64 protein-coding genes, 2 tRNA genes and 18 pseudogenes are annotated in these 86,290 nt (G+C 65.3%); 38 read left to right on the top strand and 46 right to left on the bottom strand.

Features of this window, described 5'->3' with window-relative positions:
* Positions 1–307 (top strand): annotated as a pseudogene (locus NI18_RS04795) (class I SAM-dependent RNA methyltransferase); the annotation flags it as partial.
* A 12-nt stretch (positions 308–319) separates the two neighbouring features.
* Here NI18_RS04795 and truA read toward each other — a convergent pair.
* Positions 320–1,060: a tRNA pseudouridine(38-40) synthase TruA gene (gene truA / locus NI18_RS04790; protein WP_037528489.1), complete on the bottom strand. Its 741-nt coding sequence runs from the start codon at positions 1,058–1,060 to the stop codon at positions 320–322.
* Positions 1,057–1,984: pseudogene (fmt, locus tag NI18_RS04785) on the bottom strand (methionyl-tRNA formyltransferase). The gene truA and the pseudogene fmt overlap by 4 nt, the downstream one beginning before the upstream one ends.
* Before the next feature lie 52 nt (positions 1,985–2,036).
* On the opposite strand from fmt, the gene recR reads away from it, so the two are divergent.
* From recR to rmuC, 3 genes are all read left to right on the top strand, one after another.
* Positions 2,037–2,633: a recombination mediator RecR gene (gene recR, locus NI18_RS04780; protein WP_031393413.1), complete on the top strand. Its 597-nt coding sequence runs from the start codon at positions 2,037–2,039 to the stop codon at positions 2,631–2,633.
* Between the two features lie 58 nt (positions 2,634–2,691).
* Positions 2,692–3,216 carry a peptide deformylase gene (gene def / locus NI18_RS04775; protein ID WP_031438987.1) on the top strand — a complete coding sequence of 175 codons (525 nt, stop codon included), beginning with the start codon at positions 2,692–2,694 and terminating at the stop codon, positions 3,214–3,216.
* A 418-nt stretch (positions 3,217–3,634) separates the two neighbouring features.
* Positions 3,635–5,098, top strand: coding sequence for a DNA recombination protein RmuC (gene rmuC, locus NI18_RS04770; protein WP_037528487.1), 1,464 nt, complete (start codon positions 3,635–3,637; stop codon positions 5,096–5,098).
* Between the two features lie 9 nt (positions 5,099–5,107).
* Here rmuC and NI18_RS04765 read toward each other — a convergent pair whose 3' ends face one another.
* The 7 genes and pseudogenes from NI18_RS04765 to NI18_RS04735 form a co-directional block, all read right to left on the bottom strand.
* Positions 5,108–5,905, bottom strand: a complete 798-nt coding sequence (locus NI18_RS04765) for an RNA methyltransferase (protein ID WP_037528485.1) — start codon at positions 5,903–5,905, stop codon at positions 5,108–5,110.
* A gap of 99 nt (positions 5,906–6,004) precedes the next feature.
* The gene (locus NI18_RS04760) at positions 6,005–6,280 is read right to left on the bottom strand and encodes an HPr family phosphocarrier protein (protein WP_031393409.1); all 276 of its coding nucleotides are present in this window, start codon (positions 6,278–6,280) and stop codon (positions 6,005–6,007) included.
* A complete protein-coding gene (locus NI18_RS04755) occupies positions 6,277–6,684 on the bottom strand; it encodes a PTS sugar transporter subunit IIA (RefSeq protein ID WP_031393408.1) in 408 nt (135 codons plus the stop codon). The genes NI18_RS04760 and NI18_RS04755 overlap by 4 nt, the downstream gene beginning before the upstream one ends.
* Before the next feature lie 16 nt (positions 6,685–6,700).
* A complete protein-coding gene (gene rapZ / locus NI18_RS04750; protein ID WP_031438990.1) occupies positions 6,701–7,618 on the bottom strand; it encodes an RNase adapter RapZ in 918 nt (305 codons plus the stop codon).
* The gene (locus tag NI18_RS04745; RefSeq protein ID WP_031438991.1) at positions 7,615–8,070 is read right to left on the bottom strand and encodes an HPr kinase/phosphatase C-terminal domain-containing protein; all 456 of its coding nucleotides are present in this window, start codon (positions 8,068–8,070) and stop codon (positions 7,615–7,617) included. The genes rapZ and NI18_RS04745 overlap by 4 nt, the downstream gene beginning before the upstream one ends.
* Positions 8,060–9,642 (bottom strand): annotated as a pseudogene (locus tag NI18_RS04740) (stimulus-sensing domain-containing protein). The gene NI18_RS04745 and the pseudogene NI18_RS04740 overlap by 11 nt, the downstream one beginning before the upstream one ends.
* A 1-nt stretch (position 9,643) precedes the next feature.
* Positions 9,644–10,351, bottom strand: coding sequence for a response regulator transcription factor (locus tag NI18_RS04735; protein WP_031393404.1), 708 nt, complete (start codon positions 10,349–10,351; stop codon positions 9,644–9,646).
* A 202-nt stretch (positions 10,352–10,553) separates the two neighbouring features.
* On the opposite strand from NI18_RS04735, the pseudogene NI18_RS04730 reads away from it, so the two are divergent.
* Positions 10,554–12,162 (top strand): annotated as a pseudogene (locus tag NI18_RS04730) (phosphoenolpyruvate carboxykinase).
* 112 nt (positions 12,163–12,274) lie between these two features.
* On the opposite strand, the gene NI18_RS04725 reads toward NI18_RS04730, so the two are convergent.
* Positions 12,275–12,685, bottom strand: coding sequence for an NfeD family protein (locus NI18_RS04725; protein ID WP_347574800.1), 411 nt, complete (start codon positions 12,683–12,685; stop codon positions 12,275–12,277).
* A gap of 25 nt (positions 12,686–12,710) precedes the next feature.
* Positions 12,711–13,703, bottom strand: a complete 993-nt coding sequence (locus NI18_RS04720; protein ID WP_031438995.1) for an SPFH domain-containing protein — start codon at positions 13,701–13,703, stop codon at positions 12,711–12,713.
* 120 nt (positions 13,704–13,823) lie between these two features.
* On the opposite strand from NI18_RS04720, the gene guaB reads away from it, so the two are divergent.
* From guaB to NI18_RS04705, 3 genes and pseudogenes are all read left to right on the top strand, one after another.
* The gene (gene guaB / locus NI18_RS04715; protein WP_031393400.1) at positions 13,824–15,281 is read left to right on the top strand and encodes an IMP dehydrogenase; all 1,458 of its coding nucleotides are present in this window, start codon (positions 13,824–13,826) and stop codon (positions 15,279–15,281) included.
* Between the two features lie 173 nt (positions 15,282–15,454).
* Positions 15,455–16,640 (top strand): annotated as a pseudogene (locus tag NI18_RS04710) (RsmB/NOP family class I SAM-dependent RNA methyltransferase).
* Between the two features lie 32 nt (positions 16,641–16,672).
* Positions 16,673–17,173 carry a tetratricopeptide repeat protein gene (locus tag NI18_RS04705; protein ID WP_128082084.1) on the top strand — a complete coding sequence of 167 codons (501 nt, stop codon included), beginning with the start codon at positions 16,673–16,675 and terminating at the stop codon, positions 17,171–17,173.
* An 11-nt stretch (positions 17,174–17,184) separates the two neighbouring features.
* Here NI18_RS04705 and rsmA read toward each other — a convergent pair whose 3' ends face one another.
* The 4 genes from rsmA to lptD all read right to left on the bottom strand — a co-directional run bounded on the left by rsmA (position 17,185) and on the right by lptD (position 22,775).
* Positions 17,185–18,036 (bottom strand): 16S rRNA (adenine(1518)-N(6)/adenine(1519)-N(6))-dimethyltransferase RsmA, encoded by an 852-nt coding sequence (gene rsmA / locus NI18_RS04700; RefSeq protein WP_037528481.1) that lies wholly within the window; start codon positions 18,034–18,036, stop codon positions 17,185–17,187.
* A complete protein-coding gene (gene pdxA, locus NI18_RS04695; RefSeq protein WP_084215043.1) occupies positions 18,033–19,043 on the bottom strand; it encodes a 4-hydroxythreonine-4-phosphate dehydrogenase PdxA in 1,011 nt (336 codons plus the stop codon). Before pdxA ends, rsmA begins: the two co-directional genes overlap by 4 nt.
* Before the next feature lie 7 nt (positions 19,044–19,050).
* On the bottom strand, positions 19,051–20,460 hold the full coding sequence (locus NI18_RS04690; protein WP_084215042.1) for a peptidylprolyl isomerase: 1,410 nt from the start codon (positions 20,458–20,460) through the stop codon (positions 19,051–19,053).
* A gap of 71 nt (positions 20,461–20,531) precedes the next feature.
* Positions 20,532–22,775, bottom strand: coding sequence for an LPS assembly protein LptD (lptD, locus tag NI18_RS04685; protein ID WP_198526942.1), 2,244 nt, complete (start codon positions 22,773–22,775; stop codon positions 20,532–20,534).
* Between the two features lie 294 nt (positions 22,776–23,069).
* On the opposite strand from lptD, the gene NI18_RS04680 reads away from it, so the two are divergent.
* The 4 genes from NI18_RS04680 (at position 23,070) to NI18_RS04665 (ending at position 26,027) form a co-directional block, all read left to right on the top strand.
* Complete coding sequence (locus tag NI18_RS04680; RefSeq protein WP_306286238.1) at positions 23,070–24,476, top strand: leucyl aminopeptidase; 1,407 nt, start codon at positions 23,070–23,072, stop codon at positions 24,474–24,476.
* 83 nt (positions 24,477–24,559) lie between these two features.
* Entirely contained in the window at positions 24,560–24,997 is a 438-nt protein-coding gene (locus tag NI18_RS04675) for a DNA polymerase III subunit chi (RefSeq protein ID WP_037528477.1), read from the top strand.
* Positions 24,998–25,086: 89 nt separating this feature from the next.
* Positions 25,087–25,509: a nucleoside-diphosphate kinase gene (gene ndk / locus NI18_RS04670; protein WP_031393391.1), complete on the top strand. Its 423-nt coding sequence runs from the start codon at positions 25,087–25,089 to the stop codon at positions 25,507–25,509.
* Positions 25,510–25,535: 26 nt separating this feature from the next.
* Complete coding sequence (locus NI18_RS04665; RefSeq protein ID WP_328799342.1) at positions 25,536–26,027, top strand: GNAT family N-acetyltransferase; 492 nt, start codon at positions 25,536–25,538, stop codon at positions 26,025–26,027.
* A 24-nt stretch (positions 26,028–26,051) separates the two neighbouring features.
* On the opposite strand, the gene NI18_RS04660 is transcribed toward NI18_RS04665, so the two are convergent.
* Genes NI18_RS04660 through purM form a run of 3 tightly spaced genes read right to left on the bottom strand, consistent with a single transcriptional unit; the run spans position 26,052 to position 28,348 of the window.
* Entirely contained in the window at positions 26,052–26,654 is a 603-nt protein-coding gene (locus NI18_RS04660) for a hypothetical protein (protein ID WP_031393389.1), read from the bottom strand.
* A 25-nt stretch (positions 26,655–26,679) separates the two neighbouring features.
* A complete protein-coding gene (gene purN, locus NI18_RS04655) occupies positions 26,680–27,252 on the bottom strand; it encodes a phosphoribosylglycinamide formyltransferase (RefSeq protein ID WP_037528472.1) in 573 nt (190 codons plus the stop codon).
* Entirely contained in the window at positions 27,245–28,348 is a 1,104-nt protein-coding gene (gene purM / locus NI18_RS04650; RefSeq protein ID WP_037528499.1) for a phosphoribosylformylglycinamidine cyclo-ligase, read from the bottom strand. Before purM ends, purN begins: the two co-directional genes overlap by 8 nt.
* A gap of 64 nt (positions 28,349–28,412) precedes the next feature.
* Between purM and NI18_RS04645 the strand changes: the two are divergent.
* From NI18_RS04645 to NI18_RS04630, 4 genes and pseudogenes are all read left to right on the top strand, one after another.
* A pseudogene (locus NI18_RS04645) lies at positions 28,413–29,657 on the top strand (heavy-metal-associated domain-containing protein).
* Positions 29,658–29,668: 11 nt separating this feature from the next.
* Positions 29,669–30,313, top strand: coding sequence for a DnaA/Hda family protein (locus tag NI18_RS04640; RefSeq protein WP_031439007.1), 645 nt, complete (start codon positions 29,669–29,671; stop codon positions 30,311–30,313).
* Positions 30,314–30,328: 15 nt separating this feature from the next.
* Positions 30,329–32,493 (top strand): annotated as a pseudogene (locus tag NI18_RS04635) (RNA degradosome polyphosphate kinase).
* A pseudogene (locus NI18_RS04630) lies at positions 32,490–34,000 on the top strand (Ppx/GppA family phosphatase). The pseudogenes NI18_RS04635 and NI18_RS04630 overlap by 4 nt, the downstream one beginning before the upstream one ends.
* Positions 34,001–34,024: 24 nt before the next feature.
* On the opposite strand, the gene NI18_RS22055 reads toward NI18_RS04630, so the two are convergent.
* Both NI18_RS22055 and rnd read right to left on the bottom strand, forming a co-directional pair.
* Positions 34,025–34,330, bottom strand: coding sequence for an I78 family peptidase inhibitor (locus NI18_RS22055; protein ID WP_052148993.1), 306 nt, complete (start codon positions 34,328–34,330; stop codon positions 34,025–34,027).
* Positions 34,327–35,502, bottom strand: coding sequence for a ribonuclease D (rnd, locus tag NI18_RS04620; RefSeq protein ID WP_031439011.1), 1,176 nt, complete (start codon positions 35,500–35,502; stop codon positions 34,327–34,329). The genes NI18_RS22055 and rnd overlap by 4 nt, the downstream gene beginning before the upstream one ends.
* A 187-nt stretch (positions 35,503–35,689) precedes the next feature.
* Here rnd and aspS point away from each other — a divergent pair.
* From aspS to NI18_RS04595, 5 genes and pseudogenes are all read left to right on the top strand, one after another.
* Positions 35,690–37,514 (top strand): annotated as a pseudogene (aspS, locus tag NI18_RS04615) (aspartate--tRNA ligase).
* A 74-nt stretch (positions 37,515–37,588) separates the two neighbouring features.
* Positions 37,589–38,362, top strand: a complete 774-nt coding sequence (locus NI18_RS04610) for a polyphosphate kinase (protein ID WP_037528470.1) — start codon at positions 37,589–37,591, stop codon at positions 38,360–38,362.
* A gap of 181 nt (positions 38,363–38,543) precedes the next feature.
* Positions 38,544–39,248 carry a PAS domain-containing protein gene (locus NI18_RS04605; RefSeq protein ID WP_081874044.1) on the top strand — a complete coding sequence of 235 codons (705 nt, stop codon included), beginning with the start codon at positions 38,544–38,546 and terminating at the stop codon, positions 39,246–39,248.
* 152 nt (positions 39,249–39,400) lie between these two features.
* Positions 39,401–40,324 (top strand): lipoyl synthase, encoded by a 924-nt coding sequence (gene lipA, locus NI18_RS04600; RefSeq protein ID WP_031393377.1) that lies wholly within the window; start codon positions 39,401–39,403, stop codon positions 40,322–40,324.
* The gene (locus NI18_RS04595) at positions 40,324–40,800 is read left to right on the top strand and encodes a type II toxin-antitoxin system RatA family toxin (RefSeq protein ID WP_031439015.1); all 477 of its coding nucleotides are present in this window, start codon (positions 40,324–40,326) and stop codon (positions 40,798–40,800) included. The genes lipA and NI18_RS04595 overlap by 1 nt, the downstream gene beginning before the upstream one ends.
* Here NI18_RS04595 and NI18_RS04590 read toward each other — a convergent pair.
* From NI18_RS04590 to NI18_RS04580, 3 genes are read right to left on the bottom strand one after another with little or no spacing between them, the layout of a single operon-like run.
* Positions 40,743–41,261: a CinA family protein gene (locus tag NI18_RS04590; protein ID WP_031439016.1), complete on the bottom strand. Its 519-nt coding sequence runs from the start codon at positions 41,259–41,261 to the stop codon at positions 40,743–40,745. The genes NI18_RS04595 and NI18_RS04590 overlap by 58 nt on opposite strands.
* A complete protein-coding gene (locus NI18_RS04585) occupies positions 41,170–41,787 on the bottom strand; it encodes a hypothetical protein (RefSeq protein WP_306286237.1) in 618 nt (205 codons plus the stop codon). The genes NI18_RS04590 and NI18_RS04585 overlap by 92 nt, the downstream gene beginning before the upstream one ends.
* Entirely contained in the window at positions 41,784–42,971 is a 1,188-nt protein-coding gene (locus tag NI18_RS04580; RefSeq protein ID WP_037528468.1) for a bifunctional 2-C-methyl-D-erythritol 4-phosphate cytidylyltransferase/2-C-methyl-D-erythritol 2,4-cyclodiphosphate synthase, read from the bottom strand. Before NI18_RS04580 ends, NI18_RS04585 begins: the two co-directional genes overlap by 4 nt.
* Before the next feature lie 139 nt (positions 42,972–43,110).
* On the opposite strand from NI18_RS04580, the gene dusB reads away from it, so the two are divergent.
* The 7 genes and pseudogenes from dusB to hflX all read left to right on the top strand — a co-directional run bounded on the left by dusB (position 43,111) and on the right by hflX (position 52,253).
* Positions 43,111–44,109: a tRNA dihydrouridine synthase DusB gene (gene dusB / locus NI18_RS04575; protein WP_037528466.1), complete on the top strand. Its 999-nt coding sequence runs from the start codon at positions 43,111–43,113 to the stop codon at positions 44,107–44,109.
* Positions 44,096–45,160 (top strand): ATP-binding protein, encoded by a 1,065-nt coding sequence (locus tag NI18_RS04570; RefSeq protein ID WP_031439020.1) that lies wholly within the window; start codon positions 44,096–44,098, stop codon positions 45,158–45,160. Before dusB ends, NI18_RS04570 begins: the two co-directional genes overlap by 14 nt.
* Positions 45,157–46,602 carry a nitrogen regulation protein NR(I) gene (ntrC, locus tag NI18_RS04565; protein WP_037528464.1) on the top strand — a complete coding sequence of 482 codons (1,446 nt, stop codon included), beginning with the start codon at positions 45,157–45,159 and terminating at the stop codon, positions 46,600–46,602. Before NI18_RS04570 ends, ntrC begins: the two co-directional genes overlap by 4 nt.
* 52 nt (positions 46,603–46,654) lie before the next feature.
* Positions 46,655–48,904 carry an ATP-binding protein gene (locus tag NI18_RS04560; RefSeq protein ID WP_037528498.1) on the top strand — a complete coding sequence of 750 codons (2,250 nt, stop codon included), beginning with the start codon at positions 46,655–46,657 and terminating at the stop codon, positions 48,902–48,904.
* 4 nt (positions 48,905–48,908) lie between these two features.
* Complete coding sequence (locus NI18_RS04555) at positions 48,909–50,285, top strand: sigma-54 dependent transcriptional regulator (RefSeq protein WP_031393368.1); 1,377 nt, start codon at positions 48,909–48,911, stop codon at positions 50,283–50,285.
* A 147-nt stretch (positions 50,286–50,432) separates the two neighbouring features.
* Positions 50,433–50,936 (top strand): annotated as a pseudogene (hfq, locus tag NI18_RS04550) (RNA chaperone Hfq); the annotation flags it as partial.
* Positions 50,937–50,960: 24 nt separating this feature from the next.
* Positions 50,961–52,253 carry a GTPase HflX gene (hflX, locus tag NI18_RS04545; protein WP_037528497.1) on the top strand — a complete coding sequence of 431 codons (1,293 nt, stop codon included), beginning with the start codon at positions 50,961–50,963 and terminating at the stop codon, positions 52,251–52,253.
* Here hflX and mazG read toward each other — a convergent pair.
* The 7 genes and pseudogenes from mazG to NI18_RS04510 all read right to left on the bottom strand — a co-directional run bounded on the left by mazG (position 52,234) and on the right by NI18_RS04510 (position 59,633).
* Positions 52,234–52,968, bottom strand: a complete 735-nt coding sequence (mazG, locus tag NI18_RS04540) for a nucleoside triphosphate pyrophosphohydrolase (protein ID WP_128082083.1) — start codon at positions 52,966–52,968, stop codon at positions 52,234–52,236. The two genes, hflX and mazG, sit on opposite strands and share 20 nt — an antisense overlap.
* A gap of 129 nt (positions 52,969–53,097) precedes the next feature.
* On the bottom strand, positions 53,098–53,862 hold the full coding sequence (locus NI18_RS04535) for an MBL fold metallo-hydrolase (RefSeq protein ID WP_037528460.1): 765 nt from the start codon (positions 53,860–53,862) through the stop codon (positions 53,098–53,100).
* Entirely contained in the window at positions 53,859–54,665 is an 807-nt protein-coding gene (locus NI18_RS04530; RefSeq protein ID WP_031439027.1) for a TatD family hydrolase, read from the bottom strand. The genes NI18_RS04535 and NI18_RS04530 overlap by 4 nt, the downstream gene beginning before the upstream one ends.
* A pseudogene (metG, locus tag NI18_RS04525) lies at positions 54,665–56,226 on the bottom strand (methionine--tRNA ligase). The gene NI18_RS04530 and the pseudogene metG overlap by 1 nt, the downstream one beginning before the upstream one ends.
* 55 nt (positions 56,227–56,281) lie before the next feature.
* A pseudogene (locus NI18_RS04520) lies at positions 56,282–57,258 on the bottom strand (AAA family ATPase).
* Positions 57,259–57,310: 52 nt separating this feature from the next.
* Positions 57,311–58,444 carry a D-alanyl-D-alanine carboxypeptidase family protein gene (locus NI18_RS04515; RefSeq protein WP_235188243.1) on the bottom strand — a complete coding sequence of 378 codons (1,134 nt, stop codon included), beginning with the start codon at positions 58,442–58,444 and terminating at the stop codon, positions 57,311–57,313.
* A 202-nt stretch (positions 58,445–58,646) separates the two neighbouring features.
* Complete coding sequence (locus tag NI18_RS04510) at positions 58,647–59,633, bottom strand: lytic murein transglycosylase (protein WP_128082085.1); 987 nt, start codon at positions 59,631–59,633, stop codon at positions 58,647–58,649.
* Between the two features lie 274 nt (positions 59,634–59,907).
* Here NI18_RS04510 and NI18_RS04505 point away from each other — a divergent pair.
* Positions 59,908–59,984, top strand: a tRNA-Pro gene (locus NI18_RS04505).
* A gap of 37 nt (positions 59,985–60,021) precedes the next feature.
* On the opposite strand, the gene NI18_RS04500 is transcribed toward NI18_RS04505, so the two are convergent.
* Together NI18_RS04500 and NI18_RS04495 are read right to left on the bottom strand one after the other, a co-directional pair.
* A complete protein-coding gene (locus NI18_RS04500; protein ID WP_084215044.1) occupies positions 60,022–60,726 on the bottom strand; it encodes a DUF4893 domain-containing protein in 705 nt (234 codons plus the stop codon).
* A pseudogene (locus NI18_RS04495) lies at positions 60,723–61,507 on the bottom strand (3-hydroxybutyrate dehydrogenase). The gene NI18_RS04500 and the pseudogene NI18_RS04495 overlap by 4 nt, the downstream one beginning before the upstream one ends.
* Positions 61,508–61,676: 169 nt before the next feature.
* On the opposite strand from NI18_RS04495, the gene NI18_RS04490 reads away from it, so the two are divergent.
* On the top strand, positions 61,677–62,612 hold the full coding sequence (locus NI18_RS04490) for a neutral zinc metallopeptidase (protein ID WP_037528455.1): 936 nt from the start codon (positions 61,677–61,679) through the stop codon (positions 62,610–62,612).
* A gap of 41 nt (positions 62,613–62,653) precedes the next feature.
* On the opposite strand, the gene NI18_RS04485 is transcribed toward NI18_RS04490, so the two are convergent.
* Positions 62,654–63,655 carry an NADP-dependent oxidoreductase gene (locus NI18_RS04485; protein WP_084215041.1) on the bottom strand — a complete coding sequence of 334 codons (1,002 nt, stop codon included), beginning with the start codon at positions 63,653–63,655 and terminating at the stop codon, positions 62,654–62,656.
* Positions 63,656–63,937: 282 nt separating this feature from the next.
* Between NI18_RS04485 and NI18_RS04480 the strand changes: the two genes are divergently transcribed.
* A tRNA-Ala gene (locus tag NI18_RS04480) sits at positions 63,938–64,013 on the top strand.
* A gap of 240 nt (positions 64,014–64,253) precedes the next feature.
* On the opposite strand, the gene NI18_RS27810 is transcribed toward NI18_RS04480, so the two are convergent.
* The 3 genes from NI18_RS27810 to NI18_RS24955 are packed head-to-tail and all read right to left on the bottom strand — an operon-like array spanning position 64,254 to position 65,532.
* Entirely contained in the window at positions 64,254–64,592 is a 339-nt protein-coding gene (locus tag NI18_RS27810) for a hypothetical protein (protein ID WP_157840489.1), read from the bottom strand.
* Positions 64,571–65,182 (bottom strand): DUF4153 domain-containing protein, encoded by a 612-nt coding sequence (locus NI18_RS27805; protein ID WP_192008933.1) that lies wholly within the window; start codon positions 65,180–65,182, stop codon positions 64,571–64,573. Before NI18_RS27805 ends, NI18_RS27810 begins: the two co-directional genes overlap by 22 nt.
* Positions 65,170–65,532 (bottom strand): hypothetical protein, encoded by a 363-nt coding sequence (locus NI18_RS24955; protein ID WP_031439036.1) that lies wholly within the window; start codon positions 65,530–65,532, stop codon positions 65,170–65,172. Before NI18_RS24955 ends, NI18_RS27805 begins: the two co-directional genes overlap by 13 nt.
* 383 nt (positions 65,533–65,915) lie before the next feature.
* Here NI18_RS24955 and NI18_RS04470 point away from each other — a divergent pair, with 383 nt between their 5' ends.
* From NI18_RS04470 to NI18_RS04460, 3 genes and pseudogenes are all read left to right on the top strand, one after another.
* On the top strand, positions 65,916–66,533 hold the full coding sequence (locus NI18_RS04470) for an OB-fold-containig protein (protein ID WP_037528451.1): 618 nt from the start codon (positions 65,916–65,918) through the stop codon (positions 66,531–66,533).
* A gap of 27 nt (positions 66,534–66,560) precedes the next feature.
* A pseudogene (locus tag NI18_RS04465) lies at positions 66,561–68,298 on the top strand (flotillin domain-containing protein).
* Positions 68,299–68,594: 296 nt separating this feature from the next.
* Complete coding sequence (locus NI18_RS04460) at positions 68,595–68,921, top strand: hypothetical protein (protein WP_037528449.1); 327 nt, start codon at positions 68,595–68,597, stop codon at positions 68,919–68,921.
* 18 nt (positions 68,922–68,939) lie between these two features.
* Here the strand turns inward: NI18_RS04460 and NI18_RS04455 are convergent, their stop codons facing one another.
* Positions 68,940–69,143 carry a hypothetical protein gene (locus NI18_RS04455; protein ID WP_031439040.1) on the bottom strand — a complete coding sequence of 68 codons (204 nt, stop codon included), beginning with the start codon at positions 69,141–69,143 and terminating at the stop codon, positions 68,940–68,942.
* Positions 69,144–69,387: 244 nt separating this feature from the next.
* On the opposite strand from NI18_RS04455, the gene NI18_RS04450 reads away from it, so the two are divergent.
* The 3 genes from NI18_RS04450 (at position 69,388) to NI18_RS04440 (ending at position 70,920) form a co-directional block, all read left to right on the top strand.
* Positions 69,388–69,681, top strand: a complete 294-nt coding sequence (locus NI18_RS04450) for a hypothetical protein (RefSeq protein WP_042466279.1) — start codon at positions 69,388–69,390, stop codon at positions 69,679–69,681.
* Between the two features lie 48 nt (positions 69,682–69,729).
* Positions 69,730–70,146, top strand: coding sequence for a secondary thiamine-phosphate synthase enzyme YjbQ (locus tag NI18_RS04445; RefSeq protein WP_031439041.1), 417 nt, complete (start codon positions 69,730–69,732; stop codon positions 70,144–70,146).
* A 153-nt stretch (positions 70,147–70,299) separates the two neighbouring features.
* The gene (locus NI18_RS04440) at positions 70,300–70,920 is read left to right on the top strand and encodes a hypothetical protein (protein ID WP_183937588.1); all 621 of its coding nucleotides are present in this window, start codon (positions 70,300–70,302) and stop codon (positions 70,918–70,920) included.
* A 140-nt stretch (positions 70,921–71,060) separates the two neighbouring features.
* Here NI18_RS04440 and secA read toward each other — a convergent pair.
* Positions 71,061–73,798 (bottom strand): annotated as a pseudogene (gene secA / locus NI18_RS04435) (preprotein translocase subunit SecA).
* A 97-nt stretch (positions 73,799–73,895) separates the two neighbouring features.
* A complete protein-coding gene (locus tag NI18_RS04430) occupies positions 73,896–74,147 on the bottom strand; it encodes a hypothetical protein (RefSeq protein ID WP_037528446.1) in 252 nt (83 codons plus the stop codon).
* A gap of 258 nt (positions 74,148–74,405) precedes the next feature.
* Between NI18_RS04430 and argJ the strand changes: the two genes are divergently transcribed.
* Complete coding sequence (argJ, locus tag NI18_RS04425; RefSeq protein ID WP_037528444.1) at positions 74,406–75,626, top strand: bifunctional glutamate N-acetyltransferase/amino-acid acetyltransferase ArgJ; 1,221 nt, start codon at positions 74,406–74,408, stop codon at positions 75,624–75,626.
* Between the two features lie 60 nt (positions 75,627–75,686).
* Here the strand turns inward: argJ and trxA are convergent, their stop codons facing one another.
* The 7 genes and pseudogenes from trxA to NI18_RS04390 form a co-directional block, all read right to left on the bottom strand.
* Positions 75,687–76,010: a thioredoxin TrxA gene (gene trxA, locus NI18_RS04420; RefSeq protein ID WP_031393340.1), complete on the bottom strand. Its 324-nt coding sequence runs from the start codon at positions 76,008–76,010 to the stop codon at positions 75,687–75,689.
* Between the two features lie 65 nt (positions 76,011–76,075).
* A pseudogene (gene addA / locus NI18_RS04415) lies at positions 76,076–79,503 on the bottom strand (double-strand break repair helicase AddA).
* A pseudogene (addB, locus tag NI18_RS04410) lies at positions 79,490–82,431 on the bottom strand (double-strand break repair protein AddB). The pseudogenes addA and addB overlap by 14 nt, the downstream one beginning before the upstream one ends.
* Positions 82,424–83,179, bottom strand: coding sequence for a nucleotidyltransferase family protein (locus tag NI18_RS04405; RefSeq protein WP_031439047.1), 756 nt, complete (start codon positions 83,177–83,179; stop codon positions 82,424–82,426). The pseudogene addB and the gene NI18_RS04405 overlap by 8 nt, the downstream one beginning before the upstream one ends.
* Entirely contained in the window at positions 83,176–84,144 is a 969-nt protein-coding gene (locus NI18_RS04400; protein WP_031439048.1) for a phosphotransferase, read from the bottom strand. Before NI18_RS04400 ends, NI18_RS04405 begins: the two co-directional genes overlap by 4 nt.
* Positions 84,141–84,590, bottom strand: a complete 450-nt coding sequence (tsaE, locus tag NI18_RS04395) for a tRNA (adenosine(37)-N6)-threonylcarbamoyltransferase complex ATPase subunit type 1 TsaE (RefSeq protein WP_052148991.1) — start codon at positions 84,588–84,590, stop codon at positions 84,141–84,143. Before tsaE ends, NI18_RS04400 begins: the two co-directional genes overlap by 4 nt.
* Before the next feature lie 43 nt (positions 84,591–84,633).
* Positions 84,634–86,290 (bottom strand): annotated as a pseudogene (locus NI18_RS04390) (PAS-domain containing protein); the annotation flags it as partial.

The raw sequence follows: 86,290 nt of genomic DNA, 5'->3' as shown, positions 1-86,290 counted from the left end.
CGCGCACCGCCTGCAACGCCCTCTCCCGACGCACCGCGACCTGTACCGCCGCCCGCTGACCGTCGCCGAGCTCGACCGGTTCGACGCGGTGGTGATCGATCCGCCCCGCTCGGGCGCGCGGGAACAGGCCGGCGCGCTCGCCGCGTCGAAGACCCCGGTGATCGTCTACGTCTCGTGCAACCCGGCGAGCTTCGCGCGCGATGCCAAGGAGCTCTGCGACGCCGGCTGGCGGATCGACTGGATCCAGCCGGTCGGCCAGTTCCTCTGGTCGACGCATGTCGAACTCGCTGCGAAGTTCGTCCGCTAAGGTGTTAATTCCTCAGGGATAAACCGCAGCCACGAAGAACAACCCATCGGGCGGTGCATTCAGCCCCAGCATCGCCCGATCCTTCGCCGCCAGCGCGTCCGCGACGTCCCCGACCGCCCAGCGCCCCATGCCGACCAGCGCCAGGCACCCGACCATCGACCGCACCTGGTGATGCAGGAACGACCGCGCCGCCGCGTAGACGAACAGCCGCTCGCCCGCGCGCACCACGTCGAGCCGGTCGAGCGTCCGCATCGGGCTGTCCGCCTGGCAATGTGCCGACCGGAACGTCGTGAAGTCGTGCCGCCCGACCAGCGCGCGCGCCGCCTCCGCCATCGCCTCCGCATCCAGCGGCTGCGGCACCTGCCACGCCAGCCCGGCCTCGAAGCTCAGCGGCGCGCGCCGGTTGACGATCCGGTACTCGTACGACCGCCCGATACACGAGAACCGCGCATGCCAGTCGTCGTCCACCACCTCGCACGCCAGCACCGAAACCGGCGCCGGTTTGACCAGCGCGTTCAGCCCCTCCATCAGCCGGAACGCCGCGAGCGGCTTCTCGATGTCGACATGCGCGCGCATCGCGATCCCATGCACCCCCGCATCGGTCCGCCCCGCCGCCTGCACCGCCACGGCCTCGCCGGTCATCTTGAGCACCGCCGCCTCGAGCGCGGCCTGCACGCTCGGCCCATGCTTCTGCCGCTGCCAGCCCATGAAAGGCCGGCCGTCAAACTCCACCGTGAGCGCGAACCGCGTCAAAGCTGAGTCCCCGAGGGAATCGCAAACCCGCGCAGCAGTTCCTCGGCCGATGTCACGCCGCGCCCGGCCCGCTGTACCTGAGTCGGCCGGATCGCACCGTCGCCGCACCCGATCGTCAGCTCGGCATTTACGGTCAGCCCCTCGCACCCGAGAAAGCTGAACGGCAACACGTCCGCCGCCAGCACCTTCACGCGCTCGCCGGCGACCTCGAACCACGCGCCCGGCGCCGGGTTCATCGCGCGCACCAGCCGCTCGACCTCGACCGCCGACCGCTCGAAATCGATCCGCGCCTCCGCCTTGTCGATCTTGGCCGCATAGGTGACGCCCTCTTCGGGCTGCGGCCGGGCAGGGTGGGCGTCGAGATCGCCCAGCACCTCGACCATCAACCGCGCGCCCATCGCCGACAGCTCGGCGGTCAGATCCCCCGCCGTCTTCCCCGCAACGTCAGTCCGCCCCTCGAGCCGAACCGCCCCGGTATCCAGCCCGGCCTCCATCTGCATGATCCCGACCCCCGGTCTTCGCATCGCCCGCGAGGATCGCGCGCTGCACCGGCGCCGCCCCGCGCCACCGCGGCAACAGCGAGCCGTGGACGTTAAGGCACCCGAACCGCGGCGCCTCGAGCACCGCGCGCGGCAGGATCAGGCCATAGGCGGCCACCACCGCGACATCAGCGTCGAGCGCCGCAAACGCTTCCCGCGCGGCGAGCCCCTCGGGCAGCGACGCCTTGAACGACACCGGCGTCCGAACCTCGATGCCCAGCGCCTCCGCCCGGACCTGGACCGGCGACGGCACCAGTTCGCGCCCGCGTCGCCCGCCCGGGCGTGCCGGCTGGCAATAGGCCGCCACCAGTTCGTGCCCCGCCGTGACGAGGGCCTCCAGCACCGGCACCGCGAAGTCCGGCGTTCCCATGAAGATGATCCGCATGCCCCTCTCGAACACGCTGGCGGGGAGCGACGCAACCCCCTATCTGGTCGTGATGGCATCCCCCGAGATCGAGGCGCTGACGCAGGCGCTGGCCCGGCTCCCCGGCCTCGGCCCCCGGTCCGCACGCCGCGCCGTGCTGCATCTGCTCAAGAAGCGCGACGCCGCGCTGGGGCCGCTGCGCGAGGCGCTGACCGCGGTCGACGAGCGGCTGGAGAATTGCAGCGTCTGCGGCAATGTCGACACGACCAACCCGTGCGCGATCTGCGCCGACCCGCGCCGTGACCAGCGCTCGCTCTGCGTCGTCGAGGAGGTCGCCGATCTCTGGGCGCTCGATCGCTCGCGGCTGTTCCCCGGTCGCTTCCACGTGCTCGGCGGTCGCCTGTCCGCATTAGAAGGCATCCGTCCCGAGGATCTCAGCATCGACAATCTCGTCCGCCGGATCGAGGCGGGGGGGATCGACGAGGTCGTGCTCGCGATGAACGCGACGCTCGAAGGCCAGACCACCGCGCATTACATCGCCGAGCGCATCGAACGCTTCCCCGTCCGCGTCACGCAGCTCGCGCACGGCCTGCCGGTGGGCGGCGAGCTCGACTATCTCGACGAGGGCACGCTCGCCCAGGCGCTGCGCGCGCGTCGCCCGATGGCCTGATCGTCGCGGCCTAACCCAAATGCTTGACGGCTCAACCCGCGGAACCTAGCTGCGCAGCATGACCGTCATGACCGTTCTCGAAGTCCCCGATCCCCGCCTGCGCCTCGTCGCGGAGCCGGTGGCGTCGGTGGACGATTCCACCCGTACGCTCGTCGCCGACATGATCGAGACGATGTACGACTTCAACGGCATCGGCCTCGCCGCGACTCAGGTCGGCGTGCAGCAGCGCGTCCTCGTCATCGACCTTCAGGAAGAGAAGGACGAAGAAGACAAGCCGATCAGGAATCCCAAGGCCTATATCAACGCCGAGATCCTTTCGGTCAGCGAAGAGATGTCGACCTATAACGAGGGTTGCCTCTCGATCCCCGAGCAATATGCCGAGGTCGTCCGCCCCGCCCGCTGCCGCGTGAAGTGGCTCGACGAGACCGGCGCCGCGCATGAGGAAGAGCTCGACGGCCTGCTCTCGACCTGCATGCAGCACGAGATCGACCATCTCGACGGCGTCCTCTTCATCGACCACATCAGCCGCCTCAAGCGCGACATGGTCCTCAAGAAACTCGCCAAGGCCCGCAAGCTCGGCTGACCCGGCGCCGGTCGTTAAGCCGACCGGCCAACCCAGACCAGTACCCCGGCGAAGGCCGGGGCCCAGGCAGGGAAGCCCCGCGTAATCGCGGGCGGCACACGCCAGAAACACCACCCCCAAAAACACCACCCCCGGGCCGAGGCCGGGGCCCAGTTGGCACGTCCCCGGCAATCACTCACTACCGCCCGCAAAGCCCAACTCCGCTCCAGTAGCGACCAAGGCCAACGCCCGAAGGTAGGAAAATCCCTCTGTCCCAACCACGTCGTTCGTGCTATGTTCTAACGATGACCTTTCAGACCGTGCCCCCCCCAGCCGCCCGCGCCCAAACCCTGCCTAGCCGGGCGCCTCGCCGGAAATTGTACGGATCTCGGCGCAAAACACGCTTACGTCTCAACATTCGCAACATTGGGACGCTGGCATGACTGAACTCGTGATCGTCGCGCTGCTCGCAGCCGCCGCCGGACTGTTGCTCGGCTGGCTGCTAGCCTCGCGTCGTGCCGGCGCACTCGCCAGCGATCTCGCGGTCGCCCGAACGCGGGCCGCGGACTATGATCTGGTCCGCACCGCACGCGACGCGGTTGAGCAGGAGCGCAATGCCGCGCTCCAGGATCTCGCCACGCTGCGTGCGCAGAATGCCGAGCGGGCCGGGGAGGCGGACCGCCTGCGCACCGATCTCGCGACGATCCGCGCCGACCGCGACGCCGCGCGCACCGAACTCGCCACCGAACATGCCCGCAGCGAGGCGTTCGAGGCGCGGCTGGTCGAGCTGCGCGACGCCAAGGACGTGATGGCCGCGCAGTTCGGCGACGTCGCCAACAAGCTGCTGAGCGACGCGCAAAAGACCTTCCTCGACCGCGCCGACGCCCGCTTCCGCCAGTCCGAGGAATCCGCCGGGCAGAACCTCAAGTCGATGCTCCAGCCCGTCAGCGACCGGCTGCAGCGCTATGAAGAGGGCGTCGCCAAGGTCGAGGCGGAGCGCCGCGACGCGTTCGGCGATCTCAAGGGGCAGATCGAACAGATGCGGCTCGGCCAGGAAAAGGTCTCGACCGAAGCCGCCAAGCTCGTCAACTCGCTGCGCAACGCGCCCAAGTCGCGCGGCCGCTGGGGAGAGCAGCAGTTGAAGAACGTGCTCGAGACCTGCGGCCTGAGCGAACATACCGATTTCCAGACCGAGGTCAGCGTCGCGGTCGGTGATGCCGATGAGCGCGCCGGCGCCCGGCTTCGCCCCGATGCGATCATCCGCGTCCCCGGCGGCCGCGCACTCGTCATCGATGCCAAGGTCTCGCTCAACGCCTATCAGGATGCCTTCGGTGCGGTCGACGAGGCCGAGCGGCTGGTCGGGCTGGCGGCACACGCCGCGTCGATGCGTGCGCATGTCAACGGGCTCGGCAACAAGGCCTATTGGAGCCAGTTCGCCGATACGCCCGACTATGTGATCATGTTTGTCCCCGGCGAGCATTTCCTCTCCGCCGCGCTCGAACATGATCAGACGCTCTGGGATTTCGCCTTTGAAAAGAGGGTCTTGCTCGCCACTCCTACCAATCTGATTGCGATCGCGCGGACGGTTGCTGCGGTCTGGCGGCAGGAAAAGCTCGCCAACGAGGCACGCAAGATCGGCGAGCTCGGCAAGGAGATGCACGATCGTCTCGCCAAGGTTGCTGACGATCTGCGCAAGGTCGGGGTCGGTCTCAACAGCGCGGTGAAGAACTTCAACGGCTTCACCAACTCGTTCAACGGCCGCCTTATGGTCACCGGCCGCAAGTTCCGCGACCTCAATATCGAGACCGGCGCGCGCGATCTCGAGGACGTTTCGTCGATCGACGCGCTGGCGCTCGGCGAGGGGCCGGCACTGATCGAAAAGCCGGAGACCGCGGACGTTTAATCCGTCTTTTCAACGCTGTTGGGCAAGAACCTCATAGGCCATCACCGCAGTGGCAACCGCGGCGTTCAGGCTGTCGGCCTTGCCCAGCATCGGAATCTTGACCAGCGTGTCGCAGCCTTCGGCCATCTCCGCCGGCATGCCCTGGGCCTCGTTGCCGGTCAGCAGGAAGGTCGGGGCGCTGTACGTCGCCGCCCGGTAATCGGTCTCGGTGTCGAGGCTCAGCCCGACCAGCTGCCCGGGACCGCTGCGGAGCCAGGCCTCGAACGGCGCCCACTCGGTCTTGACGACCGGAATGGTGAACAGCGCCCCCATGCTCGCCCGCACCGCCTCGACGGAGAACGGATCGACCGACTCGCCGATCAGGATCAGCCCGCCCGCCCCGACGGCATCGCCGGTCCGCAAAATCGTGCCGAGATTGCCCGGGTCCCGCAGTCGCTCGGCGACCAGCCAGATCCCCGCACTGGTCCGGTCCAGATCCTCAAGTGCCGCGTCGAACTCGTCGAACACGCCGACCACCGCCTGCGGATTGTCCTTGCCCGACAGCTTGGACAGGATGTCCGGCGTCGTCTGGATCGATTCGCCACCAGCCTCCTCGACATCCATCGACAGCGCATGGACCAGCGGGTGGTTGGCGCTCGCCGCGGCGTAGAAGAGCGTGCGGGGCAGGCGGCCGGTCTCGCGAGCCTCGGTCAGGATCCGCAACCCCTCGGCAAGGAACTGGCGTGCAGCCTTGCGATGTCGCTTGTCGCGAAGATCGCGGACATATTTGATCAACGGGTTCGAGAAAGCGGTAATTTCGCGAGGCATTTATCGGCCCTTCGGCGCGCGGAAACAGGGGAGGTTGCTCAACACGCGCTGCTCATGCCCGCCGCAACTCCGCACGGCAAGCGCTGCGGGGAAGGGGGCTCAATCCTCGCCGAACTTGGCTTCGACAAGTTCGACCAGCCGGGCAACGGTTTCGTCCGCGCCATCGCCGGTCGCCGATATGACGATCGAATCGCCCATCGCGGCCCCGAGCATCATCAGCCCCATGATCGACGTTCCCGTCACGCTCCCCGCGCCGTCCTTCTCGACCAGCACGTCGCAAGGTTGCGAGGAGGCAAGTGTGACAAACTTTGCGCTGGCCCGGGCATGCAATCCCCGGCGGTTGGTGATCAGGACCGTGCGCGCAACCGCGGTCACGCGGCCGCCTCGCCGAGAACCTCGGATGCGACGGATATATATTTCCGGCCGGCTTCACGCGCGGCAGCGACCGCCGCCACGACCGTCATCGCCTTGCGGGCCGATCCCAGCCGGATCAGCATGGGCAGGTTCATTCCCGCGATCACCTCCACCCGGCCCCGCTCCATCAGGGAGATGGCAAGGTTGGACGGGGTACCGCCGAACAGATCGGTCAGGACGATCACGCCGCGTCCCGCATCGACCTCGGCGATCGCCGTCGCGATATCCGCGCGGCGTTCCTCCATATCGTCATCGGGGCCGATCGCGATTGCCGCGACGCGTTCCTGTGGGCCGACGACATGGACCATTGCGGTCACGAACTCGTCGGCGAGCCGCCCGTGGGTCACCAAAACTAGGCCGATCATATCAGACGCTTCATACTCATAAGCCGACCGGTGGTCCCTCAAGCGAGTCCTGCGGCGCGGCCCCCAGGTCGCGATGGTTTACCGTGGGCGAAAAACCCTCTGCGCGCAACCGTCCGGCGATCCGTTCGGCGACATGAACCGATCGATGTCTCCCTCCGGTACACCCGATCGCAACGCTGACATAGGACTTGCCCTCCGCCTTGTAGCGCGGCAGCAACAGGAGCAGCAGATCCTCGATGCGGCTGACAGCGGCTTCATAGGCCGGATCGGCCATGACATATTGCGCAACCTCGGCATCCAGTCCGGTCCCAGGACGCAGCTGCGGATCCCAATGCGGATTTCGCAAAAACCGCATGTCGAAGACAAGGTCAGCGTTGCGCGGTAGCCCGCGCGCGAAGCCGAACGACTGGATCGACAGCGTCGGAGCACCCTGATCGTCCTGCGCGAAGCTGTGGCGGATCTGTTGCGCCAGCTCGTTGGCCGCCAATGTGGTCGTGTCGATCAACCGGTTCGCCCAGTCGCGCAGCGGCCGCAGCATTTCACGCTCGCGCGCGATCCCGTCGCCCGCGGGGCGATCGGGGGCTAGCGGATGACGCCGCCGTGTTTCCGAATAGCGTCGCTCGAGTTCTACCCCCGAACAGTCGAGAAACAGCGTCCCGATTTCCAGACCGTGCCGATCGCGGAGATCGCGGATGCGCCCGATGATGCGATCCGCATCAAAATCGCGCGTTTGCGAGCCAATACCAATCGCCAGGGGGGTGGAATCATCCATTTGTCCCTTTGCGCGCGGCGTATCTAGCAACCGATCGAGCAGCATCAGCGGTAGGTTGTCGACGATCTCCCAGCCCAGATCCTCAAGCGTCTTGAGGACGGTCGATTTGCCCGCGCCCGACATGCCAGTGATCAGCAGGATCGGCTTTGATTGGCGCGTCATGCGGCGAGAATTCCGTGTTTCAGAGCCAGTTCAACCTTCAGTGGAGCGGACGCCTGGAGTGGTTCGAGCAGGAGGACCGGGATATCGGCACCAGCGATCCGCCGCGCCTCAAGCTCGGGCATCCGCGGGACCTGACTTCCTAGCCGTACGAGCAAGGCGATGGGTATGTCGACAACATAGGGCATGACGATAATGCCGAGGCCGCGAACCTCGATCCGGCCTGCGATGGAAGCGGGTGGGTGTGCCAGCAACCGGGCACCCGAGCGCACCACGATGGTCTGGTCGTCGCTGACCAGCATTGCGCCGCGGTCGATAAGGCGAAGGGCGAGGTCGGACTTGCCGATGCCGGAAGGTCCTTCCAGCAGGACGCCCTGGCCGCCGATCGAGACGGTCGTCGCATGCAGGCGATCGGACGAGAGGACAGACAGAACTAGGGCTCCCTCATCGTGCATACAGCGGCAGATGGATTACGAACCGGGCACCGCCCAGCCGATCCTCGCGCGATTCGACGGTGATCGTGCCCTGATGCCCCTCGACGATGGTGCGCGCAATGGCGAGCCCCAATCCGGAGTGACGCCCGAAGGCTTCGCCGTCAGGTCTGACCGAGTGGAAGCGGCGAAAGATCGCATCGCGTGCGTCTGGAGGGACGCCCGGGCCCTCATCCTCGACACGAAGGACGACCTCGTGCGCGCCGCGCATTGCAGACAACGTGATCAGGCCGCGGTCGGGCGAGAAGGATACCGCGTTATCGATCAGGTTCTCGATCACACGCTCGAGCCGGGCGCCTTCGCCGAGCACGACGAACGGGCCATCGTCGCTGCGATCGAAGCGAAAACGGATTTCACGTTCGACGTCGCGAGCGAGGCGCTGCGACAGCAAGCCGTCGATCAGGCTGACCATGTCGATCGGTTCGAACTTTGCCCGGCTGAGCTGTGCGTCCAGTCGCGACGCGTCGGAGATGTCGGAGATCAGCCGATCTAGTCGATGGACATCGTCTCGCACGATCGCCATCAGCTGCTCCTTGAGGGCGGGATCCTGCACGCGTGACAGCCCTTCCACCGCAGACCGTAACGACGCCAGCGGGTTCTTCATCTCATGCGTAACGTCGGCGGCGAACGCTTCGGTCGCGTCGATGCGGGCCCTGAGCGCCAGGCTCATGTCCGACAGCGCCCTGGCAAGCATGCCCAGTTCATCCCGGCGCGACGCAGTCGAGGGACCACGACTTCGCGCGCGCGCCCGAGCCGCACCCGCACCGCCGCCCGAGCGAGACGGCGCAGGGGCCGGACGATGGTGCGTGCAAGGAACAGCGACAGCAGCACGGACACGATTGAGACCAGCAACAGCACCATGCTCAGGCGGAAGCGTTCGATACGCACGGTGCGCGTGATGTCACGCGCGTTCACCGTCGTCATCACCACGCCGCCGCCCGGCACGCGGGCCGCAGCCGTTATCACTGGGGTGCGGTCGGGCGCGCGCCAGACCGTCGTGGAGATGCCATGCCGCAACCGTACGTCCTCGACGTCGGGCCAGCGTTGCCGCGGGCCGCGTTCGCGGTAAAGCGGTGCGCGGGGCGCCATCACGACCACGTCGATGACCGCGTCGAGAAAGCGCGCGGCATCCTGCCCCCAGTCTTCCTTGTCCGGGTCGTGCAGCACGAAACTGCGTAGCCCCAGTGCGCGACTGTCCTTGATGATCTGCCCGTCGCGGTCGAAGACCCGGATCTGCGAGCCCGTATCCTGCGCCAGCCGAACGATGAGCGGCTCACGCAGCGCCGGATCGACTGCGGCGATTGCCTCACCGATCAGCCGCGCCTCGCGTGCGGCCTGCGCGACGCGGCTGTCGACGATACGGCTGCGATAGGAATCGAGGTAGAAAAAGCCGCCTGCGAGCAGCAAGAGCGCGAAGATATTGACGGCGAGGATGCGCCGCGTGAGCGAGATCTGACCCGACCAGCGTAATGTCAGGTCGCGACCGTCATCCTCGTTACGATCGCCCACGTCGTCGCCCGAATCGCTCCGTCCCATGCTAATCTTCGGAGAACCGATAGCCTGCCCCATACAGCGTTTCGATCGCGTCGAAATCTGGATCGACCTGTCGGAACTTGCGACGAAGCCGCTTTATGTGGCTGTCGATCGTCCGGTCGTCGACATAGATGTCGTCCTGATAGGCTGCGTCCATCAACTGGTTGCGCGTCTTGACGATACCCGGCCGCTGCGCGAGCGTTTCGAGGATCATGAACTCCGTCACCGTCAGCGTCACGGGTTCGCCAGCCCACAGGGTCCGGTGGCGCGCCGGGTCCATGCTGAGCCGTCCCCGGTCAAGCGGCCCGGCCGCCTCGGCCTCCGTCTCCGTGCCAGGCGACCGGGTCAACTCCGCGCGCCGCAGGATCGCCCGGACCCGCGCAATCAGCAATCGCTGCGAGAACGGCTTCGCGATATAATCGTCCGCCCCCATCGCAAGGCCAAGCGCCTCGTCGAGTTCGTCATCCTTGCTGGTCAGGAAGATGACAGGTATCTGGCTCTTTTCGCGCAGCCGCCGCAACAGTTCCAGACCATCCATACGGGGCATCTTGATGTCGAAGATCGCCAGATCGGGGGGATTGTCCGTCAAGGCCTTCAGCGCGGTCTCGCCATCCGAATAGACCCGCGTGACAAACCCTTCGGTCTGAAGGGCGATCGACACGGACGTCAGGATGTTTCGGTCGTCATCGACGAGCGCGATCGTTGCCGTCATGGTCTGGCTGTCATCTTCTTGGCGCCCGCCGGGATAAATCTCGGGCTGCGTAGGGCAAAGTGCTAGCGTACTCAACCGGGGTACACCAGACCGCGGCGTGAGTTGCACGCCCTCCGGTCGAATTGACCCGGATCACAGGCCCGCCTAGATCGAGCCTCAACGACATACATACGTATGCGCAAGTGTCTTATGGAGAGATGCCGTGTCCGATTTGCGAACCCCTGCCTCAGGGCTCGATGCGCAGGGAATTGAAACACATGCGGAGGTGCACTGGAATCTGGTGACCGCGCAGCTGGTCGAAGCCGCGCTCGACCGGGGTGAGGGGCGTCTGTCCGCCGACGGGCCCCTGGTCGTCGAAACGGGCGCCCATACCGGACGTTCGGCTCAGGACAAGTTCATCGTCCGCGACGCGGAAACCGGCGCGACCGTCTGGTGGGGCAAGAGCAACAAGCCGATGGCTGCGGCGCACTTTGCCGCACTGAAGGCAGATTTCTACGCCGCGCTGGCGCAGAAGAATACGCTGTTCGTTCAGGACCTATATGGCGGATCGCAACCCGATCACCGGGTGAATGTTCGCGTCGTCACGGAACTCGCCTGGCACAATCTCTTCATCCGGACGATGCTTGTCCGTCCGGAAGCGTCGGCGCTGAAAGGCTTTCAAGCGACTATACGATCATCGATCTGCCCAGCTTCCAGGCCGATCCCGCGCGGCATGGTTGCCGCAGCGAAACCGTCATCGCGGTCAATTTCACCGATCGGCTCATCCTTATCGGGGGTACGAAATATGCCGGGGAGATGAAAAAGTCGGTCTTCGGCCTGCTCAACTACCTCCTGCCGCCGGCCGGGGTGATGCCGATGCATTGTTCGGCAAACATGGGCGCAAACGGCGATACCGCGGTGTTCTTCGGGCTTTCTGGCACCGGCAAGACGACCTTGAGTGCCGATGCCAGCCGAACGCTGATCGGCGACGATGAGCATGGCTGGTCCGATACCGCCGTCTTCAACTTCGAAGGTGGCTGCTACGCCAAGATGATCCGTTTGTCGGCCGATGCCGAGCCCGAGATCTTCGCGACGACGAAGCGGTTCGGAACGGTTCTCGAGAATGTCGTGATGGATCCCACCACGCGCCTGCTTGATCTTGACGATCACACGCTCGCGGAAAATAGCCGGGGCGCCTATCCGATCGACTTCATTCCCAACAGCTCGGCGGACAATATGGGTCCGGTTCCGCGGAACATCGTGATGTTGACCGCCGATGCCTATGGTGTGCTTCCGCCGATTGCCAAACTGACGCCGGATCAGGCGATGTACCACTTTCTGTCAGGCTATACGGCCCGCGTCGCCGGCACTGAAATCGGCGTGACCGAGCCCGATGCGACGTTCTCGACCTGTTTCGGCGCTCCGTTCATGCCGCGGCATCCCTCGGTTTATGGTAATCTCCTGAAAGCGCGGATCGCCCGCGGCGGGGTCGACTGCTGGCTGGTGAATACGGGTTGGACCGGGGGCAAATATGGTGTCGGCAGCCGGATGCGATCAAGGCTACGCGTGCGCTTCTGAACGCTGCGCTGGACGGCAGTCTGAAGACTGCCGAATTTCGTACGGACCCTAACTTTGGGTTTCAGGTTCCGGTGAGCGTACAGGGCGTCGACGACGCCATCCTCGATCCGCGGACGACATGGGCAGATACCGATGCCTATGACGCGACAGCGGCAAAGCTGGTCGATCTGTTCGTCGAGAATTTCGCGCAGTTCTCGGAGCATGTCGATGCCAGCGTAATGCAGGCGGCGCCGAAGGTGACCGAAGCTGCGTGACAAACCGAGCGGCCCGGTAGGTTCGCGGGTGCCGGACCGGGATGGGGCGTCGAGCCCTTCTCGGTCCCGCCATCGACATTAAACGGGCCGTCCGAGACGTTGCGACGCCCGTCTACTGAGGTTCCACAGCCACCGCGCCGTCCATCACCGCGACGATCCTGACCCGCGTGCCGACCGCCGCGTCGGGCCCGCGTGCGGGCCAGCTGCCGTCACCGACGAGAACACGGCCTTGGCCACCAACGAGCGCCGTCTCGACGATCACGATCTGGCCGATCAATCGCGCCGCGCGGTCGTTCAGCAGCGGATCCCCGCCCTCGACCGGATAGTCACGATACCATCGTTTGCCGATCGTGACCGCGACCACACTCCAGACCGCGAAGGCTACAAGCTGTACGGCGACCGGCAGGTCCGGAAACGCGAGCGCCATCACCCCGGTGAACGCTGCGGCGATCGCCAGAAAGACCAGGAAACGCCCGGAACAGCCAGTTCCGCGATTCCCAACACCAGCGCAGCGATCAGCCATGCAACGGCCGGTCCGACTCCATACATTAGCTTTTCGGCACTTCGTTGGCGTTCGACAGTTCAAATGGTCCCCTGGGTGACGGCTTCGCTGCCGAGGTGGCTGACGGCACCGTGTCGCGCAGGGCATCCTTCGCAATCTCGCCAATGCCACCCAGCGTTCCCATCAACTGGGTCGCCTCGACGGGAAACAGGATCGTCTTCGCATTGGGCGACGTGGCGAATTTGCCGATTGCCTCGACATATTTCTGCGCGATGAAATAGTTGATCGCCTGCGCGCCGCCCTCCTCGATCGCCTGCGACACGGCCCGGGTCGCTGACGCTTCGGCAACGGCCGCACGCTCGCGGGCCTCGGCATCGCGAAAGGCCGATTCCTTGCGGCCCTCCGACTCCAGGATCCGTGCCTGCTTCTGGCCCTCTGCCCGGAGGATTTCCGAGGCGCGTGAGCCTTCCGCGTCCAGAATGTTTGCGCGCTTCTCGCGCTCGGCCTTCATCTGGCGGCCCATGGCGTTGACGATGTCTGCTGGCGGACGGATGTCCTTGATCTCCACCCGGGTGATCTTGACGCCCCACGGCGTCGTTGCGTGGTCGACGACGCTCAGCAATCGCGCATTGATCTCGTCGCGCTTGCTCAATGTCTCGTCGAGATCCATCGAGCCCATGACGGTGCGAAGGTTCGTCGTCGTGAGCTGCAGCAGCGCCTGATACAGGTCGGACACCTCATAGGCGGCCTTGGCCGAATCCAGCACCTGGAAGAACACGACCCCGTCGGTCGATATCATCGCATTGTCCTTGGTGATGATCTCCTGCCCGGGAATATCGATCACCTGCTCCATCATGTTCACCTTCCGCCCGACGCGGTAGAAAAACGCCGGATAGAAATTGAAGCCGGGCCTTGCGACCGTGGTGAACCTTCCGAAATGTTCGATCGTGTACTGATAGCCCTGACGTACGATCTTGATACTGGTCATCAAATAGAACAGCACCAGCGCCACTGCGAGCCCGGCGACAATCAACCCCATCGGAATATCCCCCATGCGTGTAGTGCCCGGCTATAGCACGCCGTTCGCAGAGGGGCCTAGCCGTACGCGCCCGCTTTGGTTACATGGCGCGCCACCCCACACCCAGGATCGGCAGCTTTCATGGATATCCGCCTCGGCCTCACTTTCGACGACGTCCTACTGTATCCGGGGGAATCGGACGTGCTGCCAAGCCAGGCGGACACGCGGACCCAGGTAACACGGGGGATAGCCCTCAACATTCCGATCCTGTCCTCCGCAATGGATACTGTGACCGAAGCGGACATGGCGATCGTCATGGCGCAGCTCGGCGGCATCGGCGTGCTACACCGTAACCTGACGATCGAGGAACAGGTTGTCGCGGTCCGTCAGGTCAAGCGGTTCGAATCGGGGATGGTGGTCAACCCGATCACGATCAAGCCGACCGCCACTCTGGGCGAAGCGCAGGCGTTGATGGCCGGCCATCGGATCAGCGGCATTCCGGTCGTCGAGTCGGATGGCAAGCTGGTCGGAATCCTGACCAATCGCGATGTTCGCTTTGCCGGAAACCCGCAGCAGCCGGTCAGCGAGCTCATGACGCACGAGAATCTTGCGACTGTATCGACCGAGGTCGGCAAGGAGGAAGCGCGCCGGCTGCTGCACCAGCGTCGCATCGAAAAGCTGCTGGTCGTCGATGCCGAGTATCGTTGCGTCGGCCTCATTACGGTCAAGGATATCGAAAAGGCCGTCATGTTCCCCGATGCGACCAAGGACGAAGCGGGCCGCCTGCGTGTCGCAGCGGCGACGACCGTCGGCGACAAGGGCTTCGATCGCACGGAACAGCTGGTCGACGCCGGATGCGACCTGATCGTCATCGACACGGCACATGGTCATAATCGTGACGTCGGGCGTGCCGTTGAGCGAGTGAAGAAACTGTCCAACTCGGTCCAGGTCGTTGCCGGGAACGTCGCGACGGGCGACGCCACCCGCGCGCTGATCGACGCGGGCGCGGACGGCATCAAGGTCGGCATCGGCCCCGGGTCGATCTGCACCACGCGGGTGGTCGCTGGCGTGGGCGTGCCGCAGTTGACGGCCGTGATGGATTGCGCCGAAGCCGGTCACAAGGCCGGCGTACCGGTGATCGCGGATGGCGGTATCCGCACGTCGGGCGACATGGCCAAGGCGCTGGCTGCAGGCGCATCGACCGTGATGATCGGGTCGCTGCTCGCCGGGACGGACGAGGCGCCGGGCGAAACCTTCCTCTACCAGGGCCGCGCGTATAAATCCTATCGTGGCATGGGTTCGGTCGGCGCTATGGGTCGCGGGTCTGCGGATCGCTACTTCCAGGGCGATATCAAGGACCAGCTGAAGCTGGTTCCCGAGGGCATCGAAGGGCAGGTTGCGTATAAGGGTCCGGCACGCGACGTCGTCCACCAGCTCGTCGGCGGGATCAAGGCAGCGATGGGCTATACCGGGTCGGCGACGATTCCGGATCTGCAGGCACGCGCGGAATTCGTCCAGATCACCGGTGCCGGCCTGATGGAGAGCCATGTCCACGACGTCACGATCACGCGCGAGGCCCCGAACTACCCGACGCGCTAGCATCGACGCCTCCCGATGCCGCAACGGGATCGGGAGGGCCCGCCGGCCGGGAATGTGGCAAGCGGATACCTGAAATCATTCCCTTCTACGTCCGGGAGGGGGTAGGGGCAGGGGATGATGATGATCCCCTACCAAATCACTGCCCGATATTGCGCAATCCCGGGAGGTCGGCCTTGACCCCGTCGGCGCGGACGCAGGCCGCGATCGAGCTGCTCGACCAGATCATCGCCGCTGCCGCGAGAGTGGCGCGGCAGCGGACACGCTCATCGCCCGCTACTTCGCCACGCGTCGTTACGCTGGGTCGAAGGACCGTCGCGCCGTGCGTGAGCTCGTCTATGCGGCGATCCGCAAGGCAGGAGATCGACCTGAGAACGGCCGTGCCGCGATGCTGCTGGTGGCCGATGCTGACCCCGCGCTGGCCGCGACCTTCGACGGCTCGACCCATGCACCAGCGCCGATCGGCAAGGATGAACCGCGCGCACGCGCCGGCGTCGCGCCGCAATGGCTGACCAAGGCGTTGCGGGCATCGGGGCTCGATGGCGCGGCGCTCACCGATCTTGCGGGGCGTGCGACGCTCGACCTGCGGGTCAACACGCTCGTCGCGGATCGTCCCGCCGTGCTCGCCGCATTGCCCGACGCTGAGGCGACACCGCACGCTCCCGACGGAATCCGGCTGCCGACCGGCACGAACGTCGAGGCATTGCCGCTGTTCAACGAGGGAGCGCTGGAAGTCCAGGACGAGGGCAGCCAGATCGTCGGGCTCGCGATGCAGGCCAAGCCCGGCCAAAGGATCGTCGACCTCTGCGCAGGCGCTGGCGGCAAGACGCTCGCGCTCGCCGCGATGATGGCGAACACGGGTACCCTCCTTGCCTGCGATACCGATCGTAACCGGCTGTCACGGCTGGCGCCGCGCGCGACCCGTGCGGGCGCCGCGATCATCGAGACGCAGTTGCTCAACCCGACCCGTGAGATCGAGGCGTTGAGCGAATGGGCAGGCCGTGCGGACGGCGTGCTCGTTGATGCGCCTTGTTCGGGAACAGGCACGTGGCGACGCAATCCCGAGGCGCGCTGGCGCCTGACGCCCGACCGCGTGTCCAGATTGCAGTCGACCCAACAGCAGGTCCTGTCGGTCGCGGCAACGCTGGTCAAGCCGGGCGGCGCGCTGGTGTATATCGTGTGTTCGCTGCTTGATGCGGAAGGCACGGACCAGGTTGGATGGTTCCTGGGCGCGCATCCCGGCTGGACGACCGCGCCGCTGTCATTGCCTGCAGGCGCGGTCCATGGCCACGGGGTTCGGCTCGAACCGGGCCGCGACGCACCGACGGATTTTTTGTCGCGCGCCTTATCAGCCCATGCTAGCCAAACCCGCTGTGCCCCGCCTGGAGACCATCATGCGTTTTTCGACCGTTGCCGTTGCCGCCGCGCTGACGGTCGTGTCCGTATCGACGTCGCTGAGCGGCCAACGGCCCGATACGCAGATTGATGCGCGGTCGTTGCAACTGCTCGCGCAGGGGCGAAGCCTCAAGGCGGCCGGCAATCTCGACGGTGCGACCGACATGCTCGAAACCGCGGTCGCGGTGGATCCGCGCAATCGCGCGGCGTTCGTCGAACTGGGCAGGGTCGCAGAGGCACGCGAACTGCCGGGCAAGGCAATCCGCCTTTACCGCGAGGCGCTGCTGCTCGAGCCCAACGACGTCACCGCGTTGCAGGGGCAGGGCAGTGCGTTGGTGATGAAGGGCGCGGTCGTCCGGGCCCGCGACAACCTCGCCAAGATCCGCACCATCTGCAAGGGTCCGTGTCCCGAAGCCGTGCAGCTTGCCGCGATCATCGCCAAGGGTCCGCCCATCACGACTGCGCAGGTCGTAAAGCCCGCGACCCCCGCCAAGGACTGAGCGGAACGACCTCAGCCGCTGACGGTGAGCGGCCGTGTCTTCGCAGCGCGCGCCAGTGCCACGAAATCCAGCACCGACAAGGTCTCCGCGCGTCGCGTCCCATCGATCCCGATCCGCTCCAGCGCATCGAGAGCACCAGGCACCGACTTCAGGCTCTGGCGGAGCATCTTGCGACGCTGGCCAAATGCGGCGCCGGTCAGCCGTTCGAGCAGGGCGAAGTCGACACCCTCGGGCGCGGCCTGTGGCGTGATGTGGACGACCGCGGACATGACCTTGGGTGGCGGCGTGAAGGCCGATCTGTGGACCGGCATCGCGATCAGCGACGCGCTTCGCCATTGTGCCAGCACCGCCAGACGTCCGTAATGGTCGCTATTGGTGGTCGCGACAATGCGTTCAGCGACCTCCTTTTGAAACATCAGCGTCAGCGATTGCCACCATGGCACCCAGTCCGCCGACAGCCAGCCGACCAGCAATGCGGTACCGACATTATAGGGCAGGTTGGAAACGATGTGTGGCTTTGTCGTGAATAACGCCGGTGCGTCGATCGCCAGCGCATCGCCCTCGATGACCTTCAGCTGCCCCGGGAACGCCTCGCCCAGTTCGGCCAGCGCCGGGATACAGCGGTGATCCCGCTCGATCGCCGTCACGCGCGCACCCGCCGCCAGCAAAGCGCGGGTCAGTCCACCGGGACCTGGGCCGACCTCGAGGACTTCAGCGTCGTGCAGGTCACCCGGCACAGCGGCGATGCGCGCCAGCAATTGCCCGTCGAACAGGAAATTCTGCCCCAGCGCCTTGCTGGCATTGAGGCCATGCCGCGCGATCACCTCGCGCAGCGGGGGGAGGGCCGGTGCCGGGGCGATCATCGACTTTCGGCGCTTTGCGCGGCACGCCGATCGGATGCCTGGCCGGCCATCGCGATAGCCGCGATCATGGCACCCGGTTCGGCGAGGTTTTTACCGGCGATCGGGAATGCCGTGCCGTGGTCAGGCGACGTACGCACGATAGGCAGCCCGAGCGTGATGTTGACGCCTTCGTCAAAATGGATGGTCTTGAGCGGCACGAGCGCCTGGTCATGATAGCAGCAAAGTACCGCGTCATAGGTCGCGCGCGCGCGCGGGTGGAACAAGGTATCTGCCGCAAAAGGCCCGGTCGCATCGATGCCCTCCGCGCGCAGCAGCTCGATCGCCGGGGCGATGATATCAATCTCCTCACGACCGAGCGCGCCCTGTTCGCCCGCATGCGGATTGAACCCGGCAAAGGCGAGCCTCGGGGCCGCGATCCCGAAATTCCGCGTCAACCCACGAGCCGTTGCCCGCCCCTTTGCGACGATCAGATCGACCGACAGCAGGGACGCGACGTCGCTGAGCGGTACATGCGTTGTGATCGGCACGACACGGAGTGACGGGCCGGCAAGCATCATCACGGCATTCTCGCCCGCGACGCCGAACCGTTCAGCGACGAACTCCGTCTGCCCGGGATGGGTGAAGCCAATCGCATAAAGCTTTGCCTTCGATACCGGCCCCGTGACCAGTGCGCGTGCTGCTCCGGTCTTGACCAGTCCCACCGCAAGCTCGAGCGCATGCAAGGCGCAACGGGCGCCCTCGACATCCGGATTCCCGGGCACGATCTCGCCCGCGTCTTCGACGCTCAGCACCGGCAGCGCACCGGCGAATACCGTGGCCGTTTCGGTAGGATCAGCGATCCGGACCACGGGCCCGGACCAGACCCGCTCGATCGCCCGGATGTCGCCGATCGCAACGAACGGGGGCAGATCGTGCGCAACACGCGCGGCCCAAGCCTTGGCGATGATTTCAGGTCCGATCCCCGCGGGGTCGCCCATCGAGACGGCGAGGGGGCGCGACTGCGGCATGTCAGGATCAGCGATATTCGACGACGGCGTCACGACGCAGATCGCGCAGTTTCTGCTGGGCCCGCAAATTGACGCGCTGCTGCTCGAGCTGTCCCTGGATCTGCTCCGAACTCGGCAGATTGCCTGACTGCGGATCGTCGCGTCCGCACAGGACGAGGGCACGTACGCCCTGTTCGGCGGACCCAAACGGCGGACTCGATTCGCCGACCTGCAACTTGAGCATCACTTCCTGAAGCTGCGGCGGAAGATCGCGGATCCGGACCGTATCATTGTCGACAACATCCGCGCCGATGCCCGCGGCGACCTTTTCGACGGTGCCGCACCCGCGCAGATCCTTCGTCGCTCTAGCGAACGCCTCGGCGCGAGCCGCGGCCTGCGCCTGCGAGGTATTGGGCGGGAAGCGCAACGTCAGCTGCTTCAGGCTGAGCCGCGCGTCGCGTGGGTCGGCGGTCAGCACCTGGCGCTTGTCGGTCAGGTACAGGATCGAATAGCCGCCCGACACCTCGATCGGACCGGCCACCTGACCGACCTGCATCGACTGCGTCGCCTGCGCGAGCTCGGCCGGCAGCGTCGATGCACGAACCCAGCCGAGATCGCCGCCGACCGCGCGGGTCGACGCCTCGGAGAATTGCCGCGCATAGGACTCGAACGGCTGCGTGCCCTTCTGGATTTCCTGGATCAGCTGGCGGGCATTGGCATAGACCTGTTGCCCGTTCGTCGCATTCCCGGCGAGGTAGATTTCTTTCAGGTTGAACTCGTCCGTACCCTTGGCCGCCTCGAGGCGGTCGATGATGCCTTTGACCTCCTCGTCACCGACGTTGACGAAGGGCTCGACGCGCCGCCGCAGATAGCGCTGCCAGGCCAGCTCGCCTTCGATCTGACGCTTGAGCGAGCGATCCGACGAGCCGGTCTGCCGCAGATAGGCCGCCATGGTGGCAGGGGTACGGTTGAACCGCTTCGACACCGCGTCATAGCTCTGCGTCAGTTCGGCGGGCGTGATCGTGATGTCGGCGGTCTTTGCCTCCTGGATCTGCAGCGTTTCGTCGATCAGCTGCCGCAGGACCTGGAGCTTCAACCGGTCGCGGTCTTCGGGCGAGAGCTTGGCGCCCTCATTGGCCATCGCGATCAAGGCGACGCGCTGATCGACGTCGGTGCCGGTGATCACGGAGTCGTTGACGATCGCCGTCGGCTTGCGGACGTTCGGATCGACCTTGCCGAAGATCTGAAGGTTCGTCGGCAGGTTAAGCCCGGTATTGTCGGGCACGCTCTGATCGGACACGGTCTGGCCGGATCCTCCAGCGGGCGCGGGCGCAGGCGTTGGCGCGGTCTGGGCAATGGCGCTTGCGGTCAGTGCGGCAAGGACCACAGCGCCGATTACGCGGCCACCACGCGCCGTCAGTCGAACATCATGCTTCAAGGTGTCGGTATCCCATCATCGCGTATCATCGCACGTGCGCGCGGCCTACCCTGGCTTAGCTGAATGCGGGCTTAGCGGCCAAGATTGGTGAAGGCCAGCGTCAGCAGGAAACTGTTCCCCTTCCGCGCATCACCGGTATCGTTGTACGTCCGCCGCCACGTCGCGCCAAGCCGCAGGCAATCGTCTTCATACTGAACGCCGACACGGTGGCGGATCGGGCTGAAACCGTCGCTGACGGACAGCGGATCTTCCGCTTTGTTCGTCAAATCGACGACCCCCGATCCGAAGGCGGACCAGAACCGTGCGAACTGGACACGGCCAGCGACGCGGATCTCCTCGCGATCGCGCAAATCCTCGATCGCCGCGTCGATGTTGCGGTTCAGCTTGAGATAGCCGACGAGCACATAGGTTGCGCGCGATCCGATCGTCGCGTCGATCTCGTTGCGGCGGATCGCCAGGCTGTCCTTGTCGAGCCGGTAGCGGTGCACCACCGAGACAAAGTCGCGGAACCGTAATTCACTGCGACCGACGATATCGGAGAACCGGTCGCTGAGCCCCGTACCGTCGGGCAGGATCGTCGGCCGCGTACCCAGGCGATAGCTCTGCCCGATATTCGTCGTGAAGGCGATCCCGGGAAGGTCGAGCGCCCATTCGCCGCCATAGGTGGCGCGCGAGGAATCCTCGAACCGGTCATACCCGGCAAACCGGTTCAGTGCGAACAGGTTGGTATCGTCGAGGTCGACGGCGCGCGAATCCTCGTTGGGGATGCGCGTGTTGGCAATGCTCGGTGCGGCTACGAGCTGGACACGCGGCGTGAACCGCTGCGTGCCGCCGAGGAACGTGCCGATGAACGGCCATTTCACGTCGACGGCAGCTGCGCCGATCGCCCGCTTGTGAAATCCTTCGAGTCCGCGATAACTGACGATCGAGGTCGCGTCGGTGTTGTTCGTGTTATAGGCGTCGGCGCGGGCGAATGCCGTGAAGGTGACTTCCTGACCCCAGTTCGTCAGGCGCCGAAGATCCCATTGCGCGCTGGCGAACGCGCGCTGCGTGTCCTGTCCGTCGGTGCGTGTCAGCGCCAGCGTGTTGAGCTGGAGCTGCACGCGGCCCCCGACCAGTCCATCGTCGAAGCGCTTGCGATAGTCGATCTCGGGAAGCGCGATCGGCTGCTGACCTTGGCCGTCATTGACGCGCAGCGTCTGGACGTACCAGCCGGTCAGCGCGAAATAGCTGCTGTCGTCGATCCGCTCGAGGCTGGCCGTGCTGCGCAACCGGTCGTCGCGCGAGATGTCGTAGCGCCGCAGGAACGTCCGGTCGGTCGTCAGGCGGAGCGAGCCGCTGACACTCCAGTTGGGCGTCAGCTGATAGCGCGCCATGCCGTCGAGATAGCCGCGGAACGCCATGCTGGTGTCCGCCGAATTTGCCGTGGTCAGATCGTCGCTTCGGCGGCTTTCGGTCGCATAGGCGCGGAGGCTGAACGCGCCCCTGGTGCTGAGCGCGGAGTAGTCGGCCTGAAGCATCGGTAGGACGCTGGTGTAGAGGTGCGGCGTGACGACCAGGCCCTGGTTGGGCGCGAGCTTCACATAATAGGGAATGCTGACTTCGAAACCGTTGACCCGGCTATAGCCGCCATTGGGCGATAGCAGCCCACTGTCGCTGCCCCCACCGACGGGATTGGAGAATTTGGGCAGAGGCAGGCTGGGAAGGCCGAACAGGTGCAGCCGCGCGCCGGCATAATAGATCCGCTTGCGGTCGGGGCGATAGGTGACGCTGACCGCGGTGATCTTCCACGTTGGCTCCTTGGGGCAACCGGCCGAGTTGACGACGGCGCAGGGCGTATATGCGGCACTGCGCAGTTCGACCGTGCCATCAGCTTCGCGCGTCCCCTGCTTGGCGGCCAGCCTGCCGCCCTGTTCGAGCACGACCAGCATGTTGTCGACCACGCCGTCTTTCAGCGAGTCGGTCAATTCGATCGAGTCGCCATAGGCAATGTCGCCCTGGGGGTTGGTGACCGCGATATTGCCCGTCGCGAGGACCTTGCCGGTCTTGCGGTTCCACAGCACCTTGTCGGCGCGCAGCCGATCGCCCTGGCGGAACATGCGGACTTCGCCAGTTGCCGTGACGATGTCGGCGTCGGTGTCATATTCGAGACCGCTGGCGCTGAACTGCACCTGATCCGGGTCCGTTGGGGTCGACGATGTCGGCGTTTCCGGTAGGGGCGGCGCAGCCGGACGCGCCTGGAGATCCTGCGCGCGCGCGGACGCTGGAAGCAGTCCCGATGCGAGCAAGGCGAGCGACAGGGCGCAACCCGCCATAAGGTCGATACGCAACACGATCCGAACCAACCCCTTTTGGAACTGCGGCCGGGCGCCGCCATACCGCGCCGCCTATCGCATCGTCCGCGCGTTGCTGCAATCGCCGTGCGTCGGATCACCGCTATCCACAGGCTTGATCGGCCGCGACCTTGCTTTGCCGCCTCCGCAGCATCAGCTTAGGGGCATCTAGCCCAGTTTATTCAATGTTTTTCGAGGTCCCCATGCAGATCGATTTCACCCCCCGTCGCCAAGCCCGATGCGGCCATTCTCGCCGTGCCCGTTGCCAAGGACGGACTGTCCAAGACGCGATGGACCGCGATCGGGGATAGCGTCGAGGCGGTAGCGACGCAGGCCGCGGCCGCTGCCCGCTTCACCGGCGAAGCGGGGGCGATCATCGAGGTCTTCGTTCCGGTCGCGGACACGGTACGCCACCTCCTGTTCGTTGGCGTCGGTGCAGGCAGCGATGCGGATTGGGGGAAAGCGGGCGGTGCGGTCACCGCGCGCCTGCTGACGTCAGGCGCCATTGCTGTAACGATCGACCTGGGTGCCGCCTCGACGCCCCCGAGTGCTGCGGCTGCCGCCCGGTTCGCCGCAGCGGGCCTGCAGCGCGCATGGCGTTACGACACGTATCGCACCAAGCTTGCCGAGACGTCGAAGCCCAGCTTGACGACATTCACGATCGCCGGTGCCCCCGAAGGCACCGACGCGGCATGGGCTGAGCAGGCCGCGGTGAGTGGTGGCATGGATCTGACGCGGTGGCTCGTCACGTCGCCGCCGAACATTCTCTATCCCGAGAGCTTTGTCGAGAAGGTGACGAAGGACGTCGAAGGGCTGGGGCTCGAAATCACCGTCCTCGACGAAGCGCAGATGGCGGAACTCGGCATGGGTTCGCTGCTGAGCGTCAGCCAGGGCTCGCGACGCGAGGCCCGCCTGCTGGCGCTGAAATGGAACGGGGCCGCCGCCGACGTCCCGACGCTTGCCCTTGTCGGCAAGGGCGTGACGTTCGATTCGGGTGGTATCTCCATCAAGCCGGGCGCAGGCATGGAAGACATGAAGTGGGACATGGGCGGGGCAGGGGCCGTCGCCGGCGCCCTGAAGGCGCTGGCGGCCCGCAAGGCGAAGGTCAATGTGGTCGGCGTGATGGGATTGGTCGAGAACATGCCCGATGGCGCGGCGCTGCGACCAAGCGACGTCATCACGTCGATGTCGGGCCAGACGATCGAAGTCCTGAACACCGATGCCGAGGGACGGCTCGTGCTTTGCGACTGCGTAACCTGGGTGCAGAAGACGCATCAGCCTGCGACTATCGTCGATCTCGCGACGCTGACGGGTGCGATGATTGTCGCGCTTGGCACCGAGAATGGCGGCATCTTCGCCAATGACGACGCGCTGGCGGACCAATTGCTTGCGGCTGGTACGGCCAGCGGCGACACGCTGTGGCGTTTCCCGCTGTCGCCGGCCTACGACAAGCTGATCGACTCGCCGATCGCGGACATGAAGAATGTCGGCCCGCGCGGCGCAGGGTCGATCACTGCGGCGCAGTTCATCAAGCGCTTCGTCGACGAAGGCGTGAAATGGGCACATCTCGACATCGCGGGCATGGTCTGGTCGGACAAGCCGGGAACCCACCACGACAAGGGCGCGACCGGCTATGGCGTGCGCCTGCTCGACCGGTTCGTTGCCGACAATTTCGAAGGCTGAACGTCACCTATCCCTCATCCCGGCAGCGGTCGGGATGACGGGGGGCCACTTGGGCGGCAGTCTGAACTCGGGGAATGAGCATAATGCAGGTCGATTTCTACCACCTGACCACCCCGCTCGACCGCGTCCTTCCGCGAATCGCCGAGCGCGTCGTGCAGACCGGCGGTCGCCTTTTGATTGTCGCCGAACCCGAGGCGCAGCGTGTCGCCCTCGATCGGCTCCTCTGGTCCTATGCGCCGGAGAGCTTCCTGCCCCATGCGCATATCGGCGCAGGTGACGACGCGGCACAGCCCGTCCTGATTGCCAGCGACGTGACGACGGCCAACGCCGCGCGCAATGTTGCGATCGTCGATGGTCACTGGCGGGACGCGGCGCTCGATTTCGAGCGGGTGTTCCATGTTTTTGACGAAGAGGCGATTCGCGAGGCGCGGCTGGCATGGAAGGCGCTAGGCGATCGCGACGGTGTCGAGCGCCGGTACTGGAAACAGAACGATGCCGGCCGCTGGGAGCAAGCTGCCTGAAATTGGACGGCATAGGCGTTGCTTTGGGGCCGATCCGCGCCTAAGCGCCGCGCATCCAATTCCCGCCAACACAGGAGCCCGTGACCATCATGGCCGCGAACCGTACCTTTTCGATCATCAAGCCCGATGCCACCCGCCGCAACCTGACCGGTGCGGTCACCAAGATGCTCGAGGAAGCCGGCCTGCGCGTCGTCGCGTCGAAGCGCATCCAGATGACCCGTGAGCAGGCCGAAGGCTTCTACGCGGTGCACAAGGAGCGCCCCTTCTTCGGTGAGCTCGTCTCGTTCATGATCTCGGGCCCCGTCGTCGTTCAGGTTCTCGAGGGTGAGAACGCGATGCAGCGCAACCGCGACATCATGGGCGCGACCAACCCGGCAAACGCCGAGCCCGGCACGATCCGCAAGGAACTCGCTGAGTCGATCGAAGCCAATAGCGTTCACGGTTCGGATTCGGACGAGAATGCGGAGATCGAGATCGCCTATTTCTTCAAGCCCGAAGAAATCGTCGGCTGATGCTCTGGCGGCTGCGACGCGCGACGGTGGGCGATGCGCCCGCCCTCTCGCTCGTCGGAGCCGCCTCGTTTCTTGACGCCTACGCAACAGCATTTGCGGGCGTCGACATCGTCGATCATTGTACGCGGAACAACAGCGTCGCGGTCTTCGAGGCATGGCTCGATGATCCGGCAACGATCGTGACGCTCGCCGAATATGAGCCGGGCCATGCCCCGATCGGCTATTCCGTACTTACGAAGCCTGCATTTCCTATCGACACCGGCCCTCGCGATATCGAACTGCGCCGCATCTACCTCATGAAGCAGGCGCAGGGATCAGGTCTCGGTGCCGCGTTGATGGACCGGGCGCTCGCTGACGCGGCCGAGCGCGATTACGCCCGTGTGTTGTTGGGTGTGTGGGGCTTGAACGCCCGCGCCCGCGCCTTTTACGAACGCCAGCAATTCTCCGTGATCGGCACCCGGCCCTTCAGGATCGGGACGACGCCGTATACCGATCCGGTCTACGCCCGTGAAATCTGACGGTCGCAGGGGTAAGGTGCCTCGTTAGCGTTGTTGGCGTGTCCATAACGCGTCTAGCCTAGCCTGATCGCCGCCACGTTGCCTGAGCTTCAAGCCCTCCAGTTTCAGCGATCGGCCGAACGGAAACACACCGGCTTTCGTGCGCCAGATCACGTCGTAGATGCCGCTTGCCGAACCCGAGACATCGCCGTCGGTATAGGTGACGGCAATGAGGACCGGCAGCCGCCCGGCCTGATCGTCCGCGCCGCCGTCGGTGGCTTTCAGCAAGGCCTTTTCGAACCAGTCGCGTTGGATCTGATCCGTCAGGGCATCCTTGCGCTCGACGCTCAGCGCCGAGGGGAACGCGATCGTCGCCGTCTGGATGTCGTGCCTCTCGTCGCGCAGCAACATCAGCGAATCGCCATTCTCCGCCGCGACGGCTCGGATTTCGAAACGCCGGCTTTCGCGCTGTTCGCTGGCAAGTGCGCTCGCCTTCTCGGCCTTGTCCGCGTTGCGTTCGGACCAGTTGCTCCACAGCGTGAGTGCCGCGATGAGCACGCCAGCGACCGCGAGGACCTCTGCCAGCGTCACCCAGCGGCGACGCGTTTCGGCGGCTTCACGCCGTTCGGTTGGTGTTTCGCGGCTCATCAGACGTCTGCTTTCGACAGGGCGTTCATCGTGTCACGAACTCGGCGAGCGTTCTGGGGTATAGCGCATGTTCCGCGGCCAGCACGCGACTCGCCAGCGCGTCCGCGTCGTCGGCTGGCAGAATCGGGACTTCGGCCTGGCCCAGCACGACGCCGCCATCGAGTTCCTCGGTAACCAGATGGACCGAGCATCCTCCGGTGGCATCGCCCGCCGCGATCGCCCTCGCATGCGTATCGAGCCCCTTATATTTGGGGAGCAACGAGGGATGGATATTGACGATCCGATCGCGCCATGCGGCGACGAGTCCGTCGGAGAGCAGCCGCATATAGCCGGCCAGCGCGATGACATCGACCGCGGCGTCCCGGAGCGCCCGATCGATCGCCGCCTCAAAGGCCGGTTTACCCAACCCGCGGGGAGACAGCGCAAATGTCGCTATCCCCTCGGCCTTTGCCCATGCGATGCCGGCCGCCTCCGGCTTGTCGGACGCGACGAGCACCACCTCATAAGGGCAGTTCGCAGCGCGCGACGCCTCAACCAGCGCGATCATGTTCGATCCGCGCCCCGATAGGAGCACGCCGACGCGCGTTCTGTCAGCCATGAGTCGCGGTCCAGTCGGCGCGCGCGCTCCATGTGCCCGCCGAACCGCGCACGGTGCAGCCATGTGTCCCCGCCTCGATCCGCCCGATCGGGAATACCGTCTCGCCCGCGGCTTCCAGCGCAGCGGTGATCATTGTCACATCGTTAGCGTCGACGATAGCGACCATGCCGACGCCGCAATTGAAGGTCCGTGCCATCTCCTCCGGTTCGATAGCACCCTGCGCCTGAAGGAACGCCATGAGCCGGGACTGCTCCCAGGCATCCGCATCGACGGTCGCGTGAACGCCTTGTGGCAGAACCCGTGGAATGTTTTCGAGCAACCCACCGCCCGTGATATGCGCGAGGCCCTTGATGCGGCGTTCGCGCAGGAGCGGCAGCAGGCCGGCGACGTATATCCGAGTCGGTGCCATCAGATGGTCGATCAGCAGCTTGTCCTGATCGAACAGCGCCGGCCGGTCGAGTTTCCACCCGCGGTCGCTGGCGAGACGGCGGACCAGCGAGAAGCCGTTCGAATGCACGCCCGACGACGCCAGTCCGAGCATCACATCGCCCGCCGCGATATCGCGGCCGGTCAGCATGTTGGTCCGCTCGACCGCGCCGACGCAGAAGCCGGCGAGATCATAGTCGCCGTCCGCGTACATGCCCGGCATCTCCGCGGTTTCGCCGCCGATCAGCGCACAACCGGCCGTCTTGCAACCCTCTGCGATCGACGCGACTACGCGCTCCGCCACCGCGGCGTCGAGCTTGCCGCTTGCATAATAATCGAGGAAAAACAGCGGCTCTGCGCCCTGAACGATTAGGTCGTTCACGCACATCGCAACGAGATCGATGCCAACGCCGTCATGTCGGTTCCATTCGATCGCGAGCTTCAGCTTGGTGCCCACGCCATCGTTCGCCGCGACCAGCAAAGGGTCGACGAAGCCCGCCGCCTTCAGGTCGAACAGGCCACCAAAGCCGCCGAGATCGGCATCGGCGCCGGGTCGTCGCGTCGAGCGGGCAAGCGGTGCAATCGCGCGCACCAGCGCGTTGCCGGCGGCGATCGAAACCCCCGCTTGAGCATAGGTATAGGGCGTGGCGGTGTCTGGCGTATCGGTCATGATCGGTGCTGCTAGCCACATCGCGCTTGGATTTCCACGTCTGCTTCGCCAAAAGGCCCGCGTGATGCGTATCCGTGCCCTTCCCATCGCGCTTGCCGGCGCCGCGCTCCTGCTTGGCGGCGGGGCCGTGCTCGCACAGATCGAGGGCGGCAGCCGCGGCGCAGCGCCCGTCGATAGCGGGAGTGCGTACGAGGTCAGCGGCGTCATCGTCGACGTCGCGGGCCCGTCCGCCGACGCTGCCCGCTATGGCGGCTGGCGACTGGCGCAGCGCAAGGCCTGGGTGCAGTTGTCGAATCGGCTGGGCGGGGGCGGCGCGCTGGTGTCCGACGGCACGCTCGATTCGCTGGTTTCGGGTATCGTCGTCGAGAACGAACAGATCGGGCCGCAGCGTTACGTCGCCAAGCTCGGCGTTCTGTTCGATCGGACTCGGGCGGGATCGCTCCTGGGTATCTCGACTTATTCGGATCGGTCGCAACCGATGCTCGTCATACCGGTCCAATGGTCGGGCGGTGTCGGGCAGGTCTTCGAGCAGCGGACGGAATGGCAGCAGGCCTGGGCACGCTATCGGACGGGTAACAGCAGCATCGACTATGTCCGCCCGTCGGGGTCGGGCCCCGACCCGCTACTGTTGACGTCGGCCAGACGCAGCGGCCCGGCCGCGGCTGGTGGCGGACGATCATCGATCAATATGGCGCCAGCGACATTCTCGTTCCGGTCGTCACGCTATATCGCCAATCGCCGGGTGGCCCGGTGATCGGGGTGTTCGAAGCACGTCATGGCCCCGACAACGCGCTGATCGGCCGTTTCACGCTGCGGGTCGGGACCCCCGGACGGGCTGCCGCAGCTCATGGACACCGGCGTCAAGCGGATCGATGACCTGTACCAGCAGGCGCGGCGGAACGGCACGCTGCGGGTCGACTACAGCCTTTCGCCGCCGCCTGCGCCCGATCCCATTGCGACTGAGACCGTCCCGGGCGATGAAACGGCCGACGCCAATACGGCCGTCCTGACGGGGGGCACCGGCCTCTCGATCACCGTTCAGTTCGATACGCCCGCAGCGGCGGCCGTTACCTCGACGGAGGCGGCGCTGCGGGCGATTCCCGGCGTCCGGTCGGCCGCGACGACCAGCCTCGCACTCGGCGGCGTGTCACTGATGCGTGTTGCCTATGATGGCGATCCGGCAGCGCTCAAGGCGGCGCTCGAAGCGCGCGGCTATCAGGTGTTCGGTTCGGGCCAGACCATTCGGATCCGCCGCACCGCACAACTTCTTCCGCCGGACTTGCCTGCGGACAATGCGACGACAGGGTGAGCGCGGATCGAATGACTCAAATTGCGCTGCCGCTCGGTTGGCCGGCGGATCCCCGTGACGACGCCTTCCTCGTAACTCCTTCAAATGTCCGTGCGGCGCAGACGCTGGAGCATTGGGCGACCTGGCCGGTGATGACCGCCATCCTGACCGGTCCGCGAAAGTCTGGCCGCAGCCTGCTCGCACGGATCTTCGCGGCCAAGAGTGGCGGGACGATCATCGACGACGCAGAACGCGTACCCGAGGCACAGCTATTCCACGCCTGGAACCAGGCCCAGGAAGAGCAAAAACCGTTGCTCATTGTCGCTGACGCGGCACCGCCCGAATGGAAGGTCAAGCTTCCTGACCTGCGATCGCGCCTTGCTGCGAGCCCGATCGCGGCGATCGGTGCACCCGACGACGAGCTCATGCGCCTGTTGCTTGCGCATCTGTTCGAGCGCCGCAACGTCGATGCACGGCCCGATCTCATCGACTGGCTCGCGTCGCGAATCGAGCGTAGTCATATTACCGTCACGCGAACCGTCGATGCGCTGGATCAGGAAACGATGGAACGCCGCAAGCGCTTGTCCATTAATCTTGCACGAACCACCCTGACCGAGGCTGGCCTGATCCTACGGCCGCAACTTGCCCTTGATCTGCCGCTTTTCACGTCACCTTAAGCCCCTAGAGGACCGATGAACCGTCCAGCGCATATCGTCCGCCAAGCGGAAGACGACGACGATCCCATCGGCGCTCAGCCGAACGACCGATTTTTCAACCGTGAGCTTTCCTGGCTCGCGTTCAATCGGCGCGTGATCGAAGAGGCGTGCAATCCGGCGCATCCGTTGCTCGAACGGCTTAGGTTTCTCTCGATTTCGGGATCCAATCTCGACGAGTTCTTCATGGTCCGTGTCGCCGGACTGAAGGGTCAGCAGACGCAGGACGTCGATCGTCGCTCGGCCGACGGCTTGACCGCCGGGCAGCAGCTGACCGCGATCATCCGCGAAGCGGACGCGCTGATGGAGAGCCAGCAGGCGGTCTGGGGTGATCTTCGTGTGCTGCTCGACGAAGCGGGGCTGTTTGTCCTGCGCCGCGATGCCGTCGAGGGCGAAGCCGATGACTGGCTCGAAACGCATTTTCGTGAGCAGATCTTTCCGATTCTGACCCCGCAGGCGCTCGACCCCGCCCATCCGTTCCCGTTCATTCCGAACCGCGGCCTGTCGGTAATCTTCGACCTCGTCCGCCGGTCGGACAACGAGCCGGTCCGCGAACTGGTCATGTTGCCGCACACCATGACGCGCTTCGTGCGGTTGCCTGGCGAGCCCGCGCGCTACGTCGCGATCGAGACGCTCCTCAAGCGGTTCGCGCCGGTGCTGTTCCCGGGCTATGAGGTGCTTGCCGCCGCGAGCTTCCGCGTCCTGCGCGACAGCGACATGGAGATCGAGGAGGAGGCGGAGGACCTTGTCCGCTACTTTGCCAACGCGATCAAACGCCGCCGCCGGGGCCGGGTAATCCGGCTCGAGCTGGAAACCGGGATACCGGACGTGCTGGCAGCCGTGCTCAAAGATGAACTGGGCGGGGCCGAGGCGATCATCACCGAAAGCGGCAATCTGCTGGGCATCGTCGATCTCGACGGACTGGTCGAGGAGGATCGCCCCGATTTGAAATTCCCGCCCTTCACGCCGCGCTTTCCGGAGCGAATCCGTGAATTTGGCGGTGATTGCTTCGCAGCGATCAAGGCCAAGGACATCGTCGTCCACCACCCCTATGAGACGTTCGAGGTGGTGCTGGCCTTCCTGAAGCAGGCGGCGAATGATCCCGATGTCGTCGCCATCAAGCAGACGCTCTACCGCGCCGGCAAGCAACCCGCGGTCATCAATGCGCTGATCACCGCGGCCGAGGCGGGCAAATCAGTCACCGCGGTGGTCGAACTCAAGGCACGGTTCGATGAGGAGCAGAACATGGTCTGGGCCTCCGCGCTGGAACGCGCAGGGGTGCAGGTCGTCTATGGATTCATCGACTGGAAGACCCATGCAAAGGTCTCCCTGGTCGTCCGCCGAGAGGGGCAGGCGTTCCGGACCTACTGCCATTTCGGTACCGGCAATTATCACCCCGTCACAGCCAAGATCTACACTGACCTCAGCTTCTTTACCGCCGACGCGGCGGTCGGGCGTGATGCTGCGCAGATGTTCAACTACATCACCGGCTATGTCGAACCGACGGACATGGCCCGCGTCAGCCTGAGCCCGCGCGACCTCCGGAAGAATCTGATGACCCTGATCGACGTCGAGATCGCCAATGCCCGCGCGGGGCGACCGGCAGGGGTCTGGGCGAAGATGAACTCGTTGGTCGACCCTGCGGTGATCGAGAAGCTGTACGAGGCGAGCGGGGCTGGGGTCGAAATCGACTCATCATCCGCGGTATCTGCTGTCTCCGACCGGGTGTGCCCGGCCTGTCCGAAACGATCCGCGTCAAATCGGTGATCGGCCGGTTTCTCGAACACAGCCGTATCTGGGCTTTCGGAAACGGGAAGGCGTTACCGAATGACGGTGCAAAGCTGTTCATCTCGTCCGCCGACTGGATGCCGCGTAATTTCGATCGGCGCGTCGAATACATGCTGCCGATCCTCAACCCGACGGTGCACGACCAGATCCTCGACCAGGTGATGGTCGCCAATCTCATCGACAACGAACAAAGCTGGGAGCTAGGACCCGACGGCGATTATTCGCGCGTCGATCCCGGCGATCGTCCGTTCAACCTGCATCGGTATTTCATGACCAATCCGTCTCTTTCCGGCCGTGGTGCATCGCTTGCCACGAGCGCAACCGTGCCGACGCTTTCGCTCCGTCGACAGCGATGAGCGTTACCAACCTCCTGTTCGGCACCGCGACGCCAAAGGTTGAGGTCGACGACCATCCGCGCACCGGGATCATCGACATTGGATCGAACTCGATCCGGCTCGTCGTCTATCAGGGGCCGCCCAGACTGCCGGCGATCCGGTTCAACGAGAAGGTGCTGGCGGGCCTCGGCCGCGGATTGGCGGCGACGGGCACGATCGAAAAGTCAGCACTCAAGACGGCTAAGGTGGCGCTTGCGCGGTTTGCCGCGGTTGCGCGTGAGATGGAGTGTTCGACGCTGCGGACGGTTGCCACGGCAGCAGTTCGCGATGCCCGGAACGGTGGTGACCTCATCGCCGCGGCAGAGGAGTTGGGGCTCAAGGTTGAGACGTTGTCGGGCGGACAGGAGGCGAGCGCTGCGGGCTATGGCGTGCTGTCTGCGATCCCTGAGGCGGATGGCATCGTCGGCGATCTCGGCGGCGGCAGCCTTGAGCTCGTACGCGTCCGCCGTGGCAAGATCGAGGACAGCGTCTCGTTCCCCCTCGGCGTGCTGCGTATCGGACCGATGCGGGCGAAACGCGGCAAGGTGCTCGAGCGCCATGTCGCGCGGCTCGTACGCGACGCCGGCTGGGCCGCACGCGGGCAGGGACTGCCCCTGTATCTCGTCGGCGGGTCATGGCGCGCGCTGGCGCGGCTCGATATGGAGTTGTCGGACTATCCGCTGCCGATCATCCATCAATATTCGATGACCGCAGCGACCGTCACGCGCCTCAGTCGCACCATCCCGCAATTGTCCAAGCCACGCCTGAAAGCCATTCCGGGCCTGTCGTCCGGCCGGATCGCGACGCTTGGGGATGCCGCCGCGTTGCTCGGCATTCTCATGCGCCAGCTTGGTAGCAAGACGACGATCGTCTCCGCCTATGGCCTTCGCGAAGGGCTGCTCTACGGCGACCTCAAACCGGCGGCGCGGGCACTCGACCCCCTGATCGAAGCCGCACGCGAGGAGGGGCGCCTGCTCGGCCGCTTTCCCGAACATGGCGATCTGCTCGATCGCTGGATCGCGCCGTTGTTCGTTACCGAACCCCCTGCGGTGGCGCGCTTACGCCACACCGCCTGCCTCCTCGCCGACGTGGGTTGCGCGCCAATCCGGAATTTCGCGCCGAGCGCGGGGTCGAAGTCGCGTTGCACGGCAATTGGGTCGCGATCGACGCACCGGGTCGCGGTATGCTCGCCCAGGCCCTGTATACCAGCCTTGGCGGTGACCTGGCCGCCGCGGATCCCGTGGAGCGCCTGGCGACACCCGCAGAGATCCAGAGCGCAACGGCCTGGGGACTTGCGATGCGTCTCGGGCAGCGAATGAGCGGCGGGCTTGCCGGACCGCTCAAACGCTCGCGCATCACCGATGACGGCGTATCGCTGACGCTTACGCTGCTGCTCGCAGATCGGGGACTCTACGGGGAAGCTGTTGAGCGGCGGCACGCGGCGCTAGCCGCGGCCATCGGCCGGAAGCCGGTGCTCGCGATCGCTTGACCGGAGACGAACGCGCAATCAGGGTCAGGCGCAGGTGAAACGCTCGATCCTGCTCGCGCCGTCGACATAGACATTCAGGCGATCGTTCCGGAAGTCCATCGTCACCACGTCGTTCGGCGCGATCCACCGCAGCGTACGCGCGCCCGATCGGGCCAGCATCACATCCGCGCGCGCATCGCTTGCCCGCTTCCCAACCAGATCGCCCAGTGCCTCAATCTTGCACGCTGCACCGGGCGGGGTTGGCGTCGCAACATCGGGTGCGCCGTCGCGCATCTCGACCGGCATGCACCCCGCCGAAGCAAGCACGACCGCAAGCAGCGCCCGCTTCATGCCGCGTCCTCCGTACGGGTCATTTTCAACTTTCCGTTGATCACCGCAAAGGCCAGCCGGCCCTCGACCAGGTCCAGCGCGTCGCGGCCGAACTGGTCGAACCGCCACCCCTCCAGCATCGGCAAGCCCGTCCGCACGCCCGCGGCCAGCGCCTCGAGCTCGTCGGTCCTCGCAAGAAGTTTCGACGCTACATCAATATCTCGCGAGCGGATTTTGAGAAGGAGTTTGAGCAGATCCGCGACCAGCGAGCCCTCCTTGCCAAGACCCGGCTTGCGATCGTCGCGGGGCGGCAGCTCATCGTCGCCGAGCGGCTGTGCCTGCTCGATCGCGAGCATCAGTCGCGCCCCGATATCGTTGCCAGCCCAGGTGGCCGAAAGCCCCCGGACGCGGGCAAGGTCGGACTGTTTCCGCGGCGGGTGCCCTGCCATGTCACCAAGCGTCTCGTCCTTGACGATCCGCCCGCGCGGCAGATCCTTCGCCTGCGCCTCGAGTTCACGCCACCGCGCCAAGGCCTTCAACCGGCCGAGCACGTCGGGCTTGCGCCCAGAGATCCGAACGCGCTTCCAGGCCAGGTCGGGATCGTTCGCGTAATTGGCGATATCGCCGAGCCGCTCCATCTCCTGGTCAAGCCACACGCCGCGCCCGGTCTTGCGCAGCCGCTCGAGCATCTTGGGGAAGATCTTCGACAGATGCGTGACGTCGCCGATCGCATATTCGATCTGGCGCGCATCCAGCGGGCGCCGCGCCCAGTCGGTGAACCGCGCGCCCTTGTCGACCGCGATGCCGAGCCAGCTGTCGACCAAGTTTGAATAGCCGATCTGTTCGCCCTGGCCGAGCGCCATCGCCGCGACCTGCGTGTCGAACAGCGGGAAGGGGGTCTTGCCCGTGAGGTTATAGACGATCTCGATATCCTGCCCGCCGGCATGGACGACCTTCAGCACGTCGTGATTCTCGACGAGCAGATCGAGCAGCGGCTTCAGGTCGATCCCCGGCGCCATCGGGTCGATCGCCGCGGCTTCCTTGTCGTCGGCGATCTGGATCAGGCAAAGCTCCGGGTAATAGGTGCTCTCGCGCATGAATTCGGTGTCGACGCACACATAGTCGGCGTCGGCCAGGCGCGCGCACAGATTGGCGAGCGTGGCACTGTCGGAGATAAGCGGGTGGATATGCATCGCTCGTCCATAGCGAGGCTCCCCCATGTTGACAAAGGGGCGCCTTGACAAAGGCCGGTAGGGAAGGGAAGCGCGGGCCATCCAATTCCCGTCATCCCAGCAAACGCTGGGATCTCCCGTCGCAGGGCGCACCCTTGCTGCACGAGATCCCCGCAAACGCAGGGACGACGTATGAGAGACGAGACACATGCACGCCTATCGCACCCATAACTGCGCCGCCCTCCGCCCCGAACAGGTCGGCGAGGAGGTCCGCGTCTCGGGCTGGGTCCACAAGAAGCGCGATCATGGTGACCTGGTCTTCATCGATCTGCGCGATCATTACGGCATCACGCAGATCGTCACCGACGTCAGCGGCCCCGTCTTCAAGGTCATCGAGGGCCTGAAGAGCGAGAGCGTCGTCACGATCACCGGCAAGGTGACCGCACGCGCGCCCGAAGCGGTAAATCCGAACCTGCCGACCGGCGGGATCGAGGTCCGCGCGACCGCCGCGACCGTCCAGTCGATGGCAGGCGAGCTGCCGATGCCGGTCGCTGGCGAGGCCGAGTATCCCGAGGATATCCGCCTGCGCTATCGCTATCTCGACCTGCGGCGCGAGCGGCTGCACGCGAACATCATGCTGCGTTCGAAGGTCATCACCTCGCTGCGCAACCGCATGAACGATCAGGGCTTCACCGAATTCCAGACGCCGATCCTGACGGCGTCGTCGCCAGAGGGCGCGCGTGACTATCTGGTGCCGAGCCGCGTGCATCCGGGCAAGTTCTACGCGCTGCCGCAGGCACCGCAGATGTTCAAGCAGCTGCTGATGGTCGCGGGCTTCGATCGCTATTTCCAGATCGCCCCCTGCTTCCGCGACGAGGACGCGCGCGCCGATCGTTCGCCGGGCGAATTCTACCAGCTCGATTTCGAGATGAGCTTCGTCACGCAGGACGACGTGTTCAACGCGATCGAGCCCGTGCTGCACGGCGTGTTCGAGGAGTTCGCCGATTGGCAGGGCAAGGGACGCCAGGTCTCCGCCCTGCCGTTCAAGCGCATTCCCTACCGCGAATCGATGCTGAAATACGGCAGCGACAAGCCCGATCTGCGCAACCCGATCCTGATCCACGACGTCGGCCACCACTTCGTTGACTCGGGCTTCGGCCTGTTCGCGGGCATCGTCGCCGGGGGGTGACGTGGTTCGCGCAATCCCTGCGCCGAACACCGCCGAGAAGAGCCGCAAGTTCTTCACCGACATGAACGACTGGGCGCGCGCCGAAGGGCATGCGGGGCTCGGCTACATCACGCAGAAGAACGGCGAACTTGGCGGCCCGATCGCCAAGAATCACGGCGAGGAAGCGACGCGCAAGCTGATCGCGGAGATGGGCCTCGGGCCGAACGACGGCATCTTCTTCGCCGCCGGCAAGGAACTCCCCGCCGCCAAGCTCGCCGGCGCAGCCCGCGCGCGCATAGGTGCGGATCTCGGCCTGATCGACGAGAACCGGTTTGAGTTCTGCTGGATCGTCGACTTCCCGATGTTCGAATATGACGAGGACGCCAAGAAGGTCGACTTCAGCCACAACCCGTTCTCGATGCCGCAGGGCGAGATGGACGCGTTGGAGAACAAGGATCCGCTCGATATCCTGGCGTACCAGTACGACATCGTCTGCAACGGCGTCGAACTGTCGTCGGGTGCGATCCGGAACCACCGGCCTGAGATCATGTACAAGGCGTTCGAGATCGCCGGCTACACGCAGGCCGATGTCGACACGAACTTTGCCGGCATGATCAACGCGTTCAAGGTCGGCGCACCGCCGCATGGCGGCTCGGCACCCGGCATCGACCGGATGGTCATGCTGCTCGCGGGCGAGCCGAACATCCGCGAGGTCGTGCTGTTCCCGATGAACCAGAAGGCCGAGGACCTGATGATGGGCGCACCGAGCCCGGTCAGCCCGCGCCAGCTGAAGGAGCTCAACATCAAGCTCACCGTCGATGGGCCGAAGGACCCGGCCAAGACGGTGACGCCCGCCGCTGGCTGACGCCGAGGCGGCTCGGCCGCCTCGGTCCTTTCCGTCCCGCCCCTAGTGGCCGCCTGATCTTCTGGAGTTTGCTTATGCCCATCGATCTTGCCCATTATGAAGCCGGCGACGCCTATGACGGCAAATACAAGCGCGACTTGGCAAAGCTTCAGAAGAGGCTTGAGCACATCCAGGTCGCGCATATCGTCAACAAGCGCCCCGCTGTGGTGATGTTCGAAGGGTGGGATGCGGCGGGGAAGGGCGGTATCATCCAGCGGTTGTCGGCCGAGTGGGATCCCCGTACTTACCGCGTCTGGCCGATCGCCGCCCCGAGCGCCGACGAGAAGGCACATCACTTTCTCTGGCGCTTCTGGAAACGGTTGCCGGCGGACGGGAACATCGCCGTCTTCGATCGGAGCTGGTACGGCAGGGTACTGGTCGAGCGGGTCGAGGAATTCGCCACGCGCCGCGAATGGGAGCGCGGCTATGACGCGATCAATGCCTTCGAAGCGGGACTGATCGAGAACGACACCACGCTGATCAAGATCTTCGTCCATATCACCCAAGCGGAACAGGACCGGCGGCTGGAGGCGCGGCTGCGCGACCCTTGGAAGCACTGGAAAACCGGTCTCGACGACTATCACAACCGGTCGCGACGCGAGGACTATCTCGCCGCGATGCATGAGATGTTCGCACGCACGGACACCGCGGCCGCGCCGTGGATCGTCATCGACGGGAACGACAAGAAGGCGGCACGGATCGCTGCGCTGACCGTCGTCGCAGATCGCCTGGAGGGCGGAGTCGCGATGGTGCCCCCGCCGCTTGATCCCGCCGTCGTCAAGGTCGCGAAAAAGGCCCTCAAGCTTTAATCGTCGCAAAGCGCAACCCCGCTTTTGGTCGCGGTCCTCTGCAGCTATATCCATTTTGGTCGAAATTCTAACGCCTTCCGAACAACTTATGTTAGCGTGAACAGCTTCCGATGATGGTTAGGCTTGCCCTAAGATAATGGGCGTGTCCGAGTAGCGGACGGCCATTCAGTGGGCGTAGGTCATGACGGAACGCGGTCGAATAGGTGTCGACACCTCAGGGGCGATTGTCGAGGTGGACGCGACGTTCTGCCACACGCTCAATGCGACAGCCGCCATTTTGCTTGGCAGCAACATGCTCGATTTCACCGCGCCTGCCGACCGCGAGCGCTGCCGGCGACTGATGCGTCGCGTGGTGCATACCGGATCCCCGATCAGCACTACCAAAAGGCTGGTCAGAACCGACTCGTCGCATCTCTGGGTGCAGGGCCATTTATCGATCGCGCCGCCAGGGACCGAGGTCTGCGTGACGATGATCTTCGAGGAAACCATGCCTGGGTCCGGCGAGGTCAAACCCGAAGCCTTGTTGAAGACGGCCCAGCTGACGCTGGATGCCCGGCGCGCGCGCGGGGCAATATTCTGCCCGTCGTTGTTTGCCGACAGCGCGTGGGACATCCTGCTTGCGGCCTATGTCAGCGAGGCCGAGGGCGTTCTCCTGACGCCGACCGACCTTGAACCGATGCTCGGGGTCGGACACGCCACACTGACCCGCTGGATTCGCGCGCTCGAGGTTCAGGGGCTGATCGAGTTCGAGGCTGCCGGCGACGGGCGAGCGGGGGGTGCGGCGTTTCAGCTCACGTGCGATGCGCATCAACGGTTCGAACGGTATCTGTCCGATCGATATGCCGTCGCGGTATCGGCTGCGACGGATCTGGAACGGTTCCGCTGAGCCGGTCGGTGCGGTACGACGTGGTAAGTGCGCCCGCTCCGCATATGCGCCGGCGCGGGGGCGTTCTTGCCGGCTTCGCAGGATACCCGTGATATCGGGCGAAGAACCGCATGTGTGTTGTTTCATATAGCCGGGATCGCTATCTGCCTGCCATGAACGAGATGACCCCGCTCGCCGCGCCGCGCGCTCGAAAGCCCGACTGGATCCGCGTCAAGGCCCCGACATCCGCCGGCTTCGCCAAGACCCGCGAACTGATGCGCTCGAAAAGCCTGACGACGGTCTGTGAAGAGGCCGCATGCCCGAATATCGGCGAATGCTGGTCGAAGAAGCATGCAACGGTCATGATCCTCGGCGATACCTGCACCCGCGCCTGCGCCTTCTGCAACGTGAAGACCGGCATGCCCCGCGCGGTCGACCGGATGGAGCCACAGAATGTCGCCGATGCCGCGGCGCAGATGGGGCTGAACCACATCGTCATCACATCGGTCGACCGCGACGACCTTCCCGATGGCGGCGCTTCGCAGTTTGTGAAGGTCATCCAGGCAATCCGCGCGTCGAATCCCACTACGACGATCGAAATCCTGACGCCCGATTTCCGCAACAAGGCGCAGGCCGCGATCGAGTCGATCGTCGAGGCGCGCCCCGATGTCTACAACCACAACCTCGAGACAGTTCCTCGCCTGTACCCGACGATCCGGCCTGGCGCGCGCTATTATGCCTCGTTGCGCTTGCTCGAGAGCGTGAAACGCCACGACCCGTCGATTTTCACCAAGTCGGGCGTGATGCTTGGGCTGGGCGAAGAGCGCCTCGAGATCCACCAGGTCATGGACGACATGCGCTGCGCGGACATCGATTTCCTGACGATGGGCCAGTATCTTCAGCCCACGCCACGCCATGCCAAGGTGGCCGAGTTCGTCACGCCCAAGGCCTTCGATGCCTATGCGTCGATCGCCCGGGCCAAGGGATTCATGCTTGTTGCATCGTCGCCACTGACGCGGTCGAGCTACCATGCTGGGGACGACTTCGCGCAGCTTCGGGCGGCGCGTGATGCCAAGCTCGGGGTCGCACGGATCTGATGCCCAAGCATTCCGAAACACGCCATCTACCCTATACACCCGAACAGATGTTCGATCTGGTCGCCGATGTCGGCCGCTACGCCGAGTTTCTGCCATGGGTCAGTGCGATGCGCGTCCGTTCGAACAGTGAGACGGAAACGCTCGCGGACATGATCGTCGGCTTTAAGGGCTTGCGCGAGACGTTCACGTCACGTGTGCAGAAGACTCGACCGACCGAGATCCTCGTCGACTATGTCGATGGTCCGCTCAAATATCTTCGCAACGAATGGCGTTTTCGTCCTGAGGGGCAGGGGTGCGCGGTCGACTTTACCGTCGACTTTGCTTTCAAAAACCGGATGTTCGAGCTGATCGCGGGTCAGGTCTTCGGTGCCGCATTGCGCAAGATGATTGGCGCGTTCGAGACGCGCGCGGCCGAGCTTTACGGTGCGACATCCTCGACCGGCAGCAAGAGTTCGAGCGCGCACAGCGCAGCCTGAAGGCGGATACCGCCGCGGCCGAGATCGCCAAAATCCTTGCGATCTGCGTCGACATCGCTGCGATCGCCGCCCTTCTCGGCACGGGCGAAGACCACCGTCCCGACCGGCTTCTTCGCCGATCCACCGCCGGGCCCGGCGATGCCGGTGATGGCGACGGCAACATCCGCGCCCGACTGCTCGAGTGCGCCCTGCGCCATGCTCCACGCGACGGCGATCGACACCGCACCGAAAGTCTCAAGCACGTCTGAGCTGATCTTGAGCAGTTTCAGCTTGGCCTCGTTCGAATAGGTCACGAACCCGATTTCGAACACGTCGGAACTGCCCGGAATTTCCGTCAGCGCCGCAGCGACGAGGCCCCCGGTACAGCTTTCAGCAACCGCGACGCGTCGTCCGAGGGCGCGATTTGCCTCGATGACCTTGCGTGCCGCGTCGATCAGCTGGGGAGGGAGAAGGGTATCCATCAGCGGCTCTCCGTTGCCGTGCAGAGCGGAAGGTCGGGCGCGATCGATCTCCGCGGCGTGCCTTGTCAGCCTTGAGATAGCGCAGCGTCTCGACGACGATGCCAGCGGTGTTCCGCGGCGGCAGCGGCTGGAGCAGCGTCACGAGCCGATCGATCGTCCCACAGTCGCGCGCCGCGATGCGTCCGACAATCTGCGGGACGAGCAGGCTCGTCAGCAATGGCCGGGCATAGTCGGACTGGAGAAGCGCATCGACCGCAGGGTCGCTAAGCTTTACGATCGCGGCCCGAGCGGACGGCCAGGCGCGATCCGCTTCGATCTGATAGCGCGCGATCAGTGTACTGGACTGGTTGCGCACGAGGCTGGTCGCGGGAAGCCTTGCCGCGCAGATTCGGCCCGTTTCACGGATGATGTCGGGCAGCGCGACGAGCGTCATCGCCTCCGCCTCGGGGCCGGAGATGCAGGGGGACTGTGCCGATACCGGCGTTGCGATAAGGGCGGCGAGCGTCAGTGCGGCAGCGAACCTCATGCGCCGACACGGCCACGATTCGAAGGGAGGCTGATCGTCGCGACCGCCTGCGCCGCAATGCCCTCGCCCCGTCCCGTGAACCCGAGTCGCTCGGTCGTCGTCGCCTTCACGCTCACCCGGTCCGTGGCGAGGTCGAGCAGATCGGCGATCCGGTTCGTCATCGCCGCGCGGTGCGGTCCGATCTTGGGCATCTCGCACAGAATGGTCAGGTCGACGAAGTCGATCCGACCGCCTTTGGCCGCGATCAGCTGCGCGGCATGCTGCAGGAACTGCGCGGAGTCGGCACCTTTCCACTGCGGATCGCTCGGGGGGAAATGCGTGCCGATATCACCCGCGGCGATCGTGCCGAGCAACGCGTCGGTCAGCGCATGCAGCGCGACATCGGCATCGCTATGGCCGGAAAGCCCCTTGTCGTGCGGGATCCGGACGCCGCCAAGCCATAATTCCTCGCCCGTTTCCAGCCGATGGACGTCGAAGCCCATCGCGGTTCGGCTTTCATAGGGCGCGCGCGCTTCAGCGGCGGCAAAATCGTCGGGGTGAGTCACTTTGTCGAGCATCGGATCGCCCTGCACCAACGCGACGCTGCCGCCAACCCGTCGCACCATCTGGGCATCGTCGCTGGCATCTTCATCGGCCGGCCAGGCAGCGTGCGCGGCGCGCAGCTTAGCGATCCGGAAGCCCTGCGGCGTCTGGACCCGGTATACGGCCTCGCGCGGAACGACTTCGCCGAGCATGCGACCGGTCAGCGTCGTCGCGCCGCGCGCCAGCGTATCCGCTACCGGCAGCACAGGCACCGCGGCGTCGCTGTTCGTCAGCGCTGCCACGACCGCGCTGATGACCCCGGCAGGAAGGAACGGCCGGGCGGCATCGTGAACGAGAACGTGATCCAAATCGGACAGGGCAGCGATTCCCCTCAGTACCGAATCCCGGCGGGTCCTGCCCCCGACGATGACCGTCGCGTCCGTAACGCCTCCTGCTGCCAGTACCGCCTTTGCATGGTCCAGCTGACCTTCGGCAACGACGACCCTCACGGCGTCGATCGCCGGGTGCGCGGACATTGCGGTAACCGCGTGCATGAGCATCGGCCTTCCCGCAACGGTCGCGAATTGCTTGGGGAGGGTGCCGCCAGCGCGGGTGCCGGACCCGGCTGCGACGATCAGGGCGACGGTGCGGCGCTTTGTCATGGGCGGCGATTAGCGTCTTGAGCGCGGCATCGCCAGTGCAGGCAGTCGTTCCCATGACTCGCGCACGACGGGAACAGCTAGACCAGCCTTGCCATTTCTGGCATCGCGGCCTATGTTCTGCCTCTTTTTTGGGCAGCTTATGTGTAATCTCTCACCTATCCAGATCGGCACCGTGCGGATTGAAAGTCCGGTCGTCCTCGCGCCCATGACGGGCGTGACGGATATGCCGTTCCGTACGCTTGTGCGGCGATATGGATCAGGGCTTAACGTTACCGAAATGGTCGCGAGCCAGGCTGCAATCCGCGAGACCCGCCAGTCGATCCAGAAGGCGGCATGGGATCGTCTCGAAGAGCCGGTGTCGATGCAACTGGTCGGGTGCACGCCCTATGAAATGGGCGAGGCCGCGCGGCTGAGTCAGGATCGCGGTGCCGCGATCGTCGACATCAACATGGGATGTCCGGTCCGTAAGATCGTCAATGGGGATGCCGGGTCCGCGCTGATGCGTGACGTCAAGCTGGCGACGGCGATCGTATCTGCGACGGTGAAGGCGGTCGATGTCCCGGTCACGTTGAAGATGCGTATGGGCTGGTGCCACGACAGTCTCAACGCACCCGAATTGTCCAGGATCGCAGAAGATCTCGGGGTGAAGCTGATCACCGTCCATGGCCGGACGCGGAATCAGATGTACAAGGGAAGCGCCGATTGGGGCTTCGTGCGCCGGGTGAAGGACGCGGTGTCGATCCCCGTGATCGTCAATGGCGACATTTGTTCGATCGAGGATGCCGAAGCGGCGCTCGACCAGTCGGGTGCGGACGGCGTGATGATCGGACGCGGCGCCTATGGGCGGCCTTGGCTGCTCAATCAGGTCATGACCTGGTTTGCGACCGGACGCCGCGTGGCCGATCCGTCAATCAACGAGCAATATGAAGCGATTGCAGGGCATTACGAGGCGATGCTCGAGCACTATGGGATCGAGACAGGTGTCAACATGGCCCGCAAGCATATCGGCTGGTACACCAAGGGCCTGCATGGGTCGGCGGAGTTCCGGAACCGGGTGAACCAGGTGGCGGACCCCAACCAGGTCAAGGCGATGCTGGCGGAGTTCTACGCGCCCTGGCGTCACCTTGAAGCCGCCTGAGTCGGATCGGCGCGACCGTCCGGGGTTCAACGACGTCTTCGCGGCGCTGCCGGTGGCGGTCGTCGTGGTCGATCCTGACGACAGGATAGCCCATGCCAATGCGCTGGCGGAGCAATTGCTCAACCTGTCGGAACGCCTCATGGTAGGGCAGCCGATCGCGGCGATACTCCCGCCCCCCGACGAATCCCGCAAGCACGATAATCGCGGCCTCGCCGTCTTTGATACCGAGATCGCGACCGCCCGCGGCGTGAAGATCCGCGTCGACTTTGCCGAGACGATCATGCCCGATCATCCCGGCTGGCGCGCGATCACACTGCACGTTCCCGCCATCTCGCGACGGCTGGGCTATTCGGCGGACCGTACTGCGGGCGCGCGCGCGGCAGTCGGGGCCGCGGCGATGCTCGCACATGAGATCAAGAATCCCTTGTCCGGCATCCGCGGGGCCGCGCAGCTGCTCGATGCCGGCGAACTGACCACGCTGATCACGACCGAGGTGGACCGAATCGCGGCGCTGATCGATCGCATGCAGGACTTCAGCGATACGCGCCCGCTCCCGCTCGCCAGCGAGAATATCTACCCGTTGTTGACGCACGCGCGTCGCCTCGCGCTCGCCGGTTTTGCGCGCGGAATCGCGATCGAGGAGCGGTTCGATCCCTCGCTACCGCCCGCGCATATCAATCGCGACGCGGTCCTTCAGATTGTCATCAACCTTCTGAAGAACGCACGTGAAGCCGTTGCAGATCAACCAAATCCCCTGATCATCATGACCACGGCCTATCGCCACGGGATCACCGTCAGCAGCGCGCCGGGCAAACCGCGTCTCCCGTTGCCGATTGAGATCTGTGTGTTCGACAATGGCCCCGGCGCGCCTGCTGATATTGCCGATCACCTGTTCGATCCCTTCGTGTCGGGGCGCCGTGAAGGGCAGGGGCTGGGTCTCGCCCTCGTCGACAAGCTGACGCGCGATATGGGCGGGATCGTGCAATATGCGCGTGAGGGGATTCCAGAAATGACCGTTCTTCGCCTGCTGCTGCCAAGAGCCACATCATGAGCACTGTGCTGGTCGTCGACGACGACGCCGCAATTCGCACCGTCGTCGCGCAGGCGTTGCGGCGCAGCGGCCACGACGTAACCGTCGCCGACAGCCTCGCGCAACTCGAACGCGCCCTGGCTGTGGCGATACCCGACGTGCTGATCACGGACGTGGTGCTGCCCGACGGCGACGGCATCGACCATGTCCGCAATGTCGCCGAACGCCACCCGACGCTGCCGATCATCGTCCTGTCGGCGCAGAACACGCTGACCACCGCGGTACGCGCGGCGGAGGTCGGTGCGTATGAATATCTGCCCAAGCCCTTTGATCTCGACGTCTTGTCGCGTGCGGTGACGGGGGCGCTGGCGCGGGGCGGGGTGCTGTCCGATGACCGGATCGGCGACGAGGATCGTGCACTGCCGCTGATCGGCCGGTCCGCGGCGATGCAGGACGTCTACCGGGTCATCGCACGCGTCATCTCGAACGATCTGACCGTGCTGATATCCGGCGAATCGGGCACCGGCAAGGAACTGGTCGCCCGGGCTATCCACGACCTCGGCCAGCGGAGCGCCGCGCCGTTCATCGCGATCAACATGGCCGCCATCCCGCGCGAATTGATCGAGGCCGAACTGTTCGGGCATGAGCGCGGCGCCTTTACCGGTGCCGCAACGCGAAATGCCGGTCGTTTCGAGCAGGCGACGGGCGGCACGCTGTTCCTCGACGAAATCGGCGACATGCCGATGGAGGCGCAGACCCGGCTGCTTCGCGTGCTGCAGTCGGGCGAGTTCACGAGCGTTGGTGGGGCGCGCACGATCCGGGTCGATGTCCGCATCCTGGCCGCAACCAACCGCGATCTGGCGGCGCAGGTGGCCGCGGGACATTTCCGGGAAGACCTGTTCTACCGTCTCAACGTCGTGCCGGTCACCTTGCCACCGCTCCGCGAGCGACGGCAGGACGTCGCCCTGCTCGCACGACATTTTCTCGATCATGCGGCGATCCAGGGTCTGCCGCGACGTCAGTTGGCGGGGGATGCGATCACCGCGCTCGGCGCGTATGACTGGCCGGGCAATGTTCGCGAACTCGAAAACCTGATGCGCAGGCTAGCGGTGCTCGCGCGCGATGAGGTCATCGGCGCCGAGGCTATCCACGCGATGCTGGGCGCGCGAACACCGACCGCCACTGCAACCGATCTCGACATCGCCGGCGCGGTGAAGGCACTGATTGGGCGGATCGAGCGGGAAAACCCGGCAGCGCTCGACGATGGCAGTCTGTACGACCGCGTCATCGGTGAGGTCGAGCGTCCGTTGATCGAACTGATGCTTGCCCGGCATGGGCAGAACCAGCTTCGCGCCGCACGTGCGATGGGAATCAATCGCAACACGCTGCGCAAGCGTCTCGACACGCTCGGGATCGATATCAGCGGCGACATGACCGAGATGGACGCGGCAGGGTTACGCTGACCCGGCCATTATGTGGTTTCCCGGCAACAATTGTCGTTGTATCACGGCAACGATGATCGCCCCCGCGACGCTTGCCATCGAAGACGACGTGCCACCGCACCGGTTCGAAGTGACGCCTGCGCTTGAGGCGCTGGTGGTCGCGCTGGCGATTACCGTCGCGGTCGCGAGCTATGTGCTCATCAGCGGCGCCAATTCACCCCAGCGTTTGATGCCGCCACCGCTGATTGCGCTGCTGCTGATCGCCAACCTCGTCCCGGGCATCGCATTGCTGATGCTGCTCGGCCGGCGGGTGGCGATGCGGCGCGCTGCGCGGTCCCCGGTTGGCGGTGGCGGCCGCCTGCACGTCCGGCTCGTTGCCTTGTTCTCGATCGTCGCCGCGGTGCCGATGCTGCTGGTGACGATCTTCGCGTCGCTGCTGTTCCAATATGGCGTGCAATTCTGGTATTCGGATCAGGCACGCGGGATGCTCGAAAACGCCACCGAACTCGCCCAGTCGTCCTACACGCGCCAGCTCAGCCGCTGGGAAGAGGCGAGCGTCACTATGGCAGCGGATATGTCCAATTACCTGCGGGAGCGATCGCTGCAGAGTCCGGGCTTTTCAGGATTTTTCTACCAACAGGTCTATTTCCGGAGCCTGTCCGAAGCCGCGCTGTTCAAGGTCACGCCACAGAACGAAATCCAGACCTTCGCGGTTGTGAACCCCTATGAAATCGACTTTACACGACAGGTGACGCCCGAGGCGATCCGCGAACTCCGGAGCGGCAAGCCCGCCGCAGTATCGGTGACGGGGGATCGTATCCGCACGATCACGATGCTGCCCGGCGCCGACGAACTCTTCCTTTATGCCGGGCGCGTCGAGGATACCAAGCTCCTGTCGGAGCAGACGACGCGCGCCAACGCCGTGCTGGCAAGCTATCGGCAGCTGCTTGCCCGGTCGCGCAGCCTCCAGCTCCTGTTCAACGCAGCCTTGCTGGGCATTTCCCTGCTTATCGTTGGCGTTGCTGTCTGGATCGCGCTGGCTGTAGCGGATCGTCTGGTACGCCCCGTCGGCGAGCTGGTCGATGCGGCACGTCGGGTGGCCGAGGGGGATTTGACCGCGCGCGTGCCAGATCCGCGCAGCCGCGACGAGGTCGGAACGCTGGCGCGCGCGTTCAACCAGATGACCGGTCGGCTGCAGGAGCAGAACAGCGATCTGATGACCGCGAACGACCAGCTCGAGACCCGTCGTGCGCTGATCGAGGCGGTTATGGCGGATGTTTCGGCGGGCGTCGTCGCGACCGCGAAGGACCGCGTGATCCGGATTGCAAATCGCTCTGCGATCCAGCTGCTCGGCGCGGACGGTCTGGTTGGCAAGCCATTGCACGAGGTTGCGCCCGAACTCGACGCGCTCGTGCAGGAGGGAGGACGCGAAGCGATCGTCCAGGTCGGCCAGGCCGGCGATGCGCGGACACTCGCCGTCCGGATCGCACATGCGCCGACCGGCCCGATCCTCACATTCGACGATATCACGCAGCAACTGCTCGACCAGCGCCGCGCCGCCTGGTCGGACGTCGCCCGCCGGATCGCGCACGAAATCAAGAATCCGCTGACGCCGATCCAGCTCGCCGCGGAGCGCCTGCAGCGGCGCTATGGGGGCAAGATCCCCGCGGAGGACGGGACATTTGCGCGGCTCACCGACACGATCATCCGCCAGGTCGCGGACCTGCGCCGGATGGTCGATGAATTCTCGTCATTCGCACGGATGCCCAAGCCCGTCTTCCGCGAGGAATCACTGCTCGACGCCGCACGCCAGGCGATGTTCCTCCACGAGGTGGCGCATCCGGGGATCCGTTTTCTGCTGGTTCATGACGACCCCGGTCCGATGCTCGTGTGCGATCGCCGGCAGATCGGGCAGGCTCTGACGAACATCGTCAAGAACGCGGTTGAGGCGATCGAGACGCGCGGCGACGACGAGGGCGGGGCGGTTACCATGACCCTGACCGAGACGCGCCACGATGGAACGGCGCACTGCGTCGCGATCGAAGTCGCCGACACGGGGATCGGTCTGCCGGTCGAACGCGACCGGATCATCGAACCCTATATGACGACGCGCGCGCGCGGGACGGGGCTCGGGCTTGCCATCGTCAAGAAGATCATCGAGGAACATTGCGGGACGATCGCGTTTTCGGATCGTCCCGGTGGGGGCACCATTGTCACCATGAACTTCGACGCCAGAGCGCTGGTCGCGCTTGATCAGGGGGCATCCGCACCCGAGCCGGCAGGGGATGGCCAGCTCGTCGCAATGACTCGCAATCGGACATGAATTGATGGCGCTCGATATTCTCGTCGTGGACGACGAACGTGACATTCGCGAACTGGTGGCCGGCGTCCTGGAGGACGAGGGCTATCAGACGCGCGATGCGGGCGACAGCGACGCCGCGCTCGAAGCGATCGCGGCGCGGCGGCCGTCGCTCGTGCTGCTCGACGTCTGGCTTCAGGGGTCGCGCCTCGACGGGCTGGAGTTGCTCGACGAAATTAAACGGCGCGATCCGTCGATCCCGGTGCTCGTCATATCGGGTCACGGCAATCTCGACACCGCGGTCGCGGCGATCCGGCGGGGCGCATCGGACTTCATCGAAAAACCTTTCGAGGCCGAGCGACTGCTCCTCATGGTGGCGCGCGCGACCGAGACCGAACGGCTGCGCCGCGAGGTCGCCTCGCTGCGGGCCACGGTCGGCCGCGAGACCGATCTCACCGGCAATTCGGGGGCGATCAACGGCGTCCGGGCAACACTCAAGCGTGTCGCCGCGACCGGCAGCCGCGTGCTGATCATGGGCGGGGCAGGGGTCGGCAAGGAGGTCGCTGCTCGCCTTCTGCACGGCTGGAGCCTGCGCACCGATGCGCCATTCGTGATCGTCAGCGCCGCGATGATGACCCCTGAACGTGTCGACGAAGAATTGTTCGGCGCGGAGGAGGGCGGGGACAAAATCCGCCCCGGGCTGCTCGAGCAGGCGCATGGCGGAACGCTGTTCCTCGACGAGATCGCCGACATGCCGATCACGACCCAAGCGCGGATCTTGCGGGTCCTGACCGACCAGAGCTTTACGCGGATCGGCGGTACCAGGGTCGTCAAGGTCGATGTGCGTGTGGTGTCCGCGACGGCGCGCGACCTCGTCCACGAGATTGCCGAGGGTCGGTTTCGCGAGGACCTCTATTACCGGTTGAACGTCGTGCCGGTGGCTATCCCGCCGCTCGCGGATCGCCGCGAGGACATTCCTGCGCTGGTCCAGCATTTCATCGCGCATTATGCGGCGGAACGCCGGGTCCGGACACCGGAAATCGCGCCCGATGCGATGGTTGCGCTGCAATCCTACGACTGGCCGGGAAATGTGCGCCAGCTTCGCAACGTGGTTGAACGGACGATCATCCTCGCGCCGGGCGACCGACTGGGGCGCATCGATCTCGACCTGCTGCCGGCCGAAGTCCTGGGCGATCAGGGCGACATGGGCAGCGCCGGGGGGACCGCGATCATGGGCTCGCCGCTACGCGAGGCGCGTGAAACCTTCGAACGGGAGTATCTGCGCGTGCAGATCCGTCGGTTCTCCGGCAACATCTCGCGCACCGCGAGCTTTATCGGGATGGAGCGATCGGCGCTGCACCGGAAGCTGAAGCTGCTCGGGATCACCGAGACGCGCGACGATTGATCGCATATCCGTCGCCCGCCCCTATGGACGAAGCGGTACCGGGAACATAGATTAGACGCTCGCCCGGCAATCGGGTGATCTCCGACGCCGGGAAACGGCGCCACGCGGGCAAAGTCCCGCCAAAAACAAGGGTTATCCCATTGGCCGAAAAAAATTGGCTCGCTCCAGGACCTGTTCCTCAACGCACTGCGCCGCACCAAGACCCCCGTCACGATGTTCCTCGTCAAGGGCGTCAAGCTCCAGGGTATCGTCACCTGGTTCGATAATTTCTCGGTGCTGTTACGTCGCGACGGTCAGTCCCAGCTCATCTACAAGCATGCGATCTCGACGATCATGCCCGCGGGACCGATGGACGTCGCCGCGATCGTAAACGCCGTCGCAGAAACGCAGAAGAAGCAGCCGCTTCTGCAGGAAATCTTCCTGAACGCGGTCCGCAAGTCGGAAGACAGCGTGACCATGTTCCTGATCAACGGCGTCATGCTCCAGGGCCAGATTGCCGGCTTTGACCTGTTCTGCATGCTGCTCCAGCGCGAAGGTATGGCGCAGCTCGTCTACAAGCACGCGGTGTCGACGATCCAGCCTGCGCGGCCCCTGAACCTTGCCGAGGATCCCGACGACAGCGATGAGACGGATGCGGTGGACGACGCATGATCATGACGGCCTGGGGCAATGCGCATGAGTAGTGGTTTCGACCGTGACCGCGACGAGTTCGCCCGCGGCACGAAAGCGATCGTCGTCTTGCCCGACCAGGGTGATGCGACACGCGATATCGACGCACGGCTTGAAGAGACGGCGGGCCTTGCCGCCGCCATTGGCGTGGAGGTGGTCGAACGGATCGCCTATCGCGTCCGCCAGGCCAAGCCGGCAACGTTGATCGGCAGCGGGCAGGTCGAGCTCCTCGCGACGCAGGTGCGAATGGAGGAAGCGGGGCTCGTCGTGTTCGATGCGAGCCTGAGCCCGATCCAGCAGCGCAATCTCGAAAAGGCGCTGGAAACGAAGGTCATCGACCGCACCGGGCTGATCCTCGAAATCTTCGGGGAGCGCGCGGCGACGGCCGAAGGGCGGCTGCAGGTTGAACTTGCGCATCTCGACTATCAGGCTGGCCGGCTCGTCCGGAGCTGGACCCATCTCGAGCGTCAGCGCGGCGGGTTCGGCTTTCTCGGCGGGCCTGGTGAAACCCAGATCGAGGCGGATCGCCGGCTCATCCGGGACCGGATGGCGCGGCTCCGGCGCGAACTCGAGCAGGTCAGCCGCACCCGCGGCCTGCACCGGGAGCGACGCCAGCGAGCCCCTTGGCCCGTCATCGCGCTAGTCGGCTATACCAATGCCGGAAAGTCGACGCTGTTCAATCGGTTGACCGGTGCCGACGTCATGGCCGAAGACCTGCTGTTCGCGACGCTGGATCCGACGCTTCGGCAAATCCGATTGCCCGGTATCGACAAGGCGATCCTGTCCGACACGGTCGGGTTCGTCTCGGACCTGCCAACCCAGCTCGTCGCGGCATTCAAGGCGACGCTCGAAGAAGTGGTGTCCGCCGATCTGCTGATCCACGTCCGTGATATCGCGCATCCCGATACGGAGGCGCAACGTGCCGATGTCGAGGCGGTGCTGGCGGACATCGGCGTCGACGATATGACCCCGCGGTTCGAAGTCTGGAACAAGCTGGATCTGCTCGATCCTGCCGACCATGACGAGATTGTCGGGGAGGCTGAGCATCGCGAGGATGTCGTGGCGATCTCGGCGCTGAGTGGGGAGGGGGTGGACCATCTCGTCGAGCAGGTCGCTGCCAAACTGACGGATGCGCATCGCCGCTATCACATTACGCTCGATGCGACGGACGGCGCAGGCGCGGCATGGTTGCACGCGCATGGCGAGGTGCTCAGCAGTTTCGCGGACGGGCTGGCCACCACCTATGACGTACGGCTGTCCGACACCGATTACGACCGGTTCAGCCGCCGCGACGTTTGACCGTCTGCCAAAGCGCTTCCTTCTCCTCAAGCGACAAAGCTTCGAAGCCCGCACCGGCGATGTGTTCCATCGCCCGGAACCGGGCTTCGAACTTTGCGTTGCCCGCGCGTAACGCCACTTCGGGATCAATACCGAGGTGGCGGGCATAATTGGCCACAGCAAACAGAAGATCGCCGACCTCTTCGGCCAGTGTGTCGGCGGTTGCTGTCGCAATCTCGTCGAGTTCTTCGTGCACCTTGGCCAAGGAACCGGTTGGATCGGGCCAGTCGAACCCGACCCGCGCAGCACGCTTTTGCAGCTTGTCGGCTCGCGCCAGCGAAGGCAGCGCGGTGGCGACGCCGGCGACCGCACTCTGGTCAGGCTTGTTCGCGCGCTCGGTCGCCTTGATCGTTTCCCAGCCGGGCGATGTCTCCGCCGGACCGAAGATGTGCGGGTGTCGGCGCTCCATCTTGTCGCTGATCGCGTCGATGACGTCGGGCAGGGCAAATGCACCCGCTTCCTCTGCAATGCGGGCATGGAATACCACCTGCAACAACAGGTCGCCGAGTTCGTCCTTCAGATCGGCAAGATCGCCGCGTTCGATCGCGTCGACGACCTCATAGGCCTCTTCGATCGTGTAGCGAGCAATCGTCCTCGATGTTTGAACACGGTCCCATTCGCATCCCGTATCCGGATCGCGCAGTCGCGCCATGATGGTCGTGAGGCGGTCAATCATGGCGGCGCTCCGCATAAAGTGAGGATGACGTGGAGATCGCCGTTGCTACGACAAAATCAAAAGCTTCATAACGAATCACTCTCGATCCGATAATATACATTATGTAAAATGCTCTGGGGTTGGTATGTGTCAGGCCTCGAGGATCTGCCCATCAAAGCCCGGCTCCACTGTGTCAGGCAGTTCGGCCCTCAACGCTACATAGTCCATGCTGTTGTCCATATGGATAAGCGCGGTCCGCCCCGGCCTGAACGCATCGACCCAGCCCAAGACGGCTGAAAGTTGCGGATGCGTCGGATGTGGACGACGGCGCAGTGCATCGACCACCCATACGTCCAGCCCCGTATACAGCGCGGCCATATCGTCGGTCATGATGTTGAAATCGGTCGCATAACCGATTGCCTTGCCATCGGCCTCGAAGCGCAGCCCAGCGGCGTGGATCGATCCGTGCGGCTGATCGGTAACACGAATGTCGATCGCGCCGATCGTCAGCCGGTCCGGAAGGACCGCCCCGGTGATCGTCGACGGATAACCGCTGCGGCCCCGGAACGCATAGGTGAAGCGATCCTCGAGCGCGGCGAGCGTCGCGGGCCGGGCAAAGCCGATCACGGGCGTGCCCATTGCGTGATAGAGCTGTCTGAGGTCATCAATGCCGTGGCAGTGATCAGCGTGATCATGCGTCCAGATGACCGCATCAACCTCGGAGACGTTCGCCGCAAGCAACTGCTCGCGCATGTCCGGCCCTGTATCGATCAGGATCCGCGTTCCGGCATGCTCAACAAGCGCGGAGACGCGCGTACGTCGGTTGCGCGGTTCGGCGGGATCGCAGGCACCCCAGTCATTGCCGATCCGGGGAACGCCGGACGACGTCCCCGAGCCGAGGATCGTGATCTTCACGCGCGATGCGCCACGACCGGCGTATCGCCGGGCCGCGTCTTGGCGAACAAAGTATGGAAGTTTTCGGCGGTCCGCTGAGACAACTCGCCGACGGAGACGCCGCGCAGGTCCGCCACGAACTGCGCGGTGTCGGCGACAAAGCCGGGCTCCCCCGTCTTGCCCCGATTGGGCACGGGCGCAAGAAAAGGCGCGTCGGTTTCGATCAGCAGCCGTTCGATCGGCAAGCGTGCCGCGATCGCCTGAAGGTCGCGCGCGTTCTTGAACGTCACGATCCCCGACAGCGATATATAGAGGCCAAGTTCCAGTGCCTTGTCGGCAAATGCTGCGCTCGCTGTGAAACAGTGGATGACGCCGCCATAGGCCCCCTTCCCCATCTCGTCCGACAGGATCGCCGCGGTATCCTCTTCGGCATCGCGGGTATGCACGACAATCGGCAGGCCGGTTTCACGCGCCGCGTCGATATGCGCGCGGAAGCTCAGCGCCTGGCGTGCACGATCGGAGGTCTCGCGGTAATAATCGAGCCCGGTCTCACCCAGGCCCACGACCCGCGGGTGACGTGCGCGCTCGACCAAACGCGTCGCGTCGATCGCGGGATGGGCATCGGCTTCATTTGGGTGGATGCCGACCGTCGCCCATACATCGGCCTCACGGTCCGCGGTGGCGATCACCGCATCCCATTCACTTTCACGCGTCGAAATGTTGAGCATCGCCGTCACACCGCGCGCCCGCGCGCGATCGAGGACCGCCTGCTGATCCTCGATCAAGCCGGGGTAATTCAGGTGGCAATGACTGTCTGCAAGCATCAGGCGTCGGTCTCCGCAGGCATCTCAAGCCGTGGGAACGCGCCGGTCGGCGCGACGATCCGGAAATCGCTTAAGGCCTGCCGATCATACCAATCGTCATCCGCAAGCGCGGCATGGTCGCGGCCCTCTGCACCGATCTGGTCGAGGACCTTGCCCGCTGCGCTCGGCACGACCGGAAGGATCGTGATGGCGAGCATCCGGATCGCACGCACCAATGTCGCCAGCACCGTGTTCATCCGTGCCGGGTCGGTCTTGCGCAACGCCCAGGGCGCCTGGACGTCGATATACTGGTTGCAGGCAAAGACGCCCCGCATCCACGCCTCGATGGCATGCGACAGAGCGAGGTCTGCAAAGCCGGATCTGAACGCGGCGCAGGCCGCGGTGACGTCTTGGAGCAGCGCAGCGTCGGCCGGCTCGATCGCCGTCGCCATGGGCAATGCACCGTCCAGGTTCTTGGCAATGAACGACAATGTCCGCTGGGCCAGATTGCCGAAGCTGTTCGCGAGCTCGGCGTTGACCCGCGTCACGATCGCCTCGGCCGAATAGCTGCCATCCTGCCCAAAGCTGACGTCGCGAAGGAAGAAATAGCGCAGAACATCGACGCCGAACGCGTCAGCCAGCTCCATCGGATCGACGACGTTACCAACCGACTTCGACATCTTCTCGCCACGGGTCAGGAGAAAGCCGTGGCCAAAGACGCTTTTGGGGAGCGGGATGTTCGCGGACATCAGGAAAGCAGGCCAAAAGACCGCATGGAAGCGGACAATGTCCTTGCCGATCAGGTGAAGGTCCGCCGGCCAGAATCGCGCCAGATTTGCGTCGTCCGTTCCGGTGTTCGGATAGCCCGTCCCCGTGAGGTAATTTGTGAGCGCGTCGACCCAGACATACATGACATGACCCGGGCTTCCCGGCACGGGCACGCCCCAGTCGAAGCTCGTCCGCGACACCGAGAGGTCGGACAGGCCCCCTTCGACAAAGCGCATGACCTCGTTGCGGCGGCTCTCAGGACGGATGAAGTCGGGGTTCGCGGCGTAGAGGTCGAGCAAGGGCTGCTGATATTTCGACAAGCGGAAGAACCAGGTTTCCTCGGCAGTCCATTCGACCGGCGTGCCTTGCGGAGACCGGCGATCGGCGCCCTCCCCCGTCAGTTCGGACTCGTCGTAAAAGGCTTCGTCGCGAACCGAATACCAGCCTCATAACGATCGAGATAAAGGTCCCCGGCATCCGCCATCGCTTCCCAGATCGCCTGGCTCGCCGCGTAATGATCGCTATCGACGGTCCGGATGAACCGATCATAGGATATATCAAGACGGTCCGCCATCCCGCTGAAATAGGACGACATTTCATCCGCGAACTCGCGAACGGGGACGCCGCGGTCGCGGGCGGCCTGGACCATCTTCAGGCCGTGTTCGTCGGTCCCGGTCTGGAACAGCACGTCGCGTCCGGCCTGGCGCTGAAAGCGGGCGATCGCGTCGGCTGCAACCATTTCATAGGCATGGCCGATATGCGGTCGGCCATTGGGATAATGGATTGCGGTGGTGATGTAGTAAGGGTCGGCCATGTCAGCGCTCCTAGAGCATCCCCCGAAGGAGGTGAAGCCCATGTCGCCGCCTTCATCAGGTGCGCAGTGTCGCAAGGATTCCCGACAGCTCGAAGACGGTCGCCTGCGCATCAAGTGACAGGCCAATGGCGGCGGCCGACAGGTCACGCGCTGCAGCATGCGCGTCGAGGGCGATCTTGAGCCGCGCGCCCGAACGGTCCCGCGCCGCGTGGGCGATGAACGCCGGCACGCGATCGAGAAACGCCTCATAGCGGGGTTGCGACGCTTCCCAGCAAGGGACTTCGCCAGCCGGAGACGATGGCCGTTATCGCGATCGCCTTCGTCGGCGATCCGCGCAATCGCTTCGTCGAGGCTCGCAATATCGAGACCCGCGTAGCGCAGCGCCCTGCCCGGCGCTCCCTCACTCGCACGTACGAGGGCAGATATCTCGTCGTGGTCGAGGTCCGGCTGCGCCAGTCGCAACGTCACCGCGACCTCGTCGGGCGTCAGTGCCTCGAACCGCAAGACCCGGCACCGCGACCGGATCGTTGGCAACAACCGTCCCGGCGCGTGGCTGACCAGGAGGAATATCGTCCCGGCGGGTGGTTCCTCAAGGTTCTTGAGCAACGCATTGCTGCCGCCGCGCTCCAGATCGTCGATCGCGTCGATCATGACGACCCGGCGCGGGCTCATCGATGGCGTCGTCGCAAAGAGCGGCTGGAGCGTGCGGACCTGCGCGATCGTTATACTGCGCGCAAGATCCTGGTCGGGCTTTTCAGGATCCTTGGGCAGACGCGTCAGCAGGCGGAAATCGGGGTGCGAACCCGCCTCGATCAGCGCGCGCGTGGGGTCGCCGGCCGGCACGGCAAACCCGCGCGGCTCGGTCGACCCGCCGCGCGCATCGGCCAGCATGCGCATCGCCGCCAGCCGTGCGAAGCTTGCCTTGCCAACGCCCTGCGGGCCGGTGAACAGCCACGCATGGTGAAGCGCGCCGCTTTGCATCGCCGCGGCGAAAGCGGACTGCGCCGCGGCATTGCCGATTATGTCGGTCATGCCGGCGACGGGCTCACCCGAACGGTGCACACGCGCGCCGGCACGCCGAGCCTCAACCGAACAGCCCGGTAAGCCCAGACCAAGCGCGCCCGAAGAACCCGGCTTCGGCAACGTCCTTTTCCGCGACCAGCGGCATACGCTGCTCGACCCCGTCAGGCATCGACACGACCAGATCCGCGATGTGCTGGCCCGCCTTGATCGGCGCCTTGACCGGCCCCTGATAGACGACCTTGGCGTTCAGGTTCGGCGATGTCCCCGCCGGCACGGTGACGGTCAGCGCCTTGGGCGCCATGAGGCCGACGCTCGATGAGCCGCCCATCTGCACGCTGGCCTCCTCGACCTTCCGACCCTTCGCTACGATCGGCTTGGACTGCCACGCGCGGAAGCCCCAGTCCATGAACCGTACTGACTCGTTCGCGCGCTCTGTCGAACTCTTCAGGCCGGCGACGACCAATACCAGACGGCGACCATTCTGCTCGGCCGACCCGGTGAATCCGTATCCGGCTTCTTCGGTATGTCCGGTCTTCAACCCATCGGCACCCGCGACGCGGCCGAGCAGCGGATCACGATTGGCCTGGGTAATCGCGCTGCCGCCCATGGTCTTGCCCCAGGTGAAATCGCGCTTTGCATAAAATTGCTTGTAGAGTTGGGGATGGTTGGTGATCGTCGCCGATGCCAGCTTGGCCAGATCATGCGCAGTGACATAGGTCACGCCGTTGTCTGGCCACCCGTTCGACGTCCCGAAATGACTGTCCTTGAGGCCGAGCTGTGCCGCGACGCGGTTCATGCGCTCGGTAAAGGCGGGCTCCGAACCCGAGATCGACTCCGCGAGAACGACGCAGGCGTCGTTGCCCGACAATGTCACGATGCCATATAGCAGATTGGCCACGCTGACGCTCTCGTTCGCCGACAGGAACATCGTCGAACCCGCTGACGGACCATGCCATTTTGCCCAGGTCTCCGGCCGGACGGTGACCATGTGATCGAGCTTGAGCTCGCCTTTTTTGAGCATGTCGAACGCGACATAGACCGTCATCATCTTCGCCATCGACGCAGGCGGCATACGGCGATCGGCATCCCGTGCGAACAGGACCGCGCCCGACGACAGATCTTCCATATAGGCGATCGGTGCGCTGGTCTGGAACTGTGGCGCAGCGGCGATAGACGGCGTCGCAAGCGCGATCATTGCCAGCGGCGCGATGGCGATGCGGCGCCGGACCATTTGAGTAAAGGGCAGCGTGTTCATGGGCAGCTTCGTCATGATATCCGTTACGTCAAAGAGGAACACGATGGGAGGCAGGCTCGCGGCGCCGCCGGGACCTTATCGAAGTCATAGCCGCGCTTGGCAACCGCGTCACGCTTGGCTTTGAGTCTATCGGGCACGCCGGTTAGCGCTCGACTGCATCCGCCAGCAGCCCCACCGACAGCGCATAAAAATTCGAACAATTATAGTCGAGGATCACGCGGTAATTGCTCGTGAGCAGATACGCCGTGGCGCCTGAACCGTCGGGTTCGAGCAGCGTCGCCATGACATTGTCGGCCGGCCACGAGGCGCCTTGCGTCATCACACCCATACCGCGCCACTCGGCGATCGTTCGCCAGCCGCTATGCCGTTCGAACACGCGCGGGCACCGCGGCGACACGAGCCGATTGCGTACCTGCGACCGATCGAATCCCTGCGGCACGGAGACCGCGACGCCCCAGGGTTGGCCACTGCGCCAGCCGGCATTGGTAAAATAATTGCCGATCGACGCCAGCGTATCGGCCGGACTGTTCCAGATATCCGCGCGGCCGTCACCATCCCCGTCACGGGCCAGTCGTAGATAGATGGACGGCAGAAACTGTGGATTGCCCATCGCGCCTGCCCAGCTACCCTTGAGTTGTTCGCGGGAAATGCCCCGGTCGACGATCTTCAAGCCGGCAATGAACTCGCCCGCAAACAGCGATCGCCGACGCCCCTCATAGGCGAGGCTCGCGAGCGACCGCAGAATGTCGAAATTTCCGGTGTAGCTGCCGTAATTGGTCTCATGCCCCCAGATCGCAACCATGATCGATTCGGGCACGCCTGTTTCGCGCTCGATACGCTGCAGCCTGCCCCGCTGCGCCCGATAGGTTTCCCGACCGCGTCCGATCCGCGCCGCGTCGACATGCTGCGCCTTGTACGGCGCGAAGGCCGGAATGGCGCTGCTTGTGCCGCCGCCCGGCTGTGCACGATCGAGCGCGATGACACGCTCGTTCAGCGTCAACGTGGGAAAGACGGAGTCCACCGTACGCGCCGTGACTCCGGCCTCCAGCGCCTGCGTACGAAGCTGGCCGAGATAGGCCTGAAACCCCGCCTCGTCCTGCGCACATGCGGGGGTGGTGACCGCGGTCATCGCCGCGACGGTCAAAGCGCCACGTCGCAACGCACTCGATAGGATAGATTTTGCCCACATGCCGACCGCTCTGCCATAGGGGCGTCCGCATCGGAACCTCGTCCTGACGCAAGCATGGCTCGCATCGACGCGTGGACCGCCCGCTACGCTGCTACCCTTCTCCGCCGAGGCTATCGTTCGGGTGCCGGCCCCGTCCTTCAGTGACGACTTTCCCTGCCCGCCGACACGAAGCTGCTTGCCTTTCGTCAACCGCACCCGCTAAGGGCTGCGGCGTCGGGGAGTGGCGCAGGCTGGTAGCGCACCTGGTTTGGGACCAGGGGGTCGCAGGTTCGAATCCTGTCTCCCCGACCATGTTGCGCTTGATCGCGACAAACCCGATAGTCCGGGATTATTCCATCGGTATGATCTCGACGATGTCGAGCAGGGATTCGAAGCGCGGACGAGGCAGTATCAGCCGCCAGCGCCGGTTACCGATGCGCTCCATCACACCCGCCAGATCGCGATTTGCGTCGGTGCCGTAGCGCATCGGACGCTGTTCGTCGCCCAACGCCATGCTGCCGAGGAAGATCGCACGCGGTCGCGGAGCCGAATCTGCCCGCGATTCGCGGTACAGCGTCCCGGACGGACGTTGCGATCCTCCCAGCCGCGTGAACGTCAGGTCCCCGTCTCCCCCCGTGCGTGCTGGCTGTTCGATGCGGCACGAGAACCAGCCATAGGCAATGAAGCGTGACGCGCCCGCTCCAGGCGCCCCGAGCTTGATCGTGCGACATCGATAGGTGCCGATCGGTGGCAACGGATCGGGGAGTGCCCGGTCCGGATCGAACAATTGAGGATCCGCGGCAATCTCACGCTGCGGGATCTGCGCAAGCGCATCCATCCACGCATCGCGCCAGTCGCGCAGCCTTGCGCGGTCGGCAACCGTCGCTGCCGTGCGCCATCCTGCCCCTCGTCCGGTGGGATCGGTTCGCTCGACTTCGGGGGACGGCGCGCTGGCGATCCGTTTTCCGCCCCCGCAGGCGACGAGCAAGACGCATGTCGCCAACGCCCCGATCGCGCGTCGCGCGTCGGCACGGGTACCGCCGACACCTGTCATGCTGCCGTCCAACCGCCGTCCATCGACAGATTTGCGCCGGTCATCGCGCTAGCCTCGTCGCGGCACAGGAAGAGTGCGAGCGCTGCGACCTGCTCCGGCGTGACGAAGGCCTTGGTCGGCTGCGCGGCGAGCAGAATGTCGTTGACGACCTGCTCGCGGGTCATCCCGCGTGCCGCCATCGTGTCCGGAATCTGATCCTCGACCAGCGGCGTCCAGACATAGCCTGGCGAGATACAGTTGACCGTGATGTTATCGGTCGCGGTTTCGAGTGCGATCGTCTTGGTCAGTCCGGCGATGGCATGCTTGGCCATGACATAGGCCGACTTGTTCGGGCTAGCGACCAGCGAATGCGCCGACGCGGTCGAGATGATCCGGCCCCAGCCTCGGCGCCGCATATGCGGAATCGCCGCCCGCATCATATGCCAGGCCGACGCCATGTTGATCGCGATGATCCTATCGAAGGTCGCGACGGGAAAATCCGCAATCCCCGCGACATGCTGGATGCCCGCATTGTTGACGACGATATCGCAATTCCCCGTTTCCGCGACCGCGCGCTCGACCAGTGCGGCGATCTCGTCGGGGCGGGTCATGTCGGCGGCATCGTAAAGCGCAGTCGCGCCGCTGATTGTACTCAGCGCCGCACGCTCCGCCTCGATCGTCGCGGCGTCACCAAAGCCGTTGAGAACGACACAGGCCCCCTCCCCCGCAAGGCCCGCGCATAGGCAAGACCGATCCCCGATGTGGATCCGGTGATGACCGCCGTCCTGCCCGCCAGAAACATTGTCTCGTCCCCCATTTTGACGCGGCCAGAACGCCCCGCCTGCCGTACAACGCTTTGTCATGCCTTCCAAAGGTCGGCAGAATACGATTAGACCCGGCAAGCCAATCGGATGCAACTCCGCATCGTCCCATGCATTTCGTTACCACTCCAGAATGAAAGTCTTAAGACCATGCGGCTCGATGATTTCGACCCCAACATCAACGTCGAGGATCAGGGCCGCGGCGGCGGTTCGGGCGGCGGCGGAGGCGGCGGCCTTCTGTTCGGCCTACTGCCGCTGATCGGCAGCCGTTTCGGGTGCGGCGGCATCGTCGTCGTGTTGATCGTGATGGCGCTGTTCGGCGGCCTCGGCAATATCGGTGGCATGCTGGGTGGCGGCTCGGCGCCCAGCGCACCCTCCGGGCAGATAGCGCAAGGTGGGGCCGGCCGCGGCGGCGAACAGGGTTCCGGCACCAACGCGCAGTCGATCTGCACGCTGAACCCCGAGCGACGCGCCGCGTGCAACGCCTTCAGTTCGGCGCAAAAGACCTGGGCCGCGATCTTCGCGAAAAACGGCGAACAGTTCCAGGCGCCCAAGCTCAGCTTCTTCGACGACAATGGCCGTTCGGGCTGCGGCGCAGCACAGGCGGCAATGGGCCCCTTCTACTGCCCGACCGACAACGGAATCTTCTTGGACACCAGCTTCTTCGACGAGCTGGCCAACCGGTTCGGCGCGCGCGGCGACTTTGCGCAGGACTATGTCATCGCGCATGAATTTGGCCACCACATCCAGAATCTGGTCGGCACGTCGAGCCAGGTTTCACGCGCGCAGCAGCGCGCCGGATCGAGCGAGGGCAATGCGCTGTCCGTTCGCCTGGAGCTGCAAGCTGATTGTTTCGCCGGTGTCTGGGCGGCTGCCAATCGCGACCGTCTCGAGCCTGGTGACATCGAGGAGGGCATGACCGCTGCGCAGGCGATCGGCGACGACACGCTTCAGAAGCAGGCTCAGGGCCGGGTTGTGCCGGACAGCTTCACGCACGGCACCTCGGCGCAGCGTCAGACCTGGCTTCGTCGTGGTCTCGACAGCGGAGACCCGAAGGTGTGCGACACCTTCTCCGGCGCGATCTGATTAACTGCCCCCTCCCGCACTGCCGGGAGGGGGCTAAGTGCTCAGAGCTTGACGAGCATCTTTCCGGTATTTCCACCAGAAAACAGACCGAGGAACGCTTCGGGCATCGCGTCGAGGCCATCATGCACGGTTTCCTGCCGCTGCAACGTGCCCGCCTTCAGCAGGGCGCCCATGTCCGTGTAGAACTCCGCAGCCCGATCCATGAAATCGCTGACGATGAAGCCGCGGATCTGGATACGGTTACCGATCAGCCTTGCGAGATAGCGCAGTTCAGTCGCCGCGCCGCTGTTGTAGACGTCGATCATGCCACAGATCGCGAACCGGGCGTGCAGCTTGGCGTGCGCCAAAGCTGCATCGAGATGTTCGCCACCGACATTATCGAAATACACGTCGATGCCGCCCGACCCGAGCGCGGCCACAGCTTCGCCTAGAGCTTTCACGACCGGCGTACCGGACTTGTAGTCGATCACGGCATCAGCGCCGAGCGACTTGACCCAGGCGCATTTGTCCGCGCCGCCTGCCGAACCGATCACCGTCATGCCCTTCGCCTTGGCGACCTGGACGACGGTCGACCCCACCGCGCCCGCCGCGGCCGAAACGAAGACGGTATCGCCGGACTTGGCAGCTGCAACCTCGAGCAAACCAAAATAGGCGGTCATGCCCGGCATGCCGAGCTGCCCCAAAAACGCCTGCGGATCGACCGCCAGTTCCGGCAGCTTCTGAACTTGGTTTGCCGGCAGCGTCGCTTCGTCGCGCCATCCCGCCATATGCTGGACGAGATCGCCCGCCTTCAGACCCTCGGCCCGGCTTTCCACAACTTCGCCGATCGCACCGCCCTGCATCGGCTTGCCCAGCTCGAACGGCGGGGTGTAACTTTTCACGTCGTTCATGCGACCGCGCATATAGGGATCGACCGAGAGCCAGCGGTTGGCGATGCGCACCTCTCCATCGGCCAGTTCGGACTGTGCAACGTCGATCATCTCAAAGTCGGTATGCTTAGGCATGCCTTGCGGACGCGTCTTCAGGCTCCATGCACGGGACATTCTTCACTCCTGTCGTTGAGGTTTCATGACTCGGGTATGGCGCAGAACGGATCCCCCGCCAAGCGGCAGAGGCACAGATTACGTGCATGTCTGCAGCGAGCCTGCCCGTCAATCGCCCGCGCCCTGATCGAAGTTCCGCCGGCCGTTGCCGGGTGCGCCCGTGCGAGCCACGTTCGGGATGAATGTCCCGTGTTCAAAACATGAGGGAGAGCGCGCGGCGGTGGATTGCATGCCGGCGGCGCCATCGCTAATATCGCAATATCCGGCGTCGCCGGACCGCGCGGGGCCGTAGCTCAGATGGGAGAGCGCTGCAATCGCACTGCAGAGGTCAGGGGTTCGATTCCCCTCGGCTCCACCAGCGCGACCTTTTCGATACTGTCACCGTCTTTGATAAAGCGGCAAGTGAGGGCGTGTCCGGCGCTAACGTGTTCGGTGCCGGAGCGGACGGCGCCGCTGATAGAATCTCTATCCTGGGCGGCGGCAGAATCAGCCCGTCACAGCGCCGTCCGTCCGGTGCAGACCGCAAACGCGGCGCCTTGGTGCCGAACATCCCGCGGACGGTCGCAAGCAGTCGCGCGTTGCGCGGGGTCCACAGACGTCAATCGGCCTGCGCATCTGCCGTTTCGGTCTGACGTTCCCACCGCAGATACGTCAGACGATCGCGCAGCCGCGGCTCGCGTGCATGCTGCTCCAGCGTTGCCAGTTGGACGAGCGACGATGGCCCCAGCCGCCCCACATAGAAGAGGTCGAGCGGCGGCCCCGCCTTACCCATTTCGAGCGCTGTGCGAACATTCCAAGCCGCCGCGACCGCGCCAAGATCCACAACGCTCGCCGTCACCAACGCAGTCACAGCCGCCAGCGCATTGGCGTTGATCAGGCACGCCGCCGACCTATCGGCCAGCAATCGCCAGCCGATCAGCGCCAGGCCCGTTGCCACGAGTCCCATCCATGAAGTGCCGACAGTCGCAGCACCGTCATCCCGTAGGCGTCGACATAATCGAGCGTTCGCAATGCACTCGACGCGACCAGCAGCAGGTTCTGGACGAGCCAGACCGTCACCAGCCGCCGCACCAGCGGAAGCGACGCGGCTGTACTGCCCGGACGGAATGCCAACAACACGAATACGCCGGCGAGCGCTGCCGTTACGATCAACGAATACGTGCCACGGTGCGCATAGTCCGCCATCGTCACGCCCGAGGGCACTCCCGCGCCGCTCGACAGGAACACAATGTCGAGCCCATTCTCAACCGCGAAGATCGTATTGAACGTCACGAGTAAGAGAGTCAGCTGCGCCACCGCCGGCTCGAACACCGTACCGATCGAGCGATCGCCGAAACGCGATGGACCCGTCGTATAAGGACTTGGCCGCAGGCTTGCCCAGATGGTGATCAACACGCAGAGGCCGAACAGCGTGCGCCAGATCGTCGCCCACGGATCCGGCAGCACGATTTGCGAAAACGCCCAGCCGATCAGCGGGTTGGCGTTCGCGAACAGCCCAAGGAACGTCGCGCCGCCTACCAAAGGCAACGCGGCGACGGCCCCGATAGCGCGGAAGCGCTGGAGGGCAGTCCTCGACGCTGGCGGACTATCGACACCCGCGCCGCATCCTTCAGCGGCGCAATGGCGGCGGATATCGCGTGCCAGCCGAGCCTGCGCGCCCAGGCGAGCGCATCGTCGAACCCGTGCCGCGGCAGGAGTGCGGCAAGCGAGACAGCCGTCCAGAACAGAACCCAGCCGAGGAAGCTTGGATCGTCGATGAGTACCACCGCCAATCCGGCGCCGGAAAGCAACACCAGTCGCGCCGATCCGTCTTTCCAGATCCCCCGTCGCGTCAGGAACAGGGCGGTAATCCAGGCCAAAGCGAACCCACCAACCACCGCGCCATTGCCGTCGTCGATCGGTATCTCCGCCAGGAAAGGCAGCGCCGATTTTGGCCATCAGTCTTCCATGACGACTCATCTTCGCGCTCCCCGACTGTCGAGGTTCTGCTTTGCAGCGGTCCCGTGAGCGTCAGATCGCAATGTCCGCGTACGATCCGTTCACTTGTCGTACAGATCTTGTGCAGATGATGAATCCAAACCCGGGCGGTGTCCTCAGCGCGCGTTGCGAAAGTCTTGGCGCAGGGCTAGCCTCCGTTCGGGGAGCATCGACACATGGAGTTCAAAATCCGGATCGGCCGGCGTTTCGTAACGAAGCGTTGTCGTCTGTCCGCTACCAGTTCGCCGATGTACAAGCAGCGCCCTCAACATTGCTACGGCTTATGTTCGCGATCTTCCTGACGACCGCTTACGCGCCGTTTGCGATCGCGTTCGTTATAATGTTCGGGATCGGGCTGATCGAGGCGATCGGCCTTGGGCTCGGCCATCTTGATCTCGACGCGGACGTTTATGCCGAAACCGATAGTGGCGTGCTCGATTGGCTCGGGTTCGGTCACGAACTGCCGATCCTGATCTGGCTGACGTCATTACTCGGCTGCTTCACGCTCACCGGGATAGCCATTCAGCAAGGTGCGACCGCGTTGACCGGCGGCCCACTGCACTGGGGTCTCGCCTCGGGTGGTGCGCTGGTCGCTGGCAGCCTGCTCAACACCCTCGCCGCAAACGGGCTTGCCCGGATCATGCCCGGCTTCGAAACCAGCGTGATCTCCACTGACGACTTTCTCCGCCGCCGCGGCACCATCCTCGAAGGCACCGCCCGCCGCGGATCGCCGGCCCGTGCAAAGATCGTCGATCAGCATGGTCAGGCGCACTTCATCATGGTCGAGCCGCACGACGACGCCGACGTGATCGCCACCGGCGAGACCGCCCTGATCGTCCGCCGCGACGGCAAACTCTTCTACGCGCTGCCCGACGCCAACGCGCTCCTGCAGTCGATCTGATCACAATCATAACCGGGGGAGGGTTTCATGCCCGCACAGCTTCTGAACGTCCTTATCTACGCCGGTATCGTGCTGTTCGCGCTTGTCGTGATCGGCATCATTCTGACTCGGCTCTACCGGCGCGCGACCAAGGATGTTGCGCTGATCCGCACCGGTTTCGGCGGCGAAAAAAGTCGTGCTCAACGGCGGCATCATGGTGATCCCGGTGCTTCATGAGTTGATGCAGGTCCGCCTGACGACGGTGAAGCTGGAGGTCTCGCGCCTTAACAAGGACGCGCTGATCACGCTCGACAAGCTGCGCGTCGACGTCGTCGGGCTGTTCCACATCAAGGTGAAGCCCGACGCGGAATCGATCGCCGCCGCGGCGCAGACGCTTGGCGATTCGGTCAACAGCCCCGACGCGGTGAAGTCGCTGCTCGACGGCAAGCTCGTGTCCGCGCTGCGATCGGTGGCCGCGACGATGACGATGGAGCACCTCCACGCCAACCGCGCCGACTTCATCCAGAAGGTGCAGGAGGCGCTGATGACCGACCTGGACATGAACGGGTTCCAGCTCGAGTCCGTTAGCATCACGCACTTCGACCAGACCGCGTTCGAGCATTTCAACGAGAACAACGCGTTCGACGCCGAGGGGCTGACCGTGCTCACGCGGACGATCGAGGAGCGCAAGAAGATCCGCAACGACATCGTCGCGACCAACCGCGTCGAGATCGAGCAGCGCAACCTCGACGCCAACAACCAGTCGCTCGAGATCGCGCAGGCCGCCGAACAGGCGCGCCTGATACAGGAGCAGACGCTGTCCGCGCGCCGTGCGGAACAGGCCACCGCGATTGCCACCGCCGAGGCCGAGCAGACCCGCCTCGCCGAGATCGCCCGCATCACCGCGGGCCAGGCGCAGACCGTCGCGCAGACCGAAGCCGACAAGGTGATCCAGACCGCCACGATTGCGCGTGACGGCGCGATCCAGACCGCGACGATCGAGCGCGACAGGACGATCGAGATCGCACGCATCACAACAGCGGTGCAGACCGCGCAGAAGTCGGAAGAGGAATCGACCGCCACCGCTGCAGCCAACGAGGCGCGCGCGCTCGCCGTCCGCGCCGAGGAAAGTGTGGCGACGGCCAAGGCGACCGAGATCGCCAACCGCAACAAGAACGTCGCCGTGATTGCCGCCACCCAGCGCGCGCAGGAAGAAGCCGTTGGCATCACCGTTGCTGCAACGGCCGAAAAGGAAGCCGCGGAAGCTCGTGCGAGCGCCCTGCGTACTGAAGCAACCGCCGAAGCAGATGCAGAGAAGGCGCGCGCGGAAGGGCGCGAGGCGGCCTTCAAGGTCGACGCGGCAGGTCAGGCGTCGTTGAACGAGGCGACCAACTTGCTGAGTGACTCGCAAACCGCACTGCTGATCCGCCGCGCAATGCTAGAAGCGTTGCCCGCGATTATCGCTGCGGCGAGCAAGCCGATGGAGAACATCGACAAGATCAGCATCCTGGATGCGCGGGGCCTGCACGGTGACAGTGGCAGCGATGGCGCCTCCGGGGGCGGCCAAGGCAACCTCGCCGACGCTGCGGTCGCAGCCGCTATGCGCTACCGCGTCGGCGGCCCGCTCATCGATGGCCTGATGGCGGAACTCGGCATGACCGGCAGTTCGTTGAACGGCATGCTCGCCGGGAGCAGCGCGGATGCGGCGCCTGCCCGAGCCTCCTCCAACGATGCCCACAAACATTCCGCTTCACTTAATGGTGGGACGGGCAACCCGCCGGCCTGATCGGAGGCACTCGAAGGCCCAGCCCTTGAAAATCGATCTGCGCTTCGAAGAAGACGGAGCGCAGATCTTCGCCAGAAACGCCCTGAGTGTAAGGACCGGGTCCGCCCCTGCCCTGCGTCCAGGCGCGATCGACGGCCCATTGGCAACATTACCCCATCGGCCTTGCGCTCTACCGCGGGTGCCGTTCGAGACGTGCTGTTCGACCCAGTCTGCAATGACAACGCCAAACTCGCCCGTATCGGACGGATCGTGCGATTCGTCGCGTGGGATGCTGCGATCGGCGCAGGCGTGCGGCGATGGTCTGGACCATTAGGGCAACCTGCGGCATCGCGGCCGTGCCAGGGGGCTGGAGCGTAAACGTGTTCAAGACAATGTGGAAAATGCCGGCAAAACTGCTCCGACGTGGGGTTGCCGAAAGCCCTGTCGACGGCGAGGACGCGGCGCCGGTCGCGGACGAGCAGATCGCTTCGGGCTCGCTAGAGGACATGATAAAGGCGGCGGACGAACTTGCCGCCGAGGATGCCGACGCATTGATCATAGAATGCGTCGGTCGCGACCGGCCCATCACCTGGGCGGAAATTCAAGGAGTGCGCCATGCGACGACCTTCCCGGTCGGCGTGTAGCAGTCGATTGACCCCTTCCTAGCGGCGGAACTTGCCGAGCAGTCGTTCGAGCAGGCTTGGCTGCATCGCGATCAACTGCTGCTGGCGAAACCGGTCACGATCGGCTGCGGCACGCCGGTAAAGGGCGTCAAGCCTGTCCGCACCATAGCGGTCCGACAGGCGTGGCGGAGACTGATCGACGCGGTGAAACGAGGGCTGGTCGCGCTCGGGTCGGTGGGACATAACAGGCATTGATCGGGTTCCGGTGACAGGATGGCAGCCAAAATACACACGCTTTTTACCACCTTTTCAACACGCTTGGTCGTGAGCGGTTCCCGAAAGCGTGCTGAATCGAGGCGTTTTGGCGAAAACCGGCGGAACTTTCCAGCCTTCCACAAGACCCGTTTCCCGGGTCGAGATTCCGGCATTCGGGACCATCGCCAACGTCTGCTGTACAATCACGACGCAGGTCGGGTAGGCGCCGACCATGGGTGAAATCGACAGACTCGTTCCTTCCGGCGTCATCGAACAATGGGTATTCCATCTGCGGCGGCAGCGGGCCCGTGCGGCGGATACCATCTGGTTGATCGATCAAGGTTTCACGCTTCACGATGGCAAGTGCGGCACGCCGACGCACGACGCGACGGCACGCTGGCGCGCCGAGCAGGAAACCGTCATCGCGGAGGTCAGCGATCTTCTCAAACTCTATGACGAGATCAATTTGGGTCGCGACGTCCCGGCGGATGCCGATAGCGACCAAGGCCGTGCCGACAGGCGTTGAGCATTGTCACGGACCTGACCGGCTAGGCAGTTACATAGGAGCGCAGCGATGCGGCAGTCCACGACCCAGATCACGATCGATACCCGCCGGCAGGGGCTGGTCGACATTACCGCCCCGATCCGGCGCTGGGTCGATGCGCAGGCGATGCAATCCGGGTTATTGACGGTGTTTTGTCGCCATACCTCCGCATCGCTGCTCATCCAGGAAAATGCCGCGCCCGAGGTCCGAACGGATATCGAGGCTTATTTCGAGCGCATCGCACCGGAATCAAGTTCGTATCTGCACGACGACGAAGGGCCCGACGACATGCCCGCGCATTTGCGCGCCGCTCTCACGCAGGTACAATTGTCGATCCCAGTGATCGACGCCACGCTCGCGCTCGGCACGTGGCAGGGAATCTACTTGTTCGAGCATCGCCGTCGTCCTCATGGTCGCTCGCTGGCGCTTCATCTGATCGGGGAATGACCCTGCGGCGCGGACGACGGCCTATGACCGCGCCACGCGGTTTATTCATCCAGCGTCATGGACCCGTGGACCAATCCCGTTCATCAACCGTTCCACCACTGAAGGCTAATGTAAGGCGTTTCGCCGCATTCGCCGCGAACGGAGACGACAATCATGTTCATCATGCCTGGTCGCAAGGTCCTGCTGGCAGCTCTCGCCACGAGCACGTTGCTGGTCGCGGGTTGTGCGACCGAAACCACCTACCGCCCGGCCACTGGCCAGGGGTTCAACCGTACCGGCTATAGCGATCGCCGGATCGAGGATAACCGCTTCCTCGTCAGCTTCGCGGGAAACAGCGTCACCTCGCGCGACACCGTCGAACGCTATCTCTTCTTCCGCGCGGCGGAACTCACGCTCCAGCAGGGATATGACTATTTCCTGATGGCGGACCGAGACACCAATCTTCAGTCGCGCACCTATTCGACTCCCGGAATTGGCGGTGGGTTTGGTTATGGCGGTTTTGGCGGCTATTGGGGCCCGTCGTGGCGCTATCGCGGCCGCGGCTTCGGCTGGCGGAGTTGGGATCCCTATATCGGTGGCGGCTTCGGTGGCTTTGGCGGCGGCGGTTTCGGCGGCCCATGGGGCAACGACTTCGACGTCCGCACGATCGACCGCTACGAAGCGACGGCCGAGATCGTGATGCGCAAGGGGCCGATCCCGCGCGACAACATCCGTGCGTTCAATGCCAAGCAGGTCGTCGACAATATCGGGCCGAGCGTCATCCTGCCGAAGTAAGCGGCGTCGCGGCCGCACCGCCGCAACCACGCACACAAGCAAAAGCCGGACCGTCCCCCTGGGACGGCCCGGGCTTTTTATTGCCTGCTATGCTGCCATCGGGGCACGGTCGCCAAACGGCCGACCCGAGACAGCAGCGTTCAGACCGCGCCGTGGCACTGCTTGTATTTGCGCCCCGACCCGCACGGGCATGGCGCGTTGCGGCTGACCACGCCTTCCCAGTTCGCCGGATCCTCGCCGATATCCGCGGCCTGGGGCTGTGGGATCTGCTTCGGCGGGAGCTGCGAGGTAATGTGCCCCATGGTCCCCGCGTCGCGATCGTAGGAATTGTCCTCGCCGGTGAACGGATCAAAGTGTGTCGTGATGAAATCGGGCAGCTCGGGCAGGCCGACCGGCGCCTGGATCTGGAACTGCGCATGCGCGATCGTCTTGGTCACGTCCTCGCGGATCGTCTCGAGCATCCGCTGGAATAGCGAGAACGCCTCCTGCTTATACTCGTTGATCGGCGTCTTCTGCGCATAGGCGCGCAGATGGACGACCTGGCGCAGCGCGTCGAGCGTCGCCAGATGCTCCTTCCAGTGATGGTCGAGATTCTGCAGCAGGATCGACTTCTCGACCGACGTCCACGTCTCAGTGTCGAGGTCTGCGGATTTCGTCGCGATCGCCTCGTCCGCCATTGCACGGATGCGTTCCTCGACGATCTCGGGATCGATCGCCTCTTCGAGCAGCCACGCCTCGATCTGCGGCTCGAGGTTGAGCACCTCGGCAAGCCGCGTCTTCATCCCCGCAATGTCCCACTGTTCCGGATAGGAATTGGGCGGGCACGCTTCACCGACGATGACGTTGACCGTCTCCGCACGCATGTCCGTCACCACGTCGCGACGGTGTCGGCATCCATGATGTCCGCGCGCTGCTCGTAGATGACCTTGCGCTGCTCGTTCATCACGTCGTCATATTCGACGACCTGCTTGCGGATGTCGTAGTTGCGCGCCTCGACCTTCTTCTGCGCGGTCTCGATCGCCTTCGACAGCCACTTGCTCCCGATCGCCTCGCCATCCTCGATATTGTTGCGCATCATCTTGGCGAACAGCGTGTCCGGCCCGAAGATCCGCAGCAGATCGTCGTCGAGGCTCAGATAGAAGCGCGACAGGCCGGGATCGCCCTGACGACCCGAGCGCCCGCGCAGCTGGTTGTCGATGCGCCGGCTCTCGTGGCGCTCGGTACCGAGCACGAACAGGCCGCCCGCGGCGAGCACCGCCTGCTTCTCGGCCTCGATCTCGGTCTCGATCCGCGCCGCCTCGGCGGCATATTCGGGCGTGCCCTCGACCAGATCGGGATGCTCGTCGAGCATGCGGAATTCGAGATTGCCGCCCAGTTTGATGTCGGTGCCGCGGCCCGCCATGTTGGTCGCGATCGTCACGGCGGACTTGCGTCCGGCCTGCGCGACGATGTGCGCCTCCATCTCGTGGAAGCGCGCGTTCAGCACCTTGTGCTCGACCGCCTCGCCGACGAGGAACTCGCTCAGCAGCTCGGACTTCTCGATCGATACCGTGCCGACGAGCACGGGCTGGCCGAGATCGGCGTGATGCTTGATCTTCTTGGCGATCGCCGCGAACTTGTCCTTGGTGTCCTTGTAGAACTCGTCTTCCTCGTCGACGCGCTTGACCGTGACGTTGGTCGGGATGCTGACGACGTTGATCTTGTAGATGTCGTAGAACTCGGCCGCCTCGGTCGCCGCCGTACCGGTCATGCCGCCGATCTTGGGGTACATGCGGAAATAGTTCTGGAACGTGATCGAGGCCATCGTCTGGTTCTCGGGCTCGATCTGGACGCCTTCCTTGGCCTCGACCGCCTGGTGAAGGCCGTCCGACCAGCGCCGGCCGTCCATCATGCGACCGGTGAACTCGTCGATGATGATGACCTTACCGTCCTTGACGATGTAATCGATGTCCGACTTGAACATCACGATCGCGCGCAGCGCCTGATTGAGGTGGTGGACGACCTGCGTGTTCTCGAAATCGTATAGGTTGGCGCCTTCGAGCAGCCCTGCCGCCTCGAGCATCCGCTCGACCTTCTCGGTGCCGTCCTCGGTGAGGATGATCGTCTTCTGCTTTTCGTCCTTGTCATAGTCACCGGGGACGAGCTGCTTCACGACCGCATCGACCTGGATATACAGCTCGGATTTGTCGTCGGTCGGCCCCGAGATGATCAGCGGCGTACGCGCTTCGTCGATCAGGACCGAATCGACCTCGTCGACCACCGCGAAGTTGAAGCGGCGCTGCACCATCGAACTGCGCTCGTACTTCATGTTGTCGCGCAGATAGTCGAAGCCGAACTCGTTGTTCGTTCCGTAGGTGATGTCGGCGGCATAGGCGGCGCGACGCTCCTCGTCCGACAGGTTCGGCACGATCACGCCGATCGTCATGCCAAGGAAGGTATAGACCTGCCCCATCCACTCCGCGTCGCGCGCGGCGAGATAGTCGTTGACCGTGACGACGTGGACGCCGTCGCCCGGCAGCGCGTTCAAATAGGTCGCGAGCGTCGCGACGAGCGTCTTGCCCTCGCCGGTACGCATCTCGGCGATCTCGCCGCGGTGAAGGACGATGCCGCCGACCATCTGCACGTCGTAATGCCGCTGGCCAAGCACGCGCTTGGCCGCCTCGCGCACCGTGGCAAATGCCTCTGGAAGCAAGTCGTCGAGCTTCTCGCCGTAAGCGAGTCGGGCACGGAACTTCGCGGTCTGCCCGGACAATTCCTCGTCCGACATCGCGACGAGCGAAGGCTCGAACGAGGCGATCTTCGCGAGGATCGGGTTGAGCGACTTGACGTAGCGGTCGTTGGACGACCCGAACAGCGATTTGGCAAAGCCACCGAACATGGGCTGATTTCCTGATTATAGGGCGCGACGGCACGCGGAGGCACGCACGCGCAAAGAGGAGAAGTGGCCCGCAGGCCGAGAGATCAGGCGCGCGGCGCTATTCGCGCCGACGGTCTACCCAGATAGGGGCCGTGATGATCGCGACGACGGGCAGCGTCGCCGAGGTGGCAACGTCGTCGAGCGAGGCGAGCGCGGCGACCGGTCGTACCGCGACCTTTGCCACCGCCACCGCCGCGGTCTGCGCGCAAATGCTGCCCTGCGCCACTGCCTGTGCGGACTGCCCACGCACACCCGGCACCGCGCCGGTCAGCGCGGACAGGAGGGCAGAAAGGAGAAGCAGCAGGTTCATGCGAGACCGGCTGTATGCGAGCTTGCGCGTAAAATCTACCATTCGTCGGACGGAAGCACCCGGCGAACGCGCGGACGCTCGATCCGTAAGGGGACGGCGTGGTGCGTAGGAACGACGACCCTGACGGACGCTCGTCGACCGTCGACGCGCGCAGATGTCATGCGATAGCCCCCAACCGCACGGGACACCGGTCGACGGGCGGCTGTCAGACGCGACCCGCGATCTTGCGGGCCGGACCGCAGCGACTATGAAGGCCGGATGCAGATCTCGCCGCTCGCCTTGCCCTTCCCCGCCGCCCCTTTGATCGACGGGGTCGTGCCGCATGTCGCGCGTGCCGGCTACAAGGCCTGGGACCGGTGCGACCTGACGTTCGTGACGCTCGATCCGGGGACGGTCGTTGCGGGCGTCCTTACGCAGAGCAAATGTCCGTCGCCCGAGGTCGAGTGGTGCCGTGCGGCGCTGACGCTTGGGCAGGCGCGCGCGCTGGTCGTCAATGCGGGCAATTCGAACGCCTTTACTGGTGCGCGTGGCCGTGCAGCGGTCGAGGCGATCGCCGCACGCACGGCAGCGCATCTTGGCTGTCAGCCTTCGGACGTGTTCGTCGCCTCGACTGGCGTGATCGGTGTGCCGTTGCCGATCGACAAGGCCGAAGCAGGACTCGACGCCGCGTTCGCCGCCGCACCGTGCGGCTGGGAGGACGCCGCCGCGACGATCATGACCACCGATACATTTACCAAGGGCGCGGTGACGACCGCGGTGATCGGCGATCGGACCGTCACTTTGATCGGCATCATCAAGGGTTCGGGGATGATCGCGCCGGACATGGCGACGATGCTCGGCTTCATCTTCACGGATGCCGCGGTCGAGCCCGCGTTTCTCCAGGCCGCACTGTCCAAGGCCAATGCGCCGAGCTTCTCGTGCATCACCGTCGACAGCGACACCTCGACCAGCGACACGGTCCTCGCATTCGCGACGGGCAAGGCGGGCAACGCCCCGCTCAGCGACGACGACAGCATCGGCGCCGACGCGTTCCGCGCGGCGCTGGCCGATCTGTGCCATCAGCTCGCCCTGCTCGTTGTCCGCGACGGCGAAGGCGCGCAGAAGCTGATCGAGATCCAGGTGACCGGTGCGGACAGCGACCGCAGCGCCCACCGCATCGCAATGAGCATCGCCAACTCGCCTTTGGTCAAGACGGCGGTCGCCGGCGAGGACGCCAATTGGGGTCGTGTCGTGATGGCCGTCGGCAAGGCGGGAGAGCCTGCCGACCGCGACACATTGTCGATCCGGTTCGGCAATACGCAAGTGGCTGAGGGCGGGCTCGCGCTCAGCGGCTATGACGAGGCGCCCGTTGCGGATCATCTGAAGGGGCAGGACATCGAGATCGGCGTCGATCTAGCGCTGGGCGACGGTGCGGCCACGGTGTGGACCTGCGACCTGACGCACGGCTATATCTCGATCAACGCCGACTATCGAAGCTGAGCTCACCTCTAGCCGCCACCTCCAAAAAAGGCTGAGGTGGCGGTAGCGGCGCGTACCGTCTTAGGCGAGTTCGCCCTCGAGCCACGCCTTGAGCTGACCCTTGGGAGCCGCACCGACCTTTGTCGCTGCCGGGGCGCCGCCCTTGAACAGGATCATCGTCGGGATTCCGCGCACGCCATACTGACCCGGCGCATCGGGGTTCTCATCGATGTTGAGCTTGGCGATCGTCACCTTCTCGCCCAGTTCCTCGGACAGCTCCTCGAGGCTCGGCCCGATCATCTTGCACGGCCCGCACCATTCGGCCCAGAAATCGACGAGCACGGGGCCGTCGGCGTTCAGCACGTCGGCATTGAAGCTCGCATCGGTGATCTGCTTGGTCGCCACTGAAATATCTCCTTCGTTATACCGTAATCTAGGGTTCGGCTGCACGCGTCTCAACCGTCGACAGCCTAGCTTTGCTCCGTCATCGCATAGCGCGGCTTGTGCCTGTCGAGCATATCGGCCGATATCTCGATCAATCGGGGTGCCGCGGTGTACAGCAACGCCGCCTCGATCGTCCGCCCCGGAAAGATCACCCGCAACGCCGCCGCATAGGCCGCCATCTGCTTGAGATGATAGTCCGGCACCTCGTCGAGCCCGCGCGGCGCACGCCGCCCGGTCTTGAAGTCGATCACCCGGATGGTCTCCGCGCCGATCAGCAGCCGGTCGACCGTTCCAGACACCACGATGCCGTCCGCCAGCGTGGCCGCGATCGGCGCTTCGGCAAGCGAGTCGATACCGAACAGGTCTGCGAAGCGCGGATCCTCGATCACGCCGATCGCGCTTGCTGCGATTTCCGCTCGCGCGGCGGGATCGAGAACGCCACCGGCCTGGCCGAGCCAGCGATCCGCCGCCGCCGCCCGCGAACCGCCGTCGACAGCGGGAAGGCGCTCGAGCAGCTTGTGGATCAACGCGCCGCGTTCGGCCGCAAGCCGCATCTCCGGAGTCGGCGGCGGGTCGGACACCGCATCCTCGCCGAGCGCGGACGGTGACAACGGGCGCGACGGTCGTGATTCCTTCGGTGCCGCGTGCCGGGCCCAGTTGGGTATCGTCTGGGACGGCACGGCCACGTCGTTAGCAGCGGGCTTGACCGGTACCGGAGACTCCGTCCCGTCGCCGACGAAGACCCGCTCGCCCTCCGCGTCCGGCACGCCCAACGCCGTCAGTGCACGATCCGCAGCGCCATACCAGCTCGTCACCGGCGCAACGCCCTGCGCCCGCGTACCGAGCGCGCCCGCGATGACCAGACGTTCCTCGGCGCGGGTCGCCGCGACATAGAACAGCCGCCAATGCTCCTCCAGTTCGCGCCGCTCGGCTGCCGTCACCACCGCATCGAGGGGGCCACCCCGCTCGCTGCTGCGCGGACGGAACACCGGCAACGGGGCGACCATGTCCTCGGGAGTCCATTTCAGGATCGATCGCGGTGCGGCGGCGGGGTCGGCGGTCGCATCGGCGAGGATGACCAAGGGTGCCTGCAGGCCCTTGGCGCCGTGCGCGGTCATCACGCGCACCGCATCGAGCGGCGCCGACGGATCGCGGACGATGTCGACATCGCCGCGATCGAACCAGTCGAGGAAGCGCTGCAGCGACGGTGTCGTATTGCTCTCGAACGTCAGTGCAGCGTTGAGCAGTTCCTCGATCGGATCGCGCGCTTCGGTCCCCAGTCGCAGGATCAGCTTGCGCCGTCCGTCGAGCGGCCCGGACAGGAGCTCCTCCAGAAACTGATATGGCGTTGCGATGTCCGCACGTGCGAGCATCGCGAGCAGCGGCGCGAGGCGCTCGGCGGACTGCGTCCGCTGAAGATGCCGCCACAACGGGCCGGCCTCACGTGGCGCCGCCGCCATCAGTTCGTCCTGCGTCCAGCCGATCAGCGGCGAGACGAGCAGCGATGCCAGGCTCAGATCGTCTTCCGGCTGCAACACGAAGCGGATCGTCGCGAGAAGATCCTGGACCGCGAGCGGCGCGTTCAGACGCAGCCGATCGACGCCCGCGACGGGCACGCCCTCGGCATAGAGCCGCGCGACGATCAGCGACGCGAGGTCGCCGCGCCGCTTCACGAGGATCATCACATCCTCAGGGCGCAGCCGTCGCCCCTTGCTCTCGAGCATCAGCCCGTCGGGCGCGAGCCAGCGTCGGACCGCCTTGGCGATATCGCCCGCAAGCTTGCGGACCGCATCCTCGACCCAGCCCTCCTCGTCGTCCTCGCTTCCCCCTGCGATGACCGGTGGCCATAGCGTCACGCTGCCCGGGCCCTTGACCTCGCTGGCATGGACCTCGAGCTCGCCGATCGCGCCAAGCCCCGGCTCGCCCGCCGCAGCGACTGCGGCATCGACGAACGCGAGGATCGGCCGGGTCGACCGGAAGGAGTGTGTCAGCGACAGCCGCTCAAGCGGCAGGCCCCGCTCCGCCTCCGGCCATTCGTCGTCACCCGCAACCTCGAGCGCGCGCCGCCCGAAATGCAGCTCTGCGGCGGCGAAGTTGAACGGGTCGGTTCCCTGGAAGCCGAAGATCGCCTGCTTCCAGTCGCCGACCGTGAACAGCGTGCGCGTCGAAGGGGCATAGATGCCGCGCCCGACAAAGAATTCGTCGGCCAGCGCCCGCACGATCCGCCACTGGTCGGCATTGGTGTCCTGCGCCTCGTCGATCAGGACATGCTCGGTCGCCTGATCGAGCTTGTAGCGGACCCATTCGCCGATGCCGGGCTGGTCGAGCAACGCCACGGTCGTCGCGATCAGATCGTCGAAATCGACCCCGCCGACACGCCGTTTCGCGAGTGCATAGGCACGCGCATAGTCGCGCCCGACCTCCAGCCCGTCGGCGAGAAGATCGGCATAGGCCACGCGCTGGATCATCGATGCAATATCCGCACAGGCCGCGCCGACATCCTGTGCCAGGATCTCATAGTCAGGTTCGAGATCGATCAGCTTCTTCTGTGCCTTGCGCGGCTCGCCCTTGGCCGTCAGCACGACGCCTGCGAGATCGGGGAGCATTGCCGCACGGTCCGGCGACGCGAGCCACGTCTCGACCACCGCCGCCTGCTTCAGCCCTGTCGCGGTTCCCCACGCCCGGTTGGCTGCGCCGATCCGCGTGATGGCGTCGATATCCAGCGCCTCGCACCAGTCCGCGACCGCCTCGTCGATATCGCCCGCGGGTAGTTCGAGCGTCCGACGCAACCAGGGCCGGATACCCGACGGCAACGCCTCGAGCGCGGGCAACGCGCGGGCGCAGGCCATCAGGAACCCCTCGGCACCGCCCTCCCCCATCCGCAGCGACAAGCGACCGACGATCTCGACGGGACGTTCCCGCCCCTCACGCTCGCGTCCGCGAGCATCCCCGCCAGCGCCTCGCGTGCAAGCCCGGCTTCCTCGCGCGCCTCCAAGGGGCGAAAACCGGGGGTCAGCCCAGCTTCGACCGGAAACGCCGCCAGCAGGCCCTGACAGAAACCGTGGATCGTCTGGATCCGCAGCCCGCCCCCCGGCGCGTCGAGCACCTTGGCAAACAGCGTCCGTGCACGATCCTGCAACGCCTGGTCCGGGACCTCCCCCAGGGCGATCAGATCGGCACCCAGCGCGGGACCGGGCATCCGCACCCATGCGGCAAGACGCCCGTTGATCCGCTGTGCCATTTCGGCGGCGCCCGCCTTGGTGAAGGTCAGGCACAGGATCGCGCCCGGATCGACACCGCGCAGCAAGAGCCGAAAGACGCGCGCCGCGAGGACCTGGGTCTTGCCGGTTCCCGCCGATGCGGACAGCCAGACATGAGCGCTGGGGTCACTCGCCGCCGCCTGCGCGCCCTTGAGACGGGGCAATGTGCGAAGCTCGCCGCTATTCACGACCATACCATTCATCGCGGCGCATCAGCTGGTCATACTCGGCATAGGGGGCGTATTCCGGCACGAGCTTGGCGGTGAAGGCGGCGCTGCCGGTCAGCCAGTTTCCCGCGACCTCGGTGAAATTGTGCGCCGCCGTCGCGGTGAATTCTGCGGTCGGGATCTTGTCGCGTTTGCCCTCGGGATCGACCGGACTCTCGACATAGCCAAACGCATCGCGCTTCTTGCCAAGCGACCAATATTCGAACGCACCCGCCTTGCCCGCGACATCGGCAAACCCGCCGCGCTCGGCGATCAGCCCCAGCAACCCCAGCTGCAGGCTATAGCCGGCGCGCACCGCGGTCGCCGAGGGCGGCTTGCCGGTCTTGTAGTCGATGATCGCCAGCTCGCCGCCGGGCAGCCGGTCGACACGGTCGTACCGTCCGCGCAGCGTCACCCCCGCAATCGCGATCTCGCCCTTGCCTTCCGCGCTGGCGACGACCCGGCCATCGACGGCCTGCGCCGCGATCGTACCCGCGATCCAGTCGATCGCCTCGAGCAGCCGCGGCTGCCAGAGCGCGCGCATCATCGGGTGTGTCCGCTCGTCGCGCAGCATCGCCTCGGCCCGCGGCCGCAATGCATCGATCGCGCAGGCGTCGTGCTTCCACCATTGTTCGAGAATGTCGTGGACCGCGGTGCCGCGCCACGCCGCGCTCGGATCCGCATCGACCGGGTCGAGCGGCATCAGTCCGAGCACCCGGCGCGCGTAGAAGGCATAGGGGTCGGCCTTCAACCGGTCGACCTCGGTCACCGAAATCAGCCTTGGCCGCAGCGCGGCGATCGGCGACGGTGCCGGACGGTCGGAGGGCCGGTGCGCCCGCGGATCGTCGAGATCGCGTGTCCACGCCTCCAGCGCCTCGGCGCGCTCGAACCTGTCCCCCGCAAGTGCCTGCAACCGCAGCCAAAGTCGCGACGCCAACGCCGGCGATTTGGCGTCGCGGCGCGCACGTGTGACGATCGCCCGCGGCGCGCCGAGCGCCTGAGCGAAATCATGCGCCGACGTCCCTACCTGCCGCTCGAGGCCCGGCAGCCCTAGCTCGGCGCGTATCCGCGGCGCGAGCCACGGATCTGGCGCGGGACGACCCGGCCACATGCCTTCGTTCAGCCCGCCCAGAACCATCAGGTCTGCGGTCTGCAATCGCGCCTCGAGCAGGCCGTAGATCGCCAGACGCGGATGCGCGCCCTGCAATGGCCGCACCGCAACCTCGTCGAGCAAGTTCCGCAAGAGCTGCGCAAGTTCGCCCGGATCGACGAGTGGCGGACCAGCATCGGCTTCGATTTCGAGATCCGCAAGGCATTGCGCTGCGGCACGCCCTGCGGGGCCGGCCCAGAGTTCATCGCCGCACAGCGCCGCGGCCGTCTCGCGAACGATCGCCAGCAACGGGCCGAGCGGCTGGGCGCCGCGTTCGAAAACCGTGGCGATCGGCGTGAGCAGCGCTTGCGCCTCGGGCCACCAGCGCTTCGCCGTTCCGGCACGCAGATGCGCATCGACAGCATCGAGCCCCGCGGCGGGCCGCGGTCCGCGCAACGCGCGATCGAGCGCGCGAACGCCGTCGAGCCACGCCAGCCGGGTATCGCCACTGCGGACCAGCGGGTGCTTCAGCAACGCCAGCAACGCGAGCGGCGCGAAACGCTGTGCCGCAGCCTCGACCAGCGCGAGGATGAGGGTCCCGGGCGGGAGGATCGACAAGGGCCGGCCCGCGCTGTCGTCGATCAGGATCTGCCAGCGCCCAAGATGCGCCGCGACACGCCGCGCCAGAGCGCGATCGGGCGTAACGAGCGCGGCTGTCCGTCCCGGCTCCTCCAGCACGCCGCGCAAGGCCAGCGCGATCGCCTGCGCCTCTTCGGCGGGCGTTGCCAGTTCGGCGACCGTCACCCCCTTCAGGCGGCGATCCTCTGCCCCCAGCCGGGTCCACTTTCCCGTGAAGTCGGCGGGGGCCAGTGCATTGGCGATAGCGCGGCTTCGGGTCGTGTCGGCGTCATGGCCACCGCCCTCGCGCCAGGTCGCAACCTCGGCGCGCCCGACGCCCATGCGTTCGAGCAGGAGCTTTAGATGAAATTGCGGATGCGTTTCGATCGACCGCCGCGTCAGCCCGGTATCCGGGTTTCGCGGGTGGGGTCCCAGCGCATCCCACTCCTCGTCGGGCAGGTGCAGATCGAGATCCGCGAACACCACCATGCCGCCTGGCAGGTCTGCGACGCAACGCAGGCGCGCGCGACCGACGGCGCGGAGTCGGTGACGCCCGCAGCGCAGACCAGCCCGGCCGGCGGCGTCGCACGCCACCGCACCACCAATCTGTCGAGCAGCGCGGCGCGCCGAGTCGCCGCGTCGATCCGCCCCAGGCGGGCCAGCTCGCCCGGCCATCGCTGCAACACGACGTCGAACGTCGACAATGCGCGCTGCCAGTGTTCGGTCAGTTCGGGACCGAGTTCGATCTCGTGCAGGCGCGTCGGCGCGACCTCCTCGACGAGCAGCTGGTCGAGCGTCTTGGCGAGTTCGCCGGCAAGTCGGACCGCCTCGGCCGCATCGATCGGATGCCCCCCACGCCGGCGTTCTTCCGACACCAGCCGCGCAAGGATCATCCGCCGCTGATAGGGCGGCACTGCTGGCAGCGGCGGATCGACATCGTCCGCAGGATCGAGCGCCGCGCCGACCGCTTCGCCCAGCCCAGTGTCGCCCAGCGCGATCATCCGCGGCAACACCAGCCCCCCGCCGCTCGCCCGCACGAACGCATCGGTCACCGCCCGGATCGCGCGGTTGTTCGGCAACAGGATCAGCGCGCGGGCGAGCGCCAGCGGATCCTGCCCTGCCCGCCGGAGCAAACCCGCGACCAGCGCGTCGGCAAAGGCGCGATGGGCGGGGATGGTGTAGAGGGTTGGCCCCGTCCGTTCAGCCACCGGCCAGGATCGCCTCGGTCTTCGGAATTGCGCCGGGCGTGCCAACGTCGAACCACAGGCCCTGATGGACCTGGCCAAATGCACGACCCGCGGCGATCGCACGGTCCCAGAACAGGTTCGTCGAAAACGGTCCCTCGGGCCAATCCGCGATGACGCGCGGGTGGAGAATCTGGATGCCCGTAAAGGCGAAGGGTGCGACCCGCCCCGGCTTGCGTCGTCCGGTGATCCGCCCGTCCGCTGCCAGATGGAAGTCGCCGGGACCGCCATGATTGTGCGCGCGGGCGAGCGGAACCATCAGCAGCAGCGCATCCATCGTCGCATCGTCCCAGCGCGACGCAAGCAGGCGGATCGCGTCGACCGGTCCGTCAATCCAGAGATTGTCGCTGTTGACCACCAGAACCGGCGCATCGCCGAGCAGGGTACGTGCCTGAACCAGCCCGCCGCCCGTCTCCATCAACCGGCGACGCTCGTCCGAAATCACGACCTCGATATCGGGGTAACGATCGGTGACATGCGCCTGCAACGTATCCGCCAGATAGTGAACATTGACCACCGCGCGGGCGATCCCGGCACGCTGCAGCCGATCGAAGACATGGTCGATCAGCGCCTTGCCGGCCACTTCGACCAGCGGCTTGGGGCGCGTCGCGGTCAACGGCCGCATCCGTTTGCCGAGCCCGGCCGCCATCACCATCGCCGTCTCGGGCACCGTCCCGCGCGGGATCGGACGGATCATCCGCTGGCCGCTCATGCCGCCAACGCCAGCGGGTCGCCGCGCAATGCTGCCGGCACATTGGCATCGAACCAGGCCGCGACCGGTGCCATCACCGGCTGGGCCAGGTCACGCTCGAGATACGTCCAGACCCGGGGACACAAGGTCGGGTAGCGCAGCTTGCCGTCGCGCTTCCACAGCCGCGTGAAGATGCCGAGGATCTTGGCGTTCCGCTGCGCGCCGAGCACGTGATAGGCGTCGAGAAACTCGTCACCGACGCCCGTCGCTTCGCGGTAGCGCGCGAGCATCGCTGCCTCGACCACCGGATCGACGTCGCGGCGGGCATCCTGCAACAGCGACACGAGGTCATAGGCCGGGTGCCCGGCGAGCGCATCCTGGAAGTCGAGCAGGCCGAGCGCTCCGTCCGGCGCGAGCAGCATCAGGTTCTCCGCATGATAATCGCGCAGGACGGTGACGGGGTCGGTCGCGATCCCGTGATCGAACACGGCGTCCCATGCCGCATCCCAGCCCGCCCGGTCCGGGACGATCCCGAGGGCCGGGCAATACCAGTCGACGAACAGCGCGGCCTCGCGCGCCAGGACGGCACGATCATAGGGTGCGAATGGTCCGGCCGGGTGCGAGTGAAGACGGCCGAGCAGGTCGATCGCGGGCGCGTAGAGCGCCATGCCCTTGTCGGACGATGCGTCGATCGCCTCGCGCAACCGATCATCGCCGAAATCCTCGATCAGCACGAGCCCCTGCGTCAGGTCGCTCGCGAGGATCGCAGGCGCCCGGAACGTCCGCTCGACCAGCCACTGTGCGACCGCGATGAACGGGCGCGGGTCTTCATGTGGCGGCGGCGCGTCCATCAGGATCGCGTGGCGTGTCCCGGCGACGACGCGGAAATAGCGACGGAACGAGGCATCCCCCGCAACCGGCAGGAGCGTCGCCCCCGCCCAGCCATGCGCGTCGAGAAATGCGGCGGCGCCCGCCGGGGGTGTCATATCGGCCATCGCCGCGTCCAACCCTCCGGCACTCCGGCTGTCAAGCCGCGCGTGCCGTCCGGTTCGATCGTGAGGTCGAGCCGAAGCGCGTCCGGCCAATAGTCCGGCCCCGCCCGCTCTGGCCATTCGACGATCAGAACGGAATCATAACGCGCGTCGTCAAGCGCGAGCTCGACGATCTCGTCCGGATCGTCGATCCGGTACAGATCGACGTGGAGCACCGGCAGACGCACCTCGGGTGGTGCATAGGGCTGGACGATCGCGAAACTCGGCGATGGCGCCTCGCCGACCAGACCGAGCGCGGCCAGCAGCCCGCGTGCCAGGCTCGTCTTCCCCGCGCCGAGCGTCCCCGTCAGCGCAATCACGTCACCCGCCTTGACGTGCGCTGCCAGTTTCGCGCCGAACGCCTCGGTCGCGGCGGGATCCTCTAACCGCAGCACGGTCATGCGACCGAACCCGGGCAGCGTGCGTGTCCCTTCAAAGCGATGATCATCTCCGCGGTAGTTCGACCGTGATCAGCGTGCCGTTTCCGGGTTCGGATACGAGATCGATCGTGCCGTTATGCGCCTCGACGAACTGCTTGGCGAGCGGCAGGCCGAGCCCCAGCGCACGATCGCCGATCGTCTTGGATTCGGCGAACCGGTCGAACGCATGCGCGACGCCTTCCGCGCTCATCCCCGCGCCGTCATCCGACACGACGATCCGCGCATGCGTTGCATTGCCGTCGGCGTGCAGGAGAATCCGCCCCCCCTCGGGCGTACCGGCGACCGCGTGACGCAGCAGATGCTCGACGATCTCACGCAGTCGCTTGGGATCGCCGCAGATACGCCCGGTCGAGCGCCCGATCTCGATCGCGAAGTCCAGCTTGCGACGCCGCGCGGTCGCCTGGATCGAGCCTGCCGCGGCGCGGGCGACCACCGCCAGCTCGACATCGGTGCGCACCATCTCGGTGCTCTCGCTCTCGGTCCGGGTCAGGTCGAGCACGTCGTCGACCAGCAGCCCGAGCCGCTCGACCGATTCGAGAATGGCCTCGAGATACCCCCCGGCCTGTTCGCTCATCGGCCCGGCATAGCCACCGTGCAGCATCTCGGCGAAACCACTGATCGACGTCAGCGGCGTCTTGAGCTCATAGCTCATGTTCGCGACGAACGCCGTCTTCACCTTGTCCGCCGCCTCGAGCGCGTTCGCGCGTTCGCGCAAGGCCTGCTCCGCACGCCGGCTGTCGGTGATGTCGAGCATCGTGAACAGCGCGTTGCCGTCGGGCAGCGGGACGCCCGCGAATTCGAAATGCCGGCCGTCGGCAAAGGCCACGCGGCCCCCGCGCTGCTGCCGTCCGGCGGTCGCCGATCGCACGAGATCGGGGATCAGCGCCGACCGGTTGGGCGTCATCAACTTGCCCGCGGCCGCATCGGCAAAGACGTCGACACGCGGATGACCCGCAAGGAATTCCTCTTCGAGGCCCCACAGCACCCTGAATCGGTTATTCCACAATTGCAGCCGGCCGTCGGCGGCGAACACGCCGAGCGCCTCGAACAGGTTGTCGAAGGTGGCGGTACGGACGCGCAGCAGCGTGTCGCGCGCGCTGGCGAGCTGGACATGCTCGGTGCGGTCCTCGAAGATCAGCAACAGCCCGCCATCGGGCAAGGGCTGGGCGACAACGCGCAAATGCGTACCGCCGCGCAGGTGCCAGATCTCCTCGCTCGCGCCGCCGTTCGGCATGGTCCCGGTCTGCATGAACCATGCGCGACGCTCGGCCTTCCATGCCGGAAAGTCGCGGACCTCCGGGAGCCTGTCCGCTTCGCGCATCCGTTCGAGCACGCGGTCGAATTCGGGACGGTCGGCGAGCCACTCCGCCCGCATCGCGAACATGCGCCGGAACGGCTGGTTGCAGAAGACCAGGCCGCGGTCGCCACCGAACTGCGCGACCCCCGCCGACAACCGGTCGAGCATCGCCCGCTGCGCCTCGGCAAAGCGCTTGGCGCCCGAGCGCGCCTGCTCGAGATCCTCGATGTCGATCGCAAAGCCCGCCACCCCGCCGGTCGCAGCGGCACGCATAGATCTGGAGCGACCGACGGGCCCCGTCGATCGTCGCGGGCAGGACCTGCTGGTGCGGCCGCCCCTGCTCGCGCGCGGCGGCGGCACCGCG

Source organism: Sphingomonas sp. Ant20 (assembly GCF_000783375.1).
GTDB classification, from domain to species: Bacteria; Pseudomonadota; Alphaproteobacteria; order Sphingomonadales; family Sphingomonadaceae; genus Sphingomonas; species Sphingomonas aerolata.
This window is presented reverse-complemented; position numbering and strand designations above follow the sequence as displayed.

Bases quoted from the DNA above. Each gene is read 5' to 3' on its own strand.
- recR (WP_031393413.1), top strand. From the start codon at position 2,037: ATGGCATCCCCCGAGATCGAGGCGCTGACGCAGGCGCTGGCCCGGCTC.
- def (WP_031438987.1), top strand. From the start codon at position 2,692: ATGACCGTCATGACCGTTCTCGAAGTCCCCGATCCCCGCCTGCGCCTC.
- rmuC (WP_037528487.1), top strand. From the start codon at position 3,635: ATGACTGAACTCGTGATCGTCGCGCTGCTCGCAGCCGCCGCCGGACTG.
- NI18_RS04765 (WP_037528485.1), bottom strand. From the start codon at position 5,905: ATGCCTCGCGAAATTACCGCTTTCTCGAACCCGTTGATCAAATATGTC.
- NI18_RS04755 (WP_031393408.1), bottom strand. From the start codon at position 6,684: ATGATCGGCCTAGTTTTGGTGACCCACGGGCGGCTCGCCGACGAGTTC.
- rapZ (WP_031438990.1), bottom strand. From the start codon at position 7,618: ATGACGCGCCAATCAAAGCCGATCCTGCTGATCACTGGCATGTCGGGC.
- NI18_RS04745 (WP_031438991.1), bottom strand. From the start codon at position 8,070: ATGCACGATGAGGGAGCCCTAGTTCTGTCTGTCCTCTCGTCCGATCGC.
- NI18_RS04735 (WP_031393404.1), bottom strand. From the start codon at position 10,351: ATGACGGCAACGATCGCGCTCGTCGATGACGACCGAAACATCCTGACG.
- NI18_RS04725 (WP_347574800.1), bottom strand. From the start codon at position 12,685: ATGGCTGATCGCTGCGCTGGTGTTGGGAATCGCGGAACTGGCTGTTCC.
- NI18_RS04720 (WP_031438995.1), bottom strand. From the start codon at position 13,703: ATGGGGTTGATTGTCGCCGGGCTCGCAGTGGCGCTGGTGCTGTTCTAT.
- guaB (WP_031393400.1), top strand. From the start codon at position 13,824: ATGGATATCCGCCTCGGCCTCACTTTCGACGACGTCCTACTGTATCCG.
- NI18_RS04705 (WP_128082084.1), top strand. From the start codon at position 16,673: ATGCGTTTTTCGACCGTTGCCGTTGCCGCCGCGCTGACGGTCGTGTCC.
- rsmA (WP_037528481.1), bottom strand. From the start codon at position 18,036: ATGATCGCCCCGGCACCGGCCCTCCCCCCGCTGCGCGAGGTGATCGCG.
- pdxA (WP_084215043.1), bottom strand. From the start codon at position 19,043: ATGCCGCAGTCGCGCCCCCTCGCCGTCTCGATGGGCGACCCCGCGGGG.
- lptD (WP_198526942.1), bottom strand. From the start codon at position 22,775: ATGGCGGGTTGCGCCCTGTCGCTCGCCTTGCTCGCATCGGGACTGCTT.
- NI18_RS04675 (WP_037528477.1), top strand. From the start codon at position 24,560: ATGCAGGTCGATTTCTACCACCTGACCACCCCGCTCGACCGCGTCCTT.
- ndk (WP_031393391.1), top strand. From the start codon at position 25,087: ATGGCCGCGAACCGTACCTTTTCGATCATCAAGCCCGATGCCACCCGC.
- NI18_RS04660 (WP_031393389.1), bottom strand. From the start codon at position 26,654: ATGAGCCGCGAAACACCAACCGAACGGCGTGAAGCCGCCGAAACGCGT.
- purN (WP_037528472.1), bottom strand. From the start codon at position 27,252: ATGGCTGACAGAACGCGCGTCGGCGTGCTCCTATCGGGGCGCGGATCG.
- purM (WP_037528499.1), bottom strand. From the start codon at position 28,348: ATGACCGATACGCCAGACACCGCCACGCCCTATACCTATGCTCAAGCG.
- NI18_RS04640 (WP_031439007.1), top strand. From the start codon at position 29,669: ATGACTCAAATTGCGCTGCCGCTCGGTTGGCCGGCGGATCCCCGTGAC.
- NI18_RS22055 (WP_052148993.1), bottom strand. From the start codon at position 34,330: ATGAAGCGGGCGCTGCTTGCGGTCGTGCTTGCTTCGGCGGGGTGCATG.
- rnd (WP_031439011.1), bottom strand. From the start codon at position 35,502: ATGCATATCCACCCGCTTATCTCCGACAGTGCCACGCTCGCCAATCTG.
- NI18_RS04610 (WP_037528470.1), top strand. From the start codon at position 37,589: ATGCCCATCGATCTTGCCCATTATGAAGCCGGCGACGCCTATGACGGC.
- NI18_RS04605 (WP_081874044.1), top strand. From the start codon at position 38,544: ATGACGGAACGCGGTCGAATAGGTGTCGACACCTCAGGGGCGATTGTC.
- lipA (WP_031393377.1), top strand. From the start codon at position 39,401: ATGAACGAGATGACCCCGCTCGCCGCGCCGCGCGCTCGAAAGCCCGAC.
- NI18_RS04595 (WP_031439015.1), top strand. From the start codon at position 40,324: ATGCCCAAGCATTCCGAAACACGCCATCTACCCTATACACCCGAACAG.
- NI18_RS04590 (WP_031439016.1), bottom strand. From the start codon at position 41,261: ATGGATACCCTTCTCCCTCCCCAGCTGATCGACGCGGCACGCAAGGTC.
- NI18_RS04585 (WP_306286237.1), bottom strand. From the start codon at position 41,787: ATGAGGTTCGCTGCCGCACTGACGCTCGCCGCCCTTATCGCAACGCCG.
- NI18_RS04580 (WP_037528468.1), bottom strand. From the start codon at position 42,971: ATGACAAAGCGCCGCACCGTCGCCCTGATCGTCGCAGCCGGGTCCGGC.
- dusB (WP_037528466.1), top strand. From the start codon at position 43,111: ATGTGTAATCTCTCACCTATCCAGATCGGCACCGTGCGGATTGAAAGT.
- ntrC (WP_037528464.1), top strand. From the start codon at position 45,157: ATGAGCACTGTGCTGGTCGTCGACGACGACGCCGCAATTCGCACCGTC.
- NI18_RS04560 (WP_037528498.1), top strand. From the start codon at position 46,655: ATGATCGCCCCCGCGACGCTTGCCATCGAAGACGACGTGCCACCGCAC.
- NI18_RS04555 (WP_031393368.1), top strand. From the start codon at position 48,909: ATGGCGCTCGATATTCTCGTCGTGGACGACGAACGTGACATTCGCGAA.
- hflX (WP_037528497.1), top strand. From the start codon at position 50,961: ATGAGTAGTGGTTTCGACCGTGACCGCGACGAGTTCGCCCGCGGCACG.
- mazG (WP_128082083.1), bottom strand. From the start codon at position 52,968: ATGATTGACCGCCTCACGACCATCATGGCGCGACTGCGCGATCCGGAT.
- NI18_RS04530 (WP_031439027.1), bottom strand. From the start codon at position 54,665: ATGCTTGCAGACAGTCATTGCCACCTGAATTACCCCGGCTTGATCGAG.
- NI18_RS04515 (WP_235188243.1), bottom strand. From the start codon at position 58,444: ATGATCGCGCTTGCGACGCCGTCTATCGCCGCTGCGCCACAGTTCCAG.
- NI18_RS04510 (WP_128082085.1), bottom strand. From the start codon at position 59,633: ATGACCGCGGTCACCACCCCCGCATGTGCGCAGGACGAGGCGGGGTTT.
- NI18_RS04500 (WP_084215044.1), bottom strand. From the start codon at position 60,726: ATGACAGGTGTCGGCGGTACCCGTGCCGACGCGCGACGCGCGATCGGG.
- NI18_RS04490 (WP_037528455.1), top strand. From the start codon at position 61,677: ATGCGGCTCGATGATTTCGACCCCAACATCAACGTCGAGGATCAGGGC.
- NI18_RS04485 (WP_084215041.1), bottom strand. From the start codon at position 63,655: ATGTCCCGTGCATGGAGCCTGAAGACGCGTCCGCAAGGCATGCCTAAG.
- NI18_RS04470 (WP_037528451.1), top strand. From the start codon at position 65,916: ATGTTCGCGATCTTCCTGACGACCGCTTACGCGCCGTTTGCGATCGCG.
- NI18_RS04460 (WP_037528449.1), top strand. From the start codon at position 68,595: ATGGTCTGGACCATTAGGGCAACCTGCGGCATCGCGGCCGTGCCAGGG.
- NI18_RS04455 (WP_031439040.1), bottom strand. From the start codon at position 69,143: ATGTCCCACCGACCCGAGCGCGACCAGCCCTCGTTTCACCGCGTCGAT.
- NI18_RS04450 (WP_042466279.1), top strand. From the start codon at position 69,388: ATGGGTGAAATCGACAGACTCGTTCCTTCCGGCGTCATCGAACAATGG.
- NI18_RS04445 (WP_031439041.1), top strand. From the start codon at position 69,730: ATGCGGCAGTCCACGACCCAGATCACGATCGATACCCGCCGGCAGGGG.
- NI18_RS04440 (WP_183937588.1), top strand. From the start codon at position 70,300: ATGTTCATCATGCCTGGTCGCAAGGTCCTGCTGGCAGCTCTCGCCACG.
- NI18_RS04430 (WP_037528446.1), bottom strand. From the start codon at position 74,147: ATGAACCTGCTGCTTCTCCTTTCTGCCCTCCTGTCCGCGCTGACCGGC.
- argJ (WP_037528444.1), top strand. From the start codon at position 74,406: ATGCAGATCTCGCCGCTCGCCTTGCCCTTCCCCGCCGCCCCTTTGATC.
- NI18_RS04405 (WP_031439047.1), bottom strand. From the start codon at position 83,179: ATGAGCGGCCAGCGGATGATCCGTCCGATCCCGCGCGGGACGGTGCCC.
- NI18_RS04400 (WP_031439048.1), bottom strand. From the start codon at position 84,144: ATGACACCCCCGGCGGGCGCCGCCGCATTTCTCGACGCGCATGGCTGG.
- tsaE (WP_052148991.1), bottom strand. From the start codon at position 84,590: ATGACCGTGCTGCGGTTAGAGGATCCCGCCGCGACCGAGGCGTTCGGC.